This is a genomic window from Sedimentitalea nanhaiensis DSM 24252, from assembly GCF_000473225.1.
Taxonomy (GTDB): domain Bacteria; phylum Pseudomonadota; class Alphaproteobacteria; order Rhodobacterales; family Rhodobacteraceae; genus Sedimentitalea; species Sedimentitalea nanhaiensis.
The window spans coordinates 2,205,741-2,320,729 of record NZ_KI421509.1 but is presented as its reverse complement, the minus strand read 5'-3'; the positions used below and the strand labels follow the sequence as shown (position 1 = coordinate 2,320,729).

The 114,989-nt window shown below is 61.2% G+C and carries 101 protein-coding genes, 4 tRNA genes, 3 rRNA genes and 1 pseudogene (1 of these 109 only partly in view); 72 read left to right on the top strand and 37 right to left on the bottom strand.

All coding sequences use genetic code 11. The features are described 5' to 3' along the window. From NANH_RS0113200 to NANH_RS0113155, 10 genes are all read left to right on the top strand, one after another. Positions 1-724, top strand: partial view of an ABC transporter permease gene (locus NANH_RS0113200; RefSeq protein ID WP_027262455.1) — the 3' portion only. It extends 104 nt beyond the left edge of the window; 724 of the gene's 828 nt are visible here — the last part of the coding sequence; the start codon falls outside the window, past its left edge; its stop codon occupies positions 722-724. Beyond that, positions 721-1,671 carry an ABC transporter ATP-binding protein gene (locus tag NANH_RS0113195; protein WP_027262454.1) on the top strand — a complete coding sequence of 317 codons (951 nt, stop codon included), beginning with the start codon at positions 721-723 and terminating at the stop codon, positions 1,669-1,671. Before NANH_RS0113200 ends, NANH_RS0113195 begins: the two co-directional genes overlap by 4 nt. Continuing rightward, positions 1,668-2,462, top strand: coding sequence for an ATP-binding cassette domain-containing protein (locus tag NANH_RS0113190; RefSeq protein WP_027262453.1), 795 nt, complete (start codon positions 1,668-1,670; stop codon positions 2,460-2,462). The genes NANH_RS0113195 and NANH_RS0113190 overlap by 4 nt, the downstream gene beginning before the upstream one ends. Next, positions 2,459-3,268, top strand: a complete 810-nt coding sequence (locus NANH_RS0113185; protein WP_027262452.1) for a metallophosphoesterase family protein — start codon at positions 2,459-2,461, stop codon at positions 3,266-3,268. Before NANH_RS0113190 ends, NANH_RS0113185 begins: the two co-directional genes overlap by 4 nt. 186 nt (positions 3,269-3,454) lie before the next feature. After that, on the top strand, positions 3,455-4,540 hold the full coding sequence (locus tag NANH_RS0113180; RefSeq protein WP_027262451.1) for a TRAP transporter substrate-binding protein: 1,086 nt from the start codon (positions 3,455-3,457) through the stop codon (positions 4,538-4,540). Positions 4,541-4,544: 4 nt separating this feature from the next. Continuing rightward, a complete protein-coding gene (locus NANH_RS0113175; protein WP_027262450.1) occupies positions 4,545-5,042 on the top strand; it encodes a TRAP transporter small permease subunit in 498 nt (165 codons plus the stop codon). Then, positions 5,039-6,589: a TRAP transporter large permease gene (locus NANH_RS0113170; RefSeq protein ID WP_027262449.1), complete on the top strand. Its 1,551-nt coding sequence runs from the start codon at positions 5,039-5,041 to the stop codon at positions 6,587-6,589. Before NANH_RS0113175 ends, NANH_RS0113170 begins: the two co-directional genes overlap by 4 nt. A gap of 78 nt (positions 6,590-6,667) precedes the next feature. Next, on the top strand, positions 6,668-7,117 hold the full coding sequence (locus NANH_RS0113165) for a YtoQ family protein (protein WP_027262448.1): 450 nt from the start codon (positions 6,668-6,670) through the stop codon (positions 7,115-7,117). Positions 7,118-7,167: 50 nt separating this feature from the next. Further along, positions 7,168-7,416: an MscL family protein gene (locus tag NANH_RS26210; protein WP_051372414.1), complete on the top strand. Its 249-nt coding sequence runs from the start codon at positions 7,168-7,170 to the stop codon at positions 7,414-7,416. Positions 7,417-7,513: 97 nt separating this feature from the next. Then, positions 7,514-8,320 carry a mechanosensitive ion channel family protein gene (locus tag NANH_RS0113155; RefSeq protein ID WP_027262447.1) on the top strand — a complete coding sequence of 269 codons (807 nt, stop codon included), beginning with the start codon at positions 7,514-7,516 and terminating at the stop codon, positions 8,318-8,320. A gap of 51 nt (positions 8,321-8,371) precedes the next feature. On the opposite strand, the gene ald is transcribed toward NANH_RS0113155, so the two are convergent. Beyond that, a complete protein-coding gene (ald, locus tag NANH_RS0113150; protein ID WP_027262446.1) occupies positions 8,372-9,490 on the bottom strand; it encodes an alanine dehydrogenase in 1,119 nt (372 codons plus the stop codon). A gap of 139 nt (positions 9,491-9,629) precedes the next feature. Between ald and NANH_RS0113145 the strand changes: the two genes are divergently transcribed. Continuing rightward, positions 9,630-10,088, top strand: coding sequence for an Lrp/AsnC family transcriptional regulator (locus tag NANH_RS0113145; RefSeq protein ID WP_027262445.1), 459 nt, complete (start codon positions 9,630-9,632; stop codon positions 10,086-10,088). Between the two features lie 88 nt (positions 10,089-10,176). Further along, positions 10,177-11,766 (top strand): GMC family oxidoreductase, encoded by a 1,590-nt coding sequence (locus NANH_RS0113140; protein ID WP_027262444.1) that lies wholly within the window; start codon positions 10,177-10,179, stop codon positions 11,764-11,766. A 5-nt stretch (positions 11,767-11,771) separates the two neighbouring features. Here the strand turns inward: NANH_RS0113140 and NANH_RS27975 are convergent, their stop codons facing one another. Both NANH_RS27975 and NANH_RS0113130 read right to left on the bottom strand, forming a co-directional pair. Further along, complete coding sequence (locus NANH_RS27975) at positions 11,772-12,629, bottom strand: CAP domain-containing protein (RefSeq protein WP_081710560.1); 858 nt, start codon at positions 12,627-12,629, stop codon at positions 11,772-11,774. Between the two features lie 312 nt (positions 12,630-12,941). Next, on the bottom strand, positions 12,942-14,057 hold the full coding sequence (locus tag NANH_RS0113130; RefSeq protein WP_027262443.1) for a trypsin-like peptidase domain-containing protein: 1,116 nt from the start codon (positions 14,055-14,057) through the stop codon (positions 12,942-12,944). Positions 14,058-14,238: 181 nt separating this feature from the next. Between NANH_RS0113130 and NANH_RS0113125 the strand changes: the two genes are divergently transcribed. Both NANH_RS0113125 and NANH_RS0113120 read left to right on the top strand, forming a co-directional pair. Beyond that, positions 14,239-14,910 carry a response regulator gene (locus NANH_RS0113125; protein WP_027262442.1) on the top strand — a complete coding sequence of 224 codons (672 nt, stop codon included), beginning with the start codon at positions 14,239-14,241 and terminating at the stop codon, positions 14,908-14,910. Then, entirely contained in the window at positions 14,907-16,289 is a 1,383-nt protein-coding gene (locus tag NANH_RS0113120) for a sensor histidine kinase (protein ID WP_027262441.1), read from the top strand. Before NANH_RS0113125 ends, NANH_RS0113120 begins: the two co-directional genes overlap by 4 nt. 20 nt (positions 16,290-16,309) lie before the next feature. Here the strand turns inward: NANH_RS0113120 and NANH_RS0113115 are convergent, their stop codons facing one another. After that, on the bottom strand, positions 16,310-16,786 hold the full coding sequence (locus NANH_RS0113115; RefSeq protein WP_245601529.1) for an SH3 domain-containing protein: 477 nt from the start codon (positions 16,784-16,786) through the stop codon (positions 16,310-16,312). A 163-nt stretch (positions 16,787-16,949) separates the two neighbouring features. On the opposite strand from NANH_RS0113115, the gene NANH_RS0113110 reads away from it, so the two are divergent. The 4 genes from NANH_RS0113110 to NANH_RS0113095 all read left to right on the top strand — a co-directional run bounded on the left by NANH_RS0113110 (position 16,950) and on the right by NANH_RS0113095 (position 21,102). Beyond that, on the top strand, positions 16,950-17,936 hold the full coding sequence (locus tag NANH_RS0113110; protein WP_027262439.1) for a 2-hydroxyacid dehydrogenase: 987 nt from the start codon (positions 16,950-16,952) through the stop codon (positions 17,934-17,936). 5 nt (positions 17,937-17,941) lie between these two features. Continuing rightward, positions 17,942-18,484 carry an RNA 2',3'-cyclic phosphodiesterase gene (gene thpR / locus NANH_RS0113105; protein ID WP_027262438.1) on the top strand — a complete coding sequence of 181 codons (543 nt, stop codon included), beginning with the start codon at positions 17,942-17,944 and terminating at the stop codon, positions 18,482-18,484. A gap of 62 nt (positions 18,485-18,546) precedes the next feature. Further along, entirely contained in the window at positions 18,547-19,674 is a 1,128-nt protein-coding gene (locus NANH_RS0113100) for a gamma-glutamyltransferase (RefSeq protein WP_027262437.1), read from the top strand. Positions 19,675-19,698: 24 nt separating this feature from the next. Beyond that, positions 19,699-21,102, top strand: coding sequence for an FAD-binding oxidoreductase (locus NANH_RS0113095; RefSeq protein WP_027262436.1), 1,404 nt, complete (start codon positions 19,699-19,701; stop codon positions 21,100-21,102). Positions 21,103-21,124: 22 nt separating this feature from the next. On the opposite strand, the gene NANH_RS0113090 is transcribed toward NANH_RS0113095, so the two are convergent. Both NANH_RS0113090 and NANH_RS0113085 read right to left on the bottom strand, forming a co-directional pair. Further along, entirely contained in the window at positions 21,125-22,588 is a 1,464-nt protein-coding gene (locus tag NANH_RS0113090; protein ID WP_027262435.1) for a D-alanyl-D-alanine carboxypeptidase family protein, read from the bottom strand. A gap of 226 nt (positions 22,589-22,814) precedes the next feature. Beyond that, the gene (locus NANH_RS0113085) at positions 22,815-23,534 is read right to left on the bottom strand and encodes an HAD family hydrolase (protein WP_245601455.1); all 720 of its coding nucleotides are present in this window, start codon (positions 23,532-23,534) and stop codon (positions 22,815-22,817) included. Between the two features lie 93 nt (positions 23,535-23,627). Between NANH_RS0113085 and clpS the strand changes: the two genes are divergently transcribed. From clpS to hemF, 4 genes are all read left to right on the top strand, one after another. Continuing rightward, a complete protein-coding gene (gene clpS, locus NANH_RS0113080; protein WP_027262433.1) occupies positions 23,628-23,969 on the top strand; it encodes an ATP-dependent Clp protease adapter ClpS in 342 nt (113 codons plus the stop codon). 7 nt (positions 23,970-23,976) lie between these two features. Further along, positions 23,977-24,984, top strand: a complete 1,008-nt coding sequence (locus tag NANH_RS0113075; protein ID WP_027262432.1) for a class I SAM-dependent methyltransferase — start codon at positions 23,977-23,979, stop codon at positions 24,982-24,984. Positions 24,985-25,021: 37 nt separating this feature from the next. Further along, positions 25,022-25,822, top strand: a complete 801-nt coding sequence (locus NANH_RS0113070) for an SDR family NAD(P)-dependent oxidoreductase (protein ID WP_027262431.1) — start codon at positions 25,022-25,024, stop codon at positions 25,820-25,822. A 92-nt stretch (positions 25,823-25,914) separates the two neighbouring features. Then, positions 25,915-26,808, top strand: a complete 894-nt coding sequence (gene hemF / locus NANH_RS0113065) for an oxygen-dependent coproporphyrinogen oxidase (protein ID WP_027262430.1) — start codon at positions 25,915-25,917, stop codon at positions 26,806-26,808. Positions 26,809-26,865: 57 nt separating this feature from the next. On the opposite strand, the gene rpsO is transcribed toward hemF, so the two are convergent. From rpsO to NANH_RS0113050, 3 genes are all read right to left on the bottom strand, one after another. Then, complete coding sequence (gene rpsO, locus NANH_RS0113060) at positions 26,866-27,135, bottom strand: 30S ribosomal protein S15 (protein WP_027262429.1); 270 nt, start codon at positions 27,133-27,135, stop codon at positions 26,866-26,868. A 177-nt stretch (positions 27,136-27,312) separates the two neighbouring features. Beyond that, complete coding sequence (gene polA, locus NANH_RS0113055) at positions 27,313-30,117, bottom strand: DNA polymerase I (RefSeq protein WP_027262428.1); 2,805 nt, start codon at positions 30,115-30,117, stop codon at positions 27,313-27,315. A 154-nt stretch (positions 30,118-30,271) separates the two neighbouring features. Further along, a complete protein-coding gene (locus NANH_RS0113050) occupies positions 30,272-30,451 on the bottom strand; it encodes a zinc-finger domain-containing protein (protein WP_027262427.1) in 180 nt (59 codons plus the stop codon). Positions 30,452-30,538: 87 nt separating this feature from the next. On the opposite strand from NANH_RS0113050, the gene NANH_RS0113045 reads away from it, so the two are divergent. Next, entirely contained in the window at positions 30,539-31,498 is a 960-nt protein-coding gene (locus NANH_RS0113045) for an ABC transporter ATP-binding protein (protein ID WP_027262426.1), read from the top strand. Here NANH_RS0113045 and NANH_RS0113040 read toward each other — a convergent pair. From NANH_RS0113040 to NANH_RS0113030, 3 genes are read right to left on the bottom strand one after another with little or no spacing between them, the layout of a single operon-like run. Then, positions 31,495-32,637, bottom strand: a complete 1,143-nt coding sequence (locus tag NANH_RS0113040; protein ID WP_027262425.1) for a saccharopine dehydrogenase family protein — start codon at positions 32,635-32,637, stop codon at positions 31,495-31,497. The two genes, NANH_RS0113045 and NANH_RS0113040, sit on opposite strands and share 4 nt — an antisense overlap. A gap of 3 nt (positions 32,638-32,640) precedes the next feature. Next, the gene (locus NANH_RS0113035) at positions 32,641-33,696 is read right to left on the bottom strand and encodes a saccharopine dehydrogenase (protein WP_027262424.1); all 1,056 of its coding nucleotides are present in this window, start codon (positions 33,694-33,696) and stop codon (positions 32,641-32,643) included. 51 nt (positions 33,697-33,747) lie between these two features. Then, a complete protein-coding gene (locus NANH_RS0113030) occupies positions 33,748-34,398 on the bottom strand; it encodes a histidine phosphatase family protein (RefSeq protein ID WP_027262423.1) in 651 nt (216 codons plus the stop codon). Between the two features lie 171 nt (positions 34,399-34,569). On the opposite strand from NANH_RS0113030, the gene NANH_RS0113025 reads away from it, so the two are divergent. After that, the gene (locus NANH_RS0113025) at positions 34,570-35,778 is read left to right on the top strand and encodes a Zn-dependent hydrolase (protein ID WP_027262422.1); all 1,209 of its coding nucleotides are present in this window, start codon (positions 34,570-34,572) and stop codon (positions 35,776-35,778) included. On the opposite strand, the gene NANH_RS0113020 is transcribed toward NANH_RS0113025, so the two are convergent. Genes NANH_RS0113020 through NANH_RS0113010 form a run of 3 tightly spaced genes read right to left on the bottom strand, consistent with a single transcriptional unit; the run spans position 35,763 to position 38,665 of the window. Next, a complete protein-coding gene (locus tag NANH_RS0113020; RefSeq protein ID WP_027262421.1) occupies positions 35,763-35,990 on the bottom strand; it encodes a WGR domain-containing protein in 228 nt (75 codons plus the stop codon). The two genes, NANH_RS0113025 and NANH_RS0113020, sit on opposite strands and share 16 nt — an antisense overlap. A gap of 51 nt (positions 35,991-36,041) precedes the next feature. Further along, positions 36,042-36,743 carry a response regulator transcription factor gene (locus NANH_RS0113015; protein WP_027262420.1) on the bottom strand — a complete coding sequence of 234 codons (702 nt, stop codon included), beginning with the start codon at positions 36,741-36,743 and terminating at the stop codon, positions 36,042-36,044. Beyond that, positions 36,740-38,665, bottom strand: coding sequence for a PAS-domain containing protein (locus NANH_RS0113010; protein WP_139236279.1), 1,926 nt, complete (start codon positions 38,663-38,665; stop codon positions 36,740-36,742). The genes NANH_RS0113015 and NANH_RS0113010 overlap by 4 nt, the downstream gene beginning before the upstream one ends. Before the next feature lie 202 nt (positions 38,666-38,867). On the opposite strand from NANH_RS0113010, the gene NANH_RS0113005 reads away from it, so the two are divergent. The 9 genes from NANH_RS0113005 to NANH_RS0112960 all read left to right on the top strand — a co-directional run bounded on the left by NANH_RS0113005 (position 38,868) and on the right by NANH_RS0112960 (position 50,084). Next, a complete protein-coding gene (locus NANH_RS0113005; protein WP_027262418.1) occupies positions 38,868-40,841 on the top strand; it encodes an AMP-binding protein in 1,974 nt (657 codons plus the stop codon). A 90-nt stretch (positions 40,842-40,931) separates the two neighbouring features. Then, on the top strand, positions 40,932-41,750 hold the full coding sequence (locus NANH_RS0113000; RefSeq protein ID WP_027262417.1) for an ABC transporter ATP-binding protein: 819 nt from the start codon (positions 40,932-40,934) through the stop codon (positions 41,748-41,750). A gap of 29 nt (positions 41,751-41,779) precedes the next feature. Next, positions 41,780-42,790, top strand: coding sequence for a branched-chain amino acid ABC transporter permease (locus NANH_RS0112995; RefSeq protein WP_027262416.1), 1,011 nt, complete (start codon positions 41,780-41,782; stop codon positions 42,788-42,790). A gap of 127 nt (positions 42,791-42,917) precedes the next feature. Further along, positions 42,918-43,994 (top strand): branched-chain amino acid ABC transporter permease, encoded by a 1,077-nt coding sequence (locus tag NANH_RS0112985; protein ID WP_027262415.1) that lies wholly within the window; start codon positions 42,918-42,920, stop codon positions 43,992-43,994. A 93-nt stretch (positions 43,995-44,087) separates the two neighbouring features. Beyond that, entirely contained in the window at positions 44,088-45,371 is a 1,284-nt protein-coding gene (locus NANH_RS0112980) for an ABC transporter substrate-binding protein (RefSeq protein ID WP_027262414.1), read from the top strand. A 69-nt stretch (positions 45,372-45,440) separates the two neighbouring features. After that, positions 45,441-46,277: an ABC transporter ATP-binding protein gene (locus tag NANH_RS0112975; RefSeq protein WP_027262413.1), complete on the top strand. Its 837-nt coding sequence runs from the start codon at positions 45,441-45,443 to the stop codon at positions 46,275-46,277. 68 nt (positions 46,278-46,345) lie between these two features. Continuing rightward, the gene (locus NANH_RS0112970) at positions 46,346-47,566 is read left to right on the top strand and encodes a phenylacetate--CoA ligase family protein (RefSeq protein ID WP_027262412.1); all 1,221 of its coding nucleotides are present in this window, start codon (positions 46,346-46,348) and stop codon (positions 47,564-47,566) included. Between the two features lie 31 nt (positions 47,567-47,597). Continuing rightward, positions 47,598-48,293, top strand: coding sequence for an SDR family NAD(P)-dependent oxidoreductase (locus NANH_RS0112965; protein ID WP_027262411.1), 696 nt, complete (start codon positions 47,598-47,600; stop codon positions 48,291-48,293). Between the two features lie 93 nt (positions 48,294-48,386). Then, on the top strand, positions 48,387-50,084 hold the full coding sequence (locus tag NANH_RS0112960) for an ABC transporter permease (RefSeq protein ID WP_036049831.1): 1,698 nt from the start codon (positions 48,387-48,389) through the stop codon (positions 50,082-50,084). A gap of 19 nt (positions 50,085-50,103) precedes the next feature. Here the strand turns inward: NANH_RS0112960 and NANH_RS0112955 are convergent, their stop codons facing one another. From NANH_RS0112955 to NANH_RS26200, 3 genes and pseudogenes are all read right to left on the bottom strand, one after another. Next, a complete protein-coding gene (locus tag NANH_RS0112955) occupies positions 50,104-50,964 on the bottom strand; it encodes a CobW family GTP-binding protein (RefSeq protein ID WP_027262409.1) in 861 nt (286 codons plus the stop codon). Between the two features lie 114 nt (positions 50,965-51,078). Continuing rightward, positions 51,079-51,966: an adenylate/guanylate cyclase domain-containing protein gene (locus NANH_RS0112950; RefSeq protein WP_027262408.1), complete on the bottom strand. Its 888-nt coding sequence runs from the start codon at positions 51,964-51,966 to the stop codon at positions 51,079-51,081. 254 nt (positions 51,967-52,220) lie between these two features. Next, positions 52,221-53,238: pseudogene (locus NANH_RS26200) on the bottom strand (Fe(3+) ABC transporter substrate-binding protein). A gap of 194 nt (positions 53,239-53,432) precedes the next feature. On the opposite strand from NANH_RS26200, the gene NANH_RS0112940 reads away from it, so the two are divergent. Further along, the gene (locus NANH_RS0112940; RefSeq protein WP_027262407.1) at positions 53,433-54,689 is read left to right on the top strand and encodes a D-amino acid dehydrogenase; all 1,257 of its coding nucleotides are present in this window, start codon (positions 53,433-53,435) and stop codon (positions 54,687-54,689) included. A 100-nt stretch (positions 54,690-54,789) separates the two neighbouring features. Here NANH_RS0112940 and ykgO read toward each other — a convergent pair whose 3' ends face one another. Together ykgO and NANH_RS0112930 are read right to left on the bottom strand one after the other, a co-directional pair. After that, positions 54,790-54,915, bottom strand: a complete 126-nt coding sequence (gene ykgO / locus NANH_RS27970) for a type B 50S ribosomal protein L36 (protein ID WP_005850168.1) — start codon at positions 54,913-54,915, stop codon at positions 54,790-54,792. An 80-nt stretch (positions 54,916-54,995) separates the two neighbouring features. Then, positions 54,996-55,070 (bottom strand) — tRNA-Val (locus tag NANH_RS0112930). A 148-nt stretch (positions 55,071-55,218) separates the two neighbouring features. Here NANH_RS0112930 and NANH_RS0112925 point away from each other — a divergent pair. Then, a complete protein-coding gene (locus NANH_RS0112925; RefSeq protein ID WP_027262406.1) occupies positions 55,219-56,079 on the top strand; it encodes an N-formylglutamate amidohydrolase in 861 nt (286 codons plus the stop codon). 4 nt (positions 56,080-56,083) lie between these two features. Here NANH_RS0112925 and NANH_RS0112920 read toward each other — a convergent pair whose 3' ends face one another. Continuing rightward, entirely contained in the window at positions 56,084-57,340 is a 1,257-nt protein-coding gene (locus tag NANH_RS0112920; RefSeq protein ID WP_027262405.1) for a DNA polymerase IV, read from the bottom strand. A 102-nt stretch (positions 57,341-57,442) separates the two neighbouring features. On the opposite strand from NANH_RS0112920, the gene NANH_RS0112915 reads away from it, so the two are divergent. Continuing rightward, complete coding sequence (locus NANH_RS0112915; RefSeq protein ID WP_027262404.1) at positions 57,443-57,862, top strand: NUDIX hydrolase; 420 nt, start codon at positions 57,443-57,445, stop codon at positions 57,860-57,862. A 174-nt stretch (positions 57,863-58,036) separates the two neighbouring features. On the opposite strand, the gene pyrF is transcribed toward NANH_RS0112915, so the two are convergent. After that, the gene (pyrF, locus tag NANH_RS0112910; protein ID WP_027262403.1) at positions 58,037-58,732 is read right to left on the bottom strand and encodes an orotidine-5'-phosphate decarboxylase; all 696 of its coding nucleotides are present in this window, start codon (positions 58,730-58,732) and stop codon (positions 58,037-58,039) included. A 200-nt stretch (positions 58,733-58,932) separates the two neighbouring features. On the opposite strand from pyrF, the gene clpB reads away from it, so the two are divergent. After that, complete coding sequence (gene clpB / locus NANH_RS0112905) at positions 58,933-61,551, top strand: ATP-dependent chaperone ClpB (protein WP_027262402.1); 2,619 nt, start codon at positions 58,933-58,935, stop codon at positions 61,549-61,551. Positions 61,552-61,749: 198 nt separating this feature from the next. Here the strand turns inward: clpB and NANH_RS0112900 are convergent, their stop codons facing one another. Further along, complete coding sequence (locus NANH_RS0112900; protein WP_027262401.1) at positions 61,750-62,757, bottom strand: nuclear transport factor 2 family protein; 1,008 nt, start codon at positions 62,755-62,757, stop codon at positions 61,750-61,752. Positions 62,758-62,916: 159 nt separating this feature from the next. On the opposite strand from NANH_RS0112900, the gene NANH_RS0112895 reads away from it, so the two are divergent. The 20 genes from NANH_RS0112895 to NANH_RS0112795 all read left to right on the top strand — a co-directional run bounded on the left by NANH_RS0112895 (position 62,917) and on the right by NANH_RS0112795 (position 84,147). After that, positions 62,917-63,969 carry an ABC transporter ATP-binding protein gene (locus NANH_RS0112895; RefSeq protein WP_027262400.1) on the top strand — a complete coding sequence of 351 codons (1,053 nt, stop codon included), beginning with the start codon at positions 62,917-62,919 and terminating at the stop codon, positions 63,967-63,969. A 64-nt stretch (positions 63,970-64,033) separates the two neighbouring features. Next, a complete protein-coding gene (locus tag NANH_RS0112890; RefSeq protein WP_027262399.1) occupies positions 64,034-65,257 on the top strand; it encodes an ABC transporter substrate-binding protein in 1,224 nt (407 codons plus the stop codon). 126 nt (positions 65,258-65,383) lie between these two features. Then, positions 65,384-66,406, top strand: a complete 1,023-nt coding sequence (locus NANH_RS0112885; RefSeq protein ID WP_027262398.1) for a carbohydrate ABC transporter permease — start codon at positions 65,384-65,386, stop codon at positions 66,404-66,406. 1 nt (position 66,407) lies between these two features. Then, positions 66,408-67,565, top strand: coding sequence for a carbohydrate ABC transporter permease (locus NANH_RS0112880; RefSeq protein WP_027262397.1), 1,158 nt, complete (start codon positions 66,408-66,410; stop codon positions 67,563-67,565). A gap of 36 nt (positions 67,566-67,601) precedes the next feature. Then, positions 67,602-68,585 (top strand): TRAP transporter substrate-binding protein, encoded by a 984-nt coding sequence (locus tag NANH_RS0112875; protein ID WP_027262396.1) that lies wholly within the window; start codon positions 67,602-67,604, stop codon positions 68,583-68,585. Positions 68,586-68,609: 24 nt separating this feature from the next. Continuing rightward, positions 68,610-69,101: a TRAP transporter small permease gene (locus NANH_RS0112870; RefSeq protein ID WP_027262395.1), complete on the top strand. Its 492-nt coding sequence runs from the start codon at positions 68,610-68,612 to the stop codon at positions 69,099-69,101. Positions 69,102-69,104: 3 nt separating this feature from the next. Beyond that, positions 69,105-70,394 carry a TRAP transporter large permease gene (locus NANH_RS0112865; RefSeq protein ID WP_027262394.1) on the top strand — a complete coding sequence of 430 codons (1,290 nt, stop codon included), beginning with the start codon at positions 69,105-69,107 and terminating at the stop codon, positions 70,392-70,394. Between the two features lie 102 nt (positions 70,395-70,496). Next, complete coding sequence (locus tag NANH_RS0112860; RefSeq protein WP_027262393.1) at positions 70,497-71,039, top strand: ester cyclase; 543 nt, start codon at positions 70,497-70,499, stop codon at positions 71,037-71,039. Then, entirely contained in the window at positions 71,036-72,367 is a 1,332-nt protein-coding gene (gene hisD / locus NANH_RS0112855) for a histidinol dehydrogenase (RefSeq protein WP_027262392.1), read from the top strand. Before NANH_RS0112860 ends, hisD begins: the two co-directional genes overlap by 4 nt. Before the next feature lie 56 nt (positions 72,368-72,423). Continuing rightward, positions 72,424-73,488, top strand: a complete 1,065-nt coding sequence (locus NANH_RS0112850) for an ester cyclase (protein ID WP_027262391.1) — start codon at positions 72,424-72,426, stop codon at positions 73,486-73,488. After that, positions 73,485-74,252 carry an SDR family NAD(P)-dependent oxidoreductase gene (locus tag NANH_RS0112845; RefSeq protein ID WP_036049827.1) on the top strand — a complete coding sequence of 256 codons (768 nt, stop codon included), beginning with the start codon at positions 73,485-73,487 and terminating at the stop codon, positions 74,250-74,252. Before NANH_RS0112850 ends, NANH_RS0112845 begins: the two co-directional genes overlap by 4 nt. Beyond that, positions 74,252-75,271, top strand: a complete 1,020-nt coding sequence (locus NANH_RS0112840) for a LacI family DNA-binding transcriptional regulator (RefSeq protein ID WP_175543400.1) — start codon at positions 74,252-74,254, stop codon at positions 75,269-75,271. Before NANH_RS0112845 ends, NANH_RS0112840 begins: the two co-directional genes overlap by 1 nt. Further along, positions 75,268-76,236, top strand: a complete 969-nt coding sequence (locus NANH_RS0112835; protein WP_027262388.1) for a nuclear transport factor 2 family protein — start codon at positions 75,268-75,270, stop codon at positions 76,234-76,236. The genes NANH_RS0112840 and NANH_RS0112835 overlap by 4 nt, the downstream gene beginning before the upstream one ends. An 88-nt stretch (positions 76,237-76,324) precedes the next feature. Next, complete coding sequence (locus NANH_RS0112830; protein WP_027262387.1) at positions 76,325-77,290, top strand: cupin domain-containing protein; 966 nt, start codon at positions 76,325-76,327, stop codon at positions 77,288-77,290. A gap of 107 nt (positions 77,291-77,397) precedes the next feature. Continuing rightward, entirely contained in the window at positions 77,398-78,021 is a 624-nt protein-coding gene (locus tag NANH_RS0112825) for a class I SAM-dependent DNA methyltransferase (RefSeq protein WP_051372411.1), read from the top strand. Positions 78,022-78,110: 89 nt separating this feature from the next. Next, positions 78,111-78,803, top strand: a complete 693-nt coding sequence (locus NANH_RS0112820) for an alpha/beta fold hydrolase (protein ID WP_027262385.1) — start codon at positions 78,111-78,113, stop codon at positions 78,801-78,803. A gap of 1 nt (position 78,804) precedes the next feature. After that, positions 78,805-79,500 carry an RraA family protein gene (locus NANH_RS0112815; RefSeq protein WP_027262384.1) on the top strand — a complete coding sequence of 232 codons (696 nt, stop codon included), beginning with the start codon at positions 78,805-78,807 and terminating at the stop codon, positions 79,498-79,500. 649 nt (positions 79,501-80,149) lie between these two features. Beyond that, positions 80,150-81,667, top strand: coding sequence for a 2,3-bisphosphoglycerate-independent phosphoglycerate mutase (gene gpmI / locus NANH_RS0112805; RefSeq protein ID WP_027262383.1), 1,518 nt, complete (start codon positions 80,150-80,152; stop codon positions 81,665-81,667). Then, positions 81,664-82,797: a murein hydrolase activator EnvC family protein gene (locus NANH_RS0112800; RefSeq protein WP_027262382.1), complete on the top strand. Its 1,134-nt coding sequence runs from the start codon at positions 81,664-81,666 to the stop codon at positions 82,795-82,797. Before gpmI ends, NANH_RS0112800 begins: the two co-directional genes overlap by 4 nt. Before the next feature lie 6 nt (positions 82,798-82,803). Continuing rightward, positions 82,804-84,147 (top strand): S41 family peptidase, encoded by a 1,344-nt coding sequence (locus NANH_RS0112795; RefSeq protein WP_027262381.1) that lies wholly within the window; start codon positions 82,804-82,806, stop codon positions 84,145-84,147. Positions 84,148-84,290: 143 nt separating this feature from the next. Here the strand turns inward: NANH_RS0112795 and NANH_RS0112790 are convergent, their stop codons facing one another. The 5 genes from NANH_RS0112790 to ilvD all read right to left on the bottom strand — a co-directional run bounded on the left by NANH_RS0112790 (position 84,291) and on the right by ilvD (position 88,410). Then, positions 84,291-84,737: a glyoxalase superfamily protein gene (locus NANH_RS0112790; protein WP_027262380.1), complete on the bottom strand. Its 447-nt coding sequence runs from the start codon at positions 84,735-84,737 to the stop codon at positions 84,291-84,293. Between the two features lie 170 nt (positions 84,738-84,907). After that, positions 84,908-85,285 carry a hypothetical protein gene (locus NANH_RS0112785; RefSeq protein ID WP_027262379.1) on the bottom strand — a complete coding sequence of 126 codons (378 nt, stop codon included), beginning with the start codon at positions 85,283-85,285 and terminating at the stop codon, positions 84,908-84,910. A 13-nt stretch (positions 85,286-85,298) separates the two neighbouring features. After that, the gene (locus tag NANH_RS0112780) at positions 85,299-86,060 is read right to left on the bottom strand and encodes a DUF6478 family protein (protein ID WP_027262378.1); all 762 of its coding nucleotides are present in this window, start codon (positions 86,058-86,060) and stop codon (positions 85,299-85,301) included. A 227-nt stretch (positions 86,061-86,287) separates the two neighbouring features. Then, complete coding sequence (locus NANH_RS0112775; RefSeq protein WP_027262377.1) at positions 86,288-86,488, bottom strand: hypothetical protein; 201 nt, start codon at positions 86,486-86,488, stop codon at positions 86,288-86,290. Between the two features lie 158 nt (positions 86,489-86,646). After that, on the bottom strand, positions 86,647-88,410 hold the full coding sequence (ilvD, locus tag NANH_RS0112770) for a dihydroxy-acid dehydratase (protein WP_027262376.1): 1,764 nt from the start codon (positions 88,408-88,410) through the stop codon (positions 86,647-86,649). 174 nt (positions 88,411-88,584) lie between these two features. Between ilvD and NANH_RS26195 the strand changes: the two genes are divergently transcribed. From NANH_RS26195 to NANH_RS0112750, 4 genes are read left to right on the top strand one after another with little or no spacing between them, the layout of a single operon-like run. Then, complete coding sequence (locus NANH_RS26195) at positions 88,585-91,701, top strand: ABC transporter transmembrane domain-containing protein (RefSeq protein WP_051372409.1); 3,117 nt, start codon at positions 88,585-88,587, stop codon at positions 91,699-91,701. Further along, the gene (locus NANH_RS0112760) at positions 91,694-92,590 is read left to right on the top strand and encodes a CPBP family intramembrane glutamic endopeptidase (protein WP_036049822.1); all 897 of its coding nucleotides are present in this window, start codon (positions 91,694-91,696) and stop codon (positions 92,588-92,590) included. The genes NANH_RS26195 and NANH_RS0112760 overlap by 8 nt, the downstream gene beginning before the upstream one ends. Positions 92,591-92,650: 60 nt before the next feature. Then, complete coding sequence (gene accD / locus NANH_RS0112755; protein WP_027262374.1) at positions 92,651-93,634, top strand: acetyl-CoA carboxylase, carboxyltransferase subunit beta; 984 nt, start codon at positions 92,651-92,653, stop codon at positions 93,632-93,634. Next, positions 93,631-94,905 carry a bifunctional folylpolyglutamate synthase/dihydrofolate synthase gene (locus tag NANH_RS0112750; RefSeq protein ID WP_027262373.1) on the top strand — a complete coding sequence of 425 codons (1,275 nt, stop codon included), beginning with the start codon at positions 93,631-93,633 and terminating at the stop codon, positions 94,903-94,905. Before accD ends, NANH_RS0112750 begins: the two co-directional genes overlap by 4 nt. 137 nt (positions 94,906-95,042) lie before the next feature. On the opposite strand, the gene zapE is transcribed toward NANH_RS0112750, so the two are convergent. Next, entirely contained in the window at positions 95,043-96,101 is a 1,059-nt protein-coding gene (gene zapE / locus NANH_RS0112745) for a cell division protein ZapE (RefSeq protein ID WP_027262372.1), read from the bottom strand. Positions 96,102-96,248: 147 nt separating this feature from the next. Here zapE and NANH_RS0112740 point away from each other — a divergent pair, with 147 nt between their 5' ends. Further along, positions 96,249-97,502: an MFS transporter gene (locus tag NANH_RS0112740; RefSeq protein WP_027262371.1), complete on the top strand. Its 1,254-nt coding sequence runs from the start codon at positions 96,249-96,251 to the stop codon at positions 97,500-97,502. Between the two features lie 105 nt (positions 97,503-97,607). On the opposite strand, the gene NANH_RS0112735 is transcribed toward NANH_RS0112740, so the two are convergent. The 6 genes from NANH_RS0112735 to mbfA form a co-directional block, all read right to left on the bottom strand. Then, positions 97,608-98,522, bottom strand: coding sequence for an ornithine cyclodeaminase family protein (locus tag NANH_RS0112735; protein ID WP_027262370.1), 915 nt, complete (start codon positions 98,520-98,522; stop codon positions 97,608-97,610). Next, a complete protein-coding gene (locus NANH_RS0112730) occupies positions 98,519-99,139 on the bottom strand; it encodes an HAD family hydrolase (RefSeq protein WP_027262369.1) in 621 nt (206 codons plus the stop codon). Before NANH_RS0112730 ends, NANH_RS0112735 begins: the two co-directional genes overlap by 4 nt. Positions 99,140-99,175: 36 nt before the next feature. Beyond that, complete coding sequence (locus NANH_RS0112725) at positions 99,176-99,634, bottom strand: YaiI/YqxD family protein (protein WP_027262368.1); 459 nt, start codon at positions 99,632-99,634, stop codon at positions 99,176-99,178. Between the two features lie 4 nt (positions 99,635-99,638). Continuing rightward, positions 99,639-100,469, bottom strand: coding sequence for an S-formylglutathione hydrolase (gene fghA, locus NANH_RS0112720; protein WP_027262367.1), 831 nt, complete (start codon positions 100,467-100,469; stop codon positions 99,639-99,641). 87 nt (positions 100,470-100,556) lie between these two features. Beyond that, positions 100,557-101,501: an AEC family transporter gene (locus tag NANH_RS0112715; RefSeq protein ID WP_027262366.1), complete on the bottom strand. Its 945-nt coding sequence runs from the start codon at positions 101,499-101,501 to the stop codon at positions 100,557-100,559. A 41-nt stretch (positions 101,502-101,542) separates the two neighbouring features. Then, positions 101,543-102,517, bottom strand: a complete 975-nt coding sequence (gene mbfA, locus NANH_RS0112710; protein WP_027262365.1) for an iron exporter MbfA — start codon at positions 102,515-102,517, stop codon at positions 101,543-101,545. A 133-nt stretch (positions 102,518-102,650) separates the two neighbouring features. Here mbfA and NANH_RS0112705 point away from each other — a divergent pair, with 133 nt between their 5' ends. Then, entirely contained in the window at positions 102,651-103,274 is a 624-nt protein-coding gene (locus tag NANH_RS0112705; RefSeq protein ID WP_027262364.1) for a TetR/AcrR family transcriptional regulator, read from the top strand. 251 nt (positions 103,275-103,525) lie between these two features. Here the strand turns inward: NANH_RS0112705 and NANH_RS0112700 are convergent, their stop codons facing one another. Then, positions 103,526-103,966 (bottom strand): hypothetical protein, encoded by a 441-nt coding sequence (locus NANH_RS0112700; protein WP_027262363.1) that lies wholly within the window; start codon positions 103,964-103,966, stop codon positions 103,526-103,528. A 204-nt stretch (positions 103,967-104,170) separates the two neighbouring features. Here NANH_RS0112700 and msrP point away from each other — a divergent pair, with 204 nt between their 5' ends. From msrP to NANH_RS0112650, 9 genes are all read left to right on the top strand, one after another. Continuing rightward, positions 104,171-105,073 (top strand): protein-methionine-sulfoxide reductase catalytic subunit MsrP, encoded by a 903-nt coding sequence (gene msrP, locus NANH_RS0112695; protein ID WP_027262362.1) that lies wholly within the window; start codon positions 104,171-104,173, stop codon positions 105,071-105,073. A gap of 4 nt (positions 105,074-105,077) precedes the next feature. After that, positions 105,078-105,713, top strand: coding sequence for a protein-methionine-sulfoxide reductase heme-binding subunit MsrQ (msrQ, locus tag NANH_RS26190; RefSeq protein WP_051372407.1), 636 nt, complete (start codon positions 105,078-105,080; stop codon positions 105,711-105,713). Between the two features lie 659 nt (positions 105,714-106,372). Further along, a 16S ribosomal RNA gene (locus NANH_RS0112680) occupies positions 106,373-107,838 on the top strand. Positions 107,839-107,979: 141 nt separating this feature from the next. Then, a tRNA-Ile gene (locus NANH_RS0112675) sits at positions 107,980-108,056 on the top strand. A gap of 141 nt (positions 108,057-108,197) precedes the next feature. Continuing rightward, positions 108,198-108,273, top strand: a tRNA-Ala gene (locus tag NANH_RS0112670). 440 nt (positions 108,274-108,713) lie between these two features. Beyond that, a 23S ribosomal RNA gene (locus NANH_RS0112665) occupies positions 108,714-111,541 on the top strand. Between the two features lie 88 nt (positions 111,542-111,629). Further along, positions 111,630-111,744, top strand: a 5S ribosomal RNA gene (gene rrf / locus NANH_RS0112660). The 16S, 23S and 5S rRNA genes sit together here with 3 tRNA genes alongside, the layout of an rRNA operon. A gap of 69 nt (positions 111,745-111,813) precedes the next feature. Continuing rightward, positions 111,814-111,890: transfer RNA gene (locus NANH_RS0112655), tRNA-Met, on the top strand. 534 nt (positions 111,891-112,424) lie between these two features. Next, on the top strand, positions 112,425-113,132 hold the full coding sequence (locus tag NANH_RS0112650; RefSeq protein ID WP_139236696.1) for a hypothetical protein: 708 nt from the start codon (positions 112,425-112,427) through the stop codon (positions 113,130-113,132). A 388-nt stretch (positions 113,133-113,520) separates the two neighbouring features. Here NANH_RS0112650 and NANH_RS0112645 read toward each other — a convergent pair whose 3' ends face one another. Beyond that, on the bottom strand, positions 113,521-114,639 hold the full coding sequence (locus tag NANH_RS0112645) for an alpha/beta hydrolase family esterase (protein WP_245601454.1): 1,119 nt from the start codon (positions 114,637-114,639) through the stop codon (positions 113,521-113,523). Positions 114,640-114,989 lie beyond the last annotated feature (350 nt).

Sequence of the window (114,989 nt, the reverse complement as noted above, 5' to 3'; positions counted from 1 at the left end):
GGGGATCGACGTGGCCAACAAGTTTGCTGCACCCAGCGGGGCGCATTGGCTGGGCACCGATCAACTGGGCCGGGATCTTGTATCACAACTGATGGCAGCGGCGGGCAATTCGATGGGGGTTGCGGTTGTGGCCGTGGGCATCGGCTGCAGTATCGGGACCGCCCTTGGTCTGCTGGCGGCGGCCAAGGGCGGTTGGATAGAAGAGCTGATCATGCGTCTGTCGGACCTTGGCTTTGCCTTTCCGGCACTGCTGTTCGCGATCATGCTGGCGGCAGCCTTTGGGCCGTCTCTATCGATGGTCGTCATTGCCATCGCCTTTATCAATATTCCTACCTTTGCCCGCGTCACACGCGCCGCCGCCAACCAGATCTGGCGACGGGAATATGTCTTTGCCGCCCGCGCCGCCGGGATGAGTACATTCGCTATTTCACGCGATCACATCCTGCCCAACATCGCAGCCCCTGTCATCGTGCAAGCAACCATTGAATTTGCCGTCGCGATCCTGGTCGAGGCGGCGCTGTCCTATCTTGGTCTTGGCGCGCAACCGCCTGAACCCAGTTGGGGCCGGATGCTGGCCGAGGCGCAAACCCTGATGTATCTGGCACCGCAGCTGGCCGTGTGGCCAGGGTTATGTATCGTCACGGCAGTGCTGGGCTTTGGCCTGCTGGGCGACGGGCTGCGTGACATCAGCGATCCGCGGCTCGCGCGGCGGAGACCGGCATGATCGCGCTTCACAATCTGACGGTGCGCACGACCGGGGGCCACGTCGCGGTGCGCGGAGCCGATCTGGCGATTCAGCCGGGTCAGCGGCTGGGGGTCGTCGGGGAAAGCGGGTCGGGCAAGACGCTGCTGGCCCTGTCGATGATCGGGATGGTGCCCGAGGGTCTGCAAGTGGATGGGCAGGTTCTGGTGAAGGGCGAAACCATTGCCGCAGATGATGAACGCGCCTGGCGACGCCACCGCGCGCGGACCATGGCGATGATCTTTCAGGAGCCGATGGCGGCGCTTAACCCGCTGGTCCGGGTTGGCGATACCGTGGCCGAACCGCTGCGTCTGCATCTGGGGCTTGACCGTGCGGCGGCCCGCAAGCGGGCGCTGGACCTGTTTGAGGAAACCGGCATCCCGCAAGCTCGCCGCCGACTGGGCCAGTATCCGCACGAACTGTCCGGCGGTCAGCGCCAAAGGGTGCTGATTGCGCTGGCGCTGGCCTGCGATCCGGATCTGCTGATTGCGGATGAACCGACCACGGCGCTGGATGCCCAGGTGGCGTTGCGGATTACCGATCTGCTGGTGCGGCTGTCACAGGACCGGCAGATGGCGCTGATGTTCATCAGTCACGATCTGGCGGCGGTCAGCCGCACCACCCATGACATCGTGGTGATGTATGGCGGCGATATCGTGGAACGTGGGCAGACGGTGCGGGTGCTGTCCGATCCGGCGCACCCCTATACCCAGGGGTTGTTGGCGGCCCGTCCCTCGCTGATGCACCGCGAACGCCGGTTGCCAACCATTCCCGGCACCGTGCCGCAACTATTCGCGTTGCCACCCGGTTGCCGCTTTGCGGGGCGCTGTGCGCGGGAGTTACCCCAGTGTGTCGGCACGCGCCCGCCCGTCGTGGCAACGCCAACCGGGCAGGCGGCGTGCCACTTGCCGGGGGCAGGGCAGACATGAGCGATGACCTGCTGAGCGTTCAGGGCGTCACGCGACGCTATGTTCTGCCGCGTCGCACGCTGTTGTCCACGCCGCCGGTGCTGGCCGCCGTTGAGAATGTCGGTTTCGAACTGTCAGCGGGGCAGACCCTGGGTATTGTCGGGGAAAGCGGGTCGGGCAAATCGACCCTGGCGCGGATGGTGATGGGATTTGAGCGCCCCGATACCGGGAAGATCCTGTTTAAGGGCCGGGATATCCACGGTCTTTCGACCGGTGATCTGCGCCGGGCGCGGCGCAATTTCCAGATGGTGTTTCAGGATCCGTTCGGCTCGCTCGACCCGCGCCGCCGGGTGGGATGGTCGATTGCCGAACCGCTGCGGGCAATGGGCGAGACCGACAATGACAACCGTGTCGGTCGGGCGCTGGAGCAGGTCGGACTGCAGGCGTCCCAGGCCGGGCGGTTCCCGCATGAATTTTCCGGAGGCCAGCGTCAGCGCATCGCCATCGCGCGGGCGATCATCACGCGGCCGTCGCTGTTGGTCGCGGACGAAGCGGTGTCGGCGCTGGATGTGTCGGTTCAGGCGCAGATCCTGAACCTGCTGATGGATCTGCAGGATGACCTGGGCCTGGCCATGCTGTTTATCAGCCACGATCTGGCGGTGGTCTCGAGCATCTGCGACACCCTGCTGGTGATGCAGGCGGGACAGGTTCTGGAAGCCGGTACTGTGAACGATGTTTTGGGCGCGCCAAAGCATGACTATACCCGCGCGCTGCTGGCTGCGGCCCGCGTTGGCGGGGTTGCGTCGCCATGACCCGTTTCATTCATCTGACCGACCTGCACCTGTCGCATCCCGATCTGCGGGATGCGCATCTGTATTCGGATACCGGTGCCACGATGGCCGAAGTTCTGGACCGGATCCGCGCGCTGGATCCGGCCCCGGATTTTGTCGTGCTGTCGGGCGATCTGACCAATCAGGGAGATACAGCCAGCTATGGCATGCTGCACGACATGCTGGCAGATCTGCCAATGCCGGTGGTTCCGGCGCTTGGCAATCATGACACCCGCGCCGGGTTTCGGGCGGTGTTCGACGGGTTCGGCGCCGACCCCGATCGGCCATTGTTTTATCATCGGGTTCTGGCCGGGTTGCACGTGATCGTTCTGGACAGCTTGATCCCCGGACGGGTCAGTGGCGCCATCGACCCAGAGCAGTTTGCCGCGCTGAAAACCGCGCTGGACCTGCAGGCCGGCCTGCCGCGCGTGCTGGTGTGCCACCATCCGCCCCATACGGATGGGACGCTGCCGTGGGAAGGGTTGAATTCTGCGGATAGCGCCCGGTTGGCGGCGACGGTGCAGGGACAGAATGTGGTCGCGATCCTGTCGGGGCATGTTCACATGAACCGTGTGCGGTTGTGGAACGGTATACCCGTGATTGTGAACACGGGTCTGCATGCTACGGTGGATGTGCTGGACCCGTGCGACATGGCGATTGAGGAAGGAACAGGTTTTGCCGATTGCCGCTTTGCCGCCGATGGGTTGCAGATCACCTTTGTACCGCATGCGCCCAAACGGCGGGTGCTGGGTCGCATCGGGGCCACGGTCTTGCAGGGTTTTACCTGACCTGGGTTGTATCCGGGGCAGATGTACGCCGGAGGGCCGGGCGACAAACGAGAAACCGTTTGCGGCGGCGCAGGAAAACATTGCCATCGCGGCGGATCCGCGCGCAAATCGACGGCACCAGACCGTTTGTGTCGGCGTCAAAGGCGCGAACCGGCGGTTTCCAACATAATACGGAAGGACACAGGGATGAAACGACGCGATTTCTTGACAACGGGTGCTGTGGGTGTGACGGCCAGCGCCATGGCGGCACCGGCCATTGCGCAGGACGTGCGGCAATGGAAAATGGTGACCGCCTGGCCCAAGAACCTTCCCGGACCGGGCGTGGCGGCGCAGATGCTGGCCGACCGGATCACCACGCTGTCGGGCGGCCGGATCGAGGTAAAGCTGTACGCGGCGGGCGAAATTGTACCGGGTCCGGGTGTGTTCGACGCGGTGTCCGAAGGCACGGCTGAATTGTACCATGCGGTCCCGGCCTATTGGGGATCGAAATCCAAGGGCATCCTGCTGTTCGGCTCGCAACCTTTTGGACTGCGCGCGGATGAACAGGTGGGCTGGCTGACCCATGGCGGCGGCGGTGCGCTGTATGACGAGATGTATGGCCGGTTCGGGATCAAGCCGTTCCTGTGCGGTAACTCGGGTCCGCAATGGGCCGGTTGGTTCCGTAACGAAATCACCTCGGTCGAGGATCTCAAGGGGCTGAAATTCCGTACCACCGGGCTGGCGTCGGAAATGGCGACGAAACTGGGCATGGCGGCACAGGCCATGGGCGGGCCGCCGATGTTTCAGGCTTTGCAGACCGGTGCATTGGACGCGGGCGAGTTCATCGGACCGTGGACGGACAGCGCGCTGGGGTATTACCAGGTGGCGAAATATTATTATTGGCCCGGCGTGGGAGAACCGTCCTCGGCCGAGGAATGCGGGGTCAACGCGGCGGTCTATGCCGAACTGCCGGACGATCTGAAACAGGTGGTCAGCTTTGCCTGCGAAAGCCTGTATAACCCGGTCTGGACCGAATACACCACCAGGCACGCCCAGGCGTTGCAGTCGCTGGTGTCCGAGCACGACGTTCAGGTGCGCAAGCTGCCCGACGATGTGATTGCGGCGATGGGCGTGGCCGCAGGCGAAGTCATCGAGGATCTGCGCGCCGACGAGGACGAGCTGGTGCGCCGCATCACCGAAAGCTTCATCGCCTATCGCGATCTGGTTGGCGGTTACATGACCTATGCAGACAATGGCCAGATGAACGCCCGCGCTTCGGTTCTGGGGTACTGACCGGGTGCTGCGGCTGGCTGAGAGTCTGGATGCGGTCAGCCGCGGTATCGCCAGCGTCATTCGCTGGTTTGCTCTGGCTATGGTGCTGATACAGTTCGGTATCGTGGTCGGGCGCTATGTCTTCGGGGTGAACTCGATCGCGGTGCAGGAAGGTGTTCTGTATCTGCATGCCGCGCTGTTCATGCTGGGGGCCGGATACACGTTGTTGATGGACAAACACGTGCGCGTGGACATTTTTTATGCCCGTGCCGATGCGGCAACGCGGCGGCGGATCGATATTTTCGGGCATCTGTTCCTGCTGATCCCATCGATGCTGGTGCTGCTGTACTGGTCCTGGCCATCGGTGCGCAATTCCTGGGCAATCCTTGAGGGGCCGATTTCGGTGGGCGGAATCGAGGCGGTATTCCTGATGAAATCACTGATCCCCGCCTTTTGCGTCCTGCTGATCCTGCAATCGCTGTCCTGTCTTGCCCGCTCGTTCGTCGAGGCGCGCCGGACATGAGCGCATGGCTGGACCTGATCATGTTTGGCGCATTGTTCGCGGTGATCCTGCTGGGTTTTCCGGTGGCGTTTTCGATTGCCGGGACCGCCGTCATCTTTGCCTTTCTGGGCCAGGCTACGGGCGCGATGGACATCACTCTGATGGGCGCGCTGGGACAGCGGGTGTTCGGGCTGTTGTCAAATCAGGTTCTGATCGCGATCCCGCTGTTCGTTCTGATGGGCGCGGTGCTGGAGAAAAGCAACATCGCCGAGGAACTGCTGGACATGATGGGCCGCCTGTTCGGGCGGGTGCGCGGCGGGCTGGGCGTCTCGGTGGTGCTGGTGGGGGCCCTGCTGGCGGCCTCGACCGGGATTGTCGGGGCCACCGTTGTCGCAATGGGGCTGATCGCGCTGCCGGGGATGTTGCGTGCCGGGTACGATCCGCGCGTGGCCTGCGGGATTGTTTGCACCGCCGGGACATTGGGGCAGATCATTCCGCCTTCGACGCTGTTGATCATTCTGGCCGACGTGATGTCCAATGCCTATCAACAGGCGCAATATGAACAGGGCAAGTTCGCCGTTCAGGCACTGTCAGTCGGCCAGTTCTTTGCCGCCGCGCTGGGTCCCGGGCTGGTTCTGGTCGCGTTGTATCTGATCTATATCCTGATCCGGGGCTGGCTGCGACCCGACGATCTGCCGCCGTCGCCACCGGGGCTGGCGCGACCGAAAAGTGCAGAGGTGTTTGCCGCCGTGGTGCCACCGATCCTGTTGATCGTTGCGGTGCTGGGCGCGATTCTGGGCGGGGTCGCCACTCCGGTCGAGGCGGCCTCGGTCGGGGCTGTCGGGGCGTTGTTGCTGACCGGCTACCGGATGGGCAGCAACAAGGGGCTGGTGCTGGCGGGAACCGCTGCGCTGGTGCTGCTGGGCGTTTTGGCGGGGGTGTTTCCCGTGCGGCTGCAGCGCAGCGATCTGGATGGGGCGGATCGGGCGCTTGGGGCGTTTTATGTGGTGCTGACCGTGCTGGGTGGTGTGGCTGTGATCGGTGCGTTGCGTGCCGGCCTGCGAGGGCGCGTGGTGCAAGAGGCGCTGACCTCGACCCTGACCATGACCGCGATGATCTTTGCCACCATCCTGGCGGCCGGCATGTTTTCGTTGGTGTTCGTCGGCTTGGGCGGCGAAGAACGGGTGGCCGAAATTTTGGGAGCGATGCCCGGCGGCGCAACCGGCGCGTTGATCTTTGTGATGATCTTTATCTTCGTGCTGGGCTGTTTTCTGGATTTTGTGGAAATTTCGGTCATCGTGCTGCCGCTGGTGACGCCGCCGCTGATCCTGATGGGGCATGACCCGATCTGGCTGGGTATTCTGATTGCGATCAACCTGCAAACCAGCTTTCTGACCCCGCCGTTCGGGTTTTCGCTGTTCTATCTGCGGGGCGCGGCCCCGCCCGAGATCACCACCGGGCAGATCTATGCCGGGGTCGTGCCGTTTATCGGCTTGCAAGCGGTCGGTGTGATGCTGGTCTGGATGCTGCCGACGCTGGCCACATGGCTTCCGTCTGCGATCTTCTGAACCGGCGTGCGGCGATAGTTGATTGCCGGAGTATCTGACCTGGGATAGGTCTGCGGCATGTTGACAGCGAGGCGAGCCATGACACTTAGAGTTTATCTTTCCGGCGAAATCCACACCGATTGGCGTGAGCAGATCGTTGCCGGGGCCGAAGAACTGGATGTCACCTTTTGCGGCCCGGTGACCGATCACGGCGCAAGCGACGATTGCGGAGTGGCGATTTTGGGGGCCGAGCCGAACAAATACTGGCATGACCACAAGGGCGCGATGGTGAACGCAATCCGCACCCGCAAGGGGATTGCGGATGCGGATATCGTGGTGGTGCGGTTTGGCGACAAGTACAAGCAGTGGAATGCAGCTTTCGATGCCGGATATGCGGCTGCATTGGGAAAATCGATCATCGTTCTGAACCCGCCCGAGCATCAGCATGCACTCAAAGAGGTGCATGCCGCCGCCCTTGCGGTTGCCGAAGAGCCGCGGCAGGTGGTCGAGATTCTGCAATATGTTCTGAGCGGCGCGCTGCCCGGCTAGCGCGCCCCGGCCAGGTGGGGGTGTTTCCTGTTTCCTCCTGACGTCCGAATATGCCGAAAGACCGTTCAGGTCTCGTCATCGGCGCGGCATGTTCCGCGATCGTCGGCTCGTCGGTGGCGGATCTGGTCAATCCGATCATCGGGCTGTTTCTGGGCGGGATCGATTTCTCAGGTGAATATATCGTGCCGGGCGATGGCGAATACGGCTCGATCGTCGAAGCGGAAAACGCCCCGGAAGAACCAGTCGGGCCGGGCGAACTGGATGTGCTGGTCGAGATTCGCGATGCGCTGACGAAGTAACAAGATCACTCACGCGATTAGAAAGGGCTTGCCACTGGCAGGTCCTTTTCTGTTAACAAACTCAGGTAATGTTAATTTCGATCTGAGGTGTGAAGACGTGGAACAACTCCTGGAAGAGGCGGGCGAATACGCGCCGCTGATTATCAACGGCATCAAAGCTCTGGCGGTGCTGATCGTCGGCTGGATAGTGGCGGGCACGCTGTCCGGCTTCGTGCGTCGGCGGGTCAACTCGAATCCGAAGATCGACAAGACCCTGGGCAATTTCGCGGCAAGCGTCGTTCGCTGGGTGATCCTGTTGATCGTCCTGGTTGCGGTGCTGGGGCTGTTCGGGATCGAGGCCACCAGCCTTGTTGCCATGCTGGGCGCCGCGACGCTGGCCATCGGTCTGGCGCTGCAGGGTACGCTGAGCGATCTGGCGGCGGGTTTCATGCTGATTCTGTTCCGGCCCTACAAGTTGGGCCAATACGTCGACATCGGCGGCACCTCGGGTACGGTGGTCGATCTGAACCTGTTCTTTACCGAATTGTCGACCCCGGACAATGTGCAGATCATCGTGCCTAACGGTCAGGCCTGGGGATCGATCATCCGGAACTTCTCGCATCACGATACCCGCCGGGTCGATCTGGTGTTCGGGATCGACTATGGCGATGACGCCGACAAGGCGATGCAGATCATTCTGGATCGGGCGGAGGCCGATGGCCGGGTTCTGAAAGACCCGGAACCCTGGGTGCGGGTCACCAATCTGGGTGACAGCTCGGTCGATCTGACCGCCCGCTTGTGGTGTCAGGCGGGGGATTACTGGGATCTGAAGTTCGCGCTGACAAAGGCGATCAAAGAGGCGTTCGATGCGGCCGATATCTCGATTCCCTATCCCCATTCGGTCGAGATTCAAAGGGCCGGTTGACCGGAGAGACGGAAAACAGGGCCGGGCGCATCATGTGCCCGGCCCTGACCTTTAGCCGCGAACCAGGTCTGCGGCGGACACGACGCCCAGACCCAGCGCCTCGCCGACGGCGGCATAGGTCAGTTGCCCGTCATGCACGTTCAGGCCGGCCAACAGATGCGGATCGTCCGCACATGCCTTTTTCCAGCCTTTGTCGGCCAGCGCCAACATAAAGGGCAGGGTGGCATTGCCCAGGGCGATGGTCGAGGTCCGGGCCACAGCGCCAGGCATGTTCGCGACGCAATAGTGCATGATCCCATCCACCTCGTAGATCGGATCGCCATGGGTGGTTGCGCGCGAGGTTTCGAAACAGCCCCCCTGATCGATGGCCACATCCACCAGAACGGCGCCGGGTTTCATCGTCGACAACTGTGCACGGGTCACCAGCTTGGGCGCGGCAGCACCGGGGATCAGCACAGCGCCAATCACCATATCCGCCTGCGGCAGCAATTCCGCCATCAGCCCGGCGGTGGAATAGCCGGTATTGAAATCATGGCCGAATACGTCATCCAGATACCGTAACCGGTTCAGCGAACGGTCCAGAACGGTGACCTCCGCGCCCATCCCGGCAGCGATACGCGCGGCATGGGTGCCGACCACGCCGCCACCGATGACGATGACACGGGCCGGGCCGACACCCGGCACACCGCCCATCAGCACGCCGCGACCGCCATTGGCCTTTTGCAGGGCCCAGGCACCGACCTGTGGTGCCAGCCTGCCGGCGACCTCGGACATCGGCGCCAACAGTGGCAACCCGCCCTCGCGGTCGGTCACGGTTTCATAAGCGACGGCCGTACATCCACTGGCCAACAGATCGTGGGTCTGGTCCGGGTCCGGAGCCAGGTGAAGATAGGTGAACAGAAGCTGGTCCCGCCGCAACATCTTGCGCTCGGTGGGCTGGGGTTCCTTGACCTTGACAATCATGTCGGCGCTGGCGAAAATCTCGTCTGCGGCGGCGATGATACGTGCACCCGTCTCGACATAGACGTCATCGTCAAAGCCTGAACCGACCCCTGCGCCGGTCTCGATCAGCACCTCGTGGCCGTGGGCGATAGCCTCGCGTGCGGCATTGGGAGTGATCCCGACGCGAAATTCCTGCGGTTTGACCTCTTTCGGGCAACCGATCCTCATAGTGTTTCCTCCCTTTTTGTTGATGGGCGGAATATACAGCAGGAGTGGCGCAAAGAATGACAAACTTCCACTCGCATTCCGGGGCGTTTCTCGAATAAGTTTCGAGGAATTGGAACAAAAACGCGAAAGTCTTGCGCCCTTGACCCTTGATGCAATCGACCGCCGAATATTGATCGCACTTCAGCGCAGCGGGCGGATGTCCAATTCCGACCTGTCGGACAGGGTAAATCTGTCGCCCTCTGCCTGCCACCGGCGGGTGCACCGTCTCGAAGCCGACGGGTATATCCGGGATTATGTCGCGTTGCTGGATGCGCGCAAAATGGGTGTTCCGACAACGGTATTTGTCGAAATCACCCTGCAGGCCCAGGCCGACGAAGTTCTGGATGCGTTCGAAAAGGCGGTATCGCGGATTCCGGATGTGTTGGAATGCCACCTGATGGCGGGCACGGCGGATTACATCCTGAAGGTGGTTGCCGAAAACACCGATGATTTTGCCCGTATCCATCGTCAGCATCTGGCGCGGCTTCCGGGCGTGGCGCAGATGCAAAGCAGCTTTGCCCTGCGGACCGTGTTCAAGACCACGGCGTTGCCGGTCTGAGCGCGGAGAACGTTCGGGCAGCGCAGGGTCAGGCAATCGCGTTGCCTTTGCTACGCCGCTTGCCAGGATTGTCAAGGGAGGCGTGGCAGTGACCTGGGATTACATCATCGTAGGCGCAGGCAGTGCCGGTTGCGTTCTGGCCAAGCGGCTCGCGGATGCCGGGCATCGGGTGCTGCTGCTCGAAGCGGGCGGGCGCGACAATTACCATTGGGTGCATATCCCGATGGGCTATCTCTATTGCATCGGCAATCCGCGCACGGACTGGATGTTCCGCACTGCTCCGGAACCGGGGCTGAACGGGCGCGAGTTGCTGTATCCGCGTGGTAAGATTCTGGGGGGGTGCAGTTCGATCAACGGCATGCTCTATCTGCGGGGGCAGGCGGCGGATTACGACGGTTGGCGGCAACGCGGGCTGACCGGCTGGGGCTGGGACGACGTGCTGCCCTATTTCAAACGCAGCGAGGATTATGTCGAGGGCGCTTCGGACCTGCATGGCGCAGGCGGTGAATGGCGGGTCGAAAATCAGCGTCTGCACTGGGAGGTGCTTGACCACTGGGCCGAGGCGGCACAGGCTTGGGGGCTGCCGGCGGTCACGGATTTCAACACCGGCACCAACGAGGGTGTCGGCTATTTCCGCGTGAATCAGCGCGCCGGATGGCGGATCAACACGGCCAAGGCATTTTTGCGCACGGCCACCGGGTCGGGGTTGAAGGTCGAGACCGGTGCGCATACCCGCCGGATCCTGATCGAACAGGGCCGAGCCGTCGGTGTTGAATATGACAGAGGCGGCGAAACGCACATTGTACGGGCACAGGCAGAGGTGATCCTGTCGGCAGGGGCCATCGGCAGCCCGCAGATCCTGCAACTGTCCGGCCTGGGTCCGGGGGCCTTGTTGCAGGAGCATGGAATACAGGTACGCCGCGATATGCCCGGCATCGGGGCGAATCTGCAGGACCATCTGCAGCTGCGCTGCGCCTGGCGGCTGAGCGGGGCGACCACCTTGAATACGCTGGCCAACTCGTGGGTGGGCAAGGCCCGTATCGGATTGGAATATGTGCTGAAACGCAGCGGTCCGATGTCGATGGCCCCGAGCCAGCTGGGTGCGTTTTCCCGCTCGCGCCCCGGCTTGGAAACGCCGGATCTGGAATATCATGTTCAGCCGCTGTCGCTGCCCGCGTTCGGGCAGCCTTTGGATGATTTCCCGGCCATCACGGCCAGTGTTTGCAACCTGCGGCCGGAAAGCCGGGGCCATGTGCGGATCACCTCGCCCGACCCGTACGATGCGCCCCGGATCGCGCCGAACTATCTGAGCACCGAGGGGGATCGGCGGGTGGCGGTCGATGCGATCCGACAGGCCCGTGCGATCATGTCCCAGACCCCGATGCGGCGCTATGCGCCCAACGAGCTGAAACCGGGCGGCACGTCGGATAATGTGGCCGATCTGGTGCGGGCGGCGGGCGACATCGGCACCACGATCTTTCACCCGACCTGCACGGTGCATATGGGCGCGGACGCGTCCGCGCCGGTGGATTGCAATTTGCGTGTGCGCGGTATTGATGCATTGCGCGTCGCCGATGCCAGCGCAATGCCCACGATCACCAGCGGCAATACCAACGCTCCAACCATCATGATCGCGGAGAAGGCCGCGGACATGATCCTGTCCGCCACGCGCCGCTGACCGGGTTAGCCCATCGCCAGCCAGTCATCGGCGGACAGTGTGGTCAGCGTGATCTCTTCCCAGGCGCTGACATCGGTGCCGTCAGAGGCACGCACCTGCAGAGTCGAAGTGCCGGGAGTCTTGTCGTTATAAACTCTGATTTTGCCCAGATCGTCGGCATCGATGCGAACCGGCGTGCTGGCGTCAAATTTGCCCTGGCCGGCAAAGCGAAAATTGTCTCGTCCCGTCATGTCCAGAAGCTCGTACCAGATTGGAGCATCGCCGTCGGCATCCGAAAATTCCAGATGCTTTTTCAGCCGGGTGCTGCGGGCACCGGCAATCTTGCCGACCGTGATGTCATCGACGATCAGCTGTGGGGCGCTGTTGTCTTGCGGAGGATCGGGCTGGTCGTCTGGCGCGCCGGGTCGATCAAGCTGCAAGGGCGCGCTGGTGCGGGCAAAGTTCTGGGTGACCATGACCGCGTCCCAGCCTTTGTAGTCGCCGTATTCGATGCCGATCCCGATGGTTTCGAATTCCGGTCGCAGGATATTGGCGCGATGACCGGAACTGTTCATCAACGATGCGTGCAGATTGGCGACGTCATCCTCCAGGCCCTGGGTGCCGCGCTCGGATTGCCAGGCGATGTTCTCGCCCCAGCCCCAGCTGCCGGAAAAGGTGAAATCGGCGTCCCGCATCCGATCGCCTGCGTTCGAGCCGTTGATGCCGGTGTGGGAAAATGTGTCGGATTGCAGCATCCAGCTGCTATGATCCTCGCTGGAGTCATTCAGCCGTAGATCCAGTTTCAGCGGCTGCAATCCGATGGCCGTGCGTTCGTCGTTGATCAGATCCAGCATCAGCCATTCAAGTTCGTTCGCCCGTGACATTTCCATGCTCCTACATGCCCGTTTTACAGGGTTCATCGCGGATCGCGGACGGGCGGTAAAGCCGATCGGAACGGGGGGCAGGAGCTGGGCCGAAATACGCCTAGGATCGGGCGATCAAGGCGAGGTTTCGCCACCTCCCTGCCGTGTCGGGGCCCATTGCGGCTGGGTGTGACGGGACGTGGGCTCTGGTGCTCGATAGGGGCCATGCACAGCGCGACAGGCCATGCCCCGACGCCTCCGCAATGTTGGACATGGCCCTCCCTCACGTGGGGATATCCACCGGCCAGCGCATCCGGCCGATGGGATTCTGTCTCAGGCGTCCTGTTCGCCCAAAGTGCCGATGGTCACCTGGCGGGTAACCTCCTTGCCCTTGTGCAGCACCACGACCTCGGCCTTGTGGTCCGGATCGGTCAGGGCGACGGCACGGGTCAGATCGCGCAGCTCGGAAATCTCGGTGCCATCGAACGACAGGATGATGTCGCCTTTTTCCAACTCGGCGCGTTCGGCCGGGCTGTCCTTGGAAACGGCCTCGATCATCGCGCCTTTGGGGGTGTCATATCCCAGCACCGAAGCGATCTCTTCGGGCATCGGCTTGATCTGGACGCCCAGCCAGCCACGGGTGACCGCGCCATCGTCCTGCAGGTCGGCGATGATGATCTGCACCAGATCAGACGGCACCGAAAATCCGATACCGACCGAACCGCCGTCGGGTGAAAAGATCGCGGTGTTCACTCCGATCACTTCGCCGTCGTTATTGAACAGCGGACCACCCGAATTGCCCCGGTTGATGGCCGCGTCGGTCTGGATGAAATCGTCGAACGGGCCGGAATTGATATTGCGCGAGGTGGCCGAGATGATGCCCGAGGTGACCGTGCCGCCCAGACCGAAAGGATTGCCCACCGCGACCACTTCGTCGCCGGCGCGCATGCTGTCTGACTCGCCGAACTTGACCGTTGGCAGGTCCTCGTCGGTGCTCACCTTGAGCAGGGCGATGTCGGTCATCGGGTCGCCACCGATGACGGTGGCCTCAAAGCTGCGTCCGTCAGCGAGTTTGACCAGAACGCTTTCGGCGTCCTGGACCACATGGTGATTGGTGACGATCTGGCCGTCCGTCGAGATGATGAAACCGGACCCGACCGCGCGGCTTGGCATGCTTTCGCCACCCTGCGGCATCATTTCCCTGAACCGACGCTGCAACTCTTCGGGCAGGCCCTTGGGCATTGCCTGTGCGATATCGGGGTTTCGGGCTTTGCCCCTGACTTCGATGAAGACGACGCTGGGGGAAACGGTTTCGACCAGATCGCCATAGCCACCGGCCGGAACGGCCAGAACTGCCGAGGGGGACAGGGTCAGAACCGTGGTCGTGGCCAGAGCCGCCGACAGGGCAAGCCCGGTGAACCGGTGGGGTGTCGGGAGAGTGGTTGTCATGGGAATGCTCCGTTCATGAATGATGTGACACAAAGAATGGGAGCCACAGCTTACAAGGGCATCCTGATGGCTATACAGATTTGTAATATTGCAGGCCGTGGAAATCCGGGCTTGCGCCGCATAGAGTTCCGGTGCGGGCCATAATGCCCGCGCAACCGGCACAGTCCGAGGCCACAGTGCAATGAAGATACTGGTAGTCGAAGATGATGAAACCACGGCACGTTTCATCGCGCGCGGATTGCGCGAAGAGGGCCACAGCGTCGATCCGGTGACGGACGGGCGCGAGGCGCTGATCCAGGCGACCGGGTCCGATTATGACGTGCTGATCGTCGACCGGATGCTGCCACAGATCGACGGGCTGACCCTGGTCAAGACACTGCGCGGTGCGGGGAACCAGACGCCGGTTCTGTTCCTGACCTCGCTGGGCAGCGTCGATGACCGGATCAGCGGGTTGAATGCGGGGGGCGACGATTACCTGGTCAAACCCTTTGCCTTTGGCGAACTGTCCGCGCGCGTCGCGGCGCTCGCCCGTCGCCCCAAGGCGATGGAACAGGAAACCGTGCTGCGCGCGGGGGATCTGGAGATGGACCTGATCGCGCGCAAGGTGACCCGCAACGGGGCGGAAATCGACCTGCTGCCGCGTGAGTTCGCGATTCTCGAGCATCTGTTGCGGCGCAAGGGGCGGGTGCAGACCCGGACCATGCTGTTGGAATCGATCTGGGACATCAGTTTCGATCCGATGACCAACGTGGTGGAAACCCATATCAGCCGCCTGCGGGCCAAGGTCGACAAACCCTTTGACTGCGACCTGATCAAGACGGTGCGCGGCTCCGGTTATCGGATCGACGCGTGAGCACGCGGCTGTCTTCGCTGCTGCGTTCGATGCCGCTCAAATTGGCGTTGGGGCTGGTGATCCTGTTTTCGATGGTCAGCCTGATCAGCCTGGCGGCCAGCTATGTCGTCACCCAACGCTCGCTCGAGCAGGGAATACGCGACAACCTGACCCAGGACATTGCCGGGTTTCGCGCCGCGCCCAACGCCGGCGCGGTGGCCGCCCTGGTCGAGGCTGTCGCCCGCGAGACCGATCCCGAGCGAATGGTTCTGAGTTATCTTGCGCCCAACCGCCGACAGTATGGCAACGCGGCCATTGCCCGCGACGACGAGGGGTATCACATCGTATCCCTGTCTCAGGACAGTCCGGACCTCAAGGGCCAGTACCTGGCGTTGACCACCTCGCTGTATGGCGGGCAGCTGACCGTCGCCCGCAGCCGTGCCGAAATCGATGCGCTGCGCCGGGTGTTCGTGAATATCCTCGGCCTTAGTCTGGTACCGACGATCCTGATCGCGCTGTCGGGCGGGCTGTACCTGGCGCGGCGCAGTGCGCGGCATGTGGCCCGGATCGGTCAGACCCTGGACCGTCTGACCCGCGGCGATCTTAGGGCGCGGGTGGGGCCGGTGCCGGAATGGTCGGACGATCTGGCCGAGATCGGCGCCAAGATCGACCAGATGGCCCATGCGCAGGAAGGTTCGGTCGAGGCTATCCGCCAGGTATCATCCGACATTGCCCACGATCTGAAGACCCCGATCCAGCGCGTTGCCGTGCATCTCGAGGACCTGTCCCAGCGCACCGGCCTGGATGACCCGTCGCGGGATCTGGTGGACCTGGCCAAGCAGGAGCTGGACGGGGTCGTATCGGTCTTTGGCTCTCTGTTGCAGATCGCGCAGATTGAATCCGGCACGCCCGGTTCGCGGTTTCAGCCGGTGGATCTGGGTGAACTGGTCGCCACCTGCGTTGAATTGTATGAACCCGCCGCCGCCGAGACCGGGCATGCGCTGACTGCCCGTATTGCGCCCGACGTGCCGCGTGTCGCGGGCGATCGGAACCTGCTGCTGCAACTGATGGCGAATCTGGTCGAAAATGCGATGCGTCATACACCGGACGGGACCGCCATCGCGTTCAGCCTGACAGCGCGGGAGGGCAAGGCGGTTCTGAGCGTTGCGGACCGGGGGCCGGGTATTCCGGCAGATGAAACTGAAAATGTGTTGCAGCGGCTTTATCGGCTGGACCGCAGCCGGATGACGCCGGGCAGCGGGTTGGGACTGAGTCTGGTGTCGGTGGTGGCACGATTGCACGGGGCGGATCTGGTGTTGCAAGACAACCATCCGGGACTGCGGGTGTCCCTGACCTTTGGGGCGCTCGCGGGCAGGCACGGCACCGCTGACGCGGGGTGATCGCAACAGGGCGACCCGGATCAGTCGCGCAGCTCGTCCGGTGCGACGCCCCAGAGGGATCGTTTCTCTGCCCAGCCGCGGTACCCGCCCGCGCTGATGCGGCACCAGTCGGGAATGCATTCGCCCAACCGGGCAATTACACCCAGTTCGAATGCGGCATTCAGGGGCGATTGCGGATCCGGGCGGGCGCGAACCGGCAGCATGTCCTTTTCCACCAGCACCGTCCGCACCCCGGACAACAGCGCATAATGCACCCAGCCTCCGGCACCGTCTCGGTCCCGAACCCGACGCCAGTGGCCGTTTTCGGCGGTGATCTGCAACGGCATATCGCGGCGTTTGAACACCCAGTCGATGCGATGGGTCAACGACGGACCCCGGCGCACGTTGCCCTCGTTCGCTTTCATCGAGACGTATCGTGGCATCGGTAGATTGGTGACGGGACCGCGTTTGATTGCGTCCTGTGCTGCGGTCGCAGCTGTGGCGAGACAGAATGCCACACATCCTGCCACCAATTGACGCCCGATAAGACCCTTGACTGTCAATGCCTGCTCGTCCTCGAAAACATGGCGGGTTTTTCCGCCGGAGGTTCTTGTGCCTCGCCTGTTCCTGCGCCACCATGACATGGTGCGATCTGATTTGAAAAGCGGTGGGGGATCCAGAGTGCCAAGAGAACGTCTGAGTGTTGTCGTTACGCGACGGTTGCCGGATGAGGTCGAAACGCGGCTGAGTGAATTGTTCAACGTCACCCTTCGCGAAGACGACACCCCGATGAGCCGCAGCGATCTGGCAACGGCGATGCGCGGGGCCGATGTGCTGGTGCCGACGGTGACCGATGAAATCGACGCGCGCTTGATCGGGCAGGCGGGTGATCGGCTGAAGCTGATTGCGAATTACGGGGCCGGAGTCGATCACATCGATGTCGCCACGGCCCGCCAGCGTGGCATCCTGGTCAGCAATACGCCGGGGGTTCTGACCGATGACACCGCCGATATGGCCATGGCCCTGTTGCTGGCCGTGACCCGCCGCATCCCCGAGGGGCTGGCGGTGATGCAAAAGGGCGATTGGCAGGGCTGGGCACCGACCGCGTTGTTGGGCGGTCGTGTTGGAGGCCGTCGTTTGGGCATCCTGGGCATGGGCCGGATCGGGCAGGCGGTTGCACGTCGCGCGCGGGCCTTTGGCATGCAGGTGCACTACCATAATCGCAAACGTTTGCGCCCCGAGATCGAGGATGAGTTCGAGGCCACCTATTGGGACAGCCTGGACCAGATGGTGGCACGCATGGATGTGATTTCGATCAACTGTCCGTCGACGCCCAGTACATTCCATCTGATGAACGCACGGCGTCTGAAGTTGATGAAACCCAGCGCGGTGATCGTCAACACCAGCCGAGGCGAGGTGATCGACGAAAACGCGCTGACCCGGATGCTGCGCGGCGGAGAACTGGCCGGTGCCGGACTGGACGTTTATGAGCACGGCACCGATATCAACCCGCGCCTGCGTGAGCTGTCCAACGTGGTGCTGCTGCCTCATATGGGGTCGGCGACGCTTGAGGGACGCATCGAGATGGGCGAAAAGATCATCATCAATATCAAGACGTTCGAGGATGGGCATCGACCGCCGGATCAGGTCGTACCGTCGATGCTGTAGGCGCGGTGCGGGCCTTCGTCGCCCTTGAGTTGCCCGATGAGGTCATCGACGCGCTGTTGCGGGTGCAATCGAGACTGCCGGTGGGCCGTCCGGTGGTGCGTGACAACCTGCATCTGACGCTGGCCTTTCTGGATGACCAGCGGGACAACACGCTGGAGGATTTCCACGACGAACTGTCCGGACTGCGCTGGCCACAATTCGGTGTTGTCCTGACCGGATTGGGAGCATTCGGCGGCGACAGGCCGCGACAGGTCTTTTTGGATGTTGCGGAAAACCCGGCACTGACCGGTTTGCACAACCGCACGGTTGCGGCGGCCAGACGCGCGGGAATCGTGCTGCAGCGCCGTCGCTATCACCCCCATGTCACATTGGCCCGCCTGCGTCCGGGCGCAGACAGCGCTGGGCGGTTGCAGGCGTTCTTTGCCGCTGAAGCCGGGGTTGTCCTGCCCAGATTTGAGGCGCGCTCGTTTGCGTTGTTCCGGTCCGACCTACGACCGGGCGGCGCGGTCCATGATGTGCTCGCACGGTACGAATTGGCGCAGGGCTAATTGCATGCCGCGATAGCGCGGTTAAGATCCACCTGCCAAGGGCCTTTCAGGGGGAGCATACAATGAAACGGATCGTACTTGGATTGCCATTGGCGGCTGGGCTGGCAGGGCCACTTTTTGCGCGGGATGCAGCCGATAGCGTTGCCCCCGAGGGAGCGACGACCAGCGGGTTCGAAACCCTTTCCCCGCAAGTGGCTACAGCGCTCGAAGCCAAGTCCGCCGGCCAGCCGGTACAGGCCGAAAACTGGATGGTCGCAGCGGCGAATCCGCTGACGGTGCAGACTGTCTTGGGTCTGGTCGAGCCGCAGTCATCGGGGCTGGGCGGCGGTGCCTTTCTGGTTTGGTACGATGCGACTTCGGGTGCACTGACCACACGGGATGCGCGTGAAACGGCACCTTTGGCCGCGACCCCTCGCCTGTTTCAGGATGAGGCGGGCGAGCCGCTGAAGTTTTTTGACGCGGTGGTCGGAGGCCGGTCGGTTGGCACGCCGGGCACGCCCGCGCTTTTGGCCGAGGCGCATCGCCGCTGGGGCCGTGCGCCCTGGCCATCGTTGTTCAGTGCCGCTATCGATCACGCGGACCAGGGCTTTGCGGTTTCGCCGCGCCTTGCCGGGCTGGTCGAGGGGGACGCCGACCGTTTGGCGCGGTTCCCGTCGACCTCGCATATTTCGATTGTCGATCGATACGGCAATGTCCTGTCGATGACGACAACCATCGAAAACGGGTTCGGCTCGCGGCTTATGGTGCGTGGTTTTCTGTTGAACAACGAACGCACCGATTTTTCGTTCCGCAGTCACAGCGATGGTGTACCCATCGCCAACAGGATCGAACCGGGAAAGCGTCCACGTTCGTCCATGGCACCGACCAGTGTGATGAAAGACGGCGCACCTGTTCTGGCCATCGGCTCGCCAGGAGGCAGCCGCATCATCGGCTATGTCGCAACCTCGATTGTCGGCTGGCTGGACTGGGGGGTGAACATCCAGCAGGCTCTGGCGCTACCTCATGTGGTTAACCGGTTTGGCACTTATGATGTCGAACTGGGCACGGCGGCAGTTGACATACAGGCCGATCTTGAGGCGATAGGGTACGAGGTGAATGCGCGCGATTTGACATCGGGCCTGCACGCCATCGTTATCGGGCTGTTGGGTGCCGCAGATCCGCGGCGCGAAGGAATAGCCTTGGGCGAATGAGCCGGGGCTGGGAAAGGAAAGATCATGGCACAGGCATCCCCATTGCCGCGCAACGAAACCGGCATTGCCACCGCAATCGGCAGCCTGAAACAGCAGTTCGGCGACCGGCTGCAGACCGGTCAGGCGATCCGGGAACAACACGGACATACCACGACGTGGATTGAAAATCAGCCGCCTGACGCGGTGGTGTTTCCGCAGACCACCGAAGAGGTTGCGGACATCGTCAAAATTTGTGCCGCGCATAAGGTGCCGGTGATTCCCTTTGGTGTCGGTACGTCGCTTGAAGGGCATGTGAACGCTCCTGCGGGCGGGATTTCGGTGGATATGGGTCAAATGAATCAGATCCTCGCAGTTCATGCCGAGGACCTGACCTGTACCGTGCAACCTGGCGTGACCCGCGAACAGCTCAACACGCATCTGCGTGACCAGGGGCTGTTCTTTCCCATTGATCCGGGCGCGAATGCCAGCATCGGGGGCATGACGGCGACACGGGCCAGCGGCACAAATGCGGTGCGCTATGGTACGATGAAGGACAACGTGATCGCGCTGCAGGCGGTGATGGCCGATGGCGAGATCATCAAGACTGCCCAACGCGCCAAAAAATCCAGTGCCGGTTATGACCTGACACGATTGCTGGTTGGCTCAGAAGGAACTTTGGGCCTGATCACCTGCATCACCCTGCGCCTGCATGGCATCCCCGAGGCGATGTCGGCGGCGCGGTGTTCGTTTCAGTCGGTCGAAGGTGCCTGTCAGGCGGTCATGGCGACGATCCAATACGGCATCCCGGTGGCGCGGATCGAGTTGCTGAACGCGCTGTCGGTCAAGGCGGTCAATGCCTATTCCAAGCTGGATCTGCCGGAAACCACCCTGCTGCTGCTGGAGTTTCACGGCTCGCAAGCCAGCGTCGCAGAGCAGGCTGAACTGTTTGGTCAGATTGCCGGGGATTTCGGTTCGACCGGGTTCGAATGGACCGCTTCGACCGAAGAGCGCAACCGCCTGTGGCAGGCCCGCCATGATTTTTATTGGGCCGCCTTGCAATTGCGACCGGGAGCAAAAGCGCTGGCGACCGATGTTTGTGTCCCGATATCGCGGTTGGCAGAATGTGTCGCGGCGGCGACAGCGAAGGCCGAAGAGCTTGGCTTGCAAGCGCCGCTCGTGGGGCATGTGGGCGATGGCAACATGCATATGTCACCGCTGGTGGACATGGCGGATGCGGACGAGGTCGCGCGGACCGAAGACTATGTCGGCTGGTTGGCGGAACTGGCGATTTCGATGGATGGAACTTGCACCGGCGAGCATGGCATCGGGCAGGGAAAGCGGCCTTATCTGACTAAGGAACTGGGCGGTGCGACACGCTATATGGCGGCGATCAAGGCAGCGCTGGACCCTGACAACATCCTCAATCCGGGCAAGATCCTGCCCGGATGATCGGACCGATCGGGCCGCGGCGTCAGGACGGCCCGATCATGAAACACGTGACATTGCGCGCCTTCAGCCGACGGCAGGCCAGGTCGGCCGTTTCGCGGCTCATGCCAACGAAATTTGCGTCAAAACCGCTGCTGCTTTGGGTGACTTTACGCAACGAGCCGTCAAGCGTCGACATCTCGGCCAGGGCTGTGCGCAAGAGCACCTTTTCCGCCTGATAGCGGCTGCCGTAGCGGCCAACGTTTATGCCCCAGTGCTGTCCGCCCGATGTGGATAGTCGGGTGACGATTTCCGGTTCAACCGGTTCCGGATCGGGCTGTGCCGCGGCGGGTTCAGAATGGGTTGCCACGACATCGACGAGGGCCAGTTCGGTTGGGCGCGGTTCCGGTCGCGTGGCCGGGGCGGTCGGGGCAATGCTTTCGGCGGCCTGGGCCATCGCGACCGCAATGCTCTCCTGCAGCTTTTCGGGATCCGGTGCCGGGGGTGTAACTGCTGCCGCAGGGATCGCGGCGGCGACCTGAACCGGTGCACGTGCGGTGCGGGCCTTGGGCCGCAGGCTTTTCTGGACCAGGCCCGCAAGGCGGATGGTCTTGCCCGCAGCGCCGGGCACCGTGGTCGCATTGCCGGCATAGACGGGGCGGTCCGGTTTGCGCAGAGGCGCACGGGACGGTGCCCGCCGAAAGCCCATATCCAGCAATTCGGCGACCCTTGCATTGCGCGATGCGGTGGATTTGCCCCCGAACACCGTGGCGATGATGCGTTCGCGCCCGCGCTGTGCGGATGCCACCAGATTGAAGCCCGCGGCGCGGGTATAACCGGTCTTGATACCGTCCGCGCCCTTGTAAGAGGACAGCAGGCGCCGGTTGGTGTGGCTGACCTTACGCACGCCTGCATCAGCGGTCTTGCGCGAGAACAGGTTGTAATACTGGGGGTAGTCATAAATCACGTGACGCCCAAGGGTTGTCATGTCGCGCGCGGTGGACAAATGCCCGCTTTCGGTCAGACCATGGGCGTTCTTGAACGTGGTGCGGTTCATACCCATCGATTTTGCGGTGCGGTTCATGCGCCGGGCAAAGGCGGCTTCGCTGCCGCTGATCGCCTCACCGATGGCCGTGGCGGCATCATTGGCCGACTTCACGGCAGCGGCCCGGATCAGATATCGCAACGCGATACGCTGGCCCGATTTCAGCCCCAATTTGGATGGGGGTTCGGACGCGGCTTGTCTTGAGATGCGTACCTTGGTGTCCAACGTGATCTCGCCGTTCTGGATCGCCTCGAAGGCGATGTACAATGTCATCATCTTGGTCAGGGATGCGGGATGTAATCGCGTATCCGCATTGCGTGAATGCAAAACTTCGCCAGAGCGCGCGTCGATGACATGGGCTGCATAAGGCGCGGCCGCTGCGCTGAGCGGAATCAGACCGCACAACCAGATCGCCGTGAAAATAAACAGACCCCAACGGGCCTGGCGAATGCGCCGAACCTGCACGATAATTGCCTCTGTCTGCCTCGGGCCGCCGGTTATCCGGCTGACACTTTTGATTTATTGCAGACACCCTAGCACAGAGAAAGCTGCAAATAAACCCTTGTGGTGCAAGCTGTTACCAGTTGAGCGCAAGAAATTTTATCAACATGTGGGGGGCGGTGGGAACACAACCGCTAGATTGGCGATTGGTTAAAGATCGGTTACCGGCGGGTTGTTGCCAGCTCGCGGGTTAACCGATTTGTGCCACCAGCCAGGCAAGCCCGCCCAGATCGTCCAGCGCGCGATATCGCGGCGCGTCCAGCGGTGGCTCGGCATGTTCGATTTCCCACATCAAGCCATGGGGAACATACACCCCCCAACCGCCGGCCTGTATCATGGGCACCACGTCCGAGCGCATCGAGTTGCCCACCATCAGCCCCCGATCCGCCCCGTCACCGTGGCGCTCAAAAATCCGGGCATAGCCGTCGGGGGTCTTTTCCGAAACGATTTCGACCCCATCGAACAGATCGCCCAGACCGGATTGCGCAAGTTTGCGTTCCTGGTCCATCAGATCGCCTTTGGTGATCAGCAGCACGCGATGGGTTTCAGCCAGGGCCTGTACCGTCTCGGCGGCATGGGGCAGCAATTCGATCGGGTGGGCAAGCATTTCGCGCCCGGTCTCCATCAACCGGGCAATCACGCGGGCGGGTACTTTTTGGTCGGTGATTTCGATCGCGGTTTCGATCATCGACAGCACGAAACCCTTGATCCCATATCCGTACTGGCCGATGTTGCGTTTTTCGGCGGCCAAAAGCCGCTGTGCCAGATGATCCGGATCGGCGTAATCGGCCAGCAGGGCGGCAAACTGTGCCTGGGTGTCATGAAAGAACCGCTCGTTGTGCCACAGAGTGTCATCGGCATCAAATCCAATGGTGGTCAGTTTTTCCTGTTTCATCTGCGTCTTGGCCATTTGGCTGTTTACTGGCTCTTTTCGAATCCTGCTGTAAGGTTATATAAGCCATGAACGCACAGGACATAAACGGAAACCGGATTCAACCGCGCCATGCTGCACCTGCCCTTGATCATGTCGGACGATAGCCGGGACGATGACGATACATCGATCCTGGTAGAGACACGTCCCAGGACCAAGCGCCCGCCGCTGTACAAGGTGCTGCTGTTGAACGACGATTATACGCCGATGGAATTTGTCGTGCATGTTCTCGAGCGATTCTTTGGGCTGAATCATGCACAAGCCTTTGAAATCATGTTGACCGTACACAAGAAGGGTGTTGCCGTCGTTGGCGTGTTCAGCCACGAGATCGCCGAGACCAAGGTAGGCCAGGTCATGGATTTTGCACGCCGCCATCAGCACCCATTGCAGTGCACGATGGAAAAGGAAGACTAGGGCACTGATGTCCGCCCGTCTGTCCCTGGCGCTTGATGCAGGTGGTCTGGTTCTGCCCGACACCGGCACCGTTGCGGTGCTGCACCCGCGCGCCGATATGGATCTGTCCGCCTTGCCGCAGGACCGGGTTCGGGTCGTTCAGCCTTTCAAACCCGATCATGACCATTTCCAGCGATTGGGGTATGATTGCGCGCCCGCCGACGCGACGCTCTGCGCGGCGGCTTTGATATGCCTGCCGCGTGCCAAGGCCCTGGCACGGGATCTGGTGGCCCGGACCTGCGCGCGCACCGGAGGTATGGTCATCGTTGACGGCACCAAGACCGATGGCATCGACAGCCTGCTCAAGGCCTGCCGTGCGCGGGTCGATGTGCATGGCCCGTTGGCCAAGGCACATGGCAAGATTTTCTGGTTCACCGCAGATCCGACCGCCTTTGCAGATTGGCAGGCACCGGCACAGCAACAGGTCGAGGGTTTTACCACCGCGCCGGGGGTGTTTTCCGCTGACGGGATCGACCCGGCTTCGCGGCTGTTGGCAGAGGCGCTTGCGCCCAAGCTGGGTCGGCATGTCATCGACCTGGGGGCCGGGTGGGGATATCTTGCGGCGCGCATGCTGCGGGATCCGGGTATCGAACGGCTGGATCTGGTCGAAGCGGATCACGCTGCGCTGGACTGTGCGCGATTGAATGTGACTGACCCTCGGGCGCGGTTTCACTGGGCCGATGCACTTGTCTGGGAGGCAAAGTCGCGCGCCGATGCGGTGGTCATGAACCCGCCGTTTCACACCGGGCGTGCGGCGGATCCGTCCTTGGGGCGGGCGTTCATCCAGGCTGCGGCTCGGATGCTGACGCCGGCCGGTGGGCTGTGGTTGGTGGCAAACCGCCACTTGCCTTACGAAACGGCCCTGACCGAGAAATTCGGCCGGGTTGAAGAAATCGCCGGAAATGCCCGGTTCAAGGTATTGCATGCATCCCGCCCGGCACGCCCGCGGCATACGCCCAATCGTACCCGCCGCTGAGCGCGTCCGGGTCCGACCTGTTCTGAGGAGCGCTACCATGTCCTTTTCCATTGCTGGCAAAACCGCCATCGTCACGGGGGGGGCCAACGGTATCGGTCTGTCGATCGGACGCCTGTTCGTCGAAAAGGGCGCAAACGTGATGTTTGCGGATATGGATGAAAAACGTCTGCAGGAGGAGTTGGGCCGACATCCCGAAGACGGAAACATACGCCATTTTTCTGGCGATCTGCGGGAAAAGCTGGCGATTGCAAATCTGCTCTCGGCGACATTGGATGCGTTTGATGAAATCGATATCCTGGTCAATGGAGCGCGGCAGGTCATGCCATCCAACCCGCTGGATCCGGATGACGATTCGGTGATTGGCCTGCTCAATCAGAACCTGATGCCAGCGCTGCGCCTGACGCAACTGGTGGCCAAGCGCATGATGAAGCAGGCCGAGGGCAAGACCGAGGGACAGGCGGGATCGATCGTCAACCTCAGCTCGATTGCCGCGCGGCGCACGCATCCTGATCTGCTGGGTTATTCGGTCAGTTCGGCGGCGTTGGACCAGATGACCCGCTCGATGGCGGTGGCCCTGGCGCCAGAACGCATCCGGGTCAACGCTGTCGCGTTTGGCTCGGTGATGAGCAATTCGCTGAAATCGACGTTGAAAGACCACCGCGAGTACCGTCAGGACATCGAGGCGCATACCCCGCTGGCCCGCGTGGCGGCCCCTGGAGAGCTGGCTGAAGCGGTACAGTTTCTTGCCTCAGAGGCTTCGGGGTTCATGACCGGTCAGATTATCACGGTGGATGGCGGGCGCACCTTGCTGGACCCGGTGGCCGCTCCGGCGCACTGACCGCGCTGAAGGACCGCCGGGAGCGAGGGGCCGGCCCCTCGCGCTCCCCGGGATATTTCCGGCAAGAGGAAGAGACAAGAAAAGGAGCGCATATGCGCAACGACATGGCAACTGAAAAAGCCGAGGCCGCAGCCTGGTTCCGGACCCTGCGTGACGAGATTGTGGCGGCATTTGTAGCGTTGGAAGAAACCCACACCGTCGGTCCGCTGAGTGAGGCGGCCCCAGGCACCTTTGACGTCACTGAAACGCGCCGCGCCAGCGAAGAGGGTGGCGACGCGGGCGGAGGGCTGATGAGTGTGATGCGCGGCGGGCGGGTCTTTGAGAAGGTCGGGGTGAATATCTCGACGGTTTACGGCACCCTGGGGGAGCGCGCGCAGGCGGCAATGGCGGCGCGCAAGGGGTTGCCGGGCATGGCGGACGATCCGCGTTTCTGGGCTTCGGGGATTTCACTGGTCGCGCATATGCAGAACCCTCAGGTGCCGGCGGTTCACATGAACACCCGGATGTTCTGGACACCGCATGGCTGGTGGTTCGGCGGCGGGTCCGATTTGAATCCCTGTATCGAATACGATCAGGATACGGCGCATTTCCATGCCACGCAAAAGGCGCATCTAGACCCGCATGGGGCGGCGCATTATCCGCGGCTCAAGGAGTGGGCCGACACATATTTCTATATCCCGCACCGCAACCGGGCCAGGGGGGTCGGCGGCATCTTCATGGACGATTACTGTACTGGCGACTGGCAGGCCGATTTTGCGCTGACGCAGGACATTGGCCGAGCTTTTCTGCCGGCCTATCTGCCACTGGTCGAGCGGCGCCGGGTACAAGGCTGGAGCGCGGCTGACAAGGACGTCCAACTGGTCCACCGCGGTCTCTATGCGGAATACAACCTGGTCTACGACCGGGGCACCCGGTTCGGGCTGGAGACCGGGCATGATGCAAATGCCGTGCTGATGAGCCTGCCGCCGCTGGCCAAATGGATCTGAAACGAAAAACGCCCACCAGATGGCGGGCGTTTAGATAGGGGGCTGGCTGATCCGCTGTTAGCGGCGCAGGCCCAGGCGGCCGATCAGGTCCTGATAGCGGGCTTCGTCCTTGCCTTTGACATAGTCCAGCAGTTTGCGGCGCAGCGCGACCATTTTCAACAGGCCACGGCGACCGTGGTTGTCCTTTTTGTGGGTCTTGAAATGCTCGGTCAGGGTCGCGATGCGCGAGGACAGGATGGCTACCTGAACCTCGGGCGAACCGGTGTCGCCTTCCTTGGTGCCAAATTCCTTCATGACGCGGGCTTTTTCAGCGGCAGTGATCGACATCGGGGTCTCCTTTACAGGGTTAAGATGAATGGCGCAGGCCGGGATGTCGTCCAGCACAGGCCCTTGGAGCGCTCCGCAACCCGGTCGGCGAAATTGACCGAGTCGGTTGCGGATGGGCGCGTATAGGCGGAATCGTGCGGGATGGCAAAGGGTTTTGTTCGGTGCGCGGCCTCCGGGTCAGTGCGCCTGAGCCCAGTTTGCCCCCTGTCCGGCATCTACGGTCAGTTTCACGTCCAGGCGAACCGCCGGGTCCGCGGCATTTTCCATGATATCGCGGGCGCGCGCGATGATGTCATCCACCGCGGTTTCCGCCACTTCGAACAGCAATTCGTCATGGACCTGCAACAGCATCCTGGCGGGTAGCCCATCAATGGCTGCCGGCATGCGAATCATCGCACGGCGGATCACATCGGCGGCAGTGCCCTGAATCGGCGCGTTGATCGCGGCGCGATAGGCAAAGCTGGCACGCGGCCCTTTGGCGTTGATCTCGGGCGTGTGGATCTTGCGGCCAAACAGCGTCTGCACAAAGCCATGTTCCTTGGCAAAAGCCTTGGTGTCGTCCATGTAGGTGCGAATGCCGGGAAAGCGTTCGAAATAGCGGTCGATGAAACCCTGCGCCTGTGATCGCGGGATGCGCAGGTTGCGGGCCAGCCCAAAACCGGAAATACCATAGATCACGCCGAAATTGATCGCCTTGGCCTGCCGGCGGATGTCCGGTGTCATTTCGTCCAGCGGTACGTCGAACATTTCGCTGGCGGTCATCGCGTGAATGTCCAGCCCATCGGCAAAGGCCTGTTTCAGCGCCGGGATGTTGGCGATATGGGCGAGGATGCGCAGTTCGATCTGGGAATAGTCCAGCGACACCAATACATTGCCCGGCTCTGCCACAAAGGCTTCGCGGATGCGGCGGCCTTCCTCGGTGCGCACCGGGATGTTCTGCAGGTTCGGATCGGTCGAAGCCAGACGCCCGGTGCTGGCCCCGGCAATGGAATACGACGTATGCACCCGTCCGGTGTCGGGGTTGATATGGGTCTGCAGCGCGTCGGTATAGGTCGATTTCAGCTTGCTCAGCTGACGCCAGTCCAGCACTCGGGCGGGCAGGTCGTGTTCGGTGGCCAGATCCTCGAGCACATCGACGCCGGTGGCATAAGCCCCCGTCTTGCCACGCTTGCCGCCCTCGATTCCCATCTTGTCGAACAGGATTTCGCCCAGTTGCTTGGGGCTGCCGACGTTAAAGGTTTCACCAGCCAGATCGTGGATTTCGGCCTCGAGCCCGGCCATTTTCTGGGCAAAAGCGTTGGACATGCGTGACAGCGTATCGCGGTCGATCTTGACGCCGTGCATTTCCATTTGCGCCAGCACGGGGACCAAAGGCCGCTCGAGTGTCTCGTAAACGGTCGTGACCTGGTTGCGATGTAGCTGGGGCTTGAACGTTTGCCACAAGCGCAGGGTGATGTCGGCATCTTCGGCGGCATACTCGGTGGCCTTGTCGACCGGGACCTTGTCAAAGGTGATCGCGGATTTGCCGCTGCCCAACAGCGGCTTGATCGGGATCGGCGTGTGGCCCAGATACCGTTCGCTCAGTGTGTCCATGCCGTGATTGTGCAGTCCGGCGTGCATCGCATAGGACAGCAGCATGGTGTCGTCGATGGGGGCCACTTCGATACCCTGGCGGGCAAAGATCTTGGCGTCGTATTTCATGTTCTGCCCGATCTTCAGGATCGCAGGGTCCTCAAGCACGGGTTTCAGCAGGTTCAGCACTGTCTGCGGTGCCATTTGCCCCTCGGCCAGATCGTCCGAGCCAAACAGGTCGTCGGTGGCTGCCGCCTTGTGGATCAGCGGGATATAGCAGGCCCGCCCGGCCTCGACGCACAGGGATATCCCGACCAGATCTGCGATCATCTCGTTCAGCCCGGTGGTTTCGGTATCCACCGCCACCCAACCGCGTTCACGGATCTGATCGATCCAGTCTTGCAGTGTTTCGGCATCGTGCACGCAGGTATAGGTGGCATCGGAAAATGACGGTGCTTCGGGGGCATCGGTGTCGGTCGGCGGGGCCACCTTGTCTTCAATCACAGGGGCCTCGGCGCCCAGTTGATCGGCAATGCGGCGCGACAGGGTGCGGAACTCCATTTCGGCCAGAAAGGACAACAGCGTATCCGGGTCCGGATCGCGGACTTCGAGATCGTCCAGCCCGAAATCCAGCGGCGTGTCGCAATCCAGCTGCACCAGCCGTTTGCTCAGCTCGATCTGGTCGCGCATGTCGATCAGCGTCTGGCGGCGTTTGGGTTGCTTGATCTCTCCGGCCCGGTCCAGCAGCGTTTCCAGATCGCCAAATTCGTTGATCAGCAGGGCGGCGGTCTTGATGCCGATCCCCGGCGCGCCGGGCACATTGTCCACGCTGTCGCCAGCCAGAGCCTGAACATCGACCACCCGGTCCGGGCCGACGCCGAATTTTTCGATTACGCCGTCGCGATCGATGCGGCGGTTCTTCATCGCGTCCAGCATCTCGACCCCGTCGCCCACCAGCTGCATCAGGTCCTTGTCGGAACTGATGATCGTGACCCGGCCGCCCGCTTCGCGCGCCTGACAGGACAGGGTGGCGATGATGTCGTCTGCCTCAAAGCCCTCGAGCTCCTTGCAGGCGATGTTAAAGGCTTCGGTCGCCCGGCGTGTCAGCGGCATCTGCGGGCGCAGATCCTCGGGCATCGCTTCGCGGTTGGCCTTGTACAGGTCGTACATGTCGTTGCGAAATGTATGACTGCCCTTGTCAAAGATCACCGCGACATGGGTCGGCGCGTCGGGACCGGTGTTGCCCTCGACATAGCGGTGCAGCATGTTGCAGAACCCGGCCACCGCGCCGATCGGCAGGCCGTCGGATTTGCGCGTCAGGGGCGGCAGGGCATGATAGGCGCGAAAGATAAAGGCCGAGCCGTCGATCAGGTGCAGATGGCAGCCCTTGCCGAATGTCGTCTCAACCATTGTACCAGTCCCCTGTGTTTCGCGTCACCCAGCCCCGGCCTGTATTCCGCAATTCCAACGGACAGGCAATCGCGCCGCACCGAAAGACGGGCCATTGCCACGGGTTTATCATCGCAACGGTCGACGCCTGTCGCGGCCTGCTCCGAACGGTCGGTTACTTGCTGTCGGCGTGATCGCGATGCACGAATTTGCAATCGCAATAGGGACATTCGACCCAACCGTGTTCATTGGGAATTTGCAACCAGACCCTGGGATGGCCCAACGCGCCTTCACTGCCGTCACAAGCGATGCGATAGCTGTCCACAATCTTGGTTTCCGGCGCTTCGATGGTCATTCCTCAGCGGTCCTTCTGGTTGTCGGCCTGCTGGCCATGGCTTAGGTGCTTTTATGAGCCAAGGCAAATCCGGGGGCAAGTGGTGCAATGACACAGGACGCAATCCGACTCAAAGGGTTGACCAAGACCTATCGCGGGACACGCGGCCAACCTGCCAAGCAGGCGCTGAAAGGGATCGACCTGTCGGTGCCGTGCGGGTCGGTTTTTGGCCTGTTGGGCCCGAATGGCGCGGGGAAGTCGACCCTGATCAACATCCTGGCCGGGCTGGTTACCAAGACGACGGGGCAGGTGACGATCTGGGGATTCGATCAGGACCTCAATCCACGCCAGTCGCGCGCGGCCATCGGGGTGATGCCGCAAGAACTGAACCTGGATCCGTTCTTTACCCCACGCGCTGCGCTCGAGGTGCAAGCGGGGCTGTATGGTGTGCCCGCATCGCAGCGGCGCAGCGACGAGATCCTGGCGATGATCGGGCTGACCGACAAGGCGCAATCCTATGCCCGCTCGCTGTCGGGCGGTATGCGGCGACGGCTGCTTCTGGGCAAGGCGCTGGTGCATCATCCGCATATCCTGGTGTTGGATGAACCCACGGCCGGGGTCGATATCGAGCTACGTCAGATGCTGTGGAACAACGTGCGCCGGCTGAACCAGCAGGGTATGACGATTATCCTGACCACCCATTACCTGGAAGAGGCGCAGGAGATGTGCGACGAGATCGCGATCATCGATCAGGGTGCCGTGGTGGCGCGCGACAGCACCGCAAACCTGTTGGGACGGCTGGATGCCCGAACAATGGTCATTCATCCGGAGGGTCCCGTGGCCGCATTGCCGCAGGCCCAAGGGATCACCGCCAGCCAGCGCGAGGATGGGGCCGTGGTGCTGCGCTATCATAGCCGCCAGACCAGCGCGGATCAGGTGCTGTCGGCGGTGCAGGCGGCGGCCATCACCATCCGTGACGTCAAGACCGAAGAGGCCGATCTGGAAGACGTCTTCCTGGCGTTGACCCGCCCGCATGCGGATAACCCCGAACGCGGCGCGCCCTCTTAGGCCAGGTGGTCTTGGACAGTCAAATGCTGCGCCAGCTTGTCGATTTCGGCCAGCCAGCCATGTACCAGCTTTGGATCGCTGGGTGCGGCGTGTACCCCGGCGGGAATATCTCCGCTCAGCACGGATTCTACCGCCAGCGAGACCGGGATCGATACCAGCCGTGCCATGGCCGTTCCGTTCTCGTCGCCCCAGGCATCCATCACATAGGTCTTGTGACAGACCGACACGCCATCCTTTTCGGCTTTTAGTCCGACACACAGCACCACCCGGTCTGGCTCGCCCGGGTCATAGGCGTTTTCGGCCCAGAACTGGTCGGACATCTCTTTCAGCCGCGCGTCGCCTTCGGGGCCGCTCAGGGTTTCGACCTCGGCAAACACATCGGCCCAGGCCGCGGCCCAACCGTTCAGACGCAGGGTGCCGCGCACGAATTCCTTGACCGGCCAGCCGCCTTCGAACTGGTACTGGGCCATGAACGGAATCGAATCCCGGTTTGGATAGACTTCGAAGGTTTCCGGTGTCGGGAGGGGCGCGTCATAGCTGCTGATTGCGTCCCAGGGCCGGTCCACCCGCAGTTCCGAATAGTCGCGGATCGACCGGCTGGGCGAGCGCAGCGCCTTGAGCACCCCCAATGGGGACCAGCTGAACTTGTAACGAAACGGGTTGGCGATTTTCGGCACACCGCCGCAATACGAGATGAAACTGAGGTGATTGGCGGCATCGAACGCCTCAGAGGAGCGGTAGTCATCGATCAGCGCATGGGCCATGAGATGGTCGATGCCCGGATCCAGACCGACCTCGTTGACCAGTGCAACGCCTGCATCGCGGGCGGCATCGTTCAAGGCGCGCATTTCGGGCGCAATATAGGACGAACTGACAAAATGCGTGCCCTTGGAAATGGCGAGTTCAGCCAGCGGGACATGCCAGTCGCCGGGCAGCATCGACACCACCACGTCGCCCTTGACCAGTTGTTCGGACAGCGCCTCTGTATCAAAGGCATGAATATCGTCGGTCAGATCGCCAACCGCCGCGCGGGCCTTGTCGACCGTCCGGTTCCAGACGGTCACATCGTGGCCCGCCGTGATCAGGCGTCGCAGGCCGGGGATTGCCGAAAGGCCGGTGCCGCACCAGTGAATGGTCATGTCTCAGATCCCTTTCATATGTTCGTCAAATGTCGCCTTTGCCCGGCCCCAGACACCGCCGTCGAGATTGCCCAGCGTCAGCAGAGAGGGCAGCAGCTGTTCGGCATAATCCTGTGAACTTTCCACGGGCAGCATCGACGGCAGGTTGTCGATCGCGGTGACATCGAGCACCGGATGATCCTGAACCCGCAGGGCGGGTTCGTCCCAGGTGGTGGTGCGGTCATACACCTTGATCGGGGAAAAATCGCTGTCCGGATCGCAGGCGATATCGCCGATCACCGACAGAGTGCGGGGCGCGGTCCTGGCGGCTTGGGGCACAAAGACCGGCGTGCCGGGGCGCGCCAGGATGCAGTTGAGAAAAATCTCGTGCTCCAACACTTCGGGGAAGGGGCCGCCATGGGCCGTCTGGTCCATATCCCAGCGGGTGACCGGCACGTCCATCGCCGCGCACAGATCGGCGGCGCCGGTCCCCACGCGTCCCAAGGCGCCGATGACCAGCGCGGTCGGGCGCTTGGTGTCAGTCGTGCTCATGTCAGCCTTCAGATCCGCCCGCAGCGCAGTCGAATTCGGATAGGTCGACACCGGCCCGGCGATGGCGTTGCGTTGTTGCGCAGCCCAGCATTTCAACGCCACGGCGGCCCCGGCGTAGCCGGCCCAGTATCCGAACGCGGCAACCCGGCGACCGGACTCGTCAACCAGATATTCCAGATCGTACAGCGTGCCGCCTCCGGCCCTGAACCGGGTCAACAGGATCCGCCCTGCCGGTTGGCCTTTGTAGGCATGGCCGAACAGGATGTGGCGATGGCTCAGCGGGGTTCCGTCCTCGGGCAATTCCTTGAGGCCGAAGATGATGGCGTCGGCGGGGGCGGAGGGCCAGCTGTTTTCAGGAGCGATTTCGCAGCCCGCCTGCGTGTAGCCTTCCAGCCCGATGGCGCGGACCGAGCTTTCCTCGATCGTGACGTGCACCCCGGCGGCGATCAACCGGCGTGCGCCATCTGGGGTCAATCCAACGCGCTCTTCGTTTGCGCGTTGTTCCGCGCGGATCCAGAGATGTGTCATGTTTCGCCTTCCTCTGGCTGGGGTTTTGTACATGCGGTTCGGGCGTGCCGCCTAGAAATGGGTCTGGGCAAAGTGCCGGTCGGGCGTTTCCAGATGTGGTACCGCGTTGAACAGAACCGGGCTCATGCGGTCCCCGATCATGTACATGCGGTGCATCGACGTGTTCATGATCGCCAGCGCGATGCGCGCCGTCGCCTGCATGTCCAGCCCCATCATCTGGCGCATGACGATGGCGATCAACCCGCCCGAAGTCACCACCAGGCCTGCCCCCGGCCCTTGCGAGATTTCGCTCAGAACATCGGTTATGCGGGTTTCAAATTGGGCAAATGTTTCCGGCGCGCCTTCCAGTTTTCCGTCATGCCACGCACTGAAGACCTGCGGTAGATGGCTCACAAAGCCTTCGCGTTCGACTGGCATCGGCAGTCCGTGCTGCTCTTCCATCAGTTTTGCAAGGGTGAAATATTCCAATTCGTTCAGGCGTTCGTCCTGCACAGCATCACCCACCGCCATGCCCCGGGCGGTTTCCACATGACGCTGCAATGTGCCGCTGTAAACGCGCGGGTGGTGATTGGCCGAGGCACGCAGATGGTCACCCAGCCACGCGGCCTGACGGTGGCCCAGGTCGCTGAGACGGTCATAACTGGCCTCGTCACGGGCCTGGGTATTTGCCTGGCCGTGGCGGACCAGGGTGATATGTGACATGGGATATCTCCTGATTATCCTTGTCTTAGGCGAGACCGGCAAGCGAGGCCAGTGGGGTGCCGGTTTTTTTCCCTGTCGATTGACAATACGGTGAACGTGGCTTTGGGATCGTCGATCCATAGGATCGGCAGGCCCCCGAAACGGCATCGCACCGGCGAAAGGACATCCGACATGACACCCAATTCTGAACGATTTCTGTCAGACCTGCACCAGTTGCGCACATTTGGTGCGGCCGGTGTGGGCAAGGGCGTGATCCGGCCTGCATACAGCGATGCGGATATTGCGGCACGGGCCTGGCTGGCCGACCGGATGCGCGCGGCGGGATTGACGGTGCAACAGGATCCTGTCGGCAATCTGTTCGGTTTGGCTGAGGGGCGGTCGCTGTTGTTGGGATCGCATTCCGACAGCCAGCCCGAGGGTGGTTGGCTGGATGGGGCGCTGGGTGTGATTGCGGCGCTTGAGATAGCGCGCACTTGCCGTGAAAACGGTCGTCCGGCAGTGTCTGTGGTAAGCTTTCAGGACGAGGAAGGCCGCTTTGGCGTTACTACCGGCAGCGCCGTCTGGTCCGGGCAGATTGATCTGTCACTTGCAGATACCCTGACAGATCACGACGGTGTAACCTTTGCCGAGGCGCGGGCGCCACTGGCGGCCGGGGCTGGTGATTTTGTGGATCCCGCGCAGTTCACCGGCTTTGTCGAAATGCATATCGAGCAAGGTCCGGCGCTGGATGTCGCGGATGAACAAATCGGTGTGGTCACGGATATCGTCGGCATCCGCGACATGCGCCTGACCTTTGATGGCCGGCAGAATCACGCCGGGACAACGCCGATGCAACTGCGACGGGATGCGTTTCAGGCCGTGTCGGCCTTTAACACGGCGATCAACGGGCGGTTCCAGCACGTGGTTTCACCGCGCACCGTGTGGACCATCGGCCACGTCGCGCTGCATCCCAATGCATCGTCGATTGTGCCGGGCCGGGCGACCTTTTCCATGCAGTGGCGCGATGGCGATGCCGACCGGCTTGCGCGTATGGAGGCGATCATTCGGACCACCGCGCAAGAGGTGGCCGACACCGGAGGGCTGGGACTGAGTTTTGGCCCACTGCTGGGGCTGGAGCCGGTGGCGATGGATGCGGCATTGCGGACCGCACTTGAGGCGGCCGCCGAGCGGGTTGCGCCGGGACGTTGGCGGGCCATGCCGTCGGGTGCATTGCACGACGCCACCAATGTTGCGCGACTGTTGCCGGTGGCGATGTTGTTTGTGCCGTCGATCAAGGGGATCAGCCACGCGTTCGACGAGGACACGGACGAGGACGATCTGGTCGCGGGATTGTCGGTTCTAGCCCGCGCGGTGACCGATTTGGATCAGGATCGCGCGTAACCCCGGCTGAGCGCGCGGTTGCGGTGCCGATCCGCTGCGGTCGACGCCTCGCGCAGATTGCCGTAGATGTTGATGACCGTCTGCCCGCGCCCCCCGGCCATGCCCCATTCGCGCAGCACCGAGACCTCGGAAAACAGGTTCATGGCGATTTCTACGCGATAATACCATTTCGCGCGGCGGGAATTGTGGCGGTAGAGCAGACAGATAGCCATGAAACGATTCTAGATCACTCCGATTCTCCGGGCAAGGGTTTTTGGCTCACATCAGCTCCAGCCGACGTCCCCCAGAAAGATATATCCGGCTCCGTATATGGTCTTGATCAGGCGCGGGTTCTTGGGGTCTTCGCGCAGCTTGGTGCGCAGGCGCGAGATGCGCACATCCATTGCCCTGTCAAAGCTTTCGCCTGCTGCCCCACCCAGGGTTTCCTGCATTTGCGAGCGGCTGATCAACCGTTTCGGGCTGTCCAGAAACAACCGCAGAACTTCGGCTTCGGCATGGGAAAACGGCGTTTCCGCTCCGCTGTCGTCTTCCAGCGTGTAGCGGTCGAAATGCGCGGTCCAGCCATTAAAATGTGCGGTGTTGCCGGACTGTGGGATCGGGCGATTGTCGCGTAGCCTGGCGCGGATCCGCGCCACGACCTCGGCCGGATCAAAGGGTTTGGTGATATAGTCGTCCGCCCCCAGCTCCAGTCCGGTCACCCGGTCCTGCACCTGTGCGCGGCCCGAGATGATGATCACCGAGGCCCCCTGTTCCAGCGCCAGCCGATGCACCAGCGCCAGACCGTCGGTATCGGGCAGCGACAGATCCACCAGACAGACATCCGGCGTGACATGTTTCAGCGAGGCTTCGAACTCGCGGGCGCGGCCGAAGCTCTGGGTGCGAAACCCGGCATCGGTCAATACTTCGGTCAGCAGTTGCCGGATTTCCGGTTCATCGTCCAGGATGGTCACAAGCGGTGCAGTCATGCGGTGTCTTTCGCGGCGATCAGCGCGGCCAGATCTGTCGCGGTAAAGGGTTTGCGCAACACGGGGGCCCGCATCAAGGCGGTGCGGTGCAGCGGATCGTCTGTAGGCAGCGATGTCATCAGAACACAGGGTAACCCGGTCCCGTCCATACGGTCCAGCAGGTCCAGCCCGGTTGCGGCCCCTTGCAGATTTATATCCGACAGGATCAGCGAAATATCGGGGACCTCGGCAGCCAGGGCGGCGGCCTCGTCGACTGAGGTCGCCTCGATTACCGCATGACCCAACCCGATCAGCATGTCGCGAAACGTGGCGCGCAACCCTTCGCTATCCTCGACCAGCAGCGCCAGGCCGCCGCCGGATGCAGGCGCGGTACGATAGGGCAAACGCAGGGTAACACTGGCCCCGACCAGGGTGTTGCCCAGTTGCAGATCGCCGCCCGCCAGCTTGACCATGTCATATACCATTGGCAGGCCCAACCCGCTGCCCTCGCCACCCTTGGTGGTGAAGAAGGGGTTCAGCGCCTTGTCCAGAGCGTCGGGTGTAAAGCCGGGACCGGTGTCGGTGACGGTGATTTCGACCCAGGTGCGTTTGATGCGATGGGCGCTGACTGTGATCTGCCCGCTCGCACCGCAGGCGTCGCGTGCGTTCAGGATCAGATTCAACAGTGCGTCCTGCAGCAGGCCCGGGTCCAGCAGCAGCCGTTCATCCGGCATCAGGTCCAGCACGCTGAGACCGACGGCCGGCGGCAGGCTGGGCGTCGCCAGCAGCTTGAGGTCGGCCAGCAGGGCGTGCATGTCGGTGGCTTGCGGGCGCAGGGTGCGGTGGCTGGTCATGTCAGCGATCCGGTTCAGCAACTGCCCGCCGCGCCGCGCCGCAGTCCGGGTCCCTGCGACCAGTTCGGCGGCCTCGTCCGCCAGTTCCATCCGGGCCAGCTTGGACTGCATCCCCAGGATGATTGTCAAGAGGTTCGAGAAATCATGCGCCAACCCGCTTGTCATCTGAGCCGCCAATGCGCGGCGGCGGGACTGTTGTAACGCGACGCGGGTCTGGGTTTCTTCGGTTATGTCCATCGACAGGATATAGACGCCGCCGCTTTGGTCGGGCGTGAACGCGACCCGGATACGTCGGGCACCATGGTCTTCGTTGAACTCGAAAACCGGGCTGCTGCCCTGATAGGCTGCGGTCAGATGTGGCTTGATCCGGGCAAAGGACGATGGTCCAAGTGCCGCGCTTATATGCTGACCGACGATATCGGACGGCCGCCCCGGCATGACGCTGCTCAATCTGCGATTGGAATAGGTGTAGTGGCCGGTGCTGTCGACATGGGCGATATGCGCCGGCATCATCTCGGTGGTCAGACGGGTGCGGGCCTCGATCTCGGTCAATTGCCGTTTGGTCTCTTCCAGCGCCTTGATGGTGGCGGCCAGTTCGCGGTTGCTGGCGGCCAGGTCTTCGGCATGGGTCAGAACCTGATCGGACAGTTCTTCGGACCGCGCGCGCAGCAGTTCCTCGGATTGCTTGGTGTGGGTGATGTCCGTATAAACAGTAACCCATCCCCCCTGAGGCAGGGGATAGCCTTCGATCGAGATCGTCTGGCCATTTGGGCGCCGACGCTCGACATAATGCGGCTCAAAGGTTCTTGCCTGACCGACCCGCTGGCGCACCAGTTCATCGACACTGTAGCTGCTGCCGTATTCGCCCCGTTCGGCCATGTGCCGGATGGTGTCGTCGAATCGCGCGCCGGGCTGCACCAGCCGGTCGGGCAAATCGAACATCTCTCTGAACCGTTGGTTGCTGACCGCCAGCCGCAGGTTGTGGTCATAGATCGACAGGGCCTGCGCGATCAGGTTCAGACCTGCGGTTGTCAGAGCCTTGGTTTGCGCGTCCGTCTGAGGCAAGGGCGGTGGTCTCCGGTTCAACATTGGCTAGCATTCTACAGAGGCTGTGGCAAACCCGCAGTCACGCACCCGGGTCATAATGGGTTCCGGTAAGAATTCGAAAGGATCTGGAAAACATCAGGAAAAAGTTGACGACGAAGGTATGACCAGCTTCTGTGGATGCAGAGAATCGCACAATAGCGATCAGAAACCGGTCCCGTGGGATCGGTTGTGGGAGGAGAAAAATTTGGCTCAGACGCTGACTGGCGCCGAGGGGCTGACGTCCATTCCGGCGTTGCTTCATCGCAATGTAACGGAATTTGGATCGTCGCCGGCGTATCGCGAAAAGGAATTCGGGATCTGGCAGACCTGGACCTGGACCGAAACCGCCAAGGAAATCGAGGCGCTGGCCCTGGGCCTGATCAACCTGGGTGTGAACGAGGGCGATTTCGTTGCCATCATCGGGCGCAACCGTCCCTATCTGTATTGGTCGATGGTGGCTGCGCAGATGGTCGGCGCGATCCCGGTGCCGCTGTATCAGGACGCCAACGCTGAAGAGATGGCTTATGTTCTTGGCCATTGCGGCGCACGTTTTGTGATCGTCAGCGATCAGGAGCAGGTCGACAAGGTGATCGAGGTGCAGGACCAGTTGCACCAGTTCGAGCACATGATCTATCTGGATCCGCGTGGGCTGCGCAAATACGACCACTCGCACCTTCACCAGTATTCCCATGTCCAGAACCAAGGCCGCGCCGCACGTGACGAGTTCATTAACGAACTTAAGAGACGCAGCGAAAAACCCGGATATGACGATACATGCGTGATGCTGTACACATCGGGCACCACCGGCAAACCCAAGGGCGTGGTGCTGTCCAACCGCAACGTGATCGAAAGCGCGCGATCGTCATCGGACTTTGATCAGCTGCGGCGCGAAGACGAGATTCTGGCCTATCTGCCGATGGCCTGGGTCGGCGATTTCATCTTTTCTCTGGGCCAGGCCTTTTGGTGCGGCTTTTGCGTGAATTGTCCCGAGAGCGCCGACACGATGATGACGGATCTGCGCGAGATCGGCCCGACTTATTACTTTGCGCCACCGCGGGTGTTCGAGACTCAGCTGACCAATGTGATGATCCGGATGGAGGACGCCAGCCCGCTGAAAAAACGGATGTTCGATCACTATATGGCCCATGCCCGCAAGGTCGGTCCGGACATTCTGGATGGCAAGCCGGTCAGCGCGGCGGACAAGTTGAAGTACCGTATCGGCGAGCTTCTGGTCTATGGCCCGCTCAAGAATACATTGGGCTTTTCGCGGGTGCGCGTCGGTTATACGGCGGGTGAAGCGATCGGGCCGGAGATTTTTGATTTCTATCGCAGCCTGGGCATCAATCTGAAACAGCTTTACGGCCAGACCGAGGCGACGGTGTTCATCACCGCTCAGCCCGATGGCGAGGTCCGCAGCGACACGGTGGGCGTGCCGAGTCCCGGTGTCGAGTTGAAGATCGCCGACAATGGCGAGGTGTTCTATCGCAGCCCCGGCGTGTTCGTCGAATATTACAAGAACCCGGAAAGCACCGCGGATACCAAGGATGCCGAAGGTTGGGTCGCCACGGGGGATGCGGGTTTCATCGAGGAAAGCACCGGCCATCTGCGCATCATCGACCGTGCCAAGGATGTGGGCAAGATGGCGGATGGCAGCCTGTTCGCGCCGAAATACGTCGAGAACAAGCTGAAGTTCTATCCCAACATCCTTGAGGCGGTGGTGTTCGGCAATGGCCGCGAACAATGCACCGCCTTTATCAATATTGACCTGTCGGCGGTGGGCAATTGGGCCGAACGCAATAATATCGCCTATGCGTCCTATCAGGAACTGGCTGGCCATCCGCATGTTTTGGATACGATCCAGAGCCATGTGGAAGAGGTCAACGCATCGGTGGCCGAAGACGATATGCTATCCGGTTGTCAGGTGCACCGCTTTGTCGTGCTGCACAAGGAGCTGGATGCGGATGATGGCGAGTTGACGCGTACCCGCAAGGTGCGGCGCCGGATCATCGAAGAGAAGTTCGCCGATATCATCGATGCCCTTTACGACGGTTCGCCCAAGGTCAGCACAGTGACCGAAGTGACCTATGAGGACGGTCGTAAGGGCAACATCAAGGCGACGCTGGAAATACGCGACGCCAAGGTCGTGCCGGTGGTGCCACAGAAGGTGGCGGCACAATGAGGGCCGGACAGGCGCCGCTCGACCTGCGGTCTTCGCCCCGCCCGCCGTCCCACAGAGACGCGATGCGCCGGAATACGAAAGGATTGTCCGATGCTTGATACATCCGAAGGATACACCACCGCGGATGGTCGCAAGATTGGCGGCGTGGTGATGGAGATGAAAAACATCACCCTGCGATTTGGTGGGGTGAAGGCGATCACCGACATCAGTTTTGACATTCGCGAGGGCGAGATCCGCGCGATCATCGGCCCCAACGGTGCCGGCAAGTCGTCGATGCTGAATGTGATGTCCGGGTTTTATGTCCCGCAAGAGGGCGAGGTCTGGTTCCACGGCAAGCCACGCCCACCGTTGAAACCGTATGAAGTTGCCCGTCAGGGGATCGCGCGCACCTTTCAGAACATCGCCCTGTTCGAGGGCATGAGCGTTCTGGACAACGTGATGACCGGGCGGTTGACGCAAATGAAAACCGGACTTCTGGCCCAGTCGATCTGGAAGGGCAGGGCCGAAAAGGAAGAGACCGAAAACCGCGAGATCGCGGAGAAAGTCATCGATTTTCTGGAAATCCAGGCGATCCGAAAAACTCCGGTCTCGCGGTTGCCTTATGGGTTGAAAAAACGGGTCGAACTGGCGCGGGCGCTGGCGGCGGAACCAAAGCTCTTGCTGCTGGACGAGCCGATGGCGGGCATGAATGTCGAGGAAAAAGAGGACATGAGTCGCTTTATTCTGGATGTGAATGACGAATTCGGCACCACAATAGCGCTGATCGAGCATGACATGGGCGTGGTGATGGACCTGTCCGACCGCGTTGTCGTGATGGATTACGGCAAGAAGATCGGCGACGGCACCCCGGACGAGGTGCGCAACAACCAGGAAGTCATCGACGCCTATCTGGGGGTGGAACATGACTGAACGACTAGCAGAGACAAGGGAACGCAGGCATGTCTGACCAATTTGTTTTCGCAATGGAGGTCACGCTGAACGGCCTGATGGCGGGCGTACTCTATGCGCTTGTCGCGCTTGGCTTCGTGCTGATCTACAAGGCCAGCGGAATTTTCAACTTTGCACAGGGTGTGATGGCCCTGTTTGCGGCTATGACGCTGGTCGGAATCATGAATGGCCAGGTGCCGTTCAGCCATCTGATCAATGCAACCTTCGGCACCGATCTGCACGATTTCGGCTGGCATTTGCCTGCATTGCTGGCAATCCTGCTGACGGTCGGTGTCATGGTGTTGCTGGCCTGGGGGGTGCAGCGGTTCGTATTCAGCCATCTGGTCGGACAGGAGCCGATCATCCTGTTCATGGCCACCATCGGTCTGGCCTATTTCCTTGAGGGGCTGGCGGATCTGATGTGGGGGTCCGAGATCAAGACGCTGAACGTCTGTCTTTTCGGCGAGTCCGGCTGTCTGCCCCAGGGCATCAATGAAACCATAGATGCCGTCACATATGAATGGTTCGGATACGGGTTCTTCATCGATAATCTGGACATTACCGCCACCATCGTTGCCGCTGTTCTGGTCGCCGCACTGATTGCTTTCAGCCAGTATACCAAGCAGGGGCGGGCGCTGCGTGCGGTGGCCGACGACCACCAGGCCGCGCTGTCGGTTGGGATTTCTCTGAACTTCATCTGGATCCTGGTCTGGTCGCTTGCGGGGTTTGTCGCGCTGGTGGCTGGCATCATGTGGGGCGCGAAGTCGGGCGTTCAGTTCAGCCTGTCGCTGATTGCACTCAAGGCGCTGCCGGTGCTGATGCTGGGCGGGTTCACGTCGATCCCCGGTGCCATCGTCGGCGGACTGATCATCGGGGTCGGTGAAAAGCTGTTCGAATTCGCCATAGGCGCGCCTTTCCTGGGCGGTGCTACCGAGAACTGGTTCGCCTATGTGCTGGCGCTGGTCTTCCTGGTGTTCCGACCGCAAGGCCTGTTTGGCGAAAAGATAATCGAGCGGGTGTGACGTTGACCGGGATTATTGCCTACATGAAACTCGCGCGCTCGGCCAAGGCCAGCGGATATGCACGCAACTCCAGCCAACTGGATGCAGAAACGCGCAACCGCGCGCAGGCCAAGGGGACAATCTGACCATGTTCTACCGTGAAGCCGGTGATTTCCACACCACCTACACCTCTGACAGCCAGACCTTTCCGATCAAGTTCGACCGGTATCGGTACTATGTCATTCTGGTCATTGCCTTTCTGGTCGTGCCCTTCATCATCAACGACTATTGGGCCAATGCGATCCTGTTGCCGTTCCTGATCTATGCCATCGCGGCAATCGGTCTGAACATCCTGACGGGCTATTGCGGGCAAGTCAGCCTGGGCACTGGCGGGTTCATGGCTGTGGGGGCCTATGCCTGCTACAAGTTGATGACCGCCTTTCCCGATGTCAGCATGTTCATCCATGTGATCCTGGCCGGGGCGATCACCGCCGTGGTCGGTGTGCTGTTTGGCTTGCCCAGCTTGCGGATCAAGGGGTTCTATCTGGCGGTGGCGACGCTGGCGGCGCAGTTCTTTCTGCTGTGGTTGTTCAACAAGGTGCCGTGGTTCTACAATTACTCGGCGTCGGGCCAGATCAACGCGCCCGAGCGCGAGGTCTTTGGCATTCTCATCACCGGAGCCAGCGCACCGGCCTGGGCCACCTATCTGTTCTGTCTGATCTTCTGTTTCGCCAGCGCCATTGTGGCGCGCAACCTGACCCGTGGCACGGTCGGGCGGAAATGGATGGCGATCCGGGACATGGACATCGCCGCCGAGATCATCGGCGTGAACCCCCTGCGTGCCAAGCTTTCAGCCTTTGCCGTCAGTTCGTTTTTTGTCGGTATCTCAGGCGCGCTTTTCTTTTCGATCTATCTGGGCGCGGTCGAGGTTGGCGAAGCATTCAGCATCCAGAAATCGTTCCTAGTGCTGTTCATGGTCATTGTCGGCGGCCTGGGGTCGATCTTCGGGTCCTTTGCCGGGGCGGCGTTCCTGGTTTTGCTGCCTGTCGCGCTCAAGGTGTTGGGGGTGGACATGCTGGGATGGCCCACCGACATCGTAGCGCATTTCCAACTGGTCATCGTTGGCGCGCTGATCATCTTTTTCCTGATCGTCGAACCGCACGGGCTGGCCCAACTGTGGCGCCTGGCCAAGGAAAAGCTGAGACTGTGGCCCTTTCCGCACTAGGGGCAAGAGGCGGGGCAAACCCGCCCCACGAAAGGCCCTGCCGCGAGGACGGGCGATCACATCGGACCAATATAAATGGGAGGATTAAACCCGATGAAACTGAAACTGACATCTCTGGCGCTTGGCGCCGCTCTGGCCGCCGGTCCGGCGCTGGCGGACCTGACGTTCCCGGACCTGAGCTACCGCACCGGGCCTTATGCCGCCGGGGGCATCCCATTCTCGGATGGCTATAACGACTATTTCACCCTGTTGAATGAACGCGACGGAGGCATCGGCGGCGTCAAGGTGAAGGTTACCGAGTGCGAAACCGGTTATAACACCGAAAAAGGCGTCGAGTGCTATGAGGCGACCAAAGGCGACAGCCCGATGGTCTATCAGCCCCTGTCCACCGGTATTACATATCAGCTGATCCCCAAGGCCACTGCAGATGGCATCCCCATGCACACTATGGGTTATGGCCGCACCTCGGCCAAAAACGGCGACGTGTTCAGCAACGTGTTCAACTATCCCGCTAACTACTGGGACGGGGCCTCGGGGGTGGTGAACTATCTGTTGGAAATCAACGATGGTAACATCAATGGCAAGAAGCTGGCGTTGCTCTACCACAACTCGGCTTACGGCAAGGAACCGATCCGTACATTGGAAGAGCTGTCCAAGAAACACGGTTTCGAACTGGTACTTCTGCCGGTTGATCACCCAGGCCAGGAACAGAAATCCCAATGGCTGCAGATCCGCCGGGAAAAGCCGGACTACGTGACCATGTGGGGCTGGGGCGTAATGAACCAGGTTGCCATTCAGGAAGCCGCCAATATCCGCTATCCGATGGAGAACTTCATCGGTATCTGGTGGTCCGGCGCGGAACATGACGTTTTGCCCGCCGGCGCTGCGGCGGATGGCTACAAGGCTGTGACGTTCCACAACGTGGGCCGTGACTTCCCGGTGTTCGATGACATCCAGACCTATGTCATCGACGCGGGTAAGGCCGCGGGTGCTGGCGATCAGGTTGGCAACGTGCTCTATAACCGGGGTATGTATGCTGCGATGCTGGCCGCCGAGGCAGCCAAAACTGCGCAAGAGATCCACGGCACCCAGGATATCACGCCTGAAATGATGCGGGATGGGATGGAAGCTCTGGAAATCACCGAAGAGAAGATGGCCGCCCTCGGCATGCCAAACTTTGGACCCAGCTTCAAGGTGACCTGTGGCAACCACGGCGGCGACGGTATGGTCGGCGTTAACCAATGGGATGCCGAAACCCAGACCTGGTCGTTGATTTCGGACTTCAAACCGACCGATTCCGAAGTGATCGGCGCGCTGATCGCCGAAGACTCCGCAGCCTTTGCGGCGGAAAACAATATCGAGTCGCGCTGCAAATAAGGCGCGATAGTCCGGCGGCGGCTGCCGTCGCCGCCGGAGAGCTCACACGTTATGCCGGGAAGATACCCCATGCTGGATGCCGCCAAGACCACCGACGTGCAGGCCGAGACCCTGCTGGAAGTCAACAACATCGAAGTGATCTACAATCACGTGATCCTGGTGCTTAAAGGCGTCAGCCTGAACGTGCCCCGGGGTGGTATCACTGCTCTTCTGGGCGGCAACGGGGCGGGCAAGACCACCACGCTGAAAGCGATCAGCAACCTGCTGCACTCCGAACGCGGAGAGGTCACCAAGGGCTCGATCAAGCACCGTGGCGAGATTGTGCATGAACTGGACCCCGCCGAACTGGTCCGGCGCGGCGTGATCCAGGTGATGGAGGGACGCCACTGTTTTGAACACCTCACGGTCGAGGAAAACCTGCTGACCGGATATTACACCCGTGCCGAAGGCAAGGCCGCGATGATGGCCGATCTGGAGAAGGTCTATGAGTATTTTCCCCGCCTGCGTGAACGGCGAAAAAGCCAGGCGGGCTATACCTCGGGCGGCGAACAGCAGATGGTCGCGATCGGGCGCGCGCTGATGTCCAAACCGGAAACCATCCTGCTGGACGAACCCAGCATGGGTCTGGCACCGCAGCTGGTCGAAGAAATCTTTGGTATCGTCAAGGACCTGAACGAGAAAGAGGGCGTGTCTTTTCTGCTGGCCGAACAGAACACCAACGTGGCGCTGCGTTTTGCCCATTACGGTTACATCCTGGAATCGGGCCGCGTGGTGATGGACGGACCTGCCGCCGAGCTGCGGGAAAATCCCGACGTCAAGGAATTCTACCTGGGCATGTCGGATGAGGGACGCAAATCGTTCCGTGACGTGCGCAGCTATCGCCGCCGCAAGCGGTGGCTCAGCTAAATGCCGCTGCTCTGCTCAAGACCCAAACCGCCGACCTGCAAGGCGGACCCCTGTGGAGTACTGTCAAAATGACCGGTTATTATGACGATCTGGAAACCCGTTCAGCCGACCAACGCGCCGCGGACCTTGCCCGCGAATTGCCGGTGCAGATCGCCCGGGCCAAGACGCTGGCCGGTTATGCCGCCACATTGGGCGATGTCGATGCCGAAACGATTACCGACGCGGCGGCGCTGGCGGCGCTGCCGGTGCTGCGCAAGTCCGAACTGGGCAGGGCACAGGCGGAAAACCCGCCCTTTGGCGGCTTCACAGCGAAGCCCGCCTGTGGCTATGCGCATATTTTCCAATCTCCCGGCCCGATCTATGAGCCAGGCGGCATCGGCCACGACTGGTGGCGGTTCGGCCGCGTATTGCATGCGGTGGGCATCGGCCCCGGTGACATTGTGCAGAACTGTTTCGGATATCATCTGACTCCGGCGGGGATGCTGTTCGAAAGCGGAGCCCGTGCGGTCGGGGCGGCGGTGCTGCCTGCTGGCACGGGCCAGACCGAATTGCAGGTCACGGCAGCGCGCGACGTGGGCACCAACGCTTATGCGGGCACGCCGGATTATCTCAAGGTGATCCTGGACAAAGCCGACAGCATGGGCGTGCGGTTGCATTTCACCAAGGCGACCGTCGGCGGCGGGGCTTTGTTCCCCAGTCTGCGCGCCGAATATGCTGATCGCGGGATCGTCTGTCTGCAATCCTATGGTACTGCCGATCTTGGCAACATCGCCTATGAAAGTGCGGCGATGGAGGGCATGATCGCAGACGAGCATGTCATCGTCGAGATTGTGACTCCGGGCACCGGCACGCCAGTAGCGCCGGGCGAAGTGGGCGAGGTGGTCGTAACGACGCTGAACCCGGATTACCCGTTGATCCGTTTCGCCACCGGCGATCTCAGCGCGATGATGGCGGGGCAATCGCCTTGCGGGCGCACCAATATGCGCATCAAGGGCTGGATGGGGCGCGCAGACCAGACCACCAAGATCAAGGGCATGTTCATCCGCCCCGAACAGGTGGCCACGCTGGTCGCCAAGCATGACGAGATCGTCAAGGCGCGGGTCATTGCCACCCGCCAAGGCGAAATGGACACGATGACGGTGCAGATCGAGGCCCGTGGCGGTGACGGTGCGGCCTATGCCAAGACCATTGCCGATGTCCTGAAACTCAAGGGTGCGGTGGAAGTGGTCGCGCCGGGCAGCCTGCCCAAGGACGGGCTGGTGATCGAGGATCAGCGCAGCTATGACTGAGCGCCGCACCTGCGATGACGGATCCTGACGCATGACCCGTGTGGCGCTGGTCACGGGCGGTGCCCGCGGCATCGGTCGCGCCATTGCGCTGGATCTGGCGCATGACCATCAGGTCGCGATCACCTGGCGCGACACACGTCCAGACGGTTTGCCCGCGTCTATTGCCGCCATTCGGGCCGATCTTACCGACGCGTGCGCCTGTCGGACGATCATCGCCGAGGTGATCCGCCGGTTCGGAGGTCTGGACGTGATCGTGAATAATGCCGGATTGGTCGCCTCGACCCCTGTTGACAAATTCGCCGCAGATGCCGCGCGTGCAATCCTGGATGTGAACCTGATTGCGCCGGGGGAACTGCTGGCGGCGGCGCTTGAGTATTTGAAGCCGGGTGCTGCGATTGTGAACATCTCTTCGATCAACGCGGTGTTGCCACCCAAGGACGCCTCGATCTATGGCGCCAGCAAGGCGGCGCTGAATCTGTGGACCCGGGCCATGGCCAAGGAACTGGGCGACCGGGGCATCCGTATCAACGCCGTCGCGCCAGGCGCGATCAACATCCCGGAAGATCCGCGCCCACCCGATCTGACCCAACAGTTTGTCCAGCAGACGGCGCTGGGACGCATCGGCACGCCTGACGATGTGGCGCGCGCGGTGCGGTTCCTGGCCAGCGACCAGGCTGGGTTTATCACCGGCGAAGTACTTGCGGTCTCCGGCGGCTACAGGCTGTGATGCGATCCGGGGCAACCCGTCGCGGCATTCAATCTGGTCTTTCCGACGAAAATGGTCGAATAACGTTTGAACCAATACCCGCACCGGATTGGCATGAAGTCGGACCAGAGCAAAACCAACGTGACCGAAACCGTTCAATATGCCGCTTACGGTAGGCACCGCCGCACGCAGGGTGGCGCGGGACTGTTGTCGGTTCTGGCTTATGGCGTGGCAGCGGTCTGCCTGTTGCCGATGCTGGCGGTGGCGTTGGCCGCAGTGACCGGGGGCACCGACACGATCAGCCATCTCTGGGACACGGTGCTGCCACGATATGCCCTGACCACAGTGGCGCTGGTGCTGATGGTGGCGGCGGGGACTTTCGCGGTGGGTGTCGGCGCGGCATGGCTGGTGACGATGACGCGCTTTCCCGGTGTGCGGGTGCTGGAGATCGCGCTGGTTCTGCCGCTGGCGTTCCCGGCCTATGTGCTGGCCTATGCCTATACCTATCTGCTGGATCATCCCGGCATCGTTCAGTCCGCCCTGCGCGCGGCGACCGGCTGGGGTCCAAGAGACTACTGGTTCCCCGAGATCCGCTCGATCTGGGGTGCGGCATTCATGTTGATTCTAGTGCTTTATCCCTATGTCTATCTGCTGGCACGGGCGGCGTTCCTGCAACAAAGTTCGGCGGCATTTCTGGCTGCGCGAACATTGGGCAACAGCGCCTGGTCCGCTTTCTGGAAGGTCAGCCTGCCAATGGCGCGCCCGGCGATTGCGGGCGGTGTGCTGTTGACAGTGATGGAAACCATTGCCGATTTCGGGACCGTGGCCTATTTCAGCGTGCAGACTTTTGCCACCGGCATCTATACCAGCTGGTTTTCGCTGGCCGACCGTGCCGGGGCCGCGCAGTTGGCGTTGTGCCTGCTCAGCTTTGCGCTGTTTCTTGCGATCCTAGAACGGGTTCAGCGTGGGCGCGCAAAATATCATCAGGCGGGGAAGGGACATAAGGCGATGCCACCCGCGCACCTGACCGGTTGGCGTGCCGGGCTGGCGTTGCTGCTGTGCGTGACCCCGGTGGTGTTGGGCTGCGTGCTGCCAGTGCTGGTGCTGTTCAACATGGGCCTGGGCGGAGAACAGGATTTGCTCAGCCCGCGTTATATCGGTTTCATCCGCAATTCGATCACCCTGGCCGGTATCGCGGCGGCGGTGACATTGGCGGCGGCCGTCTGCGTCGGTTTCTATCAACGGCTGCGGCCGGGCCGAAAATCCTCGGTTGCGGCCTATATCGCGCGGATGGGATATGCTGTGCCCGGCGGGGTGATCGCGGTCGGGCTGATGGTGCCCTTTGCTGCCTTTGACAATGCGCTGGATGGCTGGATGCGCAGCAACTTTGGCATCTCGACCGGGTTATTGGTGACCGGTTCCATCTGGCTGCTGATCGCGGCCTATATGGTGCGTTTTCTTGCCGCCGCCCTGGGGGCGTATGAGGGAGGGCAAAGCACTGTACATGCCAACATGGACGCCGCTGCACGCTCGCTGGGCGAGACCCCTCTGGGTACGCTGCGACGGGTGCATCTGCCGATCCTGACGCCCAGCTTGCTGACTGCGCTGCTGATCGTGTTCGTCGACGTGATGAAGGAACTGCCTGCGACGCTGATCATGCGGCCTTTCAACTATGACACCTTGGCGGTGCAGGCTTATCGGCTGGCCAGCGACGAGCGGCTTGAAGGCGCGGCGGTGCCGAGTCTTGTGATCGTTGCGGTCGGTTTGCTGCCTGTGATCCTGATCTGTCGTCAGGTCGGGCGGACCCGCTGAGCGGGCTTCCTGCGGGTCATCAGGACTCCCACCAGGTCTGGATGTCGGCGCGGGTGATGCGATCGGCAGGGCCGAGAGCGACCAGCGAGGTGCGATCGGCCTGTGCGCGCCGGGCATGGACATGACGTCCGACCACATGCACCTCATAGCTGCCATCCCCGGTGCGGATGAATCCCTTGAGCCGATAGAGGCCGTCGGGCCGGCTGGCCAGCTTGTCGCCCATTGCCGCCCGATCCAGCACCAGATCGCTGTCATGTTGCCAGCTGGCATAGGCCGGATGCGGTGCGATGCTGCGGCCACGGGGCAACGGAACAATGTCAAACAGCAGATTACTCAGCGCGGCGTCGCCGACCGCGGTAGGTGCGCGCGCGCCGATCCGGGTCAGGCGTTCGATCATTTCTGGATCCGGCACGTCGGTTTTGGTCAGCATCACCAAATCGGCGGCGGTTATCTGTTGCGTGACCTGCGGTGCAACCAGATCGTCGGCCAGAAGCCCAGCGATGTTCTGTGCATCCACCAGCGTCACGATCCCGGCATAGCCGAGGTCGGGTTCGGCAAGGACGGCATTGGCGACGGCGGCAGGGTCGGCGATACCGCTGGCCTCGATGATCAGGTGATCGGGGCGGGGATTGCGCTCCAGAACCTGGGTCAGGGCCATCGACAGATCCGGCCCCATAGTGCAGCAGACGCAGCCATTGGTCAGTGCGACGCTGTCCTCGCCCCGTGCGTCGATCAGCGCGGTATCGATATTGATCGCGCCGAAATCGTTGACGATGACCATCAGGTGCAGCCCGTGATCCTCGGCGAGCAGCCGGTTGATCAGCGTGGTCTTGCCAGCGCCGAGATAGCCGCTGAGTATCGTTACGGGCAGGTTGGTCATAGTGCTGCCGCCTCTATGAGTGCGGGCTGAGTCATGGCGGTGTCTGGCATGTTGGGCTCCTGTCGGCCACAGCAGTAGCCCGGGATCATACCCGGGCAAACCCGAAATTCTCGCCTATTTGGCGGCTTCCATCAAAGCCAGCTCGTGGATGGCGAACCGGATGCAAGCGGATTCGTCCAGATGTGTGCGTGGACCCGGGTAAATTACACCTGCTCCGTTCAGCAGTGTGGTGCGCCGGTGCAAGAGCACCTCGGTTCCATTGGCTATTCGGATCACGCTGCCCGAGCTGCTGTGATCGGTAAACTCCACTTGCCAGCGTCTCACGGACAGGGCGGCGTGTTTGCGTGACACCCAGGGCTGGCTAAGGACGATGTCGCACTCTGCGGAGCGTCCGATGGTCAGGGTATTCCCCTCGCCAATCTGCCAGGTCTTGTCCCCCAGACTGAACTCGGCATATTCGGTGCCACCGGAACGTTCCTGCGCAGGTTTGGCGAAGATGACGGTTTGTTCGCTCATCTCGGTCACCGAACAGGAATAGACCCGCGTGGAGCGGGCCTTGCCACGCAACTGGATCTCGCCGATCATCTGCAAGCGCGCCTTTGAGTCCGGCTTCAGGTCGTCGAAGCTCTGATCGCCAACCAGAACCTCACCCGGCTTGGCCAGCGAGGTGAGCCGTGCTGCGGTGTTCACCGCACTGCCATAGATGTCGTTTTCGTGGTTCAGGATCTCGCCGAAATAGATGCCCACATGTACCGACAGCCCAGCAGGCCAGGATTCATTGATCATTGCCCAGGCGGCCTGAAAGGACTCATCTGAGGTCCTGAAAAAGCTCAGGACGTCGTCGCCCTGGGATTTCACGCATTTGCCGCCCGTGTTCTCGATGATTTGCCGCATCCGGGCCAATACCTTGCTGACCTGTTCCAGGGCGGCCTGATTGCTTTCGGTCTCGTACAGCTGGGTGCTGCCGGTAATGTCCGAAATCAAGACGCTGGCGTGGGGCATGACAAAATTGGTCCAGGTTCAAATAAGCAGTCTGATTGTAGATGCCGGTCAAAAATCGGCCACCGTAGTGTATCATATCCGCGATCTGCGGCAGAGATGCCATAAATGGGCGCCCAGTGGTATACCGGTCTTCCTTACCTTGATTGTGACAGCTTGCCGTGGAAAATACCATTCCACCCCACCTAGGCGCGCTTTGCACAAAAAAAGGCGCAGGAGAAACCCTGCGCCCAGTTCTGCATCGATTGTGACCTGGGTTATTCCCAGTTTACCTCATTAAAGATCCGCTGTGCTGCTGGCAGGTTGTTGGCCACCTCCGACAGGTTCACGTCGTCGGGTTTGAAGAACCCAAGTTCGGCGATCGAGGGGGACAGGGCCACACCGGGTACGGACGGATATTCGTCGTTTCCGGCCGAGAAATAGACCTGTGCCGAGTCGCTGGACAGGTATTCCAGGAACTTGATTGCATTTTCGCGATTCGGCGCATGAGCGGCCATGCCACCGCCGGACAAATTCATATGTGCGCCGTTGCCGTCCTGATCGGGGAACACCCAGCCGATGGTTTCGCGTTGCTCGGACAGACCTTTGACATCGGTGCGGATGGCGCGGGCAAAGTAATAGGTGTTGGCGACCGCGATTTCGCACTCGCCGGAAATGATGCCGCGCATCTGGTCGGTGTCACCGCCCTGTGGCTTGCGGGCCATATTGTCGACGATGCCCTGCGCCCATTCCTTGGCGGCGGCCTCATTGGTATGGGTGATGATCGAGGCCAGCAGGGTCTGGTTATAGGTGTTTGACGACGACCGGATACAGACCATACCCTTGTATTTGGGGTCGGCAAGTTCGGCATAGGTTTGCGGCGGATCGGTCACATCGTTCTTGTCGTAAAAGATGATCCGCGAGCGCTGCGAAAAGCCGAACCACTGGTTGTCTGCATCTTGCAGATAGGCGGGGACACGCGTTTCCAGAACTGCACTGTCGACCGATTGCAATACACCGGCCTCTTTTGCGCGTTGCAGGCGGGAGGTGTCCACTGTCAGAAGAACGTCGGCGGGGCGAATTCGCTCCCTCGGCCTGCATGCGGGCGATTAATTCGTCGGCCTTTCCTTCGATGCGGTTGATCGTGATGCCGGTGGCGTCCTCGAAGTCGGTGTAAAGCCGTTCGTCGGTGTCATAGTGGCGCGAGGAATAGAGGTTCAGCTCGCCGTCGGCGCTGGCGGTGGTGGCGAGCGTGGCCACGAGGGCTGCGACGATGCAGGTCGATGGTTTCAGCATGAGGTGATATCCTGACTAGTTGTTCCTGTCGTCCGGGTTATTACCCGACTGATTTCGTCGATTATAGGAATTTGAAAGAGATGCAAAGCATTTCCGACTAAAACAATAAGAAAGAATTCGGCGGGTCGGACAATTGACATCGGGCCATCCTGCGGATTGTGTTAGGATCGAGGGCTCACACAAGGAAGAGTGCGATGAAGGTAGTAGTCATGGGTGCGGGGGTGATCGGCGTCACCACCGCCTATTATCTCGCGCGCGCGGGGGCCGAAGTCGTTGTTTTGGACCGTCAGACCGGTCCGGGCCTGGAAACCAGCTATGCCAATGCGGGCGAGCTTTCATATGGCATGACCTCGCCCTGGGCGGCTCCGGGGATTCCGACCAAGGCGATCAAATGGCTGTTCATGAAGCGCCGCCCGCTGTTCATCTGGCCGTTGATCAGCCCGACCATGTGGAAATGGAGCTTGCAGATGCTTGGCAACTGCAATGACGAAAGTTATCGCATCAACAAGACCCGCATGGTGCGGATTTCGAACTACAGCCGCGACGTGATGCCCGAGCTGATCGACGAGACCGGGATCGAGTATGACGGGCGGGCGCAGGGCACCCTGCAACTGTTCCGAACCGCCAAACAGATGAAAGGATCGCGTGCCGATCAAGAGATTTTGGCGGAATTCGACAGCCCGTTCGAAGAGCTTGGCCGGGACGCCTGTATTGCCGTTGAGCCGGCGCTGGCCGAGGTGCGCAACAAATTTGTCGGCGGCCTGCGCCTGACTGCCGACCGCACCGGCGATTGCCGGCTGTTCACCATGGCACTGGCCGAGAAGGCCGCTGAACTGGGCGTGCAGTTCCAGTATGGTCAGTCGATTCGCGGTATCGCGGTCGAAAACGGGCGCATTGCGGGCGTCGATACCGAACTGGCGGGGCGAATAACCGGTGATCGCTATGTCTGTGCCTTGGGCAGCTTTGCCGCAGGGCTGCTGAAGCCCATCGGCATCCGCTTGCCGGTCTATCCGGTCAAGGGCTATTCGGTGACCCTTCCGGTGACCGACGACGCTATGGCGCCGCAGTCCACGATCATGGACGAAACACACAAGGTCGCGATCACCCGGCTGGGCGACCGTATCCGTGTGGCGGGCACCGCCGAGATCGCCGGGTACAGCAACCGTCTGGGGCCGCATGCGACCGATACGGTGCGTTACGTCATCAACGATCTGTTCCCAAAGGGCGGCGACCTCAGCCAGGCCGAAGGCTGGACCGGGCTGCGCCCGATGACTCCTGATGGAACTCCGGTGTTGGGCGGTACGGTCTATGACAACCTGTATCTGAACACCGGGCACGGAACGTTGGGCTGGACCATGGCCTGCGGGTCGGGACGCGCGGTCGCGGATCTGGTTTTGGACAAGGAACCCGAGATTTCCTTCGATGGGCTGACTGCTGCCCGCTATGGCTGAAGAGCAGGCCCTGGTGCGCGCAAGCGGTCAACTACAGCAAGGCACAAAAAAACCGCGCCCGAAGGCGCGGTTTTAAATGGTGAATTCGGTCGCGGACCGATCAGCCCTGGCGGGCTTTGAACCGGCGTTGCGTCTTGTTGATGACGTAAACGCGGCCTTTGCGACGCACAACACGGCAATCACGGTGCCGATTCTTGAGCGAGCGGAGCGAGTTTCTGACCTTCATGGTCCTTCTCCTGTTCCAGCGGCGCGGGCCAGCGCCTTTTTGTTGCGGGTGCCTCGGGCGAGCCCGAAACAGTGAATTCATGGTGGGCACTACAAGGTTCGAACTTGTGACCCCTTCGATGTCAACGAAGTGCTCTACCGCTGAGCTAAGCGCCCATGAATACCGTTGCGAAAGATCTGCCCCAACAAAATGGGGCGCGGAATCCCGCGCCGGTAGCGGGTCTATAAAAGGAGTCGCAACCGGGATCAAGGGCTTTTGGCAACTTGCGAATCCAGTCTATGCTGAGCGTAACGAGGAGACGCAATGCCCCAGTCCGCTTTTGACCTGATTCTGCCCAAGCGTCGCCTGTCCGGTGTGGTGTTTGCCTCGCCGCACAGCGGCAATTGTTATACTCCGGCTTTCCTGCGCCAGACTCCGCTGGATCATTTGGCCATCCGCTCTTCCGAGGATGCCTATGTTGATCAACTGTTCGGCAGTGCGCCGGAATATGGTGTGCCGCTGCTGTGTGCCGCCATGCCACGCGCCTATGTCGATCTCAATCGCAGCCCCGATGAACTGGATCCGGCGCTGATCGAGGGCGCTGTTCGGCGCGGACAAAACCCGCGCGTCGCATCGGGATTGGGGGTGATCCCGCGCGTCGTGGCAAATGGGCGTGCAATCTATACCGGCAAATTGCCGATGGCCGAAGCGCAGCATCGGATCGACCGCTATTGGCGCCCCTACCATCAGACGTTGCAGGACCTGTTGGATCAGGCGCATCGCGATTTCGGGCAGGCGATTCTGATCGATTGTCACTCGATGCCGCACGAGGCGATGGACGGGGTCGCCCGCAACAGCCGCCGCTGTCCCGAAATCGTTCTGGGGGATCGTTTCGGTGCCGCCGCCGGGGGCGAGATCGTGGACCGGATCGAGGCGGCGTTTTCGGCTGCCGGGCTGGCGGTGGTGCGCAACGCACCCTTCGCCGGGGCGTATATCACGCAGGCCTACGGTCGTCCCTCGCGGCGCCAACACGCGGTTCAGGTCGAGATCGATCGTTCGCTCTATCTGGACGAACGGCAGGTCCGTCCAAATGCAAATTTCGACAGCTTGCGCCGCGCGTTGCGGCAGGTGATTGCCGAAATCGCCGAGATTGGCAACGAACAGATGCCGCTGGCAGCTGAATAGCGCGTCACCTCAGGGACCGTCCCTTGAGAATAGCGTCAGTGCCGAATCGTTGGCGAATCGCATCGGTCGCACGTTCCGCCTGGCTCCGCCGCGTTGCATCCGGGTCGAGCAGATCGCCGGACTTGCCGGCCTGGCTTTCGGGACACAGGTCGGACAAACCACAGCCCAACAGCCGATAGGGTCCCTGATTTCCGACCTGGTCGAACAACCCGCGGGCGGTGCGATAGATGGTGTCGGCCAGCTGCGTCGCGTCGCGCAGCGCCACCCGTCGTGACAGGCTGCTGTGATCGGCGCGCTTTAGCTTTAGGGTCACCACCCGCCCGGCCAGGCGTTTGGCCTTGGCCCGGTCCGCGACCTTTTCGGCCATCCGCCACAGATGCCCGTCCAGCAGGTCGGGATCGCCGGTATCTTCAGAAAACGTCGTCTCGTTGCTGATCGACTTCATCGGCTCGTGAGCCGAAACCCGCCGCCGGTCCTGCCCGCGCGCCAGATGCCACAACCGCTCGCCCATCGCGCCAAACCGCGCGCTCAGATCGGTGCGGTCCCACCGCAGCAAATCGGCAAAGGTACGGATCCCGGCCCTGTCCAGCGACACCTGCGCCGCAGGACCGATTCCCCAGATCAACCGCACCGGCCGGTCGCGCAGGAAATCGGAAGTCTCGGCTTTGCCAATCACCGAAAACCCGCGCGGCTTGTCGAGATCCGACGCCACCTTGGCCAGGAACTTGTTATGGCTCAATCCGATCGATCCCGTCAGGCCCAACTCATCCTTCATCCGTTTGATAAGTCGCGCCAGCATCACCGCCGGTGGTGCGCCGTGCAGTCGCTGGGTGCCGTTCAGATCCAGAAACGCCTCGTCCAACGACAGCGGCTCGATGGCGGGGGTCAGTTCTTCCATCATCACGCGGATTTTCCGAGATGCCTCGACATAGGCCTGCATCCGCGGCCTGATCACCACCGCATCTGGGCACAGTTTCAACGCCTGGAACATTGGCATGGCCGAGCGCACGCCGCGAATCCGTGCGATATAGCAGGCGGTCGATACCACGCCGCGCCGCCCGCCACCGATGATCACGGGCTTGTTCGCCAACGAAGGGTTGTCGCGTTTTTCGACCGAAGCGTAAAACGCATCGCAATCCATATGCGCAATCGACAGGTCAAACAGTTCGGGATGTGACAGAACACGTGGGCTGCGGCAGACCGCGCAGCGCGAAATGTCGCTCTCGGTCACGGCCAGACAGTCTCGGCACAGGCTGGGCATTGGGGTGGGGTATCCGATTAACGTGCCGTTGCATATATGTCGGTCATACTAGGCCAATTCTGGCGGTGCGTCAGCGTCAATTCAAAAGGCAGGGCTGCGGTCATGACATTTTCTGGTGCCAAGCTGGCGTTGTTTCTGGGGAGCGATCTTCTGGTCATCCGGCGTGACAATCGGCCCGATATTCCATGGCCCGATCATTGGGATCTGCCCGGCGGCGGGCGCGAGGGGGATGAAACGCCACAGGCCTGTGTATTGCGCGAAACCCATGAAGAGGTTGGCCTCAGTGTCGCGGCAAAGGATCTGGTCTGGTCTACCAGCTATCCGCGCCCACACGGCATAGTCTGGTTTTTTGCGGCGCATTTGCCGGCGCGCACTGCCGGTTTGATCCGCTTTGGCTCCGAAGGTACGGGCTGGCGGCTGATGCCGCCGCAGACCTATTGCGATCATCCGCTCGCGGTACCGCATTTCGCGCAGCAACTGCGCAGCTATCTGGCGCGGAACGGTGCGTTTTCCGGGGGCTGAGCGAAAGGCCCCCCGCTGCTGAGGCGGGGGGAGGTAACGAACCACAGGAAGAAAAGGTTCGTTGGGGAGTATCTCATTACGTAGCGTCACCCAAAACGGCAGAATTATAAAGTCTGGAATGCCCGTCTCATAAAAGACACGTATAGCATGTGCTTTTAAGGGCACAGCCGGTGTTCAAATTGTCGAAAGCTCGTCCAGTATTGCCTGGGCGGCGGCGCGCGGGTCGGCTGATTTCCATACCGGACGCCCGACCACGATGTGATCCGCCCCCGCTGTAATGGCACTGGCTGGGGTGGCGACTCGTTTCTGATCGCCCAGGTCGGCACCTGGGGGGCGCACGCCCGGAGTAACGATCAACCGGTCCTTGGCCTGGGGCAAGGCGCGGATCATTTCTGCTTCGCGTGGGCTGGCGATCACCCCGTCGGCACCGGCCTCCAGCGCCCGTACCGCACGTTCGACCACCAGGTCCGGCACGTCGCCAGCCACAAGCATCGCCTCGTTCAGGTCGCCCCGGTCCAGAGAGGTCAGGATGGTAACGCCCAGGATCTTCAGGTCGCTGTCCGCTGCGCCTTGTTTGGCGGCACGCACTACATGCGGATCGCCGTGCACGGTCAGGAAATCCAGATCGAATTTGGCCAGCCCGCGTACTGCGTTCTCAATCGTGGCGCCGATGTCGAACAGCTTCATGTCGAGGAAAACGCGCTTGCCATGGCGTTGCTTAAGCTCGTTGGCCAGCGCCAGCCCGCCACCGGTCAGCATGCCCAGCCCGATCTTGTAGAACCCGACCGAGTCGCCCAGCGTATCTGCCAATGCCAAGCCTTGCACAGCATCGGGGACATCAAGGGCTACGATCAAGCGGTCATCGGACATGGGCTTACCTCTGGTTGTGGGGTTTCGTCTGACTAACTGGTCTGGGGTCGTTTTGTCCATGTCTATCGAATTCACCGCAATAATCCTGCATCAGGTCTTGAACGTGACCATGAATTCCCCAAATTGAATGCGAGGCCCATATAGCGGCGTGCTGCTCTGCAGGCGTCGATTTTTCGGGGCGCTTAGACAAGGAGAGACAGATGGACTTGAACAAGTTCACCGAGCGTGCGCGTGGTTTCGTGCAGGCAGCACAGACGATTGCAATGCGGGAAGGCCACCAGCGGCTGACCCCCGAGCATATTCTCAAGGCATTGATGGATGACGATCAGGGGCTTGCAAGCAACCTGATCAATCGCGCCGGTGGCAATTCTGCCCGGGTGATCGAAGCCGTAAACCTGGCAATGAGCAAGATCGCCAAGGTCAGCGGCGATGCCGGGCAGATCTATATGGACAACACGACCGGCAAGATTCTGGCCGAGGCGCAGACCCTGGCCGAAAAGGCCGGAGACAGCTTTGTTCCCGTCGAACGGATGCTGATGGCGCTTTGCATGATCAAATCCAAGGCCAAGGATGCGTTGGACGCCGGTGACGTCACGGCGCAGAAACTGAACGAGGCAATCAACGACATCCGCAAGGGTCGGACAGCGGACAGCGCCACCGCGGAAGAGGGCTATGACGCGCTCAAGAAATATGCCCGCGACCTGACCGAGGCGGCCAGCGAAGGCAAGATCGACCCGATCATCGGTCGCGACGAAGAAATCCGCCGCGCCATGCAGGTGCTATCGCGTCGGACCAAGAATAACCCGGTGCTGATCGGTGAGCCCGGCGTGGGCAAGACCGCGATTGCCGAAGGCATGGCACTGCGTATCGTCAATGGCGACGTGCCGGAATCTCTGCGCGACAAGAAGCTGTTGGCGCTGGACATGGGGGCGCTGATCGCGGGGGCCAAATATCGCGGTGAATTCGAGGAACGTCTCAAGGCGGTTCTGAATGAGGTGACCGATGCTGCGGGCGAGATCATCCTGTTCATCGACGAGATGCACACGCTGGTGGGTGCCGGTAAATCCGAAGGCGCGATGGACGCGGCAAACCTGATCAAACCGGCGCTGGCGCGGGGCGAGTTGCACTGTATCGGTGCAACCACGCTGGATGAGTACCGCAAATATGTCGAAAAGGATGCAGCGCTGGCCCGTCGTTTCCAGCCCGTCCTGGTGCAGGAACCCACGGTCGAGGACACGGTTTCGATCTTGCGCGGTATCAAGGAAAAATACGAGGTGCACCACGGTGTCGATATATCCGACGCTGCCCTTGTGGCCGCCGCGACGCTGAGTCATCGCTATATCACCGACCGCTTCCTGCCCGACAAGGCGATCGACCTCGTGGATGAAGCGGCCAGCCGTTTGCGTATGGAGGTGGACTCTAAACCGGAAGAGCTGGACCAGCTGGATCGCCAGATCTTGCAATTGCAGATCGAGGAGCAGGCGCTGAAGCTCGAAGATGACGCTGCCAGCAAGGATCGGTTGGAAACACTTCAAAAGGATCTGGCCGAGCTGCAGGAGAAGTCCGCCGAGATGACCGCACAGTGGCAGGCCGAACGGGACAAGCTGGCCGGGGCGCGCGACGTCAAGGAACAGCTGGACCACGCCCGCGCCGAACTGGAAATCGCCAAGCGTGAAGGCAATCTGGCCAAGGCTGGCGAGCTTTCTTACGGCGTGATTCCCGAGCTTGAAAAAAAGCTGCAACAGGCTGAAGAGAGTGAAGCGAACGGCGTCATGGTCGAGGAAAAGGTGCGTCCAGAACAGATCGCCTCGGTGGTCGAACGCTGGACTGGTATCCCGGTCAACCGGATGCTGGAAGGCGAGCGCGAAAAGCTGCTGCGTATGGAAGATGGCCTGCACAAGCGGGTGATCGGCCAGGATACCGCCGTGCGCGCCGTGTCCAACGCTGTGCGCCGCGCGCGCGCCGGGTTGCAGGATGAAAACCGACCGCTGGGCAGTTTTCTGTTCCTGGGGCCGACAGGCGTGGGCAAGACCGAGCTGACCAAGGCGCTGGCCGAATTCCTGTTTGACGACGACAGCGCGATGGTGCGTGTGGATATGTCTGAGTTCATGGAAAAACACAGCGTTGCGCGTCTGATCGGTGCGCCTCCGGGCTATGTCGGTTATGACGAAGGCGGTGTGCTGACTGAAGCGGTGCGGCGTCGCCCCTATCAGGTGGTGCTGTTTGACGAGGTCGAAAAGGCGCATCCGGACGTGTTCAACGTTCTGCTGCAGGTTCTCGATGACGGCGTGCTGACCGATGGTCAGGGCCGCACCGTGGACTTTAAGCAAACGCTGATCATCCTAACGTCCAACTTGGGGGCGCAGGCACTGAGCCAGTTGCCTGAAGGTGCCGATGCATCCGATGCCAAGCGCGACGTCATGGATGCTGTGCGGGCTCATTTCCGCCCCGAATTCCTGAACCGGCTGGACGAAACGATCATTTTCGACCGCCTGGCGCGGGCCGATATGGATGGAATCGTCGATATTCAGTTGGCACGCCTGAAAAAGCGTTTGCTCGGGCGCAAGATCGACCTGGTGCTGGACGAAGACGCGCGCAAGTGGCTGGCCGACGAAGGCTATGATCCGGTGTTCGGTGCCCGGCCTCTGAAACGGGTGATCCAACGCGCGCTGCAAAACCCGCTGGCCGAGTTGTTGCTGGCCGGCGATATCGTCGATGGCGTCACCGTGCCGGTTACTGCCGGTGCCGAGGGGCTGATCATTGGCGACAGGCTGGGCAACTCTGGCCGCCCCCGGCCGAACGATGCGGTTGTTCACTGATCGATGACCCAAACGAAAGGCCCGCCGGCAATTTGGCGGGCCTTTTGCAATCAGCTGGCCTGATTCAGACCGGGTTTCGCTTCGTCAATTCGGATCGTCTCTCTCGTCAAACGATTCACGAAAAACATCGGACCGACCCGCAAAGACAGCATCCTCGTGCAGGGGTTTGCCGCATATGAGGTATGTGACACTGGACAATTACATGGGGCTCTCGATGCGTGTTGTTCGACCAAGGATATCTACGCCTTGTTGCTTCCAGAAATGGAGCAGGTCGATGAAGACCCAGTTTTCCGCCAACTTTTCGCCTGCACGCCGGTAAATATCGATGACCCGGAACTCTGCTTCCCGATCCGTGGCAGGCATGCCCATGAAGCCGCCGGTCGGTCGGGCGGTGAAGTTTGGCCAGCCGAAGAATCCGCCATAGTGCCCTTCGGCCAGGCGACAGACATGTTGCGTTTTGGAGCGGTCCGTGAACCCGGCGCGAAAGGGACCGGAATGTTGAAGGGCATAGCGGTCGATTGTGTATGTCGAGCCGATGCCCGCCGGACCCCACCAGATCATGTCATCGGCCCAGCTTTGTGCCAGTTCCTGTTGCAACGGCAGGCCTGAATCCCAGCGGCCCAGGTCGGAGATCATCGCGTTGATGCAGGCCAGCGTCTTTTCACCTTCCTCGGCCGGTTGTGTGCCCGCCAGCAATCCGTCATGGGTTTGGGGGCCGGGCTGGACGAAATGTGCTGCGGTTTGTGGCGGGAAGGGCGACAGGCCCGCCTGCATCATCAGGTGCGGTATATCGAAATACATCGCTGTTTCGGCGATCCGCCCATTTTCCACCCGGTTGAATTCGCAATAGCGCAGGAATGCCATCTTGCCAGTGGGCCGAATGCCCAGCCAGGGCTTGTCGAAAAGCCCCATGAGATGGCCCATGGAGACCACCCAGACAGCGCCATCGCCGGTTAAGCTGTTGCGGCCCGCAAAGAAGATGTCCTCGCGGCGTTGCAGCCGGGTCAAGGCCACGCGCAGAGGCCTCCAGAAACGGTCAGCGACTGTATCCGCTCCGTGCATTTCGTCGAAAGGATGAAATCCGCGCCAGCGATAATCAGTTGTGGTCGCTGCTGTGATTGTGTCGGTGATTCCCAGAAGATCGGTACCGTCAAGCGTCTGATATAGGCTTTCGACCGTCTGTTTCGCGGATTGAACTTCGTCCATTATATTCCTTTCTTCCAAGCTGTTACGGATAATTTCATGGCGGGTTCTCATGAAATTTGCATACGATTGCAAAAATATCTTGCCAAATGGCTTACGTAACGTCTACCAATATTGCAATCGTATGCAGGAATTGTGCATCTTGGCAGACCGGGGCGACGCATGGCTGAAATTCAACTCAAGAACATTTCCAAGCGCTGGGGCTCGTTCGTCGGCGTCAATGATTTCGATCTGACCATTGCCGATCGGGAGTTTCTGGTTTTGCTCGGGCCGTCCGGCTGCGGCAAGACCACAACGATGCGGATGATTGCCGGGCTGGAAGAGGCCAGCGGCGGAGAGATCTGGATTGGCGACCGGATGGTCAATGATCTCGATCCCAAGGACCGCGACGTGGCAATGGTTTTTCAATCCTACGGGTTGTATCCGCATCTGAACGTCTATGAAAATATCCGCTTTCCGCTGAAGGTCCGCAAGGTCGACCCGGCAACCCATGACGAGCGGGTTCTGAGAGCCGCTGAAATGGTCGAGCTGACGGATTTTTTGCATCGCAAGCCGGCTGAATTGTCTGGTGGGCAACGCCAGCGCGTGGCATTGGCGCGCGCCATTGTACGCAGGCCGTCAGTGTTTCTGATGGATGAACCGCTGTCCAATCTGGACGCCAAGCTGCGGGTCTCGACACGGGCGCAGATCAAGAACCTCAGCCACGAACTGAAGGTTACCACCGTTTACGTGACCCATGACCAGATCGAGGCGATGACCCTTGCAGATCGCGTTGTCGTGATGAAGTCCGGTGTGGTGCAACAGGTCGGCACCCCGACAGATATCTACGACAATCCGGCCAATACCTTCGTTGCCAGCTTTATCGGCTCTCCGGCGATGAATCTGATGGAAGGTGACATCAAAAACGGCACCTTCACCGCGCGCAACGCGACGATATCGGGGCTGAATGCGCCGGACGGCCCGACGATTCTTGGATTTCGCGCCGAGGATTCCGCGGTTGCCGAGGGTGTCGCAGGACAGATCAACGGGCCGCTCTACACGATCGAACTTTTGGGCGACGCCGTCATGTTAACGGTACGTGCGGGCGGGCAGCTGGTTTCTGTCAAGGCCCCCAAGGACTTTCGCGCCGAAATCGGCGACCCCGTGTCGTTCTCGGTTCCGGCCACGATCTGCCATCTATTCGATACGCAAACGGGTGGCAGGCAGGACCGCTGAGCCACGTGAAAAGCGGGCTGGGGCAGAGACCCCACCCGTTCCGACCAACAGGAGGAGAATTCGGATGAATCTCAGGACACTTATTTTGGCTGGAGCGTTGTCAGTCTCTGGAACTGTCAGCTACGCCAATTGCGCCTATAAAAACGACACCCCGGTGAGCATGCTTGCGGCGGGTTTCGAGGCTTGGAAGGCTGTTGCCAATGCAATGGCAGAATGCGGTAATTTTACCGCCGAACTGGACCAGGAATTTCGCAAAAAGCAACCTGCGGCTTTTGCGGCCACACCGTCGCTGTATCAGATCGGCGGCGTATCTAATGGCACCATTACACCGTTGCTGAACGAAGGCACGATCCGCCCGCTGGACGATCTGGTCGAAAAATACGGCCAACACCTGTCGCCCAACCAGCTGATCCGCATCGACGGCAAGATCATGGCCATCGCTATGATGGTGAACACACAGAATCTGCAATACCGGCGCGACGTCCTTGAAGATCTGGACATTCCGGTGCCGCAAACCTGGGAAGAAGTGCTGGCGGCTGCCGCGAAGATCCGCGAAGCGGGGGTGGTGGATTACCCGCTGGGCGCGACGATGAAGTCGGGTTGGAACCTGGCGTTGGAATTCATCAACCTGTTCTACGGCTATGGTGGCGTTTTTGTCGACGACAACAACATGCCGACAGTCAACACCGATGCCGGAATCAAGGCGTTGGAGACCATGAAGGCGACGACCGAATTCCTGGATCCGGAATATCTGGTATCGGATTCAACCTATGTCCAGCAGCAGTTCCAACAGGGTAAGATCGCCATGGCGAACCTCTGGGCGAGCCGCGCCGGGGCATCGGATGACGAGGCCGAAAGCCAGGTCGTCGGACTGGTCAACAGCACAGCGGCTCCGCGCGTACTCGACGGTGGGGCGCCGGCGACAACGATTTGGTGGGATGGTGCAGTTATCGCCAGAAACATCACCGACGAGCAGGCCGAAGCGGCGTTTCGGTTGATCGTCGAAGGGATGGATACCGGCATGGTCGAAGCGAATAACGACGCGGCCATCTGGCTGATTCCAGGCTATGTGCCAAACCGGCTCGCCCAAGGCGCGATCGAGACCCTTCAGGCGCAGCCACCGGCGGTTTCCTATCCGTCGACCTCGGCCATGGGGCTGATGCATACAGCCACCGGCAACAATGTCAGCCGCTTTCTCACCGGATCTGCGGACGCCGAAACCACGCTCAAGGCGATCGAGTCCGATTACCTGATTTCCGCGAAAGAGGCTGGGCTGATCCCGAACTGAGCCTGGTAATACAACGGGCGGTGCGACTGGTGCCGCCCCGATCCGGCCCCGGCTTTCGCAATGAACAGTCCTGACCCTGTTTTCTGCGGAACCCGTGCGCGACGACTCTGAAACGAGGGTAAGACCATGAAATTCAAGACATTTGCAGCGTTTGTCGGCCCATCTCTTGTGATGATGTTGCTGTTCATCGCGTTTCCTCTGGTCAGTGTCTTCATGCAGAGCTTTTATGTAACGCAGCCGATATTCGAGCAGGTGGAAGTCGAGAGTTGCACGCCCGGATTTCCGAACCCGATCTGTGTGACCGAGATCAAGAGCCAGCCGGTGCTGGGCGCGGATGGCAAAATCACCACCGAAACGCGGTTCTCCGGGCTGGAAAGCTATCGAAACGTGTTGGAGTTGGGCCGGGTCAAGGCGGCGATTTCCAATGGCAGTTGGACGCAATTGATGAATGTCGATTTCTGGAAGGCATTGCGGTTTACCTTGTCCTTTACCCTGTTGACGCTGCCGTTGGTGCTGATCGTCGGACTTTCCATCGCGCTTGCGGTCAACAACGCGGTCCGGTCGCTGCGCGGCCCGGTGATCTTCATTTCGCTGCTGCCGTTCATCATCACACCGGTGATCGGGGGGCTTTCGATCCGATGGCTGTTCATCGGCGACGGCATCCTGACTGCGGCGATGGAATGGATGAGCGGAGCGAATATCTCGATGTTTGCACAGGCCTGGACCATCGAATTGATGATGATGTTCTATCGTGTCTGGCATGTCGCGCCCTTTGCCTTCGTGATCTTTTATGCCGGTTTGCAGACGGTCAATCAGGACACGCTGGAAAGCGCTATCATCGATGGAGCCAGTCGCTGGGAGCGCCTGCGCTTTGTGATCGTGCCCCACCTGATGCCGTTGATCGTCTTTATCGCGCTCATTCATCTGATGGACAGTTACCGGGTGTTTGATGAAATCGTCGCCTTTTCCAGCCAGAGCCACGTCATCTCGCTGCAATGGCTGACCTATGATTTTCTCACCCCGGACGATGCCGGCAACCGCGCGATCAGCCGCGCCTCGGCGACGGCCATGCTGACCATGGTGGGGATCGTGCTCTTGCTGATCTATCCGCTCAAGCGCACCTGGCGCGACCATAAAGGGAGCCATTGACATGTCCACGCCCAAGGCCCTTCGTCAATCCGCCGCTCTGCGGTTCGGTTCCGCAGGCTTCCTGATCTTCTGGTGCCTCATCGCCGCGTTCCCGATTTTCTGGATCCTGGTGATGAGCTTCAAGAACCCGGTCGACGCCTTTGCCTCTAACCCGCTTGACGTGATCTTTGGTCCCGCGACTCTTGCCGAGGGTGATGGCCTCAGCATCATGGATGTTGTTTTGGGACTGGGGGTTCTGTGGCTGAGTTTCCGCTTTGCCTTTCGGCATCTGCCCGAAATGGTCGAGAAATTTACCAAGCCCGGCACCGTGATCATGGGTTGGGTCATCGCGGTTCTCGGTTTTGCGCTGGTCTTTATCGTGGTTTTCTTTGGTATCCTTCCGTGGGTGTTGACGGGTTTGAACGCGATGTCCGGGCCGCTTGGCGATCCGATCATCGGGCTGACGCCCAAGAACTATGTCTCGGTCTGGGTCGACAACGAATTCTACCGCAATTTCATAAACTCTCTGATCGTGACCGGTGGCGTGGTGACGGTGTCGCTGACGGTCGGCACGCTGGCGGGCTATGGGTTGGCGCGGTCTGGGTCGAACCTGGCGTTCTGGTTGCTGATCCTGGCACTGATCTTCCGCGCATTGCCACATTCGGTGCTGGTTGCGGGCTATCTGCCGGTATTCATCAATTCGGCCGAGATCCTGCGCCCAATCCTTGGCGATGCGGCCCCGACGCTCTATGGTAAGCCCTATGCGGTGATCGCGGTTTTGGTCGCGATCAACCAGCCCTTTACAATCTGGATGCTGCGCAGCTTTTTCCAGAATATCCCGATGGAGTTGGACGAGGCCGCCCGCGTCGACGGCTGTTCGCATTTTCAGGCCTTTAGGCGGGTCATCATGCCGGTGATGTGGCCAGGAGTCATCACCACAGGTCTGTTCAGTTTCCTTCTGGGCTATAACGACTTTCTTGTGACCTCGCTGTTACTGGATGCGCAAAATCAAACCATGGTTCCGGCCATTGCAGGCTATTTCAACCGCGAAACCACGACCACAGATCAGGTCGAAGCGATCGCCGCTGCGGTGTCCATTACTGCGCCGCTGTTCCTGCTGGTGATGGTGTTTCAGCGCCAGATTGTCAGCGGCCTGACGGCGGGCGCGGTCAAGGGATGATCTGTGCTCTGCCAATTTAACTAAAGGAAACCGACGATGAAACGTAATTTTCTTCTTGCTGCCGGCCTGAGCGTCGCAATGGCGGTCTCCGCCCAGGCCGCGACTACCATTCGCATCGGCCATGCGACGCCCGAATCCTCTCCGATCCACCAGGCCCTGCTGTATTTTCAGGAACAGATCGCCGAGCGTTCTGGCGGCGCGATTGAGGTCGAATTGTATCCCGGCGGGCAGCTGGGGAGTGTCAAGGAAATGACCGAACTCGTGCAGTCGGGTAACATCACCATGACCACCGGCGCCTCGGTCCATCTGAGCGCCGCTGTCGACCAGCTCGCGATCCTTGACCAGTTTCTCCTGTTTGATAACGAAGAGCAGGCGCGAGACCTTCTGGATGGCGAAGCCGGGCAGGCGATTTCCGCTGCGATGGAAGAACGCGGGCTTAAGAACATGGGCTTTATGGAGCTTGGGTTCCGCAGCTTCACCAACAGCCGCGCGCCGTTGGACAGTTACGAGGCCTTCGAAGGGCTGCGGATGCGATCTGCCGACAATCCAATAGCCATCAAGGCCTGGCGTTCGGTTGGCGCTGTTCCGGTGCCGCTGGCCTGGGGCGAAATATATTCGTCGCTTCAGCAGGGTCTGATCGACGGTCAGGAAAGCGCGCTGAACTCGATGGTTATCGAACGGTTTTTCGAGGTTCAGGATTATGTGTCGCTGACCGGTCACATCTATTGGCCGGAGCTATGGATGGCCAACCTCGACTGGTACCAGGGGCTGAGCGACGAGGAACGGGCGCTGATCGCAGAGGTGGCGCGTGAAACCGTGCTGAAACAGCGCGATCTGACCGCAATGGCCAATGCCGCGACGCTGGACGAGTTGAAAGAAGCCGGACTGCAGGTCAACGAACTGCCGGTCGAGGACAAGCAGCGCCTGGGCGACACCATGAACACCGCGATCGAAGCCGACATCCGCGCTAAGGTCGGTGACGATTTTTACGACACGTTCATGAATGCCATCGGCAAATAACGGTCTGGCAGGGAGAGAAGGCAGATGCGCAATTTGGAAAAATGGTTTGAACCGGTGGTGATCGTCGGCATGCTGGGTGCGATCATCCTTCTCGTCTTTGCCGATGTGATCGCGCGCTTTGCCTTCTCTACATCAATCGCGGTGGCCAACGAACTGGCCCGGTTCTGTTTCGTCTACATGATCTATTTCGGGGTCAGCTACGCGATCCGCGAACGCCGTCACATGCGGGTGACAGTGGTTCTGGACCAGTTGCCCGAGGCCGCGCGCCGCTGGGTCTTTGCATTGGCCGAGTTCATCTTTCTGATCTATTCGGTGACCGTCTGCTGGCTGGGCGTGGTGGTCACGCAACAGGCGTTCGAGCGCGGCAAGATCCTGAGCTCGACGGAATGGCCGCTGGGTGTGCTCTATGCTGCGATCATTTTCTCGGGTGCTCTGAGCTCCGCGCGGCTGGTCCATTCGCTGTGGCGGGTGATTGCGCATGGCGACACGCATCTTGGTCCCCAATTGGATGTCTGAACAATGACGACAGCTATTCTCTTTGGCAGCTTCTTCCTGCTGCTTGCGATTGGCGTGCCGATCGGGATCGCGCTAGGGGCCGCGAGCTTGCTGGCCATCGCCTATATCCCATTCCTGAGCTTGGATCTTTATGCGCTTGGCCTGGTTTCGGGGGTCAACAGCTTTACCCTGATTGCGGTAGTCCTGTTCACGCTCGCTGGCAGCTTGATGGCGCATGGGGGCATTTCCCGTCGCCTGATCGCCGTCGCCGACCGCGCGTTTGGCCGCAGTCCGGGGGACTTGGGGACAGTCACGATCATGGCCTGCCTGTTTTTCGCCGCGATCTCGGGCACCGGCAGTGCGACGGTCGCGGCCATCGGTCTTGCAATGATCCCGGCGCTGGTGGAACGCGGCTATGAGCGGGCCTATGCTGGCGCGATGGTCGCCAGTGCCGGCGGGCTCGGCGTCATGATTCCGCCTTCGGTGGTCATGATCGTCTATGCGGTTGCGGCCGGTGTCTCTGTCACCGCGTTATTCATGGCCGGTATTGTGCCGGGCATCGTCATTGCGCTGACGCTGATCGTCTACAATATCCTTCACCGTCGCAAGGCGGTTGCGGCCGGAGAACGGGCGGTGATCGAGGGCAGTGTCTGGTCCGCGCTGAATCAGGCCAAGCTGGCACTTGCGATGCCCATCGTTGTGCTGGGCGGCATCTATTCTGGCATCGTGACTCCGACCGAAAGTTCGGCCGTTGCAGTGGTCTATGCGCTGATCGTCAGCTGTTTTGTCTACAGGGAACTGCCGTTGCGCGACATTCCCAGGATGATGCTGGATTCCGCATTGCTGGTGTCCGCGGTGCTGGTGATCATTGGTGCCTCCGTGGCCTTTGGCCGGATCATCGCGCTGGAGAAAATCCCGACAGAGCTGGCGCAGTTCGTGCTGTCGCTGACCCAAAGCAAATACATCGTGCTGCTGGCAGCGATTGCATTGTTGCTGATCGTCGGGACATTTCTGGAAACGCTGGCTGCCATCGTGATCCTGACACCTGTTCTGTTGCCGATCATGACACAGCTTGGTGTCGATCCGGTGCATTTCGGCATCGTGATCATTGTTGCGCTGGCGATCGGCTTTGTGACACCGCCGCTCGGCGCCAACCTGTTCATGGCGGCGCAGGTTGGGCAAATCCCTTTCGACCAGATCGCGCGACGCATCTTTCCCTGGGTGATCGCAATGGTGGTGGCACTTTTGATCATTGCGTTCATTCCGGAGCTGTCTCTGGCGCTGCCGCGCTTCTTTCTGGGATACGGAGGCTGACATGATAGACCTTTTACGATGCCGCCTGCCACGTGATTTCATCGTGATTTTGGTTCGCGATGTTTCGATGAACCGGACCATCAGACGGAAAGGAAGACAGGCATGAAAGGCTCTCGACCGGAACAGGCCTTGCTGACCCGCGACACGGACATGACCAGGACCGACAAGACCCGCGCCGTAATCGAGGGTATGGTCGATGGGTTGAACGACCACCGCATCGCCGATATCGGGGACTTCTTTTCCGAGACGTTCCGTTGGATGGGAAACCAGGGGTGCGGCACAAAACACGGCCTGCGCGAATTTCAGCAGAACTGGCAGCGTCCGTTCCAGGCGGCTTTCTCGGACAAGGTCTGTGTGGATGAGGCCCGCCTGTTCATGGGCGAATGGGCCGCCGCATTTGGCCGTCAAGAAGCAACGCATAGCGGCGAATTCATGGGCATCGCTCCTACCGGCAAGCGCCTGACCATTCGCTACATGGATTTCTGGAAAGTTGTGGACGACCGGATCACCGACAACTGGGTGATGGTCGATTTTCCGCATGTTCTGGCCCAGCTTGGTCACGATGTGTTCGCGGGCGAAGGGTGGGAGAACTTTGACGAGGGCGGGCGTGTTCCGCCTGATCCGAAACAAGAGGAAGTGACATGACGATCGAATATCTGAAACGAGGCAAAGCGGCAGAGGCCCGCGCCGAGGACGATGCCAAGACCCGCGCGGTGGTTGAGACGACGCTCAAGGACATCGAAACGCGCGGCGATGCCGCTGTGCGCGAGCTGAGCGAGAAGTTCGATAGCTATTCGCCCGCGAGTTTTCGCCTTGGCCAGGATGAGATCTATGCGCTGATGGCCAAGGTGTCCGACCAGGAAATGCATGACATCAAGTTCGCTCAGGAACAGGTGCGCAAGTTTGCTCAGGCGCAGCGGGATTCGATGCTCGATATCGAGGTCGAAACCCTGCCCGGCGTGATCCTTGGACACAAGAACATACCGGTGCAGTCGGTCGGCTGTTATGTGCCCGGCGGCAAGTTCCCGATGGTGGCCAGTGCGCATATGTCGGTCGCGACCGCTTCGGTCGCCGGTGTGCCGCGCATCATCGCCGCGACACCTCCGTTTAACGGTGAACCGAACCCCGCAGTGATTGCCGCCATGCATCTGGGTGGCGCGCATGAGATTTATGTGATGGGCGGCATCCAGGCCATCGGTGCCATGGCTATCGGCACCGAAACCATCGACCCGGTGCATCTTCTGGTCGGCCCCGGCAACGCCTTTGTCGCCGAGGCAAAGCGTCAGCTTTTTGGGCGTGTCGGTATCGATCTGTTTGCCGGCCCTACGGAAACCATGGTCATCGCCGATGAAACCGCCGCCGACCCGGAGCTTTGCGCGACAGATCTGCTGGGGCAGGCCGAGCATGGCTATAACAGTCCCTGCGTGCTGGTGACCAATTCGCACAAACTGGCGCAGGGCACCCTGGCAGAGATCGACCGCCTGCTCGGTATCCTGCCCACCGCAAACACGGCCAGGGTCAGCTGGGAAGATTATGGCGAGGTGATCGTCTGCGATAGCTATGAGGAAATGCTGGACGTTGCCGATGATATAGCCTCCGAGCATGTGCAGGTGATGACCGACCGCGACGATTGGTTCCTCGACAACATGACCTGCTATGGCGCGCTGTTTCTGGGCCCGCGCACCAATGTGGCCAATGGCGACAAGGTTATTGGAACCAACCACACGCTGCCGACCAAGAAGGCCGGGCGCTATACGGGTGGGCTTTGGGTCGGCAAATATCTGAAAACGCATAGCTATCAGAGGATACTGACCGACGAGGCCGCGACCATGATCGGGGAATACGGATCGCGGCTGTGTATGCTCGAAGGTTTTGTCGGCCATGCCGAGCAATGCAACGTTCGGGTGCGCCGCTATGGCGGTCTCAACGTGCCTTATGGCAGCGGTGCGCCCGTGCGGACGGCGGCGGAATAACGCCCGGATACATCTTACAGGGCGGCCTGGTTGGTCGCTCTGCAATGACGGCAGGCATGATTGAGGAAAGAATGGACCGGTCAACGGCTCACAAGGAAAAAATCACTCCACTTCGTACTGCGATGCGGGATTTCGAGACTGGTGCGGTGCGCGCGGCTCTGCACGATCTTTTTGCGCCCGATGCGGTATTCCATCACTGCCATCCGTTCGGAGATATGTCAGGACCAGAGGCGTTTTTCGACGCCGCTCTCGCGCCCCTGCAAGCGGCCTGGCCGGATCTGGAGCGCCGCGATTGGATCGTGAAGGCAGGCCAGACACCGGAAGGAGCAGATTGGGTCGGCTGTGGCGGGCATTATCTCGGCACTTTTGACGCGCCCTGGCTGGATATTCCGCCGACTGGCCATCTGGCGCATATGCGGTTTCACGAATTCTATCGCTTTGAAAACGGCAGGGCGGTTGAATTCCAGGCGCTTTGGGACATACCCGAAGTGATGATGCAGGCGAATGCCTGGCCCATGGCCCCGTCGTTGGGTCGTGAATTCTGCGTGCCCGCGCCGGCCAGCCAGGATGGCCTGGTGCCTGGTCCGCGTGATCCCGAGCGCAGCCGAACCAGCATGCAGCATGTCATCGACATGCTGGACCATCTCAAGCTGCATCCGTCAAAAGGCGGCCCCGAGGTGATGCAGATGGACCGCTACTGGCACCCCAGGATGAACTGGTATGGACCGGCGGGCATCGGCACCGGGCGCGGGGTGGCGGGTTTTCGCAACTGGCACCAGATCCCGTTCTTGCAGGCCATGCCGGACCGGGGCCAGCATCTGGACGAGATCGACTATCATTTCTTTGGTGACGGGGCGTATGCTGCGGTTACCGGATGGCCCAACATGATCCAGACCCTGACCAGTGGCGGATGGATGGGGATTGCACCCGCAGGCAAGAAAATCTCTATGCGCAGCCTCGATTTCTGGCGGCTTGAAGATGGGCTGATCCGGGAAAACTGGGTACTGGTCGATCTTCTGGACGCCTATGCCCAGCTTGGCGTCGATGTTTTCGCTCGGCTGCGTGAATTCAACAAGGCGCGCAATCTGGGACGCGTCGCCACCCTGGAGACAGCGCTATGATAACTCTGCCCCGTACACCTTCACTGCGCCTGGACGGTAGGCGCGCGCTTGTCACGGGGGCCTCTTCGGGGATCGGACTGGGCTGTGCGGTGGCTTTGGCGGAGGCGGGCGCGCATGTGGTCTGTGCCGCCCGCGGCGTTGAGAAATTGCATGCCAGCGTCGATGCGATTGTGGCGCAGGGCTGGTCGGCCGAAGCACAGGCGCTGGATATCGGCGATCTGGACGCGATGAACGCGGCGTTGGACGGGCATGACCCTTTCGACGTGGTGGTGAATTCGGCCGGGTTGGCGCGGCACGCGCCGGCGGTCGACACCACATGGGAAGATTACGACGCGGTGATGGGGGTAAACCTGCGCGCCGCCTTTTTCCTGTCGGTTGCCGCTGCGAGGGGTATGAAATCGGCAGGCAAGCGCGGGTCGATCATCCACATTTCCAGTCAGATGGGTCATGTCGGGGGCATCGACCGCGCGGTCTATGCGGCAAGCAAACACGGGCTGGAGGGCATGATAAAGTCGATGGCGATCGAGTGGGGTCCGCTTGGCATCCGGATCAATACGATCTGCCCGACCTTTGTTCGCACGCCGCTGACCGCGTCGACGTTCGACAACCCCGAGCGCGCCGCCTGGATCGCCGACAAGATCAAGCTCGGCCGGGTCGGCGAAGTCGAAGATATCATGGGCGCGGTGATCTATCTGGCTTCGGATGCGGCGGCACTGGTCACCGGCACCTCGTTGCTGGTCGATGGCGGTTGGACGGCGGACTGATGGTGGAAAAAGTAACATCCATGCAGGTGGCGCAGTTGGCCGGTGTCAGCCAGTCGGCCGTCAGCCGTGTGTTCACCCCGGGCGCGTCGGTCAGTGCAAAAACGGCTGCGAAGGTACGCAAGGCGGCAACGGCGCTGGGGTATCGGCCGAATGTGCTGGCGCGGTCACTGATCACCGGGAAAAGCCGTATCATCGGGCTGGTCGTCGCCTATCTGGAAAACCAGTTCTATCCCGAAGCGATCGAAAAGCTGTCGCACGCGCTGCAGGAAAAGGGCTATCATATCCTTGTTTTCATGGCGAATAATGACGATTCGGCGACGGACACGGTTATTGACGAATTGCTCGATTATCAGGTGGACGGTATTATCACGGCATCAGTCGGCATGTCGTCCACGTTGACCGCGCGTTGCGAGGCGGCTGGTATTCCCATTGTCTTGTTCAACCGCGAACAGGATGATGAAAGATTGTCATGTGTGCGGTCAGATAACCTGGCGGGCGGGCGCAAGCTGGCCGAATTCTTGCTGCGGGCCGGGCACAAGAAAATAGCCCATATCGCCGGATGGGAAGGTGCGTCGACCCAGCGCGACCGCGAAGCCGGATTTCTCTTGGGGCTGGCAGAAGGCGGCCAAACGCTGTTTGCGCGCGGTGAAGGCAAGTTCTCCTATGAGGCCGCCGCTGCCGCCGCACGCGACATGTTCACCCAGCAAGACCGGCCGGATGCGGTTTTTGTTGCCAATGATCACATGGCCTTTGCGGTGATGGATGTGCTGCGGTTCGAACTTGGACTTCGGGTGCCCGAGGATGTTTCGGTCGTCGGCTACGATGATGTCCAGCTTGCCGCTTGGCCAGCCTATGACCTGACGACGGTGCGCCAGCCCGCCAACCGCATGGTTGCCGAAACTGTCGATATCCTCATGGCCCGGATCGCGGATCCAGACTCGCAACCACGCCGCGTCGCTATCGATGGGCCACTGATTCCGCGCGGTTCCGCGCGCAAACCAAAAGGACTGAAGACATGAAGGGCTTTGACGCCAGGTGGAAAGATTTCCCCGATTACATCATCGGCATCACCAAGGAGATCTGGGAGGATCGCGGCATTGCCACGCTCGATCACTACTATGGCGACACGATGCCAGTGCGCTCTCCGTCCTCGATCGTCATCGGTAACAAGAACGTCGTTGCGGCCACCATGGCGACGCTGGCGGAATTTCCCGATCGCACGCTCTTGGGCGAGGATGTGATCTGGTGCGAGGGCAATGATGACGGGTTTCTCAGCTCGCACCGGTTGCTGTCGATGGCCACCCATTCCAACCCCGGCGTGTATGGTGCGCCCACCGGCAAGAAGCTGCGGTACCGGATTATCGCCGACTGCTATGCCAGTGAGAACCGGATCACTGACGAATGGTTGGTGCGCGACCAGGGTGCGATTGTGCGCCAACTGGGCTGGGAACCTGCCGACTATGCCCGCGATTTGATCGAGCGGGAAGGCGGGGCAGAGCATTGCGTCAAGCCATATCTGCCCGAAAACGATGTGGCGGGCCCCTACACGGGGCGCGGCAACGACAATGAGTGGGGTCAAAAGTATGCCGATATCCTGACCCGGATGATGAAGGCCGATTTCACAGTGATCCCGCAGGAATACGACCGTGCGGTGACCGGTGAATATCCCGGCGGCGTCACTGCTGTGTCCCATGATGGGGTCGATCAGCACTGGTTGGGGCTGCGCGCTTCGTTTCCCAATGCGGAATTCAGAATACATCATGTGATTGGGCGCGACGATCCGATGATGTCGCCCCGCGCCGCGCTGCGCTGGTCGTTGGATGGCACGCATGACGGCTGGGGCAGCTTCGGTCGTCCGACCGGCAAGCGCGTGCACATCATGGGCATGAGCCACGCTGAATTCGGCCCTTGGGGGCTGCGGCGGGAATATACGCTTTACGATGAAACAGCGCTTTGGAAGCAGATCATCCTGCAAACCGGATGATCGCGTCCAACCGGCACGGGACAGAACCAGATAACCTGGGGCGTTTGGAAAATTGCCGCCGCCCGCTCAGACCACTCGGAGAAGAGACATGACACCAGACGACATGGAAAACCGCATCGTTCGCTATGGCGATCTGCAACCGTGCAGGACGGCCTTTATCGACGCCCATACGCCGGGAAGTGATCAGAAAGAGAATTTCACCATCATCGGCGGCGGCGTCTCGGAAAGCCCGGATCAGCATGTGCACATCGATATCCCGCACGGCTTCAACATCGGTGCTGCCGGGCAGCCGCCGAAATGCCGCAACAGCCTGCACAACCACCGTACCGCCGAGGTATTCTTTGTCCTCAAGGGCCGGTGGCGGTTCTTTTGGGGGCGGTGGGGCGACGCTGGAGAAACGGTTCTGGAAGAAGGGGATATCTTCAATATCCCGACCAACCTGTTCCGCGGTTTTGAAAACGTCGGTACCGACTACGGGATGATCATGGCCGTTCTGGGTGGGGACGATGCCGGCGGTGGTGTTCTCTGGGCTCCGCAAGTGATCGAAGATGCCAAGGATCACGGCCTGATTCTGGGTGATAATGGCAAGCTTTACGACAGCAAAAAAGGCCAGTCTCTGCCCGAGGGGGTGAAACCGATGCCGCTTTTGACCGAAGAGGAACTGGCCACGATCCCCGAACCGTCAGCCAAAGAAGTGATCGGCGGTTATGTGCGGCGGTATTGGGACATGGTGGCCATCGCCGACCGGACTCCGGTCAATGTGATCGGTGAACAGGGCCTGATCCGCGACAAGCCCGGATTCGAGGTCGATTTCATCACCCGCGCCAGCGCCACGGACAAGAAACACAGCCACGACAAACCTTCGGTGCTGATGCCGGTGAAAGGACATTGGCGTGTCGACTGGGATGGCGGCAGCGCGACGCTGGCCCCCGGCGATACGATGAGCGTGCCGGAAGGCCTGGCCCACAGCGCGGTTCCGTCGATGACAGGCGAAGCCGCGCTGTATCATGTCGTCGCAACCGGGGATCGCGCCGGGCCAACCTGGCTCGGCTGACCTCAGGCGACGAGATTTCAGGTGCAATCGGACCCATCGCACCTTTGATCACAAGGTTCGGCCCGGCCGATTCTTCATCGAAACCGCCGCTTGGCAAAAGGATGCCCATGCCACAGTCCGAAATCGGAACGCTCGCGCAGAATACCCGCGATGTATATGAACAGAAAGCCGCAGCCTACGATGCCCAGAGGTCGCGCGCCTTGTTCGAAGCGCGCTGGTTGGCGCGGTTCACCGCCTGTTTGCCCGCTGGTGGCCGTGTTCTGGATTTGGGCTGTGGCGCGGGAGAGCCCATCGCGCGCTGGTTCATCGCCGAAGGGTTTCGCGTGACCGGTGTCGATATCGCCGGGGCGATGCTTGATATCGCGCGTGGACGCTGGCCCGATGGGGACTGGCGGCAGGGGGATATGCGCGAACTTGATCTGGGCGAAGCCTTCGACGGGATCATCGCCTGGGACAGCTTTTTTCACCTTAGGGCGCAGGAACAGCGCACCACCATCCGTCGCATGGCGCGGCATCTCAGGGTTGGCGGATCGCTGATCTTCACAGTTGGCCCAGAGGATGGCGAAAGATCGGGCACCTTTGCTGGTCAGCCTGTCTATCACGCCAGCCTGTCACCCGCCGAATACGTGGCGCTGCTTGAGGATCAAGGATTGCGGTTGACCGGCTTTCTGGCCGAAGACCCGGATTGCGACAGACACAGCGTCATGATGGCGCGCAAGGATAGAGAGTGACTCATGTTCGCCAGCACCCCCCAAATCGGCATCGTGCCTGACGCGAAACCCTGCGCAGTCGCCTTGGCCAAACTCAGCGCGATGACGTCATGATCCCGCTTGTTCTGATCCCCGGCATGATGTGTGACGCGCGCCTGTTCGGCCCGCAGATCGACAGTTTTTCGGCCGATATGCCCATCATACTCGCGCCGATCAACGATCACGATACGGTGGCCGCGCTTGCCGCCGATATCCTGTCCTGGACGCCGGACAGGTTTGCACTGGCCGGGCTCAGCATGGGGGGCATCGTGGCGATGGAGGTATTGCGTCAGGCACCGGAACGGGTTGAGCGGCTGGCGCTGTTGGATACCAACCCGTTGGCCGAGACCGACGAGGTCAAGGCGCGGCGCGAACCGCAGATCGCCAAGGTGCGTGCCGGTGGATTGTGCGGCGTCATGCGTGACGAGATGACGCCGAATTATCTGACCGGTGGCCCCCGGCGCGACGCGATCCTGGATCTGTGCATGGCGATGGCTGAAACGATCGGCGGTGCGGTGTTTATCCGCCAGTCGCGGGCGCTGCAAACCCGTCCGGATCAGCAGGGCACGCTGCACACATTTGGCGGGCCGTCGCTGGTGCTGTGTGGGCGTGACGACGCACTCTGTCCGGTGCAGAGGCACGAATTGATGGCGTCGCTGTTGCCCAACGCGGTGCTGGAAATCGTCGAGAACGCCGGCCATCTGCCGACGCTTGAACAACCCGAAACAACCAATGCGGCGCTGCGCCGTTGGCTGGAGGCCTGACATGACCGATTCATTGCTCGCGCTATTGCGCAGGGTCGATACACCGACCGTCTGCAACGCCATCGAGGTGGCCCAGGGCAAGCGTGGTTTCAATCGTTTCACCCGCGGAACGATGCTGTGCAGCGATCAAGACGCGGGGGCCGTGGTGGGTTTTGCGGTCACGGCCACGATCGCTGCCCTCGCGCCGCCGCAAGAGGCGCCCGACGTGATCCGCGTCCGAAGAATGGAATACTATCGCCGGATGGCAGAGGCTCCGAAGCCGTCCGTTGCGGTGATTGAGGATGTAGATTTTCCGAATTGTATCGGTGCCTATTGGGGCGAGATCAACACTACGATTCACAAGGGGTTCGGCATGTCGGGCGCGCTCACCAACGGGGTGATGCGTGATTTGGGCGACCTGCCGGACGGGTTTGCGGTGATTGCAGGCTCGATCGGACCCAGCCACGGTTTCGTTCACGTTCGGGACCTGGGCACACCGGTGAACATCTTCGGTCTGACAGTGGCCGATGGAGACCTGGTGCATGCCGACCGTCATGGTGCGCTGGTGGTTCCGAACGATCTGTTGCCGGTGCTGGAGGGGGCTATTCTTCGGTTGCTGGAGACCGAAAAACTGGTGCTGGAACCGGCCCGCCGGGAGGGGTTCGATTTTGCGGCTTTCGAAGCCGCTTGGTCTGCGTTTGAAAAGGCCCGCACCTGACCCGGAACGGCTTTCGTGACAAAGCCGGGCCAAAACCCATGAACGGATTGGCCTGCTTGTAAACACTTAAGCAACACAGGTCTGTATCGGTGAAAGGGGGCCGCAATGCGCCCGTGGCGCACCACGGGACATGTGCGTTCTGCCCGGACAGGTTGGATATCACCCAGTTTGATAGCCCTTTTTAGCCGGCTTGATACCGGAAGTGCCTCGCAGACCTCGGGGATCGCGGATGGGGACGGGTCTTATGGAGCCGCTGGTGCCGCGCGCGGTTGCGACGCGGCGTTCTGGTGGGATCTGACTCGCGGTCTTTTCGACAACCGACAGGGGGCATTCGGTCGCTTCTCGCAAGCGCGAAAGCCCGCAGCTCGTGCCGGTCCTCGCAGGGGGGTGACCGATGCGCTCGGCGAGGTTCACAGGCCGAAACAAGAGGAGTAGACAGTTTTGACCCCCTCTAAGCCCGTGTTTGACGAATGCTGTGGGTGTGGGCCAAAATTATCCGCATCCTGCAAACCCAGCCATTGAAACCATTTGACATTTCCAATCAGTATCAAACCGGGTGAACGCCGTCGGCACAGCTGCTGGAAAACCGGTTCACCCCGACGGGCGCAAGGGGTAGAAGGCGGCGAGCAAAAACCCTTTGGAGTAGATCATGCCCGTCCCAAAGCCTGTTGTATTGTGCATTCTGGACGGCTGGGGGCTGTCCGAGGACCGCGCCGCCAACGCGCCCGCGCTGGCGCAGACGCCGAATTTCGATGCCATCATGCAGATCGGACCCCACGCACGGCTGATCACCCATGGTCCGGATGTGGGACTGCCGCGCGGGCAGATGGGCAATTCCGAGGTCGGTCACACCAATATCGGCGCGGGTCGCGTCGTTGCGATGGATCTGGGGCAGATCGACCTGGCGGTCGAGGACGGAAGTTTCTTTCAGAACCCGGCTCTGCTGGAGTTCACCGAGCGCCTCAAGGTCGGCGGCGGCACGGCGCATCTTCTGGGGCTGGTGTCGGATGGCGGGGTGCATGGGCATCTGAACCATATCGTCGCTGCCGCTACCGCCATCACGCAGGCCGGGGTGCCGGTGGCGCTGCACGCGATCACCGACGGGCGCGATGTGGCGCCGAAATCGGTCATGGGCTACCTTGAGGAATTGGCCGGGCGCCTGCCAGAAGGGGCGCGCATCGTCACCGTTTCGGGGCGGTATTTTGCCATGGATCGCGACAATCGCTGGGAGCGGGTTGGCGCGGCGTACAAGGCGATGGTCCGGGGGCAGGGGAGGCATGCCGCCACGGCCGATGACGCGATCAGCGCCGCCTATGGGCGCGGCGAAACCGACGAATTCATCAGCCCCACCGTGATTGGTGATTTTGACGGAGTGCGCGATGGGGATGGGGTGTTCTGTCTCAACTTTCGGGCCGACCGGGCGCGTGAGATCCTGGCGGCGATCGGGCAGCCCGATTTTGACGGGTTCGACACTGGGCAACGGCCCGGACTGGCGGCGTTTCTGGGTATGGTGGACTATTCCGACTGTCATTCGACCTATATGACCACGGTCTATCCCAAGGCCGAGATCGTCAATACGCTGGGGGCATGGGTTGCGGCGCAGGGCAAGCGCCAGTTCCGCCTGGCCGAGACCGAGAAATACCCCCATGTCACGTTTTTCCTGAACGGCGGCAAAGAGGTGCCGGAGACGGGCGAGGATCGTTACATGGCGCCATCGCCCAAGGTGGCCACCTATGATCTGCAGCCGGAGATGTCGGCGGACGAGGTTACCGAGCAGTTCGTGCAGGCAATCCACGGCGGTTACGATCTGATCGTGACCAACTACGCCAACCCCGACATGGTGGGACACACCGGTGATCTGGATGCCGCGATCAAGGCCTGCGAGGCTGTGGATCGGGGTTTGGGACAGGTGGTGGCCGCGCTGCGCCAGGTTGGGGGCGCGATGATCGTGACCGCCGATCACGGCAATTGCGAGGTGATGGTCGATCCCGAAACCGGCGGGCCGCATACGGCGCATACGCTGAACCCGGTGCCGGTGGCGTTGGTCGGCGGACCCGAGGGAGCGCGGATGCGAGATGGGCGGCTGAGCGATCTGGCCCCCACGATCCTTGACCTGATGGCCCTTCCGAAACCGCCGGAAATGACCGGAGAGAGCCTGATCGGATGATAACACGCTCTGCCCTGATTGCCGCAGTGATGTGGGCGGAATCCGCGATTGCACAAAGCGATCCGGCCAGTGCGGCGCGCGCGGCTGTCGCCCAGTTGGAACAGGCGACTGTTTCGCTGCAACAGGCCGAAAGCGCGCGTGACCGGGTACGGGCCTTGACCGGGACAATCCAGGCGTACGAGGCAGGGCTGGTGGCGATGCGCGACGGATTGCGAAAGGCCGCGACGCGCGAGGCGCAGTTGAGCCGTCAGTTGCAGGCCCGCGAGGGCGAGATTTCGCGCCTGTTGGGGGTCTTGCAGACCATTGGAACCGCCTCGCCGCCGGTGCTGTTGCTGCATCCCGCCGGGGCTTTGGGCAGCGCACGGTCAGGCATGATCCTAGCCGAGGTGACACCGGCGCTGCAGGGCCGTGCCGACCAGTTGCGCAGCGACCTGCAAGAGGTGCAGACGTTGCGAATGCTGCAGAAAAACGCCGCCTCGACTTTGCAAGAGGGCTTGGCGGGGGTGCAGCAGGCGCGGGCGGACCTGAGCAAAGCGGTGGCCAACCGCACCGATTTGCCGCGCCGTTTCACCGAAGATCCGGTGCGGACCGCGATCCTGATCTCGTCGGTGGAAACGCTGGATGGGTTTGCCAGTGGGTTGTCGCAGATTTCGGGCAGCCCAATTCCGCCCAGCGATGCCGAAATCGACGAGCAAAAAGGGGAGGTGGCCCTGCCGGTGCAGGGATTGCTGTTGCACCGCGCGGGCGAGGCGGACGCAGCGGGCGTTGTGCGCAGCGGAATCCTGGTGGCGACCCGGCCGCGCGCGCTGGTGACCGCGCCCACGGCGGCCACGATCCGGTATCGCGGGCCGCTTCTGGACCTGGGTAATGTGGTGATTCTAGAACCGCAGCGGGACACGTTGTTTGTGCTGTCGGGCCTGGCCGAGGTGTTCGGCGACACCGGGCAGGTGGTGCCTGCCGGTGCGCCGGTGGGTTTGATGGGCGGGGAAATACCGGAAATCGGCGCAATTCTGTCACTTAGCGGTGATGGCGCTGGTGCTGAGCGTTCAGAAACGCTCTATATAGAAGTGCGAGAGGACGGACGCCCGGTGGACCCGGAAACGTGGTTCCGAACCGATAAGGATGGATAAACGAGCATGAGGAAATTCGTGATGGCCGCCCTGGGCGGCACGGTTGCGGGGATTGTCGCAACGACCCAGATTGCAGGGCCGTTGCTGGCACAGGAAAACGGGCGCAGCGCCAGTGTCTACGAGCAGCTGGACCTGTTTGGCGACATCTTCGAGCGCATCCGCGCGCAATATGTCGAAGATGTGGACGAGGCCGAACTGATCGAGGCCGCAATCGACGGGATGCTGACCTCGCTGGATCCACACTCCAGCTATCTGTCGCCGGATGACGCCGACAACATGCGGGTGCAGACCCGTGGCGAGTTTGGCGGTCTGGGTATCGAGGTCACCCAGGAGGACGGGTTCGTCAAGGTGGTTTCGCCGATCGATGGCACCCCGGCGGACGAGGCCGGAATGGAGTCGGGCGACTTCATCACCCATGTGGATGGCGAGAGCCTGTTGGGGCTGACGCTGGACAAGGCGGTGGACCTGATGCGCGGGCCGGTGGGGTCGGAAATCGTGATCACCGTGGTGCGCGAAGGCGAGAGCGAACCGTTCGACGTGTCGATCATTCGCGACACCATCAAGCTGACGGCGGTGCGCACCCGCATCGAGGGCGACACCGTGGTGCTGCGGATCACGACCTTTAACGATCAGACCATGCCCAACCTCGAAGCGGGGTTGAAAGAGCAGATCGAGGCCGCGGGCGGGGCCGAGAATGTCAACGGTATCGTATTGGATTTGCGCAACAATCCTGGCGGTTTGCTGACCCAGGCGATCAAGGTGTCGGATGCGTTTCTGGATGAGGGCGAGATCGTCAGCACCCGCGGCCGCAACGTTGCGGATGGCGAACGGTTCAATGCCACGCCGGGCGATCTGACCGGTGGCAAGCCGATGGTGGTGCTGATCAACGGCGGCTCTGCCTCGGCGTCCGAGATCGTTGCCGGTGCGTTGCAGGACCATCGCCGCGCCATCGTTGTCGGCACCAAGAGCTTTGGCAAGGGGTCGGTGCAGACGGTGATGCCGCTGCGCGGAGATGGGGCGATGCGGCTGACCACGGCGCGCTATTACACCCCGTCGGGACGCTCGATCCAGGCGCTGGGCGTCAGCCCGGACATCGTTGTGGCCCAGCCGCGCCGCAAGCCCGCAACCGAGGAAGAGGACGAGGCGGCAACATCCGCGCGGAGCCGGTCCGAGGCCGACCTGCGCGGGCGGCTGAACAACGACAGCCTGTCCGAGGACGAGGTGCGCCAGATCGAGGAAGACCGCGCCAAGGCCGAGAAGGCGGCGGAACTGCGCGAGCAGGATTATCAGCTGGCCTATGCGATCGACATTCTCAAGGGGCTGTCCGCGCTGGCGACCGAGAACCGCTGACCGCTACGCGACGAGACGGTCAAGGGCCGCGCAGGGCGATCTGCGCGGCCCTTTTTCATGCTGGCGACAATCGGTGCGCAACGGTGCCATTGCTTGCCAGAGTGTAAAGGCGGCGGAGGGACTCGCCGGGCCGCCGCCTGACGTCACTGTCGCAGCGCATTCCTGTCCAGAACCAGGTGTGGCTCTCCGTCCGAGGTCTTGGCCAGGGTTCGGCCGGTGCGGTCGATCACAACCGAGACCTGTGAGCGGAAATTCGACATGCTGTCGAACCGGATCACATCGACCGGAGAGTCAAACCGCAGGGTCAGCTGAAAGTGCGCCCCGCCGGCCATTTCGCGCAGACCGATGATTTCGCCCCGGAACCGTTGGCCCAGATAGCTGCCGGCAACCTGCTGGCCCAGATGGAAGGGGACCGGCGGCGCGTTGCCGACACTGGCGTGCAGCGTGTTCCAGTCGCGGTGACCCAACTGGCGGGCCAGCAGTTCCAGCGACTGGCTGTGGGACACCGCGTGGCCGGACCCGGCCAGGGCGGCGCGCAGCGACTTTGCCTGCACCTTGAGTTCGGCGAGGGTGGGGAGTGGCGTGGACATCAAAAACCTCTTTCATGTTCTGATGCGGAATTGTGCTGGTGCTCGCGTTGCCAACGGACCGCAGAACTGAAGTCAGTCGATCCAGTCTGTATGAGCTTCACCGTGGCGATGCCTGCGAGCGGCGGGTGCCCATGACCCTGAACGGCAGATAGGGGCGTGGCGCGGTTGCGTCAAGGGGGGGGCGTGTGCAGGCAATGACGGCGAAAGGCGCGTTTGAGCATGTCCATCTCGGCGCGCAGCAATTCGACTTCGGCGCGCAGATCGTGGGCTGCGGCCTCGCCCGCGATCAGAGTGAAGTCGCCCAGCCGGGTCTGATCGCTGGCGTCAAGGATGACAAACACCTGCACCCCATCGGCCAGCGCCCGTGGGGGCAGCGGCACCGCCAGATCCCATTGCCCTGCGGTGCCGGTGGCGGTCAGGGCGACGTCGGGCACCGGTTGGTCCAGGTGCCGCACCTCGATTTGCGGCTGTGCGGCGGCGGGGCCGGTGAGGCGGCCCCGCCAGATGCCGTTGCGCAGGTGGATCTTGGTCAGGATCAGATTGCTCATGGTCGGCCTTTTGTCAGAGCGCGGCGCGGCGGTGGCGGGCAAAGGTCAGATCGCGCAGGGTGACCTGGTTCATCTCGGGGTCCTGAATGAACAGGTCAAGCCACAGTTTGTGCACGCGGTTTTCATTCAGGTTGCAATAGGCGAGGTCGAATTCTGCCCGCAGATCCGGGGTATCGAGCGGCACTTGCCGGCTGATCCGTTCGGTATTCGGACCGTGCCGGATGTTGAGCCGGGCGACAAGCGCAGTCGGTTTTTCGGTTTCGGCGATCATGTCCAGCCGGATCAGATGCGAGCGGGTCAGCCCCTGGGCCGCGGCGGAGGGAAGGTCGATCACCACCGACAGGAACGATCCTGAAAAGCCCAGCACATCCACGCGCAGCCCGAACGGGGCCAGAGCGTTTGCCTCCTGGTTGCGCATCTGATGCAGGGCCAGTTCAGAGCGGGGACAGTCGTGAAATACCGTCACCTGATCGCCCAGCCCGGATTTGTTCCGCGCCGGGGCGATGCCGGGTGTGTGCAGCGGGCCACGCCACAGGTCGGGACGCCAGGACCAATCGGTGCCATGCGGGCGTTCGAAATACGCAGTGCCGTTCTTGGGCAGCGCCAGCCGCCCGTCTGCCACGTGGATCAGCCGGTCCAGATGGGCACGCAGGGCGCGGGCCTGACTGCGCTGTTGTTGCAGGCTGGACAGGTCGGAGCGGTCGGCCGATTGCGCGACCTGCCGCCAGTGACGCAGGGTTGCCGCATGTATCAGCCGGTTCGCCAGTTTTCCCATGTTCCGTTCCGCCGCCAGGGCCGTTGGTTCTGGGGGTATCTAACGAAAGGATTACATTTGAATAAACCGGCAATCGTCGTTGTGGAGCGAATTGGGGCCGCGCTGCGGCAATTGCAGCGCAGCGGATGGGTCAGTCGCTTGAGACGCGGACTTCGCCGCGCATCTCTCCGGTCATGGTCGCCTTGAATTGCGAGCCGCCCTGTTTGCGCAACTCGGCGATCTTGGCGTCAGCGGCGTCTCGGGTCGCCTGATCGGGATAGATGTTGGATGATGGCGCTTTCGCCTTCGCCGGTCTGGACGATCATCATTCTGGTCGAGCCAAGCGCCAGATTCATTGGAACATATTGGTCCTGCATGGCCTGCCACATGGCGTCTTCGTCCTTGGGCGTCTCGTTCAGCTTCCATGTCGAAATTGTTGCATAGGCCATAATATCCCTCTCCTTTTCCCTGAAAAGGAAAAGGGTAGCACGATCAGGGCCGTTTCCCTACTGCCTTGCGACTTGAACCCGAGGCACCGATCCGATGGCTCTTGCGAAAATTGAAACGCATTGATCGGCGCCGGGGCGGTGGCCCCGGCGCGTCGGTTTCAGAGGTCCATGTAGATGTGTTTTTCGGCGTCGCCGCCCGGATGGGTCACGGCCCCCTTGTAGGTGGCACCGACCAGCTGGGCGTATTTCCACAGCGCGCCGGAGGCATAGATGGTGTCGCGCGGGCCGGACCAGGCGGCCTTGCGGGTGGCCAGTTCCTCGTCGGTCAGATCGACGCTGATTTCGCCGTTTGGCGCATCGATAGTGATGATGTCACCGGTTTTCAGCAGCGCGATGGGGCCGCCCTGGGCCGCTTCGGGGCCGACATGGCCGACGCAGAAGCCGCGGGTGGCGCCCGAGAACCGCCCGTCGGTGATCAGCGCGACCTTTTTGCCCATGCCCTGACCCGACAGGGCGGCGGTGGTGGACAGCATCTCGCGCATGCCGGGGCCGCCGGCGGGGCCTTCGTTGCGGATCACGATGACTTCGCCTTCTTCATAGCCGCGTGCCTTGACGGCTTCGAACGCGTCTTCTTCGCAGTCAAACACCCGCGCGGGGCCGACGAACCGCTGGTGGTTGGTGGGGATGCCGGCGACCTTGACGATGGCCCCTTCGGGGGCCAGGTTGCCTTTCAGGCCGACCACACCGCCGGTCTTGGTCAGCGGGTTCTCGATGGGATAGATCACCTTGCCATCGGCTTCGCGGTCGATCAGGTCCAGCTCTTCGCCGATGCTGCGCCCGGTGGCGGTCATGCAATCCTGATGGATCAGCCCGGCCTTGCGCAGCTCTTTCATCACCACGGGGATGCCGCCGGCGTCATACAGGTCCTTGGCGACATAGGCGCCGCCCGGTTTCAGGTCGACGAAATAGGGCGTGTCGCGGAAGATGTCGCAGACGTCCTGCAGGAAGAAGTCGATCCCGGCCTCGTGTGCGATGGCGGGCAGGTGCAGCCCGGCGTTGGTCGACCCACCGGTGCAGGCCACCACGCGGGCGGCGTTTTCCAGCGACTGGCGGGTGACGACATCGCGGGCGCGGATGTTCTTTTCCAGCAGGTTCATCACCGCCTGCCCGGAGGCCTCGGCATATTGGTCGCGGGATTCGTAAGGTGCGGGCATGCCGGAGCTGTTCATCAGCGCCAGACCGATGGCTTCGGAGACGCAGGCCATGGTGTTGGCGGTGAACTGACCGCCACAGGCCCCGGCAGAGGGGCAGGCGACGCGTTCCAGCATATCGAGTGCGGCGTCCGACATTGTGCCGTTCTGATGCCGCCCGACAGCTTCGAACATGTCCTGCACGGTCAGGTCGCGGGAGCGGAAATCTTCGGGGATCTCGTCGACCTGGGGGGCCTTGCCCGGCAGGATCGACCCACCGTAGATGAACACCGATGGCGTGTTCAGCCGCACCATGGCCATCATCATGCCCGGCAGGGATTTGTCGCAGCCCGCCAGGCCGACGATGGCGTCATAGCAATGGCCGCGCATGGTCAGTTCGACGGTGTCGGCGATGGCTTCGCGGCTGGCCAGCGAACTGCGCATGCCCTCGTGGCCCATGGCGATGCCGTCGGTGACGGTGATGGTGGTGAATTCGCGCGGGGTGCCCGATGCGGCCTTGACCCCCAGCTTGACGGCCTGGGCCTGACGGCTGAGCGAGATGTTGCAGGGCGCGGCCTCGTTCCAGCAGGTGGCGACGCCGACCAGCGGCTGGTGGATTTCCTCGTCGCCGAGGCCCATGGCATACATGTAGGACCGGTGCGGCGCGCGCTCGGGACCCTCGGTGACGTGGCGGCTGGGCAATCTGGTCTTGTCGAACGGGCGCTTGAGCATGGCTGGTCTCCGAATTTTTGGCTGCTTTCGCAATAGCGGCGCACTGGTCCGGGTACAAGTCTCAAGGCGGTACGCACCTTGTAATCGCGCGGTGCAGTGATTACCGTCCTTTGATCGCTGGGACCGGGCGTTCCGTGTGAGGCTAGCAACATTGACAACGCCGAGGGCCGGGTGATGGAACCCACCTTATTTTCGTTTATCTGGAAACATTCCAAGCGCCAGCAGATGATGCTGCTGCTGGTGACGGTGATCACTTTCCCGTTCCTGTATGCGTCGCTGGAGCTGCCAAAGAAAATCATCAACGATGCCATCGGGGCGAATTCGGCGCAGATTGACCTGTGGGGGGTCGAGTTGACGCAGGTCCAGTACCTGCTGCTGCTGTGCCTGCTGTTTCTGGGCACGGTGATTGTTGCGGGCCTGATGAAAATGCGGGTCAACACCATGAAGGGGGTGCTGTCGGAACGGATGTTGCGACGGCTGCGCTATCAGCTGATCAGCCGCATGATGCGGTTTCCGCGCCCCTATTTCCGCAACACCAGCCAGGGCGAACTGGTGTCGATGATCACCTCGGAAGCCGAGCCGATGGGCGGGCTGATGGGCGATGCGGTGGCGCAGCCGGCGTTCCAGTTCGGCCAGATGATGACCATCGTGTTCTTTCTGTTCATGCAGAGCGTGTGGTTCGGGCTGGCGTCTATCGCGCTGATTCCGTTGCAGGCCTGGCTGATTCCGCGTCTGCAACGGCAGATCAACCTGCTGAACAAGGACCGGATCCAGGAGATCCGCCACCTGTCCAGCGAGATCGGAGAAAGTGCTGCGGGCATCAGCGATCTGCGCGCCAATGGCGGCTGGCGCTATCGGCTGGCGATGCTGACGGACCGGCTGGGGCGGCTGTTCGAGATCCGGTTTCAGATCTATCAGAAGAAATTCTTCATGAAATTTCTGAACAACACCATCACCCAGATGACGCCTTTTGCGTTCTATCTGGTGGGCGGCTATCTGGCGATAAACGGCGAGATCACGGTGGGCGCGCTGGTGGCGGCGATTGCGGCCTACAAGGATCTTTCGAGCCCCTGGAAAGAGCTGTTGGCCTATTACAACCAGGTTCAGGACATGAGCCTGCGCTGGGAGGTCGTGACCGAGCGGTTCGCGCCCCGCGATATGATCCCGCAAGAGCTGTTCGAGGGCGAGCCGGACGATATTCCGCGCCTGAACGGCGAGATCGAGATCAAGGGCGTGACGGTGCGCGACAGTGACGACAACACGATTCTGGACGACATTTCGCTGACCATCCCCGAGGGCGCGCGGGTGGCGATTCAGTGCAGCAGCGCGGTCGAGCGCACGGCCCTCGCGCATTTGCTGACGCGCGAGGTGCTGCCGGTGCGCGGCAGCGTCACCCTGGCCGGTCACAAGCTGGACGCATTGCATCAGGCGGTGATCGCCGCGCGGGTGGGGTATGCCCATTCGCGGCCCTATCTGTTTGACGGCACGCTGGGGGACAACCTGTTGATGCCGCTGAAGATCAAGCCGCAGTCGGTGCTGTACGATCCGCACGAGCGCAACCACCGCGCATCCGAGGCCCGCCGGTCGGGCAACAGCACCGATGTGCTGGAGGCGGATTGGGTCGATCCCGGTCTGGCCGGGTTGAAGGACGGCAAGGACATTCGCGACTGGTGGTTTCAGCTGGTCGGTGCGATGGGGATTGACGAGGCGATGTTCCGGCGCACCCTGCGGTCGCGGTTCGAACCGTCCAGGCACCGCAAACTGGCCGAAGATATCGTTGCCTTGCGGCCCGAGATTCACCGGCGGCTGAAGGAGCGGGGTTTTGACGGCTGCGTTCACCGGTTTGAACCGGACCGGTTCAATCCGGCGATTCCGCTGGGTGGCAACCTGCTGTTCGCCGCACCGACATGCAGGATTACCCAGGACATGCTGGTTGAAAACGGTGCCTTCATCCGGGTTCTGCACGAGTTGGGGTTGGCTGAGGAAGGGTTGGAAATTGCCCAGGAGGTGATGAACATCCTGGGCAAGACCTTTGGCCGCGATGGCACCGATCACCCGCTGTTTCGCCGTCTGGGCATGGAAGACGAGATGTACCACCGCCTGTCGGATATCGTGAAAAAAAGCCGGGACGGAGGCAGACAGGCACTGGGCGAGGAGGAAATGTCTCTGCTGTTGACGGTGCCCTTCCTGTTGACCGCCGAGCAGATCGGGTCGAGCTTTCCCGACCGGTTCAAGGACGAAATCCTGAAGGTGCGCAAAGCCAGATCCAAGGATCTGCGCCGACTGGTGGGCGATCAGTTTGTCGCCATCTCCCCGGAGGCCTATTTGCCGCGTCTGACGGTGGCGGAAAACGCGTTGTATGGCCGGGTTTCGATGGCGGCGGGGGCACGGGCCGGGGACATCGAGGACGTGGTGGCCGATGTCATGGCCGAACACAACCTGCGCCATCGTATCGCCGCGATCCTGTACGATCTGCCCACCGGATTGGGCGGCACCAACCTGCCGACGGTGTTTCAGGAGCGTGCCGCATTCAGCCGCGCCGCGATCAAGCGTCCGGACATATTGATCATGGACAAGGCGCTGGCCAGCCATGACAGCGAAAGCCGCAAGCGGTCCCGCGAAGCGCTGCGCGATATGTTGCCCGACGCCACGCTGATCTTCATGGAGGACCGGTTCGACAATCCGGACGCCTACGATCTGTTCGTCGAGGTCAAGAACGGGCAACTGAACGGTGTGGCGCGGGCCGACGAAGAGATGGACGGCGCCGGCGGCGATGATCTGCGCCGCAAGCAGAAGGCGATTGCCTCGGCCGATCTTTTTGCAGGTCTGGATGCCCGCAACCAGCGTCTGCTGGCCTTTGGCGCGCAATGGTTTGACGCCGAGCCGGGGCAGGTGGTGTTTGGCAAGGGCGAGCCGCCGGATGCGGCCTATCTGTGCCTTGAGGGCACGGCCGAGATGCGCTGGCCCGACAAGTCCAGCGACCAGCCGCCGGTGTCGATCATCGGGCCGGGACGGCTGATCGGGGATCTGTCGATCATCACCAAGGAGCCGCGGCAGCTGGATCTGATCGCGGTCGACCGCGCGCGTTTCCTGCGCATCGGGGCCGAAGAGCTGCAGGCGGTGATCGAAAGCGATGCGACCGTGGCGACGCAGCTGCTGGCAGCGGTGGCCGGACATCTGGCCGGGGTGGCCGCGGTGCTGATACGTTCGAACATCAACTACAAGGATCTGGGGCCGGACAAGGAAAAACCCGAGGCGCTGGATCGTATCATGGATGAGCTCGATGGCTGAGCCGGCCTACGGCGCGCACGAGGGTCTGGTTGCCCCCGCGCGACGCCATCCACAGCTGTGGCGGTTGCTGGCGGGGCTGGGTTTGACGGCGGCGGTTGTGCTGGCCCTGAACCGCGTGGCGTTCGGGGTGCTGGGGGTCGTGGCGCCGGGGCTGTTCGCCGACGGCGAGGCGGCGTTTGTGCTGGGCAACAGCCCGGGGTCGTTGCTGGTGCTGTTGGGCAGTTTCGGGTTTGTCATCGTAGGCGTCATGGTGGCGGCGCAGCTGATGCAGCACCGCGCCCTGGTCACGGTGACCGGGCCGCTGCCGCTGGCGCTGCGCCAGTTCTGGCAGGTGGCGCGGATGCTGGCGGGGCTGGGTCTGTTGCTGCTGGTGTTGCCGCCCTATGACATGGGGGTGGTGTTGGTCCAAAACCTGCCGATGGGTCTGTGGGCGATGCTTTTGCCGCTGTCGCTGATGGCGGTGCTGATTCAGACCGCCGCCGAGGAAATCCTGTTTCGCGGCTATTTGCAGCAATCGCTGGCGGCGCGGTTTCGCAGCCCGCTGATCTGGATGGCAGGGCCGGCGGCGATCTTTGCCCTGGGCCATTACCTGCCCGCCGAGGCCGGTGACAATGCGCTGTTGATCGCCGCCTGGTCGGGGGTATTCGGGCTGGTTACGGCGGATCTGACGGCGCGGGCGGGGACGCTGGGCCCGGCCATCGCCGTGCATCTGTTCAACAATACCATCGCGTTGCTGGTGGTGGCGCTGCCGGACAGCCTGAGCGGGCTGGCTCTGTATACGCTGCCCTATTCGATGTCGGACACCGGCGCGCTGCGCCAGTGGCTGGTGGTGGATTTTGCGATGATGGCCGTGAGCTGGCTGGCGGCGCGGGTTGTCATCGCTCGTTGATTGCAATTCCGCGCCGGGACGCTTATCTGGGCGCCACGTCCGGCCAGCAGAGGCATCGCAATGAACTGGATTACCAATTACGTCCGCCCGCGGATCAACTCGATCTTTTCGCGTCGCGAAACTCCCGAGAACCTGTGGCAAAAATGCGATGAATGCGGCACCATGCTGTTTCACCGCGAACTCAGCGACAATCTGAACGTCTGCACCAGTTGCGGCCACCACATGGTGATCTCGCCGCGTGAGCGGTTCACGGCGCTGTTTGACGGCGGGGTCTTTGCCGAAATCGCGGTGCCGGAACCGATCGCCGATCCGTTGCATTTCCGCGACCAGAAGAAATATCCCGAACGCATGAAGGCGGCGCAGAAGGCCACCGGCGAAAAAGAGGCCATGCTGGTCGCGACCGGGGACATGGGCCGCGCCCCGATCGTGGCGGTGGCGCAGGATTTCAGCTTTATGGGCGGGTCCATGGGCATGTATGTGGGCAATGCGATCATTGCCGCCGCGCAAAAGGCGGTAAAGATGAAGTGCCCTCTGGTTCTGTTTTCCGCGGCCGGGGGCGCGCGGATGCAGGAAGGCATTCTGAGCCTGATGCAGATGCCGCGCAGCACCGTTGCGGTGCAGATGCTGAAAGAGGCCGGGTTGCCCTATATCGTGGTTCTGACTCATCCGACCACCGGCGGTGTCACCGCGTCCTATGCGATGCTGGGGGATGTGCATATCGCCGAACCCAACGCGCTGATCTGCTTTGCCGGGCCTCGGGTGATCGAACAGACCCTGGGCGAGCGGCTGCCGGACGGGTTTCAGCGTGCTGAATACCTGCTTGATCACGGCATGCTGGACCGGGTCACCCGACGCACCGAGATGCGCGACGAGCTGATCGCCATCACGCGGATGCTGATGGGGCTGCCTCCGGCGGTGCGCGGCGATCTGCCCGCGCCCGATCCGCAGCCCGAGGGGCTGGACAAACCCAAGGATGAAGCCAAGGCCGGGACAGCGCAGCCGGCGGACGACCCGGCAGCCAAAAAAACCGCTGCCAAGCCATGAGCGCGCCCACATCCGATGTCATCCTGGAGCGGATGATGTCGCTGCACCCCAAGATCATCGACCTGACGCTGGACCGGGTCTGGCGGCTGTTGGCGGCGCTGGACAATCCGCAGGACGATCTGCCGGGTGTGATTCATATTGCTGGGACCAATGGCAAGGGCTCGACCCTGGCAATGATTCGCGCCGGGATCGCGGCGGCGGGCAAGACCGCACATGCCTATACCAGCCCGCATCTGGCGCGGTTTCACGAGCGGATCCGGGTGGGTGGCACGCTGATCGACGAGGCCGCGCTGAGCGCGGTGCTGGACGAGTGCTATGTTGCCAATGGCGACGAGGCGATCACCTATTTCGAGATTACCACCTGCGCGGCATTGCTGGCTTTTGCGCGGGCGCGGGCGGATTACACCCTGCTTGAGGTCGGGCTGGGCGGGCGTCTGGATGCGACCAATGTCGTGACCGCGCCGGAGTTGACCGTGATTACGCCGATCTCGATCGATCACGAGCAGTATCTGGGCGACACGCTGGGCAAGATCGCGTTCGAGAAGGCCGGGATCCTGAAGCGTGGGGTGCCCTGTGTCGTGGCGCCGCAGGCGGAAGACGCGATGGTGGTGATCGAGAATGTCGCCAGCCGCGTTGGCGCGCCGCTGTTGGTGCACGGTCAGCATTGGCATGTTTATGAGGAACGCGGGCGGCTGGTCTATCAGGACGAAACCGGGCTGCGCGATCTGCCATTGCCGAACCTGCTGGGGGCGCATCAGATCGTCAATGCGGGCACGGCACTGGCGGCGCTGCGGCACCTGGGCCTGGGCGATGCGGCCTATGAGGCGGCGGTGACGCGGGCGGACTGGCCGGCGCGGATGCAGAAGCTGACTCGCGGACCGCTGGCCGATCTGGCCCCGGATGCCGATCTGTGGCTGGACGGCGGCCATAACGCCGCCGCAGGCGCGGCGCTGGGCGTGCTGTTGGCCAGCCTGCCGCCGCGCCCGACGCGGCTGATCTGCGGGATGCTGAACACCAAGGATGTCACCGGCTATCTGCGTCCGCTGGCGCCGCAGGTAAAGGGGCTGACTGCGGTGTCGATCCCCGGCGAGGCCAATACCCTGCCTGCCGCGGCGACGCAGAGCGCGGCGCGGGCCGTGGGTCTGCAGGCCGATGTGGCCGACAGCGTCATCGATGCGCTGCGCGCCATCGTGGCCGAGGAGCCGCGCAGCCGGGTGCTGATCTGCGGATCGTTGTATCTGGCGGGATCGGTGCTGCGCGAGAACGGCTGATCGGGTGGGGGCTCTGCCCCCGTCCCTGCGGGACTCCCCCGGAGTATTTCCGGCAAGAGGAAAACCGGGGTTTGCAGCGTGGTGCGCATCGCCGGATTCAAGACTTTGGTCAGGGATCGGAACAAACGCAAAGTGCTTTAGCGTCCCCAGTCCTGGTCCTGCATTTCGCGCAGGCGCGACGCGGTGCGTTCGAATTCGAACGTGCCTTCGCCTTCGACATAGAGCATTTCGGGCTGGGCGGCGGCGGAGGCGATCAGACGCACGCGGGCCTCGTAGAGCGCATCGATCAGGGTGACAAAGCGCTTGGCCTCGTTGAAATTCTGTCGTGACAGGCGCGGGATGTCTTCGAGCACCAGCACCCGCACCGTGTCGGCGATTGCCAGATAGTCGGCGGGACCAAGCGCGGTGCCGCAGAGATCATAGAAGGTGGCGCGGGCAACGCCGTTGCGAAACGCCGGGATCACCACTTCGCGCTTGTTGACATGCAGGGTCAGGGGGGCGGCCGGGCCGCCGGTGAGATCGTCCCACACAGCGGCGATTTCGGCGCGGGCCGCCGGGCCGGTGGGGGTGAAATAGACCTGCGCGCCTTGCAGGCGGTTCTGGCGGTAATCGGTCGGGCTGGTCAGTTCGTGGACCACCATGCGGGTCTTGATCAGCTCGATGAAGGGCAGGAACAGCTGGCGGTTCAGCCCGTCCTTGTACAGATCGTCCGGCACGCGGTTGCTGGTGGTCACCACCACCACCCCGGCATCGAACAGTTTTTGAAACAGCCGTCCGACAATCATGGCGTCGGTGATGTCCGTGATCTGCATTTCGTCAAAGGCCAGCAGGCGCAGATTGGCGATGACATCGGCGGCGACGGGGTCCAGCGCATCGCGGGCACCGGCCTTGCGGGCCACGTGCATGGCGGCGTGGATTTCCTGCATGAAGGCGTGGAAATGCACCCGGCGGCTGGCAATCCCGTCCAGCGAGTCGACAAACAGATCCATCAGCATGGATTTGCCGCGTCCGACCCCGCCCCAGAGGTACAGACCCTGGATCGGGTCGGGTGCCTTGCGGAACAGGCCGCGTTTTACCGGCGTTGCCAGCGCCGTGGCAATGCGTTGGAATTCAGGCAGGACGGCCTGTTGCACCGGGTCCGGCCTGAGACTGCCATCGGCGATGCGGGCGGCATGAAGGTCAAAAACAGCGGTCATGTCGCAGCCATAGCGCGGGGCGGGGGCATTGAAAAGCGCAAGTGCGCGGGATGTATCAGCAATGCTGATGGGCGGCCGCACGATTCCCGATTTGTAATACCGTGGGATTCCGTTAACTGATTTGCCTGACTCGTCGGAGATACGCGGATGACTGAGAAGGCGACCTTGTTCAACCCGGTCCTGATTGTGGGCTGCGCCATCATCCTGGTCAGCTTTGCGATCCGCGCCTCGTACGGGGTGTTCCAGATTCCCATCGCCGAGGAGTTCGGTTGGCTGCGCAGCGAATTTTCGCTGGCGATTGCGATCCAGAACCTGGCCTGGGGGATCGGGCAGCCGATATTTGGCGCGCTGGCGGAAAAGATCGGGGATCGCCGGGCTATCGTGATCGGGGCGCTGGTCTATGCGCTGGGGCTGGTGCTGTCGTCGCAGGCGGTGACCCCGCTGGCGCATCAAACCTATAGCTGGCTGGTCGGGTTCGGCATCGCGGGCACCGGATTTGGCGTGATCCTGGCGGTGGTGGCGCGGGCATCGACGGACGAGAACCGGTCGATGTCGCTGGCGATCATCACGGCGGCAGGCAGTGGCGGTCAGATCGTGGGGGCGCCGGTCGCGGAATGGATGCTGGGCTTTCTGGGGTGGCAGCAGGTGTTTCTGGTTTTTGCCGCCGCGATTCTGGCGATGATTTTGACCCTGCCGTTGATGCGGGCGCCGGCGCGCCGCGAAACGGCAGAGATGCCCGAGAACATGGGTGTGGTCCTGATCCGGGCGCTGCGGGATCCGTCCTATACGCTGATTTTCCTGGGGTTTTTCAGCTGTGGTTATCAGCTGGGGTTCATCACCGCGCATTTCCCCGCCTTTGTCACCGAGCTGTGCGGGCCGATCCTGCCCGGGGGGATGCTGCATGCCATCGGCATCACGACCACCTCGGCGCTGGGGGCGGTGGCGATTTCGCTGATCGGGGTGGCCAATATTGCCGGCACCCTTGCGGCGGGCTGGGCGGGCAACCGGTTTCCCAAGAAATACCTGCTGGCGGGGATCTATGCCGCGCGCACGGTGGTGGCGGGAGCGTTCATCCTGCTGCCGATCACGCCGCTATCGGTGATCCTGTTTTCCGTGGCGATGGGGGCGCTGTGGCTGGCGACCGTGCCGTTGACCTCGGGGCTGGTGGCGCAGATCTATGGGCTACGTTACATGGGCACGCTGTATGGCATCGTGTTTCTGAGCCATCAGATCGGCAGCTTTATGGGTGTCTGGCTGGGCGGGCGGATGTACGATCTCTATGGCGATTACACGCTGGTCTGGTGGATCGGTGTCGGCATCGGCGCGTTCAGCGCCATCGTGCACCTGCCGATCCGCGAACGCCCGATGGCGGTCGTGCCTGCAGGGAGCGTTTCGGCCTGAACCTGCATTCCTCCTGAATGTGCGTCCCCCATCGCTGCGTGAACTCGAAGATTTCGACGCGATGGGGGACGCCGGGCGTCTCGGGGCGAGGCCGAAACTTCAGAATCAGCGCGCCGCTTGCCATTTGTCGAGAATATAGCGGCCGGTCATCAGGTCCAGATGTGCACCGCCGCCGTTCTTGAACAGGGTTATGTCATCTTCCGTGCGTTGAAACGCGGCCAGATCGTAGTAGTCCGCGATCAGGTCGTCGCGGGTGATTACGCCCGCGTCCAGAGGAATCTGGATTTCGCCGATGTGACCGACGGTGGTGTCGAAACTGTCCACAAAGATGCGCGCGCGGGTCAGGGCGGTGTCGTCCGCCTCGCGCATGTCGGGGCGATAGGCCCCGATCAGGTTCAGGTGCTGACCCGGTTGCAGCCACGCGCCCCGGATCACCGGGGTCGAGGACATGGTGGCGGTCACGACGATATCGGCGGCGCACACTGCTGTTTCCAGATCGTCGGCCACGGTCACGCCGGGTTTGCTGGCGGCCAGCGCGTCGGCCTTGGCGCGGGTGCGGTTCCACAGGGTGAGGGTCGCGTCGGGAAACCCGGCGGCAAAGGCGTCGCACAGCCCGCTGCCGACGGTGCCGGTGCCGACAATCAGGATGTTGCGGCTGTCGGCATGGGCCAGCCGGCGCGCGGCCAGCAGGCTGTCGCCGACGGTTTTCCATTTGGTCACTAGGTGAAAGTCGATCAGGGCCGACAGGGTGCCGTCGCGATCCGAATAGAGGCAGACCGCGCCGTTGACCATCGGCATGTCGCGCTTTGGGTTGTCGGGAAAGATCGTGGCGGTTTTCACGGCCAGCCCCATACCGTCGATCCAGGCCGAGCGGGACAACAACGTGTCGGGATCGCGATACAGGAAGGTATCGCCGATCTCGGCCCTGGGCAGATCGTGACCGCGCGCCAGGGCCTCGGTCAGTTCCAGCCATCCTATGTTGGCCTCGCCCTCGTCAAAGGAAATGTAGGGAATGGTCATGCGGCCTCCTGTGGGGTTAAAAGCCCGGCCTGGATCAGCCGGTCGGCCCAGCCATCGGGGCCCTGGAACAGATGGGTTTGCCAGCCGCGCGCGCCGGCCACGGCAATGTTTTCGGGGCGATCATCGGTGAACAGCAGCCGGTCGGGGGCGATGCCGCTGTCGGTTTCCAGCGTCTGATAGATCGCGGGGTCGGGTTTGGCCTGTTGCAAATGGCCCGAGATATACTGACGGTCGAATTCGCGCAAAAACGGATAGTGGGTGGCGGCCAGATCGAAGCTCTGGATGCCGAAATTGGACAGCGAGAACACCGGGATCGCCTTGGCACGCAGGGCGCGCAACAGACGCACCGAGCGGGGGATTTCCGGCTGCGCCATTTCGATCCAGCTGTGGTGCCAGAGGCGGATTTCCCGTTGCCAGTCCGGGTGCGCGTCTGCGGTACCATAGACGGTATCGGTGAAATCTTCGCCCATGTCGACACGGTCGTTCATGCCCGCCAGATCGACGGCGGCGAACAGGGCGCGGCGGCGGTCGGGGCCGATGCGGGCATCGTAGAAGCGTTCCGGTTGCCATTCGATCAGCACGTTGCCGATGTCGAACACGACGGCCTGGGGGTGCATGGTCTGTTCCTTCTGCCGCCGGTGGCCTGCGGGCGCTCAGCCGTTGCGTTTGGCGGTGCGTATCTCGCGTTCGAGCGCGTCCAGAAAACGCGAGCGGTCGGCCTTTGTAAAGCCCTTGCCACCGCCGCCCGTGCCCAGCGGGTTGGCCGCCCGCAGGTCGGCCATCAGATCGCGCATCGCCAGTTGCTGGCCGATGTTGGCCTCGGTGAACGCCGTACCATTGTGGCGCAGCACCCGCGCCCCGGTGGCGACGCATTTGGCCGCCAGCGGGATGTCCCCGGTCACCACCACGTCGCCGGGGCCGCTGCGCTCGGCGATCCACATATCGGCCAGGTCGGCACCGTCGGCCACGATCACGGTCTGCACCAGCGGATTGGCCGAAGGGCGCAGCCCGCCGTTGGAGACCACATACATGGTCCAGCCATGGCGGGTTGCCACCCGTTCCGCTTCGGCCCGCACCGGGCAGGCGTCGGCGTCGAGATAAAGCGCGCCCAACGGCCTAGTCCCACAGGGCCTGGGCGTGAAAGGCGACGTGTTCCTCGATGAAGGAGGAGACGAAGAAATAGCTGTGATCGTAGCCCGGTTGCAGCCGGAACGTGGCGGGCTGGCGGCGCAGGGCGATAGCGGCGGCCATGGATTCCGGGCGCAGCAGGTCGATGAACTGGTCCTTGCTGCCGGTGTCGATCAGCACCGGACCGTCAAAGCCGGTTCGTCCCATCATCACCGTCGCGTCATGGCGTTGCCACGTGGTTTCATCATCGCCCATATAGGCGGTCAGCTGTTTGCGGCCCCAGTCGGACGCGGTGGGGTTGCAGATCGGCGAAAAGGCCGAAACCGAGCGGAACCGCCCCGGCAGGTTCATCGCCATGGTCAGTGCGCCATGCCCGCCCATCGAGTGGCCGGTGATCGCCTGACGGTCGCCGTCGATGGCGAATTTGTCGGTCAGCAGCGCGGGCAGCTCTTCGGTCACATAGTCCCACATGTTGAAATGCGGCGCCCAGGGGGTCTGGGTGGCGTTGACGTAGAATCCGGCGCCCTGACCCAGGTCGTAATCGTCGTCATCGGCGACGCCGGGGCCACGCGGCGAGGTGTCGGGAAAGACCAGCGCGATGCCATGGTCGGCGGCCCAGGCCTGAGCGCCCGCCTTGGTCATGGCGTTCTCGTGGGTGCAGGTCAGCCCCGACAGATACCACAGCAGCGGCACCGGGCCGTCGCGTGCCTCGGCGGGCAGGAACAGGCCAAAGGTCATGTCGCATTGGCAGGCGGTCGAGGCATGGGAATAGACGCCCTGAACGCCGCCGAAACAGGTGTTTTCAGAAACGGTTTGCATTTTTGTCCCCTTGGGTTGCGATCTGTGTTCCGAGCTATCGGGCGGTGATGGCGACGTCCAGTGCGCAGGCGGTTTTGGTCGGAATATTTACCCGCCGGGGGGCTGGCCCGATTGCACCCAGGCCATGATGACGGGGAAGGTCAGGATGCTGAAGGCGGTGGAAAACAGGATCGCGGCCGAGACCCGGTGCGGTGCGATGCCGTAATGCTGCGCCAGCATATAGACATTGCCCGCCACCGGCATGGCGGCGGCAGACACCACGATCACGGCGGAAAACGCATCGAGCGGGATCAGGACCAGAACGGCAATCGCGACGGCCAGGGGATGCAGGATCAGCTTGCAAAAGGTCAGCCAGCCGGCAACCTGCACCCGTTCGGCAGATTTGCCCGCCAGCGAAGCGCCGATGGCAAACAGCGCCCCCGGCGTCGCGGCACCGCCCAGGATGGCCAAAAAGTCGTTCATCGGATCCGGGATCGGCAGGGCCAGCGCCGACCAGGCCAGCCCCAGGGAGATGGACACGATCATCGGGTTGCGCAACAGCCCCAGCGCGATGGTGCGCAGGATGGCCAGGCTCATCCGCCCGTCGCGCGCGCCGTTGATCAGGATAACGATCAGGCTGGAGAACACGATCAGATCGGTGGCCAGCACCAACATCATCGGTCCGATCGAAGCCTCGCCGAACAGCATGACGAACATGGGCAGGCCCAGAAAGCCGACATTGCCGATCACCGCGCATTGCGCCTCGACTGCGGATGTCTGCATGTCCAGTCCGCGCAGCAGGGCAACGGCGGTGGCGATGCCGTAGACAACGGCGCTGCCCAACAGGTAGGCGATGATCAGGCGGCCATCGAACACCTCGGCCAGGCGCAGGTTGGCGGCAAAGCGGAACAGCATTGCCGACAGTGCGAAATAGAACACGAATTTGGTCAGGTAGGCGGTGGCCTCTTCGCTGAAAAACCGTGTGCGCCCGGCCCAGTAGCCGAGTGCGATGATTGCAAAGAAGGGCAGCGTGCGCAGGAAGATCTCGACCATGAGACAGGCCTAGCGGCAAGCCCGCAGAGCTGCAAGGCCCCCTAGCCCGAGCCGATCAGGATACCCGCCGCCAGCACCAGCGCCCCGCCCAGCACGACCTGAAAGGCGGCGCGAAAGAACGGCGTTTCCATATAGCGGTTCTGAATCCAGGCAATGGCCCAGAGTTCGAAAAACACGATGACAAAGGCCAGGATCGTGGCGGTCCAGAAATCGGTGATCAGATAGGGCAGGGCGTGGCCCAGGCCACCCACCGTGGTCATGATGCCTGAGGCCAGCCCGCGTTTGAGCGGCGAGCCGCGCCCCGAGAGTTCGCCATCGTCCGAGGCGGCCTCGGTAAAGCCCATGGAAATGCCCGCGCCGACCGAGGCCGCGACCCCGACCAGAAAGGTGGTCCAGGTGTCCTGGGTGGCAAAGGCGGTCGCAAAGATCGGCGCCAGGGTCGACACCGAGCCATCCATCAGCCCGGCCAGCCCCGGCTGCACCCAGGTCAGAATGAACTGGCGGCGCGCAGTGGCGTCTTCGTTGCTGCGGGTGTCGGCGTCCAGATGCCGGTTCGCCAGATCCGAGGCGGATTCCTGGTGTCCGGCTTCGGCGGCGGCCAGATCGCCCAGCAGCCTGCGGGTATCCGCATCGGTGGTGCGGGCAGCGGCAGCGACATAAAACCGCTCGGCGTCGCGCTCCATCGCCTCGGCTTCCTCGCGAATCCGGTCCAGCCCCAGATTCTCGACCAGCCAGACCGGGCGGCGGGTGTAATACCCGGCCACATGTTCGCGGCGGATCAAGGGGATGGTGGACCCGAACCGCTGCTGGTGCAGGGCGATCAGGCGGGCGCGGTGATCGTCTTCTTCGCTGGCCATGCCATCAAATATCCGCGCGCTGGCCGGATAGTCGGCGCGCAGGGATTCGGCGTAGCCGCGATAGATCTGGGCGTCGTCCTCTTCTGAAGATATCGCCAGTGCGATGATTTCTTGTTCGGACAAATCACGGAACCGTTTTCGTTGCGTCGTGAAGCGCATGATTACCCTCTTTTTAGAATGATTCCAAAATAGCCGCGTCAGCGCAAAACGCAAGCGCAGTACCCGCAAGTGTTGTTGCAACTGAACCAAACGGTTTATATCATGAAGCCAAGATGTAAACTGCGGAGCAGCAATGGATCAGCCGGACACCATCCTGCGCACCGGGCGCAAATTCGAGCAGGTCCTGCAGGGCGCGCGTCAGGTGTTCATGGCCGATGGCTTTGAGGGCGCCAGCGTGGATGACATCGCCCGCACTGCCGGGGTGTCCAAGGCAACATTGTATAATTATTTCCCGGACAAGCGCCTGTTGTTCATCGAGGTGGCGACCACCGAATGCAAGCGCATGGCGGATCAGACGCTGGAGCTTATCGACGATCGTGCCCCGCCGCGCGAGGTTCTGACCGTCGCCGCCGGGCAGATCGTGCCCTTTATCCTGTCGGATTTCGCGCAGCAGGTGTTTCGCATCTGCGTGGCCGAACAGGACCGGTTCCCGCAGCTGGGCGCGGCGTTTTATGCCTGCGGCCCGCAAACGGGGCATGCCCGCCTGGTCGGGTATATGCAAGGTGCGGTGGCGCATGGCACGCTGAGGATCGATGATCTGGACATGGCGGCGGAACAGTTTCTGGAACTGTGCAAGGCCAAGCTGTGGATGCGGGCGATGCTGGGGATACAGACCCGTTTCACGTCAGACGAGATCGAGAGCGTGGTCGACAACGCCGTCGAGACCTTTCTGGCCCGATACGGAGTCGTGACGTAGGGGGCTGAAGCGCGCCCCCGACTATGATCCCTGCGTGAAAACAGGCATCGCTTGCAGGCATATCGGGGTCTCTGAACGCGGTACCGGGCAGTGATCGGGCATCCGTGCGCCCATTTTACCGCCCGACCGAACGCGGTAAGATGGTCTTTCAAATATGCCTTGCCGATCGCGAGAGACGTTTCGCCGCTTTGCCCGGATGCCTGTGCAGAACGGAACATGTCCTGTCGGGCGGTGGGGCAACGGGCACGCACCTACTGTCCGATGGTTTCGAGGGCGATGGTGCTGAGCAGGTCCTGAACCTCTTGCATCGCGCCTTTGGGAAAGCTCTGGTGCCCGACGATGACCCGCCCTGGCCGGTCCGCCACTTTGGCCACGAAAATGCCATAGGGGCAGAATGCAATGTTCATGGGATCGGTTTCCATCACCTTGCGCGACAGGGTGGCCGAGCAGAAACTATAGACATCCGCCCGATCGAACAGCACGACCCGAGACCCCACATCGGCGCGGGTGCGTTCCAGCATCTCGCCCACGTGGCTGACATGGTCAATGACCAGTCCCCGGTCCAGAATGGCGCTTTCCAGTCCAAAGGTCACATCGTCGAACGATTGATCGGTCTCGTATGTCACGATGTCCTGCGCCGACAGCGCCTGAACCGCGCCGATCAGAACGGCCCCCAATGCCAAAGCTTTCATATGTGTGCTCCTGTGATGTGGTGACGTGTGGGTTATGCGGCGATGCCCGCTGGCGACATATAGCAAAGTCCGAATGGGATTGGCGATTGGTTTCACCGCAGCGCCGGGCAAGATTTCAACGCCATCTCTGAAATGTGAGACGAAATGTTTTGGACGCGCTGCCATGGCAGTCTAATTCGGAATGGAAAAGAACAGGAGCGCCCGATGGCCTATCGTTGGAAGAACACTCTTACTGCCGCAGATATTACACCACCCGGCGTCTATCTGAATCGTCGCCAGATCATGGCCGGACTTGCCGGTGCGGGGGTGGCATCCCTGGCCGGGCCGGCTGTGGCCGTCGAGGATCTGACGCCCAACAGTTGGGACGACATCACCAACTATAACAACTTTTATGAATTCGGCACCGGCAAAGAGGATCCGGCCAACAATGCGGGGGCATTGACCACCGCCCCCTGGAGCGTGACCATCGACGGTATGGTCGAGCGACCGGGTGCGTATGACATGCAGGATATCCTGTCGAAGATGACCATCGAAGAGCGGATCTATCGTCTGCGCTGTGTCGAGGCCTGGTCCATGGTGGTGCCCTGGAACGGCTTTGAGCTGGCCGATCTGCTGGCGCTGGCCGGGGTGCGTCCCGAAGCGAGATTTGTGGCCTTCGAAACCCTGTATCGCCCCGAAGAGATGCCGGGCGTGCGCTATCCGGTGCTCGACTGGCCCTATGTCGAGGGTCTGCGGCTGGACGAGGCCCTGCATCCGCTGACCATCATGGCGACCGGGCTTTATGGCAAGCCGCTGCCAAATCAGAACGGCGCACCGCTGCGGTTGGTGGTACCCTGGAAATATGGTTTCAAGTCGATCAAGTCGGTGGTGCGGATCACCCTGTCCGACACTCAGCCGCCAACCAGTTGGAACAAGAGCCTGCCGCGCGAATACGGGTTTTACAGCAATGTGAATCCGACGGTGGATCATCCGCGCTGGAGTCAGGCCAGCGAACGCAAGATCGGTGGTGGGCTTTTTGCGTCCAAGGTTCCGACGCTGATGTTCAACGGGTACGAACGGGAGGTTTCGGCCCTGTATGATGGCATGGATCTGGTCCGGAACTTCTGATCCGATGATTGCCCGCCTCAATACGCTGCTGCGACACATCCCTGTGTGGGCAGTATATATCGTAGGGGCGCTTCCTGCTCCGGTGTGGTTTTACCTCGGGGTCACCGGTGGGCTGGGTGTCGAGCCGATCAAGGCGCTGGAGCATGAGCTGGGGCGGCTTGCCCTGCAATTTCTGGTCCTTGGTTTGCTGGTCACGCCGCTGCGCCGGTATGCGGGATTGAACCTGCTGCGGTTTCGACGGTCGCTCGGGCTGTTGGCGTTCTATTATGTCTGCCTGCATCTGCTGGTCTGGCTGGTTCTGGACGTGCAGGTGCCGCAACAGATCTGGGCGGACATCCTGAAACGGCCCTATATTTCAATCGGGATGGCCGGTTTTGTCCTGATGATCCCGTTGGCGGTCACCTCTAACAACCGGTCCGTGCGGCGCCTTGGGGCGATGTGGCGGCGTCTGCATCGGCTGGTTTATGTCATTGCGGTGCTCGGGGCATTGCATTTTGCGATGCTGGTAAAGGGCCTGCAGTTTGAGCCATTTGTGTATGTTTTGTTTGTGTTGTTGTTGTTGATGATGCGGTTGCGGATTTTTGGGTTTTTTTTCGGTTTGGGGGTGCGGCGGCCGGGTGGTGTGGGTGAATCGGGTTGATGTGCGACTCGTTTTTGGCGGTGTTGCCGGGTGTTTGATGTGTGTTTCCGGGTCGCGACCGCAAGATTTGGTGTTAGCGCTGTATGTGAGTCGTGATGTGCCGGGAGATTTCTGTGGTTCTGGCGGCGGTCCGGGGTGTTTTTCTGGGGGAGGGTTGGATGGAAGGCGTTGATTTCATGAGATTAAATACTTTTCTGCAAAAAAGATGGCGTTTCTGGAAAAAAGGGGTTGCGGGTTTGGCGGACTAACCGTAGAACCCCCTTCACCGGCGGCGCAGAGATGCACCAACGGGGCGCCAGACGGGCGGGACGAACTGGAAACGGAACGGACCGAGACGAGGCGGAACGATAAAATCAGAGGTAAGTGAGGCGGGGCGCGCCATTAAAGAAAGGGCGCATCTCAGTTTCTTTTGTCTCTACGCTCTTTGAAATTGATAGTATCTGAAGAGATATGTGGGCGGTTTGGTTCATTCGATGGATCAACCTTCTGTATATCGCGCTAGTAGGGGCAACCCGATGATCTAGTGTCAGCTTCACTGTTTGGACGGTTTCTTGTTTTCTTATGAAAACCTGAAGCACAACAAACAGAAACTGCCCCGGCTGAACACCGGGGCGATGTGCAGAGGTTCGAACGTCAAGGATAAGCTGGCAACAGCTTTTCAACTTGAGAGTTTGATCCTGGCTCAGAACGAACGCTGGCGGCAGGCCTAACACATGCAAGTCGAGCGCTACCTTCGGGTGGAGCGGCGGACGGGTTAGTAACGCGTGGGAACATACCCTTCTCTAAGGAATAGCCACTGGAAACGGTGAGTAATACCTTATACGCCCTTCGGGGGAAAGATTTATCGGAGAAGGATTGGCCCGCGTAAGATTAGATAGTTGGTGGGGTAATGGCCTACCAAGTCTACGATCTTTAGCTGGTTTTAGAGGATGATCAGCAACACTGGGACTGAGACACGGCCCAGACTCCTACGGGAGGCAGCAGTGGGGAATCTTAGACAATGGGCGCAAGCCTGATCTAGCCATGCCGCGTGAGTGATGAAGGCCTTAGGGTCGTAAAGCTCTTTCGCCAGAGATGATAATGACAGTATCTGGTAAAGAAGTCCCGGCTAACTCCGTGCCAGCAGCCGCGGTAATACGGAGGGGACTAGCGTTGTTCGGAATTACTGGGCGTAAAGCGTACGTAGGCGGATCAGAAAGTAAGGGGTGAAATCCCAGGGCTCAACCCTGGAACTGCCTCTTAAACTCCTGGTCTTGAGTTCGAGAGAGGTGAGTGGAATTCCGAGTGTAGAGGTGAAATTCGTAGATATTCGGAGGAACACCAGTGGCGAAGGCGGCTCACTGGCTCGATACTGACGCTGAGGTACGAAAGTGTGGGGAGCAAACAGGATTAGATACCCTGGTAGTCCACACCGTAAACGATGAATGCCAGACGTCGGGTAGCATGCTATTCGGTGTCACACCTAACGGATTAAGCATTCCGCCTGGGGAGTACGGTCGCAAGATTAAAACTCAAAGGAATTGACGGGGGCCCGCACAAGCGGTGGAGCATGTGGTTTAATTCGAAGCAACGCGCAGAACCTTACCAACCCTTGACATCCCGGGACCGCCAGAGAGATCTGGTTTTCACTTCGGTGACTCGGTGACAGGTGCTGCATGGCTGTCGTCAGCTCGTGTCGTGAGATGTTCGGTTAAGTCCGGCAACGAGCGCAACCCACATCTTTAGTTGCCAGCAGTTCGGCTGGGCACTCTAAAGAAACTGCCCGTGATAAGCGGGAGGAAGGTGTGGATGACGTCAAGTCCTCATGGCCCTTACGGGTTGGGCTACACACGTGCTACAATGGTAGTGACAATGGGTTAATCCCCAAAAGCTATCTCAGTTCGGATTGGGGTCTGCAACTCGACCCCATGAAGTCGGAATCGCTAGTAATCGCGTAACAGCATGACGCGGTGAATACGTTCCCGGGCCTTGTACACACCGCCCGTCACACCATGGGAGTTGGGTTCACCCGAAGGCCGTGCGCCAACCTCTTCGGAGGGGGCAGCGGACCACGGTGAGCTCAGCGACTGGGGTGAAGTCGTAACAAGGTAGCCGTAGGGGAACCTGCGGCTGGATCACCTCCTTTCTAAGGATGTTCCTAGCATCACAGAGCTTGCTCTTGATCGTGGAACACTTAGCAGAAGATCGGCAAACAAAGCCGGTCACATCGAACCGGACCGTCCTCATATCTCTTCAGTAGTTAATCACAGACCTACCGGTCTGTCTTGGGTCGGTAGCTCAGGTGGTTAGAGCGCACGCCTGATAAGCGTGAGGTCGGAGGTTCAAGTCCTCCTCGACCCACCATCGTTCAATCCTTTGGGGTTGAACGCGGCGGCAGTGGAATTCCGAAGGGGTTCGACGAGAGCCATAACTTTCACCGGGCGCGCCGCAAATTGCTGCGCAATTCGCTTTCCGCGCTCGTCGAGTTGCCTTGCAGCTCAACGTGGGGCCTTAGCTCAGCTGGGAGAGCGCCTGATTTGCATTCAGGAGGTCAGGAGTTCGATCCTCCTAGGCTCCACCATCGTGCAATTGTGCGGGAATTGACCGAGGTGCATTTGCCGGGCGGCACCGAGATGCCATCAGGGCAGATCGCAGAACACATCTTCAAGCATTCGCGGAATGTTTGAACGTCTGTTCTGCAGACGAATTGACATCGTATAGAGAGATACAAATACAACACTGTTTGATCGCCACGAGTAGGTGGAGGATCTCAGTTTGGTGCCCTTCGGGGCGAGCGTATGTGGCGGTTGTTTCCTCGACCGATCATGCGTCTGCCAGCTGAAAAAGACAGCGTTGTCCAAGTCAAGTACACTAACCCGGTTCAAGTTCCGCACGGGATTTGAACCAAAGTCTGGCGCAAGCCAGGCGGGAAAAAGTATGCTTTTGGTTCAGAATAAGGGCCACAGTTTCTTACCAGCTTCTGTGGTCGCGAAGGGCGCAAGTCTTTCTTTTTCTGGATCAAATCAAGCGCGAAAAGGGCGTTTGGTGAATGCCTTGGCAGTAAGAGGCGATGAAAGACGTGATACTCTGCGATAAGCCATGGGGAGCTGAGAATAAGCTTTGATCCATGGATTTCTGAATGGGGCAACCCACCTGATACTTTGTTATTGTTAGCCGCAAGGTTATCAATAATGAGGTTAACCAGGTATTTATGACCTGAATACATAGGGTTATAAAGGCAAACCCGGGGAACTGAAACATCTAAGTACCCGGAGGAAAGGACATCAATTGATACTCCCCTAGTAGCGGCGAGCGAACGGGGACCAGCCGAGCCATGAATGTGAATAGAATGTGTTGGGAAGCACAGCCATAGTGGGTGATAGCCCCGTATATGAAGCACGATTGGACGTATTAAGTAGGGCGGAACACGTGAAATTCTGTCTGAAGATCGGAGGACCACCTTCGAAGGCTAAGTACTCCTTACTGACCGATAGTGAACCAGTACCGTGAGGGAAAGGTGAAAAGCACCCCGACGAGGGGAGTGAAACAGTACCTGAAACCGAACGCCTACAATCAGTTGGAGGGGCCTTGCGCCCTGACAGCGTACCTTTTGTATAATGGGTCATCGACTTGGTCTCACGAGCAAGCTTAAGCCGTTAGGTGTAGGCGCAGCGAAAGCGAGTCTTAATAGGGCGTCGAGTTCGTGGGATCAGACCCGAAACCGAGTGATCTAGGCATGACCAGGATGAAGGTAAGGTAACACTTACTGGAGGTCCGAACCCACACCTGTTGAAAAAGGTCGGGATGAGTTGTGCCTAGGGGTGAAAGGCCAATCAAACTCGGAGATAGCTGGTTCTCTGCGAAATCTATTTAGGTAGAGCGTCATCCGAATACCCTCGGGGGTAGAGCACTGGATGGGTAATGGGGCCCCACAGGCTTACTGATCCTAACCAAACTCCGAATACCGAGGAGTACTAGATGGCAGACACACTGCGGATGCTAACGTCCGTAGTGAAGAGGGAAACAACCCTGACCTCCAGCTAAGGCCCCTAATTCATGGCTAAGTGGGAAAGCAGGTGGGACGACCAAAACAACCAGGAGGTTGGCTTAGAAGCAGCCATCCTTTAAAGATAGCGTAACAGCTCACTGGTCTAATCAAGTTGTCCTGCGGCGAAGATGTAACGGGGCTCAAGCCATGAGCCGAAGCTGAGGATGCCGTAAGGCATGGTAGCAGAGCGTAGTGTGACATAGTTCCATGTGTCCTTACCTTCTTCGGAAGGATTGGACACAAGGAGCTTTCGATGAAGCCGGGGCGTGAGCCATCCGGTGGAGAGATCACTAGCGAGAATGATGACATGAGTAGCGACAAAGAGTGTGAGAGACACTCTCGCCGAAAGTCCAAGGGTTCCTGCTTAAAGCTAATCTGAGCAGGGTAAGCCGACCCCTAAGGCGAGGCCGAAAGGCGTAGTCGATGGGAACCAGGTTAATATTCCTGGGCCAGGAGGATGTGACGGATTGTGAAGGTTGTTTGCCCTTATCGGATTGGGCAGGCCGCTGATCAGTTCCTGGAAATAGCCCTCCGTGAGATCGTACCCTAAACCGACACAGGTGGACTGGTAGAGAATACCAAGGCGCTTGAGAGAACTATGTTGAAGGAACTCGGCAAAATACCTCCGTAAGTTCGCGAGAAGGAGGCCCAGTTTCTACGTAAGTATTGGCTGGGGGCACAAACCAGGGGGTGGCGACTGTTTATTAAAAACACAGGGCTCTGCGAAGTCGCAAGACGACGTATAGGGTCTGACGCCTGCCCGGTGCCTGAAGGTTAAAAGGAGAGGTGAGAGCCTTGAATTGAAGCCCAGGTAAACGGCGGCCGTAACTATAACGGTCCTAAGGTAGCGAAATTCCTTGTCGGGTAAGTTCCGACCTGCACGAATGGCGTAACGACTTCCCCGCTGTCTCCAACATAGACTCAGCGAAATTGAATTACCTGTCAAGATGCAGGTTTCCCGCGGTTAGACGGAAAGACCCCGTGCACCTTTACTACAGCTTCGCACTGGCATCAGGATTGTGATGTGCAGGATAGGTGGTAGGCTTTGAAGCAGGAACGCTAGTTCTTGTGGAGCCACCCTTGAGATACCACCCTTCGCACTCTTGATGTCTAACCGCGGTCCGTTATCCGGATCCGGGACCCTGCGTGGCGGGTAGTTTGACTGGGGCGGTCGCCTCCTAAAGCGTAACGGAGGCGCGCGAAGGTTGGCTCAGAGCGGTCGGAAATCGCTCGTTGAGTGCAATGGCAGAAGCCAGCCTGACTGCAAGACTGACAAGTCGAGCAGAGTCGAAAGACGGCCATAGTGATCCGGTGGTCCCGAGTGGAAGGGCCATCGCTCAACGGATAAAAGGTACGCCGGGGATAACAGGCTGATACTGCCCAAGAGTCCATATCGACGGCAGTGTTTGGCACCTCGATGTCGGCTCATCTCATCCTGGGGCTGGAGCAGGTCCCAAGGGTACGGCTGTTCGCCGTTTAAAGAGGTACGTGAGCTGGGTTTAGAACGTCGTGAGACAGTTCGGTCCCTATCTGCCGTGGGTGTAGGATACTTGAGAGGAGTTGCCCCTAGTACGAGAGGACCGGGGTGAACGATCCACTGGTGGACCAGTTGTTATGCCAATAGCAGTGCTGGGTAGCTACGATCGGACAGGATAACCGCTGAAGGCATCTAAGCGGGAAGCCCCCCTCAAAACAAGGTATCCCTGAGAGCCGTGGTAGACCACCACGTCGATAGGCCAGAGATGTAAGTGCAGCAATGCATTCAGTTGACTGGTACTAATTGCTCGATAGGCTTGATTTGATCCAGTAAAAGACAGACTTTTACCAGATAAATCAAAAGCATACACAAACACAGCGTACAAGACTTGGAACACAGAGGGCTTTTTCGGTTTGGTGGTCATAGCGCAAGTGAAACACCCGGTCCCATCCCGAACCCGATCGTTAAGCACTGTAGCGCCGATGGTACTGCGTCTGAAGGCGTGGGAGAGTAGGTCACTGCCAAACCTAAAAAGCCCTCTGTCGTATCTCTCTAACGATGACGCCTCACTCAATACGAACCCGTGAGGCATTTGGCGCGGGATGGAGCAGCCCGGTAGCTCGTCAGGCTCATAACCTGAAGGTCGTAGGTTCAAATCCTACTCCCGCAACCAAAATAATACACCAATTACAACACGCTAGAAGCCACCTCCGGGTGGCCGCGCGCGTTCCCGAAACACCACTGGAAGCACTGTGGAAGCAAACGGACGCGGCTTGTGACTGTTGCGGACACGCAACACGCAAGCTAGATCAGCACAACAAGAACCAGTGCCAACGCAAACGCGAACGGCCCAAACAGGTTATCCGAGCGTCGCTACTACTACGCTGCGGTGCAGCTTTTCCAAAGGGGACATCCAATAGGGGAAAATCTATCCCAGTTGGTGGATCACTTTCAGAGGGCTATTCCAAAGACACATAGATAGGCCGCATTCTCAAGCGACCGTTAATGTCTCACCAGCGCTCCTACGCGATAAGCTACAATCGACTTAGTGCCATCGTTTACGAAGAGCTTCAAATTCATTATTCGCGCAGTAGGGTCTCTTTGCTCGATATGATCAAAGCTGCGGCTTAACAACTTCCAGACATCCAAAATGCAGATCTTACTGCCATTATAAGGAATGGAAAATTCGTGGCTAGTAATCAAATCAGTGCGAAATTTCTCAAAACTGCAGCGGATGCTGCAGCCTTCGATCCACCCGCTGATTCGCGACTACGAGGCGGCGCAGGACAGCGTCGGTGAATGGTTCTCCGAGATCGGCCTGGTGCGCGGCGAACGGCGCAAACAGGCGATCCGCGAGGCGCTGCAGGATGGACGGACGCCGCCGGCGAACCGCCGCCATGTGCGCCCGGCGAACTGGCGTGCGCAGGAAGAACTGCGCCTGGCGAAAGCGGCCGCCGCGGTCGAGACACGCAAGCGGGCGGTGGCCGAGCGCGAGAATGAAGCCGAAGATGTCCTCGCCTTTGCAGACGGCGTGGCGGCGGAAACGATGGATGAAACCGGACAGCCGCTGCCGGACAAAGCGGGCGAATCCCAACCCGTTTCGTTCCCACCGCAACGCAAGGCCGGGCGAGGATTCGCCTGGGCGCGCAAGGCGTTTTCCGTGATTTTCGAACGCCTGCGAAAACGCGCCCGCCAGGACGCGGAACGGACCGCCGCGGCAAGGATCGTCACCGAACTTGCGGACATCAAGCGCGCCGACCAGGCCATCCTCGACATCGCCCGACTTTTGCCCAAGGGCCTGCGCACCAAGGTCGCCCAGGCCCGCCGCGCCCTGACGGCACGGATCATGGTGCTGGAGCGCACAACCAGCGCGCGGAAACCCGAACCCGGACCGCGCGATGGGCGGTCGCAATAGATCGGTTGCTGGACGGGCCCTGGCATCGACGGAACGCGTATCTCATTCCAGCAAAGGACAAGATCGCATCGCCCCAGGCCATGTTCAGGAATTCAGCAAGCCCCGTTTGACGTCCGGCGGCGACGGGCACGAAGATAGCCGGGAACCCACGCGCTGCGTTCCGGGAACCCTGAAACCGTCGTCCGGGCGGTCTGTGGTCATTCATCGCAGATGCGGGTCAAGTCGCGCCAAGACAGAGGAAACCGACATGCAGACGTGCCTGAAAAGAACGCCTTCGCGGCAATGCCGCAAGTTGACTCGGAGGTCATCAATGACATGACCATGGGCAACGCATCCGTTCCTCCGCAAGAGATCCCAGCCGCGCTCGCCTTTCCGGACCACAAAAATTTCAGTTGTCCAGACTTTCAAACCAGTCAAGCACCATGGATGTCCAACCCGGCGGCAGTCCGTGTTTTCCCTTGTGCAAGGCAAGCGCAAGGCTGCCGTCCTCGCATTTCCATCGCTTGCGCCATATGCCATCTGAAATCTCATGTTCCGCCGGATTGCTCGGGCAGCTGTTTTCCCGCCGCCAAAGCTGCAAGCCTTCCCAGATATCGGCCTGCCTGATCGTGATTTCATACTCTTCACTGTGTATCGAGCGACCTTCGAGTGGAACCGTTGCATCGGCGAACCCATGAACATGCAAGATGCTCGCGGGTCCGGTGCAATTCTCGGGCATAGGCAACCAAAACCCGCCTGCAGCCGGTGCATACGCCCGCGCGAAATCGGGCGCGTGGCAAGCCATGTCCCAAACCATCGACCCGCCGCGCGAGAAGCCGGTCAGCAGCAACCGATTTGGATCGACATCGAAGTGCATGACGGCATCGGCCAGTACTGCGCGGAGAAATAACACGTCACGCCGGGGGTATATCAGCCATCCGTCGCGCACCGCCCAGTCCCTGGGCTTGCCCTCGTCCCACGGCAACGCATTGGGTGCGATCAGAGCGTAGCCGCGCGAGGTGAACCGCTCGACAAAGTCTTTCCTGCCGATGGCTTTGGCGCCGCTGCCTCCATAGCCGTGCAGATGCATGACTGCAGGCCCGCCCTGCCATCCGTCCGGAATGGCGATGTGGTACTCTCCGTCGGCGACAATGCAGGACTGAGTTGCGCCGCCGCAATCGAGCGCAAGCGCCCGATCCGCGGGAATGAGCAACGCCAGGATCAGCAAGAACCGATGAAACATCATGAGTCCCCCTTGGCTATTTCGTATCCTCGCGACGATGCGCCTCGCGGTCATCCTACCATGGCGGTGATCCACTCGATGAATCTTTTTGTTGCAAGTCGGCATTCTGCACGGTTCGGCTTCAAACGGTTCGCCAATGCATTTGGAAGTCCGGAACGTCCGGCAGTGCCGTCGCTCGCTGGCCAAACGGTCTGCGCGATGCACGAATGGCATCTTCTGGAAACCGAAAATGCGTATTGCGTCGGTGATGAAGGCCCGCAGCGGGCTGGCGATTGCTGTTTCCATATGAGTTCTGCGGAGCAACGCGCCCCGTCGCAAGGTCGTGTTTCGCGACAAGCGCAGTGCGGTGCGCGTGTCCATGACCTTTTCGACTGCTGCGCAGATTGTTGGGGGCCGAAATGGCTCAGTGGCATCTGCGGCCCCGGTTGCGGCGATAATCCGGGGCTTCAATGGCGCAGATCAGATGATCAAACATTTTGCCAGACATCTGCCCGACAGATTGCGCGCCGGAACCACCGGTGCACGGCGCTTGACCTGAGACCTTAAACCTCCTCCACTTTTGAGTAGGATCTGTCCCAAGCATTGGAGACGGAATATGAAGAAGTCACGATTTTCAGAAGAGCAGATCATCGGGA

Bases quoted from the DNA above. Each gene is read 5' to 3' on its own strand.
- NANH_RS0113195 (WP_027262454.1), top strand. From the start codon at position 721: ATGATCGCGCTTCACAATCTGACGGTGCGCACGACCGGGGGCCACGTC.
- NANH_RS0113190 (WP_027262453.1), top strand. From the start codon at position 1,668: ATGAGCGATGACCTGCTGAGCGTTCAGGGCGTCACGCGACGCTATGTT.
- NANH_RS0113185 (WP_027262452.1), top strand. From the start codon at position 2,459: ATGACCCGTTTCATTCATCTGACCGACCTGCACCTGTCGCATCCCGAT.
- NANH_RS0113180 (WP_027262451.1), top strand. From the start codon at position 3,455: ATGAAACGACGCGATTTCTTGACAACGGGTGCTGTGGGTGTGACGGCC.
- NANH_RS0113170 (WP_027262449.1), top strand. From the start codon at position 5,039: ATGAGCGCATGGCTGGACCTGATCATGTTTGGCGCATTGTTCGCGGTG.
- NANH_RS0113165 (WP_027262448.1), top strand. From the start codon at position 6,668: ATGACACTTAGAGTTTATCTTTCCGGCGAAATCCACACCGATTGGCGT.
- NANH_RS26210 (WP_051372414.1), top strand. From the start codon at position 7,168: ATGCCGAAAGACCGTTCAGGTCTCGTCATCGGCGCGGCATGTTCCGCG.
- ald (WP_027262446.1), bottom strand. From the start codon at position 9,490: ATGAGGATCGGTTGCCCGAAAGAGGTCAAACCGCAGGAATTTCGCGTC.
- NANH_RS27975 (WP_081710560.1), bottom strand. From the start codon at position 12,629: ATGTCACGGGCGAACGAACTTGAATGGCTGATGCTGGATCTGATCAAC.
- NANH_RS0113130 (WP_027262443.1), bottom strand. From the start codon at position 14,057: ATGACAACCACTCTCCCGACACCCCACCGGTTCACCGGGCTTGCCCTG.
- NANH_RS0113125 (WP_027262442.1), top strand. From the start codon at position 14,239: ATGAAGATACTGGTAGTCGAAGATGATGAAACCACGGCACGTTTCATC.
- NANH_RS0113100 (WP_027262437.1), top strand. From the start codon at position 18,547: ATGAAACGGATCGTACTTGGATTGCCATTGGCGGCTGGGCTGGCAGGG.
- NANH_RS0113095 (WP_027262436.1), top strand. From the start codon at position 19,699: ATGGCACAGGCATCCCCATTGCCGCGCAACGAAACCGGCATTGCCACC.
- NANH_RS0113085 (WP_245601455.1), bottom strand. From the start codon at position 23,534: ATGGCCAAGACGCAGATGAAACAGGAAAAACTGACCACCATTGGATTT.
- clpS (WP_027262433.1), top strand. From the start codon at position 23,628: ATGCTGCACCTGCCCTTGATCATGTCGGACGATAGCCGGGACGATGAC.
- NANH_RS0113075 (WP_027262432.1), top strand. From the start codon at position 23,977: ATGTCCGCCCGTCTGTCCCTGGCGCTTGATGCAGGTGGTCTGGTTCTG.
- NANH_RS0113070 (WP_027262431.1), top strand. From the start codon at position 25,022: ATGTCCTTTTCCATTGCTGGCAAAACCGCCATCGTCACGGGGGGGGCC.
- hemF (WP_027262430.1), top strand. From the start codon at position 25,915: ATGCGCAACGACATGGCAACTGAAAAAGCCGAGGCCGCAGCCTGGTTC.
- rpsO (WP_027262429.1), bottom strand. From the start codon at position 27,135: ATGTCGATCACTGCCGCTGAAAAAGCCCGCGTCATGAAGGAATTTGGC.
- polA (WP_027262428.1), bottom strand. From the start codon at position 30,117: ATGGTTGAGACGACATTCGGCAAGGGCTGCCATCTGCACCTGATCGAC.
- NANH_RS0113050 (WP_027262427.1), bottom strand. From the start codon at position 30,451: ATGACCATCGAAGCGCCGGAAACCAAGATTGTGGACAGCTATCGCATC.
- NANH_RS0113045 (WP_027262426.1), top strand. From the start codon at position 30,539: ATGACACAGGACGCAATCCGACTCAAAGGGTTGACCAAGACCTATCGC.
- NANH_RS0113040 (WP_027262425.1), bottom strand. From the start codon at position 32,637: ATGACCATTCACTGGTGCGGCACCGGCCTTTCGGCAATCCCCGGCCTG.
- NANH_RS0113035 (WP_027262424.1), bottom strand. From the start codon at position 33,696: ATGACACATCTCTGGATCCGCGCGGAACAACGCGCAAACGAAGAGCGC.
- NANH_RS0113030 (WP_027262423.1), bottom strand. From the start codon at position 34,398: ATGTCACATATCACCCTGGTCCGCCACGGCCAGGCAAATACCCAGGCC.
- NANH_RS0113025 (WP_027262422.1), top strand. From the start codon at position 34,570: ATGACACCCAATTCTGAACGATTTCTGTCAGACCTGCACCAGTTGCGC.
- NANH_RS0113020 (WP_027262421.1), bottom strand. From the start codon at position 35,990: ATGGCTATCTGTCTGCTCTACCGCCACAATTCCCGCCGCGCGAAATGG.
- NANH_RS0113015 (WP_027262420.1), bottom strand. From the start codon at position 36,743: ATGACTGCACCGCTTGTGACCATCCTGGACGATGAACCGGAAATCCGG.
- NANH_RS0113010 (WP_139236279.1), bottom strand. From the start codon at position 38,665: ATGTTGAACCGGAGACCACCGCCCTTGCCTCAGACGGACGCGCAAACC.
- NANH_RS0113000 (WP_027262417.1), top strand. From the start codon at position 40,932: ATGCTTGATACATCCGAAGGATACACCACCGCGGATGGTCGCAAGATT.
- NANH_RS0112995 (WP_027262416.1), top strand. From the start codon at position 41,780: ATGTCTGACCAATTTGTTTTCGCAATGGAGGTCACGCTGAACGGCCTG.
- NANH_RS0112985 (WP_027262415.1), top strand. From the start codon at position 42,918: ATGTTCTACCGTGAAGCCGGTGATTTCCACACCACCTACACCTCTGAC.
- NANH_RS0112980 (WP_027262414.1), top strand. From the start codon at position 44,088: ATGAAACTGAAACTGACATCTCTGGCGCTTGGCGCCGCTCTGGCCGCC.
- NANH_RS0112975 (WP_027262413.1), top strand. From the start codon at position 45,441: ATGCTGGATGCCGCCAAGACCACCGACGTGCAGGCCGAGACCCTGCTG.
- NANH_RS0112970 (WP_027262412.1), top strand. From the start codon at position 46,346: ATGACCGGTTATTATGACGATCTGGAAACCCGTTCAGCCGACCAACGC.
- NANH_RS0112965 (WP_027262411.1), top strand. From the start codon at position 47,598: ATGACCCGTGTGGCGCTGGTCACGGGCGGTGCCCGCGGCATCGGTCGC.
- NANH_RS0112960 (WP_036049831.1), top strand. From the start codon at position 48,387: ATGAAGTCGGACCAGAGCAAAACCAACGTGACCGAAACCGTTCAATAT.
- NANH_RS0112955 (WP_027262409.1), bottom strand. From the start codon at position 50,964: ATGACCAACCTGCCCGTAACGATACTCAGCGGCTATCTCGGCGCTGGC.
- NANH_RS0112950 (WP_027262408.1), bottom strand. From the start codon at position 51,966: ATGCCCCACGCCAGCGTCTTGATTTCGGACATTACCGGCAGCACCCAG.
- NANH_RS0112940 (WP_027262407.1), top strand. From the start codon at position 53,433: ATGAAGGTAGTAGTCATGGGTGCGGGGGTGATCGGCGTCACCACCGCC.
- ykgO (WP_005850168.1), bottom strand. From the start codon at position 54,915: ATGAAGGTCAGAAACTCGCTCCGCTCGCTCAAGAATCGGCACCGTGAT.
- NANH_RS0112925 (WP_027262406.1), top strand. From the start codon at position 55,219: ATGCCCCAGTCCGCTTTTGACCTGATTCTGCCCAAGCGTCGCCTGTCC.
- NANH_RS0112920 (WP_027262405.1), bottom strand. From the start codon at position 57,340: ATGCCCAGCCTGTGCCGAGACTGTCTGGCCGTGACCGAGAGCGACATT.
- NANH_RS0112915 (WP_027262404.1), top strand. From the start codon at position 57,443: ATGACATTTTCTGGTGCCAAGCTGGCGTTGTTTCTGGGGAGCGATCTT.
- pyrF (WP_027262403.1), bottom strand. From the start codon at position 58,732: ATGTCCGATGACCGCTTGATCGTAGCCCTTGATGTCCCCGATGCTGTG.
- clpB (WP_027262402.1), top strand. From the start codon at position 58,933: ATGGACTTGAACAAGTTCACCGAGCGTGCGCGTGGTTTCGTGCAGGCA.
- NANH_RS0112900 (WP_027262401.1), bottom strand. From the start codon at position 62,757: ATGGACGAAGTTCAATCCGCGAAACAGACGGTCGAAAGCCTATATCAG.
- NANH_RS0112895 (WP_027262400.1), top strand. From the start codon at position 62,917: ATGGCTGAAATTCAACTCAAGAACATTTCCAAGCGCTGGGGCTCGTTC.
- NANH_RS0112890 (WP_027262399.1), top strand. From the start codon at position 64,034: ATGAATCTCAGGACACTTATTTTGGCTGGAGCGTTGTCAGTCTCTGGA.
- NANH_RS0112885 (WP_027262398.1), top strand. From the start codon at position 65,384: ATGAAATTCAAGACATTTGCAGCGTTTGTCGGCCCATCTCTTGTGATG.
- NANH_RS0112880 (WP_027262397.1), top strand. From the start codon at position 66,408: ATGTCCACGCCCAAGGCCCTTCGTCAATCCGCCGCTCTGCGGTTCGGT.
- NANH_RS0112875 (WP_027262396.1), top strand. From the start codon at position 67,602: ATGAAACGTAATTTTCTTCTTGCTGCCGGCCTGAGCGTCGCAATGGCG.
- NANH_RS0112870 (WP_027262395.1), top strand. From the start codon at position 68,610: ATGCGCAATTTGGAAAAATGGTTTGAACCGGTGGTGATCGTCGGCATG.
- NANH_RS0112865 (WP_027262394.1), top strand. From the start codon at position 69,105: ATGACGACAGCTATTCTCTTTGGCAGCTTCTTCCTGCTGCTTGCGATT.
- NANH_RS0112860 (WP_027262393.1), top strand. From the start codon at position 70,497: ATGAAAGGCTCTCGACCGGAACAGGCCTTGCTGACCCGCGACACGGAC.
- hisD (WP_027262392.1), top strand. From the start codon at position 71,036: ATGACGATCGAATATCTGAAACGAGGCAAAGCGGCAGAGGCCCGCGCC.
- NANH_RS0112850 (WP_027262391.1), top strand. From the start codon at position 72,424: ATGATTGAGGAAAGAATGGACCGGTCAACGGCTCACAAGGAAAAAATC.
- NANH_RS0112845 (WP_036049827.1), top strand. From the start codon at position 73,485: ATGATAACTCTGCCCCGTACACCTTCACTGCGCCTGGACGGTAGGCGC.
- NANH_RS0112840 (WP_175543400.1), top strand. From the start codon at position 74,252: ATGGTGGAAAAAGTAACATCCATGCAGGTGGCGCAGTTGGCCGGTGTC.
- NANH_RS0112835 (WP_027262388.1), top strand. From the start codon at position 75,268: ATGAAGGGCTTTGACGCCAGGTGGAAAGATTTCCCCGATTACATCATC.
- NANH_RS0112830 (WP_027262387.1), top strand. From the start codon at position 76,325: ATGACACCAGACGACATGGAAAACCGCATCGTTCGCTATGGCGATCTG.
- NANH_RS0112825 (WP_051372411.1), top strand. From the start codon at position 77,398: ATGCCACAGTCCGAAATCGGAACGCTCGCGCAGAATACCCGCGATGTA.
- NANH_RS0112820 (WP_027262385.1), top strand. From the start codon at position 78,111: ATGATCCCGCTTGTTCTGATCCCCGGCATGATGTGTGACGCGCGCCTG.
- NANH_RS0112815 (WP_027262384.1), top strand. From the start codon at position 78,805: ATGACCGATTCATTGCTCGCGCTATTGCGCAGGGTCGATACACCGACC.
- gpmI (WP_027262383.1), top strand. From the start codon at position 80,150: ATGCCCGTCCCAAAGCCTGTTGTATTGTGCATTCTGGACGGCTGGGGG.
- NANH_RS0112800 (WP_027262382.1), top strand. From the start codon at position 81,664: ATGATAACACGCTCTGCCCTGATTGCCGCAGTGATGTGGGCGGAATCC.
- NANH_RS0112795 (WP_027262381.1), top strand. From the start codon at position 82,804: ATGAGGAAATTCGTGATGGCCGCCCTGGGCGGCACGGTTGCGGGGATT.
- NANH_RS0112790 (WP_027262380.1), bottom strand. From the start codon at position 84,737: ATGTCCACGCCACTCCCCACCCTCGCCGAACTCAAGGTGCAGGCAAAG.
- NANH_RS0112785 (WP_027262379.1), bottom strand. From the start codon at position 85,285: ATGAGCAATCTGATCCTGACCAAGATCCACCTGCGCAACGGCATCTGG.
- NANH_RS0112780 (WP_027262378.1), bottom strand. From the start codon at position 86,060: ATGGGAAAACTGGCGAACCGGCTGATACATGCGGCAACCCTGCGTCAC.
- NANH_RS0112775 (WP_027262377.1), bottom strand. From the start codon at position 86,488: ATGGCCTATGCAACAATTTCGACATGGAAGCTGAACGAGACGCCCAAG.
- ilvD (WP_027262376.1), bottom strand. From the start codon at position 88,410: ATGCTCAAGCGCCCGTTCGACAAGACCAGATTGCCCAGCCGCCACGTC.
- NANH_RS26195 (WP_051372409.1), top strand. From the start codon at position 88,585: ATGGAACCCACCTTATTTTCGTTTATCTGGAAACATTCCAAGCGCCAG.
- NANH_RS0112760 (WP_036049822.1), top strand. From the start codon at position 91,694: ATGGCTGAGCCGGCCTACGGCGCGCACGAGGGTCTGGTTGCCCCCGCG.
- accD (WP_027262374.1), top strand. From the start codon at position 92,651: ATGAACTGGATTACCAATTACGTCCGCCCGCGGATCAACTCGATCTTT.
- NANH_RS0112750 (WP_027262373.1), top strand. From the start codon at position 93,631: ATGAGCGCGCCCACATCCGATGTCATCCTGGAGCGGATGATGTCGCTG.
- zapE (WP_027262372.1), bottom strand. From the start codon at position 96,101: ATGACCGCTGTTTTTGACCTTCATGCCGCCCGCATCGCCGATGGCAGT.
- NANH_RS0112740 (WP_027262371.1), top strand. From the start codon at position 96,249: ATGACTGAGAAGGCGACCTTGTTCAACCCGGTCCTGATTGTGGGCTGC.
- NANH_RS0112735 (WP_027262370.1), bottom strand. From the start codon at position 98,522: ATGACCATTCCCTACATTTCCTTTGACGAGGGCGAGGCCAACATAGGA.
- NANH_RS0112730 (WP_027262369.1), bottom strand. From the start codon at position 99,139: ATGCACCCCCAGGCCGTCGTGTTCGACATCGGCAACGTGCTGATCGAA.
- fghA (WP_027262367.1), bottom strand. From the start codon at position 100,469: ATGCAAACCGTTTCTGAAAACACCTGTTTCGGCGGCGTTCAGGGCGTC.
- NANH_RS0112715 (WP_027262366.1), bottom strand. From the start codon at position 101,501: ATGGTCGAGATCTTCCTGCGCACGCTGCCCTTCTTTGCAATCATCGCA.
- mbfA (WP_027262365.1), bottom strand. From the start codon at position 102,517: ATGCGCTTCACGACGCAACGAAAACGGTTCCGTGATTTGTCCGAACAA.
- NANH_RS0112705 (WP_027262364.1), top strand. From the start codon at position 102,651: ATGGATCAGCCGGACACCATCCTGCGCACCGGGCGCAAATTCGAGCAG.
- NANH_RS0112700 (WP_027262363.1), bottom strand. From the start codon at position 103,966: ATGAAAGCTTTGGCATTGGGGGCCGTTCTGATCGGCGCGGTTCAGGCG.
- msrP (WP_027262362.1), top strand. From the start codon at position 104,171: ATGGCCTATCGTTGGAAGAACACTCTTACTGCCGCAGATATTACACCA.
- msrQ (WP_051372407.1), top strand. From the start codon at position 105,078: ATGATTGCCCGCCTCAATACGCTGCTGCGACACATCCCTGTGTGGGCA.
- NANH_RS0112645 (WP_245601454.1), bottom strand. From the start codon at position 114,639: ATGGAAACAGCAATCGCCAGCCCGCTGCGGGCCTTCATCACCGACGCA.